We start from the raw sequence: 115,343 nt of genomic DNA, 5'->3' as shown, positions 1-115,343 counted from the left end.
CCAAAAAAAAGAAGAAACTTGGCGAATCATTTTTAATGAAATTGCCCCAACTGTAAAAGAATCTAAGGTCAATTTCCTATTTAATATTTCTATGCCCCTCTTCGTTGGGATACAAGAAAAGGTTAAGCTAAACTTTAATCCAATATACAACGGATCACAGCTTTCATTAAATGTGAAAAATGATACCAATACGCATGTCCAAATTAAAAAAATAACCATTCTCGACGACAATAAAAAAGAAATTGCAGTTACGACAGACATGAAATATTTACTTAATAATCAGCAACAAAATTTTAATTTTGGTGAGATTAAGTTGGGGGATTTTCATAAATATAAATTAATCATTGAAACAGATAGAAGTGAATTGCCGATGGAATTTAATTTGTCAGGGTGATGGATTATGCAAAAAATTATATTGTTTTTGCCATGCATATTTTTAAATATAGTGCTACCTGTTCAACAGGTAAATGCGGAGGAGAACAATGTTGTCTTTAGTAGTGTCTGGTTAAATGGTATAGATAAAAATTTAGAAACACTTATATTTGAAGAAGATAAAAAAATATACATAGAGTGCCAAGCTTTAAATACTTTGGAATTGAGGGGGGGATTTTTTCCTAAACATCCAATAAAACAAGATTTTTGTTTAATTTCAATGAATCCAGTTCTTGCTGAAATAGATCCACATGTACAGTCTGTGAAAATAACGGTACCCGCTGAATACTTTCAGGTCAAAAAAATAAACCAAGAACAATTAATTATGCCTGACAGGGCGGCTTTTGGTGCGTTTCTAAATTATGATCTGTTTTATGGGCAGACTTCACAAGATAAAAATTTTAATTCATTAGCAGAATTAGGTGTGTTTAAAGATTATTGGCTGTTTCAAAATTCCATACTTGTACGAGGCTTAGATGAGAATAAAGAAGAACCAGCTCTTGCACTAGAAGAAGTAAAGGAAGAAAAAGTAGTTCGTCTAAGATCAGCTTTTGATCTGGATTTTCCTGATAAGTTTTTAAGTTTAACAATTGGTGATACCACCACTATATCCAACCCTTTTGTTAATTCAGTACGTTATGGGGGGGTAAGTTTTGGCACAAATTTTACAGCTCGGCCTGATTATATTTATTGGAATATGCCGACTTTAAAAGGAAGTGCTGTTTTACCCTCAACAGTTGATTTGTATATTAATGGTGTAAGTATTTCTCAACAGAGAATTACTCCGGGGAGTTATACTTTACAACCTGGAGCATTGATTCAGCAATCTGGAGATGCTCAGGTCATTGTTGAAGATATTTTGGGGAATAAAACTGTTCAAAGTTTTCCTGTATATATAAATAACAAATTGCTTAAACCTAAGTTAAATGAATATAATATTTCGTTAGGTAAAATTAGATATAATTATGATCTCCAAAGTAATGATTATAGGGAATTTTTTTCTAATGTTTATTTTAGACGAGGTATAGGTAACTTAACGACATTGGGCTTGAATGCTGCATATAGTGAAAAAGTAAAAAACTTAGGTTTATTATGGACTCAAGCAATTAGCAAATATGCATTATTAGATACATTTATTGCAGGAAGTGATAGTAATAATGGGTCTGGTTATTCAGTTGGTGGTTCGATTAGTCGAAACCTAAATAATATTTATTTAGGTTTTAGTGGGCAGTATTCTACTAATAATTATAAAACTTTGGGTTATGATAATGAAGTTCTTATTCCAAAATATGATTATATTTTTTATTTTAGTATGTATGATTTACCAATAATAAATAATTTTAATTTAAATTATTTGGAACGAAGTTATTATGAAGGTAATAATTTTAACATTTCAGATAGTCGTATATTAAATATTGGTATTTCTAGAATGCTACACCCAAATCTTTCATTAAGTGTTTCATGTTTTAAAGAATTTAAAGGTGAACAAGATTCTGGTGGATATTTATCTTTAAATTATAGTCTAGGGAATAATAAGAATGCTTATTTTTCACACTCAACTGATAATGAAACAAGGGTACAATTTGTTAAAGCATCACCAGCACAAACTGGATTTGATTATGTTTTGGGTGCAAATCAGCGTCGTGGAAATTTAGCTTATCAAGCTTCTGGTTTATTAAAATCAAGTGTCGGCGATTTACGTGTTCAATTGGATCAATCTGATGAGTATGAAAACAATCAGGTGATTTATCGTGGGGCTATTGTTTGGTTAGGCGGGAAAGTGGCATTAACAAAATCTGTAGATAATGCATTTGCTTTAGTTAAAGTTGAGGATTCTCCAGAGATTGATGTTACAAGGTCATTATCGCCTGTAGGCAGCACCAATAAAAATGGTTATTTGTTTGTACATAATATTATTCCTTATATTCCTTATGATATTTCATTCGATCAAAATCAGTTAGCAATTGAAGATGCGTTTGATTATTCGAGTCAAAAAATGATTGGCTTAAATCAACGAGGTTATATTCTAAATTTTCCTGTATATCACACCCAACAAGTGGTTTTGCGTTTATTAGATAAAAGCAATCAACTTATGCCTCGTACAAGCGAAGTTTATATCAATGATGAAGACAGTCAGTACTTCCCAGTAGATGCTCAGGGTAGAGTGTATTTATATGGATTAAAACCGAATAAATATAGGTTGTTAGCTAAAATCAAAGGCGGCCAGACATGTCAGGGTGTTTTTGAAGTGTCAAATCAAAACCAAAAAGCGGTAGAGCAGTCCATTATGGATGTAATTTGTCGCTAGAGAGGGTATTACAATGAAAAAAATTATAATAGTGACTTTATTGTATGCAAATAGTGCTTTAGTGAATGCGGGACAATGTTATTTAAATGCTATATCTGAACCCGTAATGCATTTGGCAGATTATTATCATAGTTTTGCTGCAACTTCTTTTAGAGTTTTTTGCGACCAATCTTATGCAATCAAATTTAGCAGTCAAAATTTGCGTAGTTCAGATGGTTCAAGTTATGTATCGAATGGTGCTTATCGCTTAAAAACTAGAATGAGTATTTCTGGTCCGGTAAGAAATCAATGGAATGTTCCTCTGTCCCAATCTAAAAATTCAAAAGATAGTAAATATGTCATTGCGGTGCGATTGGAAGAACAGCCTTCTATACGTACCCCAGTTGGTATATATAGCGATGTAATATACGTAAACCTATCATTTTAATTATACTTTGTATGCCAGTGGAAGCTTGTCTGTAATTAAAAATAGAACTAAAAAGAGCTGCTTAAAATAGTTGGATTTAGAGGTGGTGGTCTGTCTTTAATGGATTGTTAGGGTACACATTGTTTCAATAAACGGTCATCTAAAGATCATCAAACTGAAAGAAATAACGTCTATGCTAAATCTAAAATAACGATATAGGTGTTGTATGGCGACTTTATATGCGACCAGCCTGCTAAAACAACAAAATTTTCCAGAAAATTTCCAATTTTATTTTAAAAAAAATAAGCAAGATCGCATTTGTAATGATGTCGCGATACTCAATGATTTAATTCGCCCGCGGCTGAAAATTGCGATTGTGACAGAAACCTGGCCGCCAGAAATTAATGGGGTAGCACTTTCCTTATTACAGTTGTGTAAGGGGTTACAAAAGCAAGGACATAAAATTTTACTGATTCGACCAGAACAAAAGCTGACTTGTAGTGAATTTTTGCCTAACCGGGAGTGTTTAGTCAAAGCTCAAGCTATTCCCCGATATCCAAGTCTGCAATTTGGCTGGCCACAGTTTTTAAAAGTCGCCAATGCATTGGATCAATTTGCACCTAATGTGGTGCATATTGTTACAGAAGGTCCTTTGGGTTTAAGTGTTTTACAGACTGCAAAAACTAAGGGAATACCTGTTTCAAGTGGTTTTCATTCACCTTTTCAAGAATTTAGTCGCTACTTCGATTTGGCCTTTTTAATTAAGCCAATTCAGCGTTATTTACGTTGGTTTCATAACAATACACAACTGACCTGTATTCCCAGTAAAGATACGGAATATATTTTAAGAGAATTTGGCATTGATTGCCCTTTGGAGGTGGTGGGTCGTGGTGTAGATGTGATGTGTTTTTCTCCACACCATTACTCAGAGGTTTTGCGCCAACAATGGCAGGCCACATCTAGCACTCAGGTCTTGCTGTATGTGGGACGGTTATCTCCTGAAAAGGAAATTGAAGTTCTGATTCAAGCCTATATCGCAATGAAGAAAAATACCCAGCAGGATATCAAGCTGGTTATTGTAGGTGAGGGACCAGATCGTGCGCGATTAGAGCTGCTGTGCCAAAGTCATGATGTTATTTTTACCGGAAATCTATCGGGTTTAAAATTGGCTCAAGCCTATGCAAGTGCAAATGCTTTTGTGTTTGCCAGTCAGGTTGAAACCTTTGGTAATGTGGTGCTGGAGGCAATGGCCAGTGGTTTGCCCGTCATTGCCTATAATTATGCCAGTGCACATTTGCATGTCAAACATGGTGAGACAGGCTGGTTAAGCTCATTGGGAGATGTAACAGGTTTTATTCAGTCAATTTATCAGTTGCCGAGTAACAAGCAATTGAAATATATGGGGCTAGACGCCCGAAAAGCTGTGCAGCATATAGGCTGGCAATACCCGGTACAACAGTTTGAGCAAGCATTGTATCGGGTAGCAATGGAGATGGAAATGACATCCTAAATTTTAAGCAGCAGCTTAAAGGAGCATCATCATGGATTTTAAAAAAGCAAAAATAACGATGTTGGATCTGGATTTAAAAGGTTGTTTGTATCTGAATCATTTTTCACATTCACAAGCCGTGGCCTACTTTTTTAAAATGATCAGCCGTTTCGGCAACGGTTTATTCTGGTTGATTATGCTGGCCAGCCTGTGGATGTTGGAAGGGGTATTTTATCTGGTGCAGTTAGTGTATCTGCTGCTTAGTGGATCTGTAGGCACGCTCATTTATAAAATCTTAAAGCAAAAAACCGTACGCCCTCGACCTTATCAGGTTCATCAGGTGATTCGAATGCAAGAACAACCGCTGGACCATTTTAGTTTTCCCTCTGGTCATACCTTGCATGCCGTCATGGCTAGTGCTGTTCTGGGCCATATTCAGCCAATGCTACTGATTCTGATGCTGCCTTTTACCATTTTGGTGGCGATTTCACGGATGGTATTGGGATTACATTATCCTAGTGATGTCGTGGTGGGTGCATTGATTGGTGCAGTGGTTGCCAGTGGAATTATTGTGAGTGCGCCTTTTTTTAATATCATGTTATAAAAATGCGTGCCGATAAATCAGGAAATTCACGCGGTTTTTCTAAAATTTGCTAAAGTACCGCAACTGATTTGAACATATTGGGAATAGCTATGGGTTTGCGTTGGACAGATACTATTGATATTGCGATTGAGCTTTCTGAAGCACATCCAGATGTGGATCCACAATGGATTCGTTTTACCGATTTACATGCCTGGGTTTGTGCGTTACCAGACTTTAGTGATGATCCGACTAAATCTACCGAGGGTTTGCTGGAAGGGATTCAAATGGCCTGGATTGACGAAGCACGTTAAGCACTCATCTTAAAAAAGTATTTTTTTACAGATGAAAAGCAGAAAAATACACATTATCTCGGTATAATGCGGCAAATTTTCATGTCAACAATTGACTTAAGGAGCCTATCATGGCTATCGAACGTACTTTATCTATCGTAAAACCAGACGCAGTTGCTAAAAACCACATCGGCGACATCTTTGCTCGTTTCGAAAAAGCTGGTCTTAAAATCGTTGCAACTAAAATGAAACACTTGACTCAAGCTGAAGCTGAAGGCTTCTATGCTGAGCACAAAGAACGTGGTTTCTTTGCTGACCTAGTTGCATTCATGACTTCTGGTCCAGTTGTTGTTTCAGTTCTTGAAGGCGAAAACGCAGTTCTTGCTCACCGTGACATCCTTGGCGCGACTAACCCTAAAGAAGCTGCTCCTGGTACTATCCGTGCAGATTTCGCTGTAAGCATCGACGAAAACGCTGCTCACGGTTCTGACTCTGTAGCATCTGCTGACCGTGAAGTTAACTACTTCTTCGCTCAAACTGAGATTGCTCCACGTACTCGTTAATTCGCAGTATTCAAGCCAGATAAGTGTTATTATACTTATCTGGTTTTTTTATTCCCTGAATAATTCTTTGCTCACATATTGAGCTTCTCCTTTCATCTTTAGACATGGTTTAGGTAATACACATGAGTACTGAAGCAGTCGCTGTATCAGCAGTTTCTGAGGCACAGCAACACACTCCATCCGCTCCAGCACAGCAAAAGGCTGTCGAGAAAGTGAACTTACTTGGCATGTCGCGTCCGCAAATGGAAAAATTCTTCGAAGATATGGGGGAGAAGAAGTTTCGTGCAGGGCAAGTGATGAAATGGATTCACCAATTTTTCGTGACTGATTTTGCCGAGATGACCAATATCTCGGGCAAACTGCGTGAAAAACTGGAAAAAATTTGTGAAATTAAAGCGCCCGAAGTGGTGCATAAAAATTATTCTAAAGATGGTACCCGTAAATGGGTATTCCGTGTTGGCGATGGTGATGGCTCATTAGTCGAAACCGTGTTGATTCCTGCTGAACACCGTAGCGGCTTACGTAGAACCTTGTGTATTTCTTCACAAGTCGGTTGTGCACTGGACTGTTCATTCTGTTCAACCGGTAAACAAGGTTTTCAGCGCGATTTAAGCCAGGCTGAAATTATTGGTCAGTTGTGGATGGCGAACTATTCCTATATGGAAGATGTGCCAGTGGCAGATCGTGAACGTTCAGTCACTAACGTCGTGATGATGGGCATGGGTGAACCGCTGTTAAACTATGATGCAGTGTTAAATTCAATGCGCATTATGCTGGATGACTTTGCATACGGCATGTCGAAACGTCGTGTGACTTTGTCGACTTCAGGTGTGGTACCGAAAATCGATCAAATGGTGAAAGACATTGATGTTGCTTTGGCGATTTCATTGCATGCGCCAAACGATGAGCTGCGCAACGAACTTGTGCCAATCAATAAAAAATATCCGTTAGAACAATTGATTGCGGCGTGTCAGCGTTATATCGCCAAAGACGGTAACGAAAGTTCGCGTAAGCATGTGACTATTGAATATGTAATGTTAGATGGGGTGAATGATCATCCTGAACATGCACAACAAATGATTAAGCTGCTTAAAAACTTGCCTAGCAAAATCAATTTGATTCCATTTAACCCGTTCCCGCATGCGCCATACGGGCGTTCAAGTCGTAACCGGATTATTTCTTTCCAAAAAACTTTGTCTGATGCTGGTTTTGTGTGTACGATTCGTCAGACACGTGGCGATGATATTGATGCTGCGTGCGGACAGTTAGTGGGTCAAGTTGCTGACCGTACCCGTCGTGCGGAACAGTGGAAAAAGAAAGTCGCGCAGCAAAATGAGATTCTGCGCACTCAAGGATAATAAAAGGGGATGCCAATTGAGAAAGCCCGCATATAAATTAGCTTTTATTACAACAATTTGTATGTCTGCTATTTTTGTTACTGCATGTCAAACACCAGCAACAATAGGAAAAAAAGATCCTGAAAAGGCAGTGAAAGTTCGCACTCAATTGGCGGCAGAATATATTAAATCGGGTGACCTGGATTCAGCAAAACGTGCTTTGGATCAGGCACTTGAAGTGGATTCTCGTGATTCAACGGCAAATATGATGATGGGCGTTTTACTGCAGCAAGAAGGCAGTAAAATCAGCATGGATAAGGCTGAATCATATTTTAAACGGGCGATTTCTGCCGACCCGAAAAATGCACAAGCGCGTAACAACTACGGTACTTATTTGTATCAAATTGAGCGTTATAATGATGCGCTTCAACAGCTCAATGTGGCAGGCGCTACATTAGGCTATGATCAACGCTACAGAGCATTGGAAAATGCAGGACGAATTTACTTAAAACTCGGTGATGTTTCGAATGCTGAAAAAACATTCAAACAGGCCCTGCAAGTCAATCGTGACTCTTATGTTTCAATGTTAGAGTTGTCAGAAATTTTTTATGCAAAACAGCAGACCGCCGCTGCAACACAATTGTATGAACAGTTTGTGCGTAGTGTCGGTCAAAAGAATCAAGGTGCACGTGCGCTTTGGATTGGTATCCGAATTGCACGGGCAAATAGTGACACAATGGGAACGCAGGTTTTAGTTAACCAGTTGCGTGCACTGTTCCCTGAAAGTCCGGAATACCAACGTTATCTGCAATTACAGTACAGTACTGAGGCCGTATGGAAGTAAATCCTAATTCACCGCAATCGAATGGTTCAAGCGTAGTACCCACTGCATTAGGAAATGTTCAGCGTCCAGGCGAGTACTTACGTCAAGTTCGAATTGCACAAAAGCGTGAATTAAGTGAAGTTGTCAAAGATTTAAACATCCCTGTAAAAACTTTGACAGCTTTAGAGCAAGATGATTATAAGGCTTTGCCAGAAGCCACCTTTATCAAGGGCTATTATCGCACCTATGCGAAATACCTGAAGGTGGATGCAAGTTCTATTATTCAACGTTTTGATGAGATCTATCAAAATGATACCGGATTGTTACCCAATCATGCCTTAAACAATTCACCGATTAAAATCATGGGCAAGCTGCCTGGTTCTAAGAGTGACCGTAACAAGAAATGGCTAAAACGCATTTTGGTGACTTTGGCGGTACTGGTTGCAATTGCTGTTGCTGTTATGGCGATACAAAACTGGTCGTCCAGCACAGAAAGTGACAGTCAGGAAGTTGCTCCAGCTGAATCTGATGTTCAGGTATTGAATCTGGATAACTCGACTGCGGTGTCGGGAGATCAGCTTGAACTTGCATTCAGTCATCCAACTTCTGTGCATATTGTTGATGCAACCGGTAAAGTGCTGGCAACTGGCCGTCAGTCATCTAACTTGAAATTGAATGGTGAAACACCGTTCCAAATTCGTCTGGATGATGCATCAGCTGTGACTTTAACCTTGAACAATGAAAATATTGCATTGTCATCTTATACCGTGAACGGAAAAGCAGATTTCCGTTTGTCACGTTAATGGGTCAAGAATAGAGCGATATCAATGATTGAAAATCCGATTAAGCGCCGTCCTACTCGTAAAATTCGTGTTGGTTCTGTGTATGTAGGTGGTGATGCACCGATCAGCATTCAAAGTATGACCAATACTGAAACCTGTGATGTGGCAGCAACTGTTGCGCAGATTCAGCGTTGTGCAGATGCTGGTGCCGATATCATGCGTGTTTCCGTTCCAAGCATGGAAGCAGCAGCAGCATTCGGCGAAATTCGCAAGCAGGTCAATGTTCCACTGGTTGCCGATATTCACTTCGACTATAAAATTGCCTTAGCCGTTGCTGACCTCGGTGCAGACTGTTTGCGTATTAACCCGGGCAATATTGGTTCCGAAGTGAAAATCCGTGAAGTGGTGGCAGCAGCAAAACATCATGATATTTCCATGCGTATCGGGGTGAATGCCGGTTCACTGGAAAAAGACATTCAGAAAAAATATGGCGAACCTACTGGTCAGGCCTTGCTTGAATCAGCAATGCGTCATATTGATATTTTAGACCGTCTGGACTTTCAGGAATTTAAAATATCGGTTAAAGCGTCGAATGTGTTTTTGACCATGGATGCCTACCGTTTATTGTCTGCGCAAATCGATAATCCCCTACATTTGGGCGTGACTGAAGCTGGTATTTACCGTACCGGTTCGGTGAAATCAGCAATTGCGCTCGGTGGTTTGCTGATGGAAGGCATTGGCGATACCATGCGTATTTCTTTGGCTGCTGAACCTGAAGAAGAAGTGAAAATTGGTTTTGATATTTTAAAATCATTGGGGCTTCGTTCGAACGGCATTAACTTCATTGCTTGCCCAAGCTGTTCACGCCAGGAATTCAACGTGATTAAAGTGATGCAGGCACTGGAAGAGCGTTTAGAAGATATTCGTACCCCCATGGATGTGTCCGTGATTGGGTGTAAAGTGAATGGTCCGGGTGAAGCCAAAGAAGCCGATATTGGCGTAGTAGGTGCAAGCCCGCGTTCACTGGTGTATCGTAATGGCGAGAAAAGCCATTTAATCGATACCAATCAATTGGTTGATGAAATCGAATCTATGGTTCGTCAACGTGTTTCCGAGCTTGAAGAAGCTAAATCCAAAGAGATTATTCGCACAGGTTTTTCTGAGTAGATCATGAGTTCAATTGTCGCAATCAAAGGTTTTAATGACATTCTTCCAACGCAAACCCCTGCATGGAGACGTCTTGAGCAACATTTAGCATCACTTATGGATGCTTATGGTTACCAGCAAATCCGTTTGCCGATGGTTGAGCAGACCAATCTGTTCAAGCGTTCAATTGGTGATGCAACCGATATCGTCGAAAAAGAAATGTACACCTTTCTGGACAAAGGTAATCCGCCTGAGTCTTTGACTTTGCGTCCTGAAGGGACAGCAGGCTGTGTACGTGCCATGCTGGAGCATAATCTGCTTCGTGGTGCCACTCCGCGCGTGTGGTATATCGGGCCGATGTTCCGTTATGAAAAACCGCAAAAAGGTCGCTACCGCCAGTTCCATCAATTTGGTGTAGAAACTTTTGGTGTGGCAACGCCAGACCAGGACGCAGAATTGATTCTGATGACTGCGCGCTTGTGGAAACGCATGGGTGTGGCCGATAAAGTGCAGCTTGAATTGAATACATTGGGTGAGTCTGACGAGCGTGCAGACTACCGTGCTGCATTGGTTGAATTTTTAGAATCACATAAAGCTGATTTAGATGAGGACTCACAGCGCCGTTTAACTACGAATCCGCTGCGTATTTTAGATTCTAAAGATGCGAAAACTCAGTCAATTTTAGAAAATGCACCGAAACTTCATGACTTTATGGGTGAAGAAACCTTGGCGCATTTTGCTCAATTGCAACAATATTTGACTGATGCCGGCATTGAGTTTGTGATTAACCAGAAACTGGTTCGCGGTCTGGACTATTACAACAAAACAGTCTTTGAATGGACCACTACACATTTAGGGTCACAAGGTACCGTGTGTGCCGGTGGCCGTTATGATGGTTTGGTTGGCCAGCTCAAAGGTAAACCTGATCAATCGGTACCCGCCGTTGGTTTTGCCATGGGTATGGAACGTCTGTTGCTTCTGCTTGAACAAGTGGAAGACAACACACCTGTTCGTGATTGTGAAATGTTCCTGGTTTCAGATCCAGCATCTCAGGCCAAGGCTTTGGTTCTTGCCGAGCAGATTCGTGACCAGCTTGAAGCAGCCAATAGCCGTATCCGTTTAAAAACCGGTTCACAAGGTTCAATGAAATCTCAGATGAAAAAAGCCGATCAGGCCGGTGCCGTTTATGCTTTAATCTTTGGTGAACGTGAGGCCGAAGCTCAGCAAATTCTGGTCAAGGAGCTGGCAACAGCAGAACAAACTGAAATTGCAGTGGCTGATTTTGTGCCATTTATCATCGAAAAATTTTCTTCAAAATAAGCCAAATAACATAAGGAAAAGCTAATCCCATGAACGCATTGAGTGATGAAGAACAACTTGATAACTTAAAATCTTTCACTAAAAAATATGGTTCTGCCATGATGAGTGGGATTTTAATTGCGTTGATTGCCTTTTTTGGCTGGGAATATTGGCAGAAGAAGAATTTGGCTGAGTCTCAAAAGCAAACAGCTAAAGTTCAACAGTTGATGGATGATGCAAAAGGTGCTTCAGGCGATGCCAATGCATTTAATGCCTTATCTGCAACTGCGGACAAAATTGTTAAGGAAGCTCCAGATTCTGTGCAGGCCATTCAAACTCAATTGTTGATGGCTAAGCTGGCTTATGACAAAGCCGATTATGCACATGCAGAACGTGCCTTGAAAAAAGTTGAAAATTCCAAACTGGATGATGCCGGTTTAGTGCAAGTAGTTAAGCTTCGTTTAGCTTATGCTCAGCTGGCACAAAAGAAATATGACGATGCAATTAAAACATTGGCTGCAGTGACCGATCCTGCCTTTAAGGCGACTGCTGATGAAGCACGTGGTGATGTCTATGTGGCTAAAAATGATATAGAAAATGCTAAAAAATCGTATATGAGCGCATGGGATGCGTTGCTTGAACGTAAGCAAGAACGTCAAATTTTACAAATTAAACTCGAAAGTGTTGGCGTTTTAGTTGATGATCCTGATGTGGAACGCCCAATTTTAGAAACACAAGTGGATGAGTCGTGATGGATAGAAAATACAAAATACCGTTTGCACTAACAATTTTAACATTTGCACTTGCCGGTTGTTCTACCAATAAAATCAAGGTGGAAGAGGTTAAACCGAATCCATTGCCTAAATTGGTGCAAGCAAAAAATCTTGTTCCTGTATTTTCTCAAAGTGTTTCTTCGACCAGTAAAGCAGACCCATTACGTCTGCGTTTAGATGCCGCTAATGGTGTAGTTTTTGCCGTCGATCCAAATGGTGAAGTGTCTGCCTATCAAGGTAAACAACGCCTATGGAAACAAAAAGTTTCTAAGCAGGGTTTAAGCGCGGGTATAGAGGCCGGTGAAGGCATTGTTGTGGTCGGCAATAAAAAAGGTCAATTGTTTGCTCTGGATCAGGCCACAGGTGAGCAAAAATGGACTGCACAGTTGTCAGGCGCCATTTTATCTGCTTCGTTAATTCAGTCCGGTCGTGTCATTACCATTAGCAATGATGATACGGTCTATGCGCATGATCTTGCTACAGGTCAGCAAGTCTGGACTTATAACCTGCCGAATGTACAGTTCAGCTTGCGTGGTGTTGCTACACCGGTGGTGCTTGATCCGCGTACTGTTCTGATTGCTTCATCCAATGCCTATGTATATGCGCTGGATATTATCAGTGGTGTGCCGCGTATGCAGCGTCGTGTTGCCGTCAGTGACGGACGTTCGGATATTCAGCGTCTGAATGATATTGATGGTGAGCCTGTCGTAGCTGGACAATTCCTGGTAACGACCAGTTTCCAGGGGCAGGTGACGGTGATGGATCTGGCTGCACAACAAATTGTGTGGAGTGAAGATGCCAGCAGTATCCAGCGTCCTGAAGTATTTAATAACACCGTTTATGTTGCTCAGGCTGATGGAAAAATAACCGCTTATGCACTGACCACAGGTCAACAATTATGGCAAAATGACAGCCTGCTAAATCGCCAACTCAGTAATCCGGTGATCTTGGGTCAGGATCTGGTGGTGGGTGATTTGGATGGCGTATTGCATTTAATTGATCCGGCAACAGGCCAGCTGATTGGTCGTTCAAAAACCAGTGGCGAAGTGCGTACCCTACGTGTGATTGATAACCAACTTTATGTAGCGACCCGTAAGGGTGCTTTAAGCATCTGGCAGAACCGTTAATTTTTTTCAGCCTTATGTTAAACTAAGCTAACCGTATTTTTTTACACGGGGGATTGAGTATTCAATGCCCCGTGTTTTATTTATTTTTGGCCCATTATTTCTTCCATTGTTTCTGCTTGTTCAGACCAGACCTACTGGCTGATCTTGAATAAAGGTTAATTTATGAAACCCGTAATTGCGCTCATTGGTCGTCCGAACGTCGGAAAATCAACGTTATTTAACCAGATTACCAAGAGCCGTGATGCGCTTGTTGCTGACTTTGCCGGTCTGACCCGTGACCGTAAGTATGGCGACGCGACTTATCAAAATAAATCATTCATCGTTGTCGATACTGGCGGTATTGGCGAAAGTGAAGGTGGGATTGACTCCTACATGGCGGAACAATCAAAAACCGCCATTCATGAAGCTGATATCATTGTTTTTGTTGTAGATGCACGTGCCGGCTTACTGGCATCGGATGAACAGATTGCACGTGACCTGCGTACTTTGGGTAAAAAAGTTTATCTTGTTGCCAACAAAGTAGATGGTGTTCACGCTGAAGCTGCACTGGTTGAGTTTTACAAACTGGGTATGGGTGAGCCGCTTCAAGTCGCTGCAAGTCACGGTCGTGGCGTTCAGCAAATGCTTGAAGAAGTATTATCTGAAGTACCTGAAGATGAAAATCCGGATGAACACGATAAAGACACAGGTTTGCGTTTAGCAATCATTGGTCGTCCTAACGTGGGTAAATCAACACTTGTAAACCGTCTTCTTGGTGAAGAACGTGTGGTTGCATTTGACCAACCGGGTACGACGCGTGACTCGGTTTATATTCCATTTGAGCGTGATGGTCGTAAATACACATTGATTGACACTGCCGGTGTTCGTCGTAAAGGTAAAGTTGATGAAATGATCGAGAAGTTCTCGATTGTGAAAACTTTACAAGCGATTAAAGATGCCAATGTCATTGTGGTTGTGGTCGATGCGCGTGATGGTATTGTTGAGCAAGATTTACATTTAATTGGCTATGCTTTAGAAGCAGGCCGTGCCATGGTGATTGCGATCAATAAATGGGACAACATGTCTGAGTATGATCGTAAGCAATGTAAGCTTGATGTCGATCGTCGTTTTGACTTTATTCCATGGGCAAAAGTACATTTAATTTCTGCGCTACATGGTACAGGTGTTGGGGATCTTTATCCTTCAATCCACCGTGCATATGATTCTTCACGTTTAAAAGTATCACCTGCAAAAATCACTCAAATCTTGAATGATGCAACCGAAGCGCATCAACCGGGTATGGTACAAGGTCGTCGTATTAAAATGCGTTATGCGCATATCGGTGGTCAAAACCCACCAACGATTGTGATCCACGGTAACAAAGTAGATAAAACTCCTGCGGATTACCGTCGTTACTTAGAAAACGTATTCCGTAAGGTTTACAAACTTGAAGGTACGCCAGTACGTATTGAGTTTAAGACTTCGGAAAACCCATTTGAAGGGCGTAAAACTCAGATTGATGAACGTACTGCAGCACGTAAGCGCCGTTATGTACAGAAATTCAAGAAAGCCGAGAAGAAATTTAAACGCGGTTAATCGCTAGGTTTAAATGATCTTGAAAAAGCCCAAAGTGATCTTTGGGCTTTTTTCTTTTAAGATGTAACTGTATTTTTGAGAGGACGATCTTAAGTGAGCAGATGGATACGGGTAGAGGTGAATGCGCTTGAGCGTATAGTGACGCTGTCTAATGAATTAGATCGTAAAGCTAAAATTCAGCTGCAAAAACAGCAAATCTATCATTACCGCAATCAATTACTCTCAGAACAGTTACAAACGTCAATTCAGCAAGAGCAGTTGGCAACGACTGAATATGGCAAACCTTATTTAATCAATTTTCCGCAATTTTATTTTAATCATAGTCATAGCCAAAAAAATTATGCCTTGGCGACCAGTAGCAATATGCCTGATCTCGGGGTGGATATTGAAGACCTGGATCGCAAGGTCAGATTTGAAGCCTTGGCGAATCATGCCTTTCATCCTCATGAATTAACATACTGGAATGAATTGGAGCAGGATGCAAATTATTGGTTTAAAGTCTGGACCACCAAAGAAGCGGTATTAAAAGCTGCCGGACTGGGAGTGCGGTTAAACTTAAATGAGCTGGATACCCATGTTCACCCGCTGCATGATGGGGGATTGTGTAGTCATCCTTTAATTGGAACCTTTGGCTATCAAAACTTTCATTTGGGCAAGGTCATGCTCACGGTTGCCTGGCGATCAGAAGCCTCCTGTAAGGGGTTTGCTTTTCCTGAAATAAAAATCTTTTTGTCATCTTAAAATATGTTTTTTTGTATAACGGAATGAAAAATAAGATATTAAGAATAAAAAATTAATCTGAATAAATGGCAGATCAACAAAGAGAAAATTTAGAACAAAAAAAACGAGTTAGGCATATCACTCGTTTTTAATGGATAAATAGTTAAGATACGACTAGAGCAGATCGTTGATGAAAGACGCAAGGATTATTGAAGGCCATCTTCGCTACGATCTACTTCAATTCGATATAATTTCGTTCCATTATTTGCATAAAGTAAGCGACCTGCACCAGGATAATAGGTTTCGATACGGAATTGATCTTTAGAAAAAGCACCTGCAACGGGTATCCAGGCTTTAGCGGTTTGATAGCTTCTTTGGTCTGTTGAAGCACCCACTAGATCTTCTACCTGACGTTGTGACATCCCAATTTTTAACTGGGAAAATTTAGAATTTTTATAATCTCCTACAATTTCACCCGTATAACTGCCCTCGACAGACACCTCTTTGGTTGCATTGCCATTCGGTGCCGAATTTATTGGGTTATTCTGAAAAGTATTTTTATCGGATGAATGTGGCATAGTCGTGCATGCCATTAAACTTAAGCTGCTGATTAAAATAAGAAGAGAATTTTTCATTATTATTGCCTTATTGAAAAGGGGGATAAAGATAATTCTAGTCAAAATAAGGCAATACCCATAGGTGTTTTTTAAGTAAAGTTTTACCAATTGTTATGGGTAAATGGTTCTTCACTATTCTGCTCCCATCCTTGCACTTTGAGTGCTGTTTCTAAAGTAGCTGAAAGAATAGAGGTTCTATTCTTTCTGTTTTGCTGCGTCTTACTTGCTTTACACCTAAAGCAGCTTCATTTTTTACCACTTTATTCCAGACTTTCGCTAAATCCCGTAGATCAAATGAATCTGCTGAATTAAGAAGTTCAATCTAGCTGTCCATTAATAATAGATATGGAAGAAAGTCTAATACCTTGTACAGCGCCACTAATCCCTATACTGTGCAACTGATTTTTCTTTCAATTGTGTTTGCTGTGCTGCATTTTTTACGAATTTAAGTTCAGCATCATCAGGATTGATAATGAAAATGGTTGTGTGTCTGAAATGATGGGAGTGAGAATAACATGGATCAATTATTGGCAGTAATGCGAGAGTTACGTGAAAAATGTCCATGGGATCAGCAGCAAACACCGCAAAGCCTGACCCGATATGCCATAGAAGAAGCCTATGAAGTTGAAGCAGCGGTACGGCAGGGCAAGCCAGAGGAAGTACGCGATGAGCTCGGAGATTTGCTTCTGCAAGTGGTGTTTCAGGCACAAATGTACAGCGAACAAGGCGCTTTTGATTTCAATGATGTGGTGAATGCCATTACCGAGAAATTGATTCGCCGTCATCCTCATGTATTTCAGGCAGAGCAATATTCACAATTGAGTGCGGAAGATGTCTCGATACTCTGGCAGAAAATTAAACAACAGGAAAAGCAGGGTAAAGCACAATCACGTTTAGATGAAATAAAACATGGACCTGCAATTCAGCAAGCACATGAAATTCAAAAAAATGCTGCGAAAATTGGTTTTGATTTTGCCGATGTGGCAGGCGCTTATGGCAAATTGAATGAGGAATTAGCTGAATTGCAACAAGCCATGCAAAAGCAAAATTCCGACGAAATATGCGACGAATTTGGCGATTGTTTATTTTCATTGATCAATGTTGGACGTAAACTAGGGCTTTCTAGTGAAATGGCACTGTTAAGTACCATTCATAAATTTAAAACACGTTTTGCTTTCATTGAAGATCAGGCTCAGCAACAACATAAAAATATTGAAGCCCTATCTTTAGAAGAAATGGATCTACTTTGGGAGCAGGCGAAAAAACAATTAAAATAATAGGTTTACCAATGAAAAAAATAATACTTATCCTGAAGGGGATTTCTTATCTTTTTAGTTTGCTGTCTTTATTGAGTATATCTAATAGTTATGCTCAACAGTTTGACCAGCAATATTTAAAATGGAAGACTGAACAGCAGGCCCACGATGCACGGTTAAAAATACCACGGGTCTCAACACGAGAGCACTATCTGGCTAAGCCTGCTTTAAACTCCACATCTTCAGCGACAAAGATTAATTTGAATCAGGCCAATGCTGAACAGTTACAAGAACTGTCCGGGATAGGTCAGAAGAAAGCGGAAGCAATTATTGCCTATCGGCAAAAAAATGGGAAATTTAAAAACATTGAAGAATTGCAACAGGTCAAGGGGATTGGACCTGCGCTATTTAGCAAGAATAAAGATCGTTTAGCTTTGTAATAGAAGGCAATAGATCCTTAAAATATCAAACAAAATATTGAGCATTGAGATAATCAAATTGCCCTTTGATTGTGTTAGAGATATGATTAGCGTCATCTTAGATATTTTACGTTCAGACGTAGGAGACAGCGTCTTTTGCAAACTTTGCGCGCGTCAAAATGTGGTTTATCAACCGCTCAATTACCTTCTTCCATATTAGATGTTATCGATGCTTTAACCAAGGCTGGCTATGAAGCTTATATCGTCGGTGGTGGTGTCCGTGACTTAATTTTAGGGCTAAATCCTAAAGATTTTGATGCGGTGACCAATGCAACTCCGGCTCAGGTGAAAGAAGTCTTCGGACGACGTTGCCGGATTATCGGACGACGTTTTGAGCTGGCTCATGTCTATGCTGGTCGTGAGCTGATCGAAGTTGCCACTTTCCGTGCACCGCCTAAAAAGGCAGTCACTTCTGCTTCAGGCATGATTTTACGTGATAATAATTGGGGCACGATTGAACAGGATTTTGCCCGCCGCGATTTTTCCATTAACGCGATGTATTACCAGCCGCGTAAAGGTATTGTGCTGGATTTCTGTCATGCCATTGATGATATAAAAAATAAAACCTTACGTTTATTGGGTGATCCAACCTTACGTTTTGAAGAAGATCCGGTGCGGATGCTCCGAACTTTGCGGTTCGCTGCAAAATTAAATTTTAGTATTGCGCCTGAAATTTTAGAGATTTTTACCCCTGAAATGACCCAGTTGCTGCGTGATATCTCTCCGCACCGTTTATATGATGAATCACAGAAGTTGTTCACCATGGGGCATTTGAACCGTGTGCTGCCGATGTTGATTGATTTTGATATTTGGCGTCAGCTGTTTGCAGACATCAGCCCGGATATCTCGACCTTTATTGAACGTGCTGCCATTAATACCGATCAGCGTATTCAAATTGGCAAAACCATCAACCCGGCATTCTTTTATGCGGTATTGTTGTGGAAACCGTTCTTAGAGCGTTGCAACTTTTATTTAAGTAAAGGTGTTGTTCCTGCAGAGGCAAGAGCACAAGCTGGTTTGGATGTTTTAAAACGTCAGGCCACCCGTACCATTATTCCACGTTTTGCAGAAACCTTTATTCGTGAAGTGTGGGAAATGCAAACGCGTTTGCTCAATCCGAAGCCGCAACAAATTCAGGCTTTATCAACCCATGCACGTTTCCGTGCCGGGTTTGACTTTCTGTTGCTGCGTGAGAAATCAGGTGACACCACCACCCAAGGCATGGGTGTGTGGTGGGATGCGTATCAACAGATGACGACGGACGAAAAAGAACGTGCCATTAGTCAATACAACCGTCAACGTGCAAAAAACCGTCGTAAAACTGCAACAGAAGATGTGGTAGAAACTAAATTGGTGGCTGTTGAGATTGAGCCATTGGTGAACGAGCCTGAACCGCGTAGCCGTCGTGAACGCAAGAGCCGGGCAAAACTGGAAAGACCGGTTCAAACTGTGTCGGCAGGCGGTTCCGAAATTGCCTCCGATCATCCAATTTTAAAACGCAAACGGGTCAAACGTGATTTAAGTCAGGTTGTTTTTGGACCGACACAATGATGACAGTAACCTATATTGGCTTAGGCAGTAACCTGGGTGATTCGCGTCAAATTTTGATCGAAGCAGTGCAGAAGCTGGCGACATTGGGAACAGTGAAAACCTCCAGGTTGTATCAAAGTCCTCCCATGGGACCTCAAGATCAGCCCAATTACTTAAATGCGGCTATACAGCTCATTACAGACTTGGAGCCACTAGCATTGCTGGATGAATTGCAGCGTTTTGAACAGGAATCAGGTCGAGTTCGACTGCGTCATTGGGGCGAACGGACTTTGGATCTGGATCTGCTCATTTATGGCGAAGAACAGATTCATAACGCGCGTTTGACTGTACCGCATATCGGTGTCATGGATCGTGATTTTGTATTGATGCCATTGCTTGATTTGGATGCAAATTTTCAACTCAAAGGCCAACTATTAAAAGATTTACCGCTATTGCAACATCCGTCGCTTACAGTGCTGGATGAAGGAAATTGGGCAAATATTTAATTTTTTGCATGACCGCTTGAGAAAGTCGTCATAAGAGGAATATCCGGATGATTAGTCTAAGTGACTTAAGAAAATTTAAAGCGCAAGGCCGCAAATTCTCCTGCCTGACTTGCTATGATGCGAGTATGGCGAAAGCAATGGAAATTGCTGAAATTGATACAATTTTGGTTGGTGATTCTTTAGGGATGACCATTCAGGGGTGTGATTCTACCTTACCTGTAACGGTACAGGATATGGCTTATCACACGGCAGCGGTTCGCCGTGGCAACCAGCATGCTTTTATTTTGACTGATTTGCCGTTTATGAGTTATGCCACACTGAATGATGCACTCATCAGTGCCAAACAGGTGATGCAAGCTGGCGCGCACATGGTGAAAATAGAAGGTGGTGCATGGCTGGCCGAAACGGTTCAGGTCTTGACCCGCAATGGTATTCCTGTGTGTGTACACTTGGGGTTGACTCCGCAATCCGTGCATGTCTTTGGCGGCTATAAAGTTCAGGCGCGTACCCGTGAAGCTGCCGATCAGTTGATTGCCGACTGTAAGGCAGTGGTGGAAGCTGGTGCTGCAGTCCTACTACTGGAATGTGTGCCGGCACAGGTGGGTAAGGAAATTAGTGAATTGTTTCCGCATACGCCTGTGATTGGCATTGGCGCGGGTGCGGATACTGATGGCCAAGTGCTGGTGGTGCAAGATATGCTTGGATTGACCGGTGGCCATGTGGCTAAATTTGTACGTAATTTTATGAAAGAACAAGCAGGAGAAACTGCAATTCTGGATGCTTTTAAAGCCTACCATGCTGCAGTCCAGGATCATTCTTTTCCTGCTAAAGAACAAACTTTTCAAGTTGAGCTGTAAACATGAAAACAGAAACTACCATTCAGGGATTAAGCGCGTCACTGAGTCCAGCTCGATCGGCACGAAAAATTATTGGTTTTGTCCCAACCATGGGTAATTTGCACGAAGGGCATTTAAACCTGGTGCGTGAAGCAAAAAAACTCTGTGATGTTGTGGTAGTCAGCATTTTTGTCAACCCGATTCAATTTGGGCCAAACGAAGACTTTGATAGTTATCCACGTACTTTGGAGCGCGATAGCCATTTGTTGGCCGATGTCGGCTGTGACATTATTTTTGCGCCTAGCGTTGAGCAAATGTATGGCAATAAGCCACGTTTAACCAATATTAGCGTGTCTGATATTACCAATGACTTATGTGGTTTACAGCGTCCGGGTCATTTTGATGGCGTGGCGGTGGTAGTCACTAAACTGTTTAATATTGTACAGCCAAATTATGCCTTCTTTGGGCAAAAGGACTATCAGCAACTGGCAGTGATTCGTCAGTTTGTACGTGACCTGAACATTCCGCTGGAAGTGATTGGTGTGCCAATTACCCGTGCTGAAGATGGTTTGGCGCTCAGTTCGCGTAATGGTTATTTGAGTGCAGAACACCGTGCCATTGCCCCGACCATTTACCAAAGTTTAAATGCGGCCGAAAAGCAATTGCACAGTGGTGTTAGTCTTGCGGAAGTGTTAGAAAATATGAAGCAAAAGTTGACACAAGCTGGTTTTATTGTGGATTATGTGGAAGCGCGTACTCCAGAATTACAAAAAATAGAAGCATTTGATCAGGATGTGGTGCTGTTTGTCGCTGCTAAATTAGGTACAACCCGTCTGATTGATAACTTGCAGGTTAAGCATACTGCATAGATTCTTGCTATAAAGGACAGCCTTGCCATGAAGCGTATTTTAATTGTTACAGGACAATCCGGATCTGGAAAATCATCTGCCCTGCAGGTGCTTGAAGATCTGGGCTATTACTGTATTGATAATTTACCGTTGGCATTGCTGCCGGAAATTGTGGAAAAGCTTGATCGTGACAATAATTTAGAACAACTGGCACTAGGCGTGGATGTACGCAGTACCCGCGCAGATTTACAAGAGTTTGACCATGTTTTTGAACAACTGCAGAAATATGGGTCGGTGGATATCATTTATTTGACTACACAAGATCAGGAACTGATTTCTCGTTTCAGTGCATCGCGACGTCCACATCCTTTAGCCAGCCGTTTTAAAAGCCTGACTGAATGTATACAGGAAGAAAAAACATTATTGCTTCCGATACAGTTGCGTTCAACGGTACATATTGATACCACCGATAAAAGCGTACATGATCTGAAACATACCTTGTTGTCTAAACTTGGACAATCAGATAATCTCATTTTAATTTTACAATCATTTGGTTATAAACACGGTATTCCGCTTGATGCCGATTATGTTTTTGACGTGCGTCATTTGCCTAATCCACATTGGGATCTGGAATTGCGAAAATATTCAGGTTTAGATTTGCCTGTGCAACAGTTTTTGCTGCAAAGTGAACAAACCAATGAGATGTTCCAAGACATTTATCACTTTTTAGATAAGTGGTTGCCTGCATTTGCAGAAGGGCATCGTCACTATATGACGGTATCCATTGGTTGTACCGGCGGGCAGCACCGTTCAGTATATATCGTTGATAGACTCAAAAAAGCCCTAGAGGAAAAATGGTCTATCCAAGTCCTACACAGAGAAATGAAGCACTGGTCATGATTGACACAACTGTTGATGTAATTAATAAACTAGGTTTACATGCGCGTGCGTCTGGAAAGCTAATTGAAGTGACCACCAAATTTCGTTCATCGATTCAAATTGGTAAAGGGAACAAATTAGTAGATGCAAAAAATATTATGTCCTTGCTCATGCTCGGTGCAGGCAAGGGCACAACTTTACGTTTAGTGCTTGAAGGCGCAGATGAAGAACAAGCTTTATCTGAAATTCAGGCACTATTTGCAGCAAAATTTTACGAGGCAGATTAATCGTGGCACGTCGACCGCAACAGCGTTTTACTGAAGATGACTTTGAATCTTTAGAAGGACGTGCAAGCAAAACCGAACAAAAAAAAGCAGTTCAGCGTATGGCTGCTTTAGGTGAACAACTGGCTGAATTGAGTCTTAAACAGATTCAGAAACTTCCTGTGGAAGAACGTTTAATTGATGCTTTGCTTGATGTGCGTAGTATTACTTCAGGTGAGGCACGTCGTCGCCAGTTTCTACGGATTGGTAAATTGTTGCGTAATGAAGATGAGGCAATGATTTTGTCTTATTTAACCCCGCAGCAAGGAGCAAAGAAGACAGCTCAATTACAGCGTTGGGTCGACCGCATGATCGCTCAAGGTGATCCGGTGATTAAAGAATTTATGAAAGCGCATAATGCGGCGGAGCATCATCCTATTCGTCAGCATATTTTGCGTATCCATCGTGATATGGCGAAGCAAGTGTCTGAAGAAGAGTTAGCTGCATCCAAATTAAAACTGTTTAACTATATTCAGCAAGTGGCATTAATTTCAGACAACTGATTTTTTTTTGTTTCATGATAGAAATAAAAAAGCGGCTCAATTGAGTCGCTTTTTTATGCCTTAATAATTTTCTCTTTGTATATTCCACGTTCTCCTTCCTCCTGGTAGGAGGAAGGTTGGGATGGAGGTTATTGAGATATTATTCAGAAAAAATTAATTAAACTCGCCTGTAGCTCGTTCTTTGGCCCAGTCACGCAAAATGAATTTTTGCAGTTTTCCGGTAGATGTTTTTGGAATTTCGGTAATCACCACATCTTTAGGTACTTTAAAACGGGCCAAATGTTGTTTGCAGAATTCAATCAGTTCTTCAGGCGTTGCTGTTTTGCCTTGTTTCAGTTCCACAAAGGCACACGGAACTTCCTGCCAGCGTGGGTCAGGTTTTGCTACCACGGCTGCGGTAAGCACTGCAGGGTGCTGGTACAGCACTTCTTCTACTTCTAGCGAGGAAATATTTTCACCCCCTGAAATAATCACGTCTTTGGAACGGTCAGTAATTTTTGCATAGCCATCCGGCTGGCAAACTGCTAAATCGCCAGTATGGAACCATCCACCAGCGAAGGCTTCTGCTGTGGCCTCAGGATTTTTCAGATAACCCTTCATCACAATATTGCCACGGAACATAATTTCGCCCATGGTGTGACCATCATGCGGAACTTCTTGCATGGTTTCAGGATCAAGTACTTTCATGCCGTCTTGTAATGGATATGGAACCCCTTGACGCGAATGCAACTGCGCTTGTTCTTGAATCGACAAATCACTCCAGCCCGCTTGTGATGCGCAAAGTGCAGAAGGACCGTAGGTTTCTGTCAGGCCATAGACATGAGTGACATTGATGCCGATATTACGCATACCTTCAATGATCGCTGCTGGAGGTGCTGCACCAGCCACCATCACTTCAACACGGTGTTCAATCTTGGCCTTTTTCTCTTCTGGTGTATTGATCAGCATCGACAGGACAATCGGTGCGCCACAGAAATAATCGACTTTATGTTCAGCAATCAATTTGAAGATCAGTTCAGCATCAACTTTACGCAAGCAAATGTTGGTACCGCCGTTAGCAGCCATGGTCCAGGCAAAACACCAGCCATTACAGTGGAACAGTGGCAGGGTCCATAAATAGGTGGCACGAGGCATCATACCGCAGGCAATGATATTGCTGGCTGCGTTAATGTAGGCACCGCGGTGGTGGTAAACCACACCTTTAGGGTTACCCGTAGTTCCAGAAGTGTAACTTAAGCTGATGGCATCCCATTCATCTTGCGGTAAATGCCATTCAAAGTTGGCATCGCCTTGAGCAATCCAGTCTTCATATTCAACTTGACCAATACGGTTGTCTTCCCCTTCAAACTCTTCATCGGCCACATCAATCACATAGATGTCTTGTGACACCAGTGCGAGTGCTTCTTTAGCGAGCGCAGTAAATTCAGGATCGACCAATAACACTTTGGTTTCAGCATGCTCAAGCATGAATGCAACTGTCTTGGCATCTAGGCGGGTATTCAAGGTGTTGAGTACAGCACCTGCCATAGGAACAGCAAAATGCGCTTCAAGCATGGCAGGGACGTTTGGCAGCAGTACAGAAACGGTGTCATTTTTACCGATGCCTAAGTTTTGGAGTTGGTTGGCAAACTGACGGCAACGATTGTATTTTTCACGCCAGGTAATACGGCGCTTACCGTGAATAATCGCATCTTGATTTGGATAGATATACGCTGCGCGATCCAGATAGCGTAAAGGTGACAACGCTACAAAATTTGCGGGGGTACGCGGTAATTCATCGTATGCGCTAACCATGTTAAAACTCCGTTATATATATTTATTTTGATATCCTTTTGAAAAAGATATGCATTTCTTGGAAATCTTGCATTTATGCTTTAGTCGAGTACTATTTAGCTATTTTTAAAACATTGAAAAATAAATAAAATATTTTGCAGTACTGATTTTTTTTGAACGCATGGGTTCCCATATTTGCTTTTTTAGGTATTTTACTCTAACTGGGCAATTAAAATAGTATCAGCCAAGGAATAATAATGAAAATACAACAGGCGAATAAAGGATGGCACAACTGGTCTGGAAGCCAGCAGGCTGATCCTGAAATTTTTCAACCTCGTCAGCTGAATGAACTCCAGCAACTGGTGAAATCGGATGCACAGATCCGTGCAGTGGGAGCTGACATTCGTTTAGTGCTTTGGCTAAAACGGATGAGATACTGCTGAATCTGATCATTTAAGAAGGCATGCTGGTCTTTGATGAGGCGAAAATGCAATGCACAGTGCAAGCGGAAACACGCCTGGAAGATTTAGGCAAATATCGTGCTCCAATCAATCAGGCACTACTGAATCAGGGCGATATTAATCAGCAAAGTCTGGCTGAACTGCAATGTGCCTTATGGATTGCCACGCCAGTCTTAAAAGTTTTGCGCCATAGCCAATTGCCGGGTCTTGAACTGCTGAATCATTTTCCGCATAAATATAAAGCCCTGTTTGTGTACGGTGGCTATTGGCAGGCCGGTTTATTTATCCTGAAAAAAGCAAGCAGCATCGCTTGTATGGCCGCAGTAGCAATCAGGAAATGCTGCTGGTGCCGAAATCCTGTGAGATTGATCGGGATGATTATGTGTTTTTAAGACCAACCCAGAGTGAAGCGATTATCCCGCAATTTGCGCAGCTCTATGCTTACGCAGAGGGTAAATTCGAAGCATGGGATTAGCTTTAGAGAATAAAAATGACAGCTGAAATCCCTAATTAGGGGGATGGCAGCACATTGGCAAATAAATTCAAAATCAGCCAAATCGCGAATTTTCTAGGTGAAAAGGTTTAATCCTGTGGATAAGACGTGTAAAATTCTAGGCGATTTTTATTTATCCACCGTTTTTATCTTTTGAGGTTCTGCCTTGATCATAATCTCGCGGTGACATGCCCTATGGTACGGGGCATCACTCCTTAAGGATTTTTTATGCCAATTATCACTTTGCCAAATGGCGATCAAAAACAATTTGATCAAGCCGTATCTGTGATGGACGTTGCACTTAGCATTGGTCCCGGTCTTGCAAAAAATACAGTTGCTGGTCGTGTAAACGATCGTTTGGTTGATGCGTCTGATCTCATCACCGAAGATGCAAGCTTACAAATTATCACGCCTAAAGATGAAGATGGTGTACACATCATTCGTCACTCTTGTGCACACTTGGTCGGCCATGCGGTTAAGCAATTGTTCCCAGAAGCAAAAATGGTGATTGGTCCAGTCATTGAAGAAGGTTTCTACTATGACATCTGGATGCCGCGTCCGTTTACTTTAGACGACATGGCAGCCATCGAAGAGCGTATGAAAAAGCTCATCGATCAGGACTATGATGTCATCAAAAAAATGACACCGCGTGATGAAGTCATTAAAGAATTTACTGCACGTGGCGAAGAATACAAACTCCGCTTGATTGAAGACATGCCTGAAGAAACACAAATGGGCTTGTACTACCATCAAGATTATTTGGATATGTGCCGTGGTCCGCACGTACCGAATACCAAATTTTTAAAATCGTTTAAGCTGACTAAAATCTCTGGCGCTTACTGGCGCGGTGATGCGAAAAACGAACAGCTGCAACGTATTTACGGTACAGCTTGGGCAGACAAAAAACAGTTAGCAGCTTATATCAAACGTATTGAAGAAGCTGAAAAGCGTGATCACCGTAAAATCGGTAAAGCGCTTGATTTGTTCCATATGCAGGAAGAAGCACCGGGTATGGTGTTCTGGCATCCGAATGGCTGGACCATTTACCAGGTACTTGAACAGTACATGCGTAAAGTTCAGCAAGACAACGGCTACCTTGAAATCCGTACCCCGCAAGTGGTTGATTTCACCCTTTGGGAAAAATCTGGACATGCTGCAAACTATGCAGACAACATGTTTACCACGCATTCTGAAAACCGTAACTATGCGGTTAAACCAATGAACTGTCCTTGTCACGTACAAGTGTTCAACCAGGGTTTAAAATCGTACCGTGATTTACCTGTACGTCTTGCAGAATTTGGTTCATGTCACCGTAACGAGCCATCAGGTTCATTGCACGGCATTATGCGTGTACGTGGCTTTACCCAAGATGATGCACACATTTTCTGTACTAAAGAACAAATTGGTCAAGAAGTTGCGGACTTCATCAAGTTAACCCTGGATGTCTATAAAGACTTTGGCTTTGAAGAAGTGCAAATGAAATTGTCGACACGTCCAGAAAAACGTGTCGGTGATGACAAACTTTGGGATATGGCAGAAAAATCTTTGGCAGATGCTTTAGATGCTGCAGGTCTTGCATGGGATCTTCAACCGGGTGAAGGTGCATTCTACGGTCCGAAAATTGAATTCTCATTGAAAGACTGCTTAGGCCGTATCTGGCAATGTGGTACTATTCAGTGTGACTTTAACTTGCCTGAGCGTTTGGATGCTTCTTATGTAACAGAAGATAACGACCGTGATCAGCCTGTAATGTTACATCGTGCAATTCTTGGCAGTTTCGAGCGTTTTATTGGTATACTGATTGAACACTACGCAGGCTTTATGCCACCTTGGCTGTCGCCAGTTCAAGCGTGTGTGATGAATATTACCGATTCGCAAGCTGAAGCATGTGAGTCAGTCGTCGCTAAACTTAAAGAAAGCGGTATTCGAGCAATTTCTGACTTGAGAAATGAGAAAATCGGCTTTAAGATTCGTGAACGTACTTTAGAGCGTATTCCTTACTTATTGGTTCTCGGGGACCGTGAAGTTGAGGAAGGTACAGTGAACGTGCGTACCCGCTCAGGAAAAAATTTAGGTACTATGTCAATCGATGCTTTCGTTGACTTAGTAAAAGCAGCCGTAGCCGAACGCGGCCGGTACATTGTGGAGTAACAGCGATTAAACAGCCTGACCGTAATCAACAGGGCGGTAACAAATCAAACCGTCCTGCCTTGAATGATGAAATTCGTGCAAAAGAAGTCCGTCTTGTAGACGAAAATGGCGAGCAAAAAGGTATCGTAAGCTTGGCTGATGCCTTACGTGCGGCAGAAAGCGTTGAGCTTGATCTTGTAGAGATCGTAGCAAATGCTGAGCCACCTGTTTGTAAAATCATGGACTTCAACAAGCATTTGTTTGATCTTAAGCAAAAGCAGAAAGAAGCGAAGAAAAAACAGCATCAAGTACAGGTGAAAGAAATCAAGCTACGCCCTGCGACTGATGTTGGTGATTACAACGTAAAATTACGTGCCATTATCAAGTTCCTTGAAGAAGGCAACAAGGTAAAAATCACTCTACGCTTCCGTGGTCGTGAAATGGCTCACCAACAACTCGGTCTTGCTCAATTGCAAAAAGTTGAAGCAGATGTAGCCGAATTCGGTGTAGTTGAACAAACACCAAAAATGGAAGGTCGTCAAATGGGTATGCTACTTGGACCAAAACGTAAAAAGTAAGCACTCATTGATTAGAAAAGCACTGCAATGGCAGTGCTTTTTTATGGCTGATTTTTGTGAGAAATACTAAAATTCTTATTATCTGGATATGGGCTTTATTGCGCCGTACTCTGCTTGCCTGCTTCAACAATGGGAATGTTGGCTTCAGTCGGTACGTAGATGATTTGTTGAATTCGCCCATCGCGTAATGCTTCACCAAAGGCGCCAATGAATTCCTGTTTACGATATTCAGGATAATCTTTAGCTGCTTGTCCAACCAGTTTAATCGCTTCAGCACGAAGCTTGGCGCTTTCCAGTTCTGCTTTAGCGACTTGCACCTGAATCATTTTGGATTGTTCCGCTTCTGCTAGTGCAGCTTGACCGTCCATGCCTTGCTTCCACACTTTATAATGCGGCCAGCCGAACAGCAAGAGAAGCACCAATAGCAAGAAAAAGAATAAGGCAATAAATAAGCTGATCGGGTTAAGCGGAGGCTGTCTTGTATAGTTCATGATAGACCTGTTTTATTTAAACTATTGTTTTGAGTTTTTAAGCGCTTTTTAGTCAGTATATGGCAAAGAAAATCTAGCGTATTTGAGGATTTTAGGAGGGTTATAAAAAAGACCCGTTATTGGCGGGTCTTTTTATCTTTTATTTGTCCTTTTCGGGTGAAGCGAGCTGTTCAGTGGCTTTAGCTCCAATTGGAATTTGGCGTGGCAGGGCTTCTTCAGGCACAGAACGTTGTAAGTCTATTTTCAATAAACCATTTTCATAATCGGCTTGTTGCACCTCTATATGTTCATCCAGACGTAGCGATAGTTTAAAGGAGCGGCTGGCAATACCTTTATGCAGAAACTCAACCGTTGTGTCTGAAGACTCATCCACTGCTTTACCAGTGATGGTGAGTACCTGATTTTCGATATTAATCTCGAGTTGATCCTGATTAAATCCGGCAGTGGCAACAACAATGCGGTAATTATTGTCGCCTGTTTTTTCAATATTATAGTGTGGGTAATTGGGAGTATCGCTTTGCATGGCATAATCGAATAGATCATTTAAACGATCAAAGCCAATACTCCGGCGGAATAAGGGACTAAGACTGAAACTGCTCATTGATAGAACCTCCTGAGTATCACGAAGTTTTATAAACAAGATAATAGGCTGTGTGCTATTGCATTCACAGATTTGAAGCAATCTTGGAAAAGATCATTGCTCTATTTTTTATATAAGTCTGTTTTGGGTATTTTCAATCGTTACAATAAAATGTTTTAAAGCATGAAAAAAATGGATAATGCCGTATTAAAATCATTATTTAGATAGGTATTTGGGCTTTTAAGCTTAAGCCAGAATTAAGATTTATCCATAAAAAACATGCTATAACTAAGTATATCGTTCAATAATGTGATGTAAAACGAAAAAGCAAAAGGTAGGAAACATGATTGATCTCTATTATTGGGGAACGCCCAATGGTCATAAAATTACAATAGCATTAGAAGAAATGGGTTTGGATTATCAAATTTTTCCCATCAATATTTTAGAAAATGATCAGTTTCAACCTGACTTTTTACGTATTTCTCCTAACAATAAAATTCCAGCGATTGTGGATCAGAATGGTCCGAATGGCGATGCGATTTCCATATTTGAATCGGGCGCCATTTTGCAGTATTTGGGCCGTAAAACCGGGCTGTATTATCCTACCGATGAACAGCAGCGTGTTGAGGTTGAGCAATGGCTGATGTGGCAAATGGGTAGTTTGGGGCCGATGCTGGGGCAGAATCATCATTTCGGCCGTTTTGCAGCTGAAAAAATTCCCTATGCAATTGAACGTTATATAGCTGAGAGCAAACGTTTATATGGCGTGCTGAATAAGCAGCTGATTGGTCAAAAATATGTGGCTGGGGAATATTCGATTGCCGATATGGCAATCCTGCCGTGGATTTTACGCCATGAATGGCAGCAAATTCAGCTTGAAGATTATCCACATGTGAAAGAATATGTAGATCGCCTGACTGCACGTCCAGCTGTGCAGAAAGCATTGTCGATTCGGGTAGACGGCTTAGCATAAATCGCAATTGTGTTAAGATGGCGGTATAGAAAAATAGACCACCCCAGCGGTGGTTTTTTATTGGATCAGCACCTTATGAAAGCATTCTTTTTAAATTCAACCCGTATTCTTGAACGAAATGCCAGAATCTACTGGAGTATCATTTTTGGTATAGCGGCTTGTCTAATCCTTTTTATTGCAGAAGCCGTGCACATCCAGAATTTTATGGCAACTTTAAATACGCAGGATCAAAATGCATTATACGCAGCTATCCAGCCTTTGACGCAGCGCTATAGCTATAGCCGTTATCTGATTCTGGTTTTAGCTTTGCTTTGGTCTGTTTATGAATATATCTCGACCAAGAAAAAACTCGGGCTTTAAACCGGTATCAACCTGATGCCGGCCTACCTGTTACTGTTTATTTCTGCTTTTGGTGCGGCCACTTTATTACCGTTACAGTCTGAAGCGGTTTTATTGGCTTTTTTGGCGGAGGGTAGTCATTCAGCTTTAGGGCTACTGTTTGTTGCAAGCTTGGGAAATATTCTGGGATCCTGTGTGAACTGGTGGCTGGGTTTTAAGATTGAACACTACAAAGACAAAAAATGGTTTCCGGTATCAGAGCAGCAAATGTTCAAAGCACAGGCGAAATATCACAAATATGGCTACTGGTCATTATTGCTGAGCTGGGTGCCGATCATTGGTGATCCGATTACCCTGATTGCCGGTTTGCTGAAAGAAAATTTTGCCCGATTTTTAATGATGGTTTCAATTGCTAAAATAGGGCGCTATTTATTTATCTATTTGGCTTTTAGTCTATTTTAAAAGAGAGATACTTGAGTATCTCTCTTTTTATTTTGTTTATTCACAGTGATTTAAGTCGAACTTAATCTCATCTTTAAAGCTGGATTTTTTATACAGCCATAAGGTCTTGGCAGTACGTTTTACCGTAACTTGACTATTTGATACAGCTTGAACGACCTGTTGATCTAAAGCATAAATACCTGAACCCTGTTTCACTTTCACTTTTTTCACATCGCCGTGTTTATTGACCTTAAAGGTGAATTTAACGCTACGATTGTGCCCGTTGAGCAATTCAGAATCGATGTCTAGCTGAGGCTGGGTCTGGTATGAAAAAGGTGTTTTTCTATTCTGCTGTTGAGCCTGCCAATTTTTCGATTCAAACTGATAGGGACAAGCTTCAGCATCCTCATCCTCCTGGCCTAATTTTAAACTAAAGGTTTGATAGCCAATGAGAGGTGTTGCCGTATCATTTTCCATATGCGGTTTGACATGCGCTTCACGCACGGCATTCATTAACAGGTTATCCAGATGCGTCAGTCCGGTACTTTCTTGTACGCTGGCTTTGGTAATACTGCCGGTTTCATCGGCATAAATACGAATAATGGCACTGCGGTTCTGGTCTTTTAAATCTTCATTTTTGTAGTTGGGGCGCGGAAATTTGGTCCACTGGATGCGCGTAGTCAAATGTGCGGGAAGGGCTGCACTTTTTTGAACGGCGAGTTGTTTTGCTGCTTTGGGTGCAGCGCTATAGACAGTACTGAACGGGAGGCTCAAGAGTAGAGAAAAACACAGTATTTGTTTCATAAATATTTATTTCTTAATCAAACCAGATCGTGCGGCAGGAGTGGAATATTGTTAGTGCGAAGTATTTCCTGAATTGGAAATACTGGCAAGTCTAAAAATTCAATTAATTTTCATGATCATGCACTTTAGTAATATCGACACCAAATAAGTCCTGGGTTTTTGCCCAGCTCATGGCCACCACCACCATGGTCATGCAGCCGCCAAATACAGTTGCCATAATGGTGCCCATATATTTTGCCGCCAAACCGGATTCAAAAGCGCCCAGCTCATTGCTGGATGATACAAACATGCCATTTACTGCTGCGACACGACCACGCATATTTTCAGGCGGGTAAATTTGTAGAATGGTTTGCCGGATAACCACGGAAATACTGTCACAGGCACCAGTCATGGCCAAGGCAAACAGCGATAGCCACATATTGTTCGAGAAGGCGAATAGTAGCGTGAATATCCCAAACCCGGCCACTGCAAGCAGCATGTTGCGCCAGGCATTCTGGGTCGGTGGAAATCTGGTTAAGGCAATCATGGTGATGAGTGCACCAATGGAAGGAGCAGCACGCAAATAACCCAAACCTTCAGGCCCGACTTTTAAAATGTCTTCAGCAAAAATCGGCAATAAGGCAATCACGCCGCCAAACAGTACTGAAACCAGATCCAGTGAAATGGCCCAGAGCACAATTTTGGTTTTCCAGATAAAGCGGAAACCATCACCCAAACTTTCCAGTAAATTGTCTGTTTCAATCTTGGGAAAACTGCGTTTTTGCAGCAGGTTAATCAGGATAAAACAGATGGCCAAGAGTACTGCTACCGAAAGTAAACTAGTTTCACGACCTAAAAATGCCAGCATAAAACCACCAAGCATAGGCCCAATAATCACGCCACTTTGCCAGCCAATTGTGGTCCAGGTTGCACCATTGGCATAGAGTTCACGTGGGATCAGAAAAGGTTTTAATGATGTTGCAGACGGATTGTAAAAACCGCGAATGGTGCCCAAGCCAAAAATAACAGCATAGATTCCCCAAGACAGGGTATTCACCTGAATTTGACCCAAGCCATAAGCATGAAAAAGCCACCATAAAATCAGAGGCAGAGGTAAGGCAAAAAACAGACAAATTTTCATGATGGTCTGTTTATTAAAGCGGTCAGCAAAATAGCCGCCCCATAATGACAAGGCAATAAACGGAATCGCTTCGGCAAGTCCAATTAAACCGAGGGTTAAAGGGTCTTTGGTAATCTGATACAGTGAATAGGCGACAATAATTTCTTGAATTAAAATAGCGAGAGTAAGGCAGAACTGGTTGATCGTCACAATGGAAAAGTCACGATAACGCAGGGCTGCAAAAGCATCCTGTGCAGGGTTCATAGGAGTCCAGTATTCTTATGTTGTGATAATTATAATGCCGAATAGTTGATTTATTAATAAAAACATCCCGCTTTGAATAGTGAAAATAAGTCTAAGTGAAGTCGATGATCGGTGCGCTATTTTCAGCATATGTGCTTTTGTTTTAAGCAAAGATGCTTTAGAATACTGGCTCCCTTACCTGCAGGTCGTTTTGTAATGGTGCAAACGAGCCGAACAGGTGTTCAAAAGAGGTTGTTATGCCTAAGATGAAAACTCGCCGTGGTGCAGCTAAACGCTTTAAAGCGACTGCTAACGGTTTTAAGCGTAAACAAGCGTTCAAACGCCACATTTTGACCAAAAAATCTGCTAAGCGTATTCGTCAATTACGCGGCTGTGTAATGGTTCACGTCAGTGACGTTGCTTCAGTTCGCCGTATGTGCCCATACATCTAAGGAGATTTATAAATGGCTCGTGTAAAACGTGGTGTACAGGCTCATCGCCGTCATAAAAAAATTCTTGCTCGTGCTAAAGGTTACTATGGCGCTCGCTCACGCGTTTATCGCGTTGCGTTCCAAGCAGTAATCAAAGCAGGTCAATACGCTTATCGTGACCGTCGTCAAAAGAAACGTCAATTCCGCGCTTTGTGGATTGCACGTATCAATGCCGGTGCTCGTCAAAATGGTTTGTCGTACAGCCGTATGATCGATGGCTTGAAAAAAGCTCAAGTGATCATCGACCGTCGCGTACTTGCTGACATCGCTATGCATGACGCAGTTGCATTTGCTGCTTTAGCTGAAAAAGCTAAAGGCGCATTAGCTGCATAAGTCTTTTAAGACTTAAAAAAAGACCGCTTTTAGCGGTCTTTTTTATTTTCGGCTTTAAAAATATCCCTTATTCATTCAGGGTTATTTTGAGGGTGAAATATAGGGCGGTTCGCTCAGTTCATTTTAATCAAATCTGCGTTTGGGAAAGCCCGATAATAAAAATAAACCAATCGCAGCAAAGCCAATCGCCTGAATGGCAAGCATCAGTTTATGCTGTGCTGGCAGTACTGACATCAAGCTGATTAAAGCCATTAGCGGCATGATCAAAATAAGAATTGCAAAACCTTTTTTATAGGGATTATCTACAGCAATTTTTAAGTTTAAAGCCCTTAATCCATGTACGGCCATACCAATCCCCACACTGATCCCGGTAAACACAGCTGAAAGTGGCTGTACAGTAGAGCAGAGATAAATGATCACACAAGTTGCAATGCAAACCATCAGTTTAAGTTGACGGCTACATTTGTCTGAATACCAAAATTCCAGCATTATTTTTTGCTCATCTCAAGAATCATTTTTATTCAGTAAAGATAAAGGCGAAAACAGGCAAATGGCCAATGCCATAAAACCAATGCCTTGGGCACCCGGAATGAGAATTTCTCCATTCTGCATATGCATGAAAATCAGCGCAAGTAACAGGGCAATTGGAATCCAGACCAATAGCCGGTAGAACAGGCCGGTCGGATTTTTTGCAGCAAAATGAATTTTGCAGTAACGGCAAATCAGGAAAATAATCCCTGTACCCATGAACATCAGGATGGCATCCGGTTTTAAAGGTTTCATCCAGTACAGCACGCCTGTTGCAATCGCGATGATTACAAAGATCAGCAGTTTACGGAGGATGGAAACTTTAGGATTAAACCAAAATTCAAGCATATTGTTCTGATAGATAAATGAGAGCTAATGGCACTTTAGCAAAAATGGCAATAAAAAAGCGAGGCTTTTGCCTCGCTAGAAATTAAGAATTTTTATTTGGGCCCCAATCATAGATTTTCTTCTGATAGGCATACCACATCATCCACAGGCCAATCAAAATCATCGGTACAGTCAGGAACTGGCCTTTACTCATCCAGCCAATGAACAGCTGACCATTATCGGGTTCACGGAAAAATTCCACCACAAATCGCGCAATCCCGTAACCGATCAGGAATAAGGCTGAAACCGCCATCCGTGGGCGAGGTTTTGAACTGAACCACCACAACACAATAAACAGAATTAAACCTTCAGCTAATGCCTGATAAAGCTGGGAGGGATGACGCACCAGTTGCAGCGGGTCGTTGGGGAAGATCATCCCCAGTGCAAAATTTGGATCAGTGACCGGACGGCCATACAGTTCACCGCCAATGAAGTTGCCAATACGACCGAACATTAGGCCAGTCGGAACGCAGGGTGCAATGAAGTCTAAAGTCTGAAACCAGGTCATCTGATATTTTTTGCACCAGAATAGCATGGCAATCATGACACCCAGGAATCCGCCATGGAAGCTCATGCCACCTGTCCAGACCTGGAATAGCCATAGCGGATTGGCCAGGAACTGCTCAAAGCCATAAAAGAACACATAGCCTACACGTCCCCCCACCACGACCCCTAAAGCGCCATAGAAAATCAGGTCTGAAACCATCTCGGGTGTCCAGCCATCACGCTGTTTGGTTCTATAAGTTGCCAGTCCCCAGGCAAATAAAAATGCCAGTAAATACATCAATCCATACCAGTGGACTTGTAATGGTCCCAGCGATACCGCAACCGGGTCTATATTCGGATAGCTCAGCATTCCTGTTCCTTGTCATTATGTTTTGCACAGATTTTAGCTGAAACCAAGGAAAAATGTTGTACATTCAATGTGTAAAGATAAAGAGCATGAATTATGTGTATTGTAGCTTTAGCTTGGCAAGTTCTGGATGATACACCGCTGTGTCTGATTTCCAATCGGGATGAATTTTATCAGCGGCCGAGTTCGGCATTACATTGCTGGGAAAACAGTCCGATTATTGCCGGAAAAGACCTGCAGTCGGGTGGTACTTGGATGGGAATTACTGCATCAGGTCGCTGGGCAGTACTGACCAATTTTCGGGATGCTAGCGATAAAACACAATATCCGACTTCACGCGGCCATCTTATTCAGGCCTTTCTGGAATCCGATCTGGCTCCCATCCGCTTTGCCCAAGCATTGGAAAAACGCCAGTGTGATTATGCCGGTTTTAACCTGTTTGTCGGTGATCAGCATCAGGCGGTTTATATGAGTAACCGCGGCGAGGCACCGCAGGTTTTGGCCAAGGGCGTGTATGTGGTCTCCAATGGTTTAATGACCGAGCATTGGGAAAAGACCCGACATCTGCGTAAACGCTTTACTCAGGAATTTTTGCCGATGTTACAGCAGGCAGATATAGCCGAAGCCGATCTTGATTTTACGGTGTGGGACATTCTGGAAGATGAACGAAAAATTATTCCGGAACTTTTGCCCCAAACCGGTATTAGTGTGGAGATGGAAGAATTACTCTCTTCTACCTTTATTCAAAGTCCGGTATATGGCACACGTTGTTCCAATTTTTTAAGGCTGAAAAATGATCTCTGGCTGTGGCAGGAAAAATCTCAGCAAGGTGAAACCCAAGGCAATATTATCCAGATTGATTTGCCTTTAAATGAATAAAAAAATGCCGACACGAGGTCGGCATTTTTATCTGTTGAGTTTACGCAGGCTTCTTGGTATCGGTAACTTTTTTGGTCACTGATGGAGCAATAGGATCTGCAGTAATATAACCTACCGCCGCAGCGAATTTTTTGTTGTAGTTTGCATCAATTGCAGTGTCAATTTGCGTCAGTAAATCTGCGCTTAAGCCGCTACGTGCACCAGTTGTAGCATCGATTTTATAGAAACGATTCCATTCATCACCTGGGTGCTGGAAGTTACTCATGATGTAGGTCCAGCCATTCACTTCATCTACGGCATGCAAACCTGTGGACTCTGCGCCGGCTGGTGTAGACAAGATACGATCCAAGGTGCTCGTATCCACATTGTAAGCCCACAAGAAGTTATTCAAATGGTTGCCTGAATCTTCACCGATGAACAAAGTGCGTAGTTTTTCCGAGAACTTTAAGTTATCTGGACTGGCAATTTTTTCTGGATTTGCCGTATTACCAAAGGTATCAATGCTAATATCTTCACCCATTAGTAACATATGGCTTTGCGCAGGCACCCATTCACTTTTAATGAGTGTCGCGTTGCTGTCAACCTGGCTGCCTTTAAGGTCATGAGCAAGTACCCCACCTGCTTTCAATGCTTTTGCAAATTTAACATTATGCGCAGCAACGTAACTGCTTGTATTTACAACCATCGAGTCTTGTATGTTGGCAAGTGCCGAGTAAGCCACTTTATCCTTGATATTAACTGTTGTACCTTCCATTTTGGTAAATGCCATGCTCGCACCCATCAGGGCCGCATAACGATGAGTTTCCAGGAAAGCGGCTGCTTTTTCCATACCTGGTTTGAGTTTGACCCAAAGCTTTTTCTTCGCCAATGTGATTTCAGTATAGCTGGCATCATTTGGATTTACGTTTAAGCTTTCCATGATGTCTGTTGGTTGAATATTCTGAAAATTGACCAGATCTTCAATTTCTTTGCTGGTTGCAGAACCAAGCTTAATCCACTCAATACGTGCTGTAGAGGTTTCATTTAATTCATCTTTGTATTTAGCAGCATAGAGTGTTCCTGCAGAGAGGTCTTTCTCTTTATCTGCAATGAACATAAAGAAACCGCCATTAGTATAGTCATCACCCATGATGACGGTTTTATTGTCAGGCATGACCTGAACCAGTTCATGTGAAATACGACCTAAACAATAATGCTTCTTGATGCTACCTGTACCATCTAAGTTCACGATCACTTCGGGTAAATGGCCATAGTTATATGGTTTTACTTTGGTCATATCATTATTAAAGAAGTATTTTCCAAATCCAGTTGGAGTTGGACCGCCAATGCCTTGGCCGAAAGCATCAGGTTCATATTCTTCACTTGAAAGATGGGTATTCCACGGAGAAAGACTGGCACCACAGGTAATCCATAAACCGTGCACAGGTGCAGTATTCACGTTGAAATATTTTTTAAGTTCTAAATGACCTGTTTTTTGATCCTGATCTAGAGTCAAAATGGCAATTTGGGAAGGCAATTGACCGTAGGTGTCTGCACCTGACTGGTCTTTTGAATTATATTCAAACTGAACCACATGGAATACGGGAGTCGTCACACCCTCGACTTTGGCACCGTCTAAATGAATGAGTGATGAACCATCCGGAGCATCAGAAAAGAACTGACGTTCTTGTCCTGCGACGGATTTATCCATAATTGGGTTGCCATTCACATCAAAATAGCCACCAGCAACTATTGTTCCACCACCATGTTTTGGCACAGTTTGACCTGTGACAAAGAAGGGTTTATATGCAAGCTGATATTCTGTATTGGTTGCATCATCCCAAGTAATTTGTAGTTTTGATTTGACCGATGTCGTCGCCATGTCAGCAACCGTGTTCGGTGCAGCCATTGGGGTAAATTTAGCACTTTTAAAATTGACTGGTTTTGTTGGTGGAATAGTGATGGCCTCTGAATCACTATTATTACACCCTGTTAATGCTGCTGTTGTGGCCATTGCCCCAAGCGGTAAAAAAGGAATTCCAGAAAACCATTTTAAAAGATCGCGACGAGTTGGCTGATGAGAAGTGGTTGTCATATTCAATCCGTAAAGTTTAATTAAGTTATTGTTTAGTTGGTTATCATGAGCGATTGTATAAAAGGGTGATGACAGTTTTTTTACACTTTTTGGTCAATTTAAAGACAATTTATTTTTTTAAAAATAATAAAATCAATATCTTAATATATATAAATAAAAACTCCAAACTTGCGTTTCAGGTTTGGAGCCCGGTAAAAGCAGTCTGATTACGGTTTGAATGCGTGGCGTTTTTCTAACATCTTTCCAAGAAATAATCCTATTTCAAATAATAACCACATGGGAATGGCGAGCATCACCATGGAAAGTGCATCCGGTGGCGTCACAAACATGGCAACAAAGAAACAGCCCACCACAATAAAGCGCCGTTTTTCTGCCAGACTTTGCGTGCTGACCACACCAATCAGAATCAGGACTAAAGTGACAATCGGAATTTCAAAGGTTAATCCAAACACCAAAAACAGTTTTAAACAAAAACTTAAATAACTGTTGATGTCGGTCATTGGTGCAACGCTCTCCGGCGACACACTGATAAAGAAATGCAAAATTGCCGGTAGGGTAATAAAGTAGGCGAAAGCTATGCCTAAGTAAAATAAAGAAATACTGCCAGCTAAAAGTGGAATGGCCAAGTGACGCTCTTTTTCATACAGGGCAGGGCGTACAAATGACCATAAGAAGTAGATGATCAGCGGCATTGCCAGCATCAAGGCCACAAATAAATTCAGCTTAAACGGGGCCATAAAGGTTGCAGTAACATCGGTGGCAATCATGGTGGAACTGACAGGCAGTTGTTGTCTGAGCGGTTCTGACAAAAGCTGATAAGTATAATTGCGAAATGGCAATAAGCAGAAAAACAGCAGCAGGGTAATACCGACGATTTTAAATAAATACTGACGCAGAACGATTAAATGCTGCATCACAGGCATTTGTTCCAGATTTTCAGTCTCTGATTTGACTACAGCGGCAGGCAATTGACTTGGGCTCATACGGCAATCTTCAATGTAGAGGGGAGATAAGAGCGCGAAACCTTGACTGCATCAGCGCCATGTAACTCAACAAAATTCGCCGAAAAGGGTGTCAAACGACACGGACTGAGCCAGGTATAAAGGGGGGAAGATGGCTCTTGAATCTTTTCTTGTTGTGTTGACTGGGTCAAATGATCCAGCTGCTTTTGCAAGCGCTGTTCTATTTCTGTCATGCGATCAATTTCTTTTTGGATTTCTTCACGAAAATCTGAAAGCTTGAGTTCCCGATCGACTTCAGTTTGAACACTCTGAATGAAACGTTTGGCTTTGCCATACCATTTCGCCGCAAAGCGCGCAGCTTCAGGAAGCTTTTCTGGACCGAGTACCAGCAATGCAATAATGGCAAAGCACAGCAGTTCTGTCATACCGACATTCAGCATGGCACGGTACTCTTAGCTTTTCACTGAATTTTCAGGATTTTTCACCTGTGCCTCAATGGTACGGGGTTCATTTAATCTAGACGGAATAGCTTCATCATCTTTAATGGATTTTTTAAAATCCTTAACTGCACCACCGACATCTTTACCGAGATTTTTCAGTTTGGAGGTACCAAACAATAAAATCACTACAATTGCAAAAATGACTACGTGCCAAATTGATAATCCTGCCATGTTCTTTACTCTTTTTTTATTTAGCTCTATCTGAACATTTGGCCATGACAGCAATGTGACTGAAAAATTTCAGTTTCAAGACAATCATGAATGGCGATGGAATCAGAAAAATAAGCAGACTCGGTCATGCTATTTATAGGATTGTGCTAGGATTTAAACTTCTGCTTCAGTTCAATTTGCAATCCATGGCACTTATCCTTCCTTTCATCTCGTTTCTAATTGGATATTTGGGTGTCAATGTATTAAAGCCGATTCGCCCGATGATGGCCGCAATACTGGCTCGTCTACTGATCCCATTGATTGTGATTTACAACATGGTGTTCTATAAGCAGGGGAGTCTGTGGCTGATCGGTTTTAGTATTTTTAGTTCGCTATTCCTGTTTGGCCTATTTTATGTTTTTTCCCGAGATAAATTACGTGCACTGTGTTTTAGTTATTTAAACGGTGTCTGGCTCGGTTTCCCTTTTGCCTTAGCTTTATTTGGTCCTGAAGCTTTAAATACCATTGTTGCCTTATATATCGGTGGTTCTCTATTTGGAAATATTAGTGCGGTCGTGGCAGTCAGTCCTGATAAACAGGATCCAAAATTTATTGTTAAAAATATGCTGAAATCACCGCCAGTGATGGCACTGACGATTGCCGGGATTTTATCCTTCTGGGATTTTAGTGCTTATGAATCTCACCCAGTCATTCAGTGGGGTTATCAGGCCAATAAAGTCTTGGTGACCTTTGCCGGTATGTGTGTTTTGGGGATGTGGCTGAGTAAGGTCAGGATTCAGCTGAGTGATTTAAAACAAAGCCTGGTGCTGATTAGCGGCCGTTTTATTCTGGCTTGGGTTTTGGTCGCTGGGGCTTATTTGTTTTTACCTATTCCGCATCAAGTACTGACCTACACCGTTATGATGATGTATTTCCTGCTTCCACCCGCAGCTAATATTGTGGCGTTGGAAACCCATTATCAGGGCACAGGACATTCAGCAAAATATATTGCGTCAGGTACTGTGGCCAGTGCGATATTGATTGGGGTTTATGGGGGGATACTTCATCTTTTATTACCCTCCCTCTAACTCCCTCCCAGAGGGAGGGAGAATATCAATCTAAAATTATATTTGGATTGAATTACATGTAATCCCTTCTGCTAGAAGGAGAGGTGGATTAATAAGGAAATTACTTCTCTAGGCTCGCTTTAAAAAACTGCATCGCCTGACCACGATGGCTGATTTTATTTTTATCTTCCTTACTCATCTCTGCACTAGAAATACCCAGTTCAGGCAACCAGAATAGCGGGTCATAACCAAAACCATTTTCACCGCGAGCTGCTTCTAGTATTTCACCCGTCCAGATACCCTGGAAAATTTGTGGCAGTGGATCTTCTGCATGTTGAACCAATGCAAGAACACAAACAAACATGCCTTCAATCGCTTCGCCTTCTTTACGAAGAGGTTTAAGTCGGGCTAACAGCTTTTCATTATTGGCGGCATCATTGCCATGTTCACCGGCATAACGTGCAGAATAAATGCCCGGCGCACCGCCCAGTACCGGAACGCAAATACCCGAATCATCGGCAATCGCTGGTTTTCCTGAAATTTTGGATGCATGACGTGCTTTGATAATGGCATTTTCCACAAAGCTCAAGCCATCTTCAACAGCATCTTCAATATTCAGTTTGCCTTGAGGGATTACCTCAACAGGTAAATTTAGCTCGGCAAACATTTTTTCAAATTCGCCAATCTTTCCTTTGTTGTTGCTTGCCAGTACCAGTGTTCCTTGCGATAACCAATCTTGTGCAGACATTATATAAAAGCTCTAATCTTTAAAATAAGTTCAATTTTACCTGAAATGGGGACTAACAATCAGCCAATAAAAAAGCACCCGCAGGTGCTTTTTATCAGAGATTCAAGCTTACTGTGCCTGAATCCACTTGTCGGCACGGTCACGTGCCTGACGGATCTGCTCTTGGCTTAAGTTAGCAGCCAAAGCAGTTTTTTTGCCTTCAGAAAGGGAAATCACTTTATTGTCGAGCATGCCGTCACGGGTAGACAGTTCATACCACTGATACGCACCGACATAGTTTTTCTTTTGCTCTTCCATCCTGGCTAGATTGAAGCTGGCACGGTTATCGCCACGGCTTGCTGCTTTTTCAAAATATTTACGTGCCAAAGCTTCATCTTTTTTGGTGCCAATACCATCAGCCAGCATACGACCCACATTCAGCTGGGCGGCGGTCAAGCCATTGTCCGCAGCGGCTTTGTACCAGGTAAAGGCTTGCTGCTCATCTCTCTGAACATCCTTGCCGTATTGATATTTGGTACCAAGATAAAATTGTGCAGCGGGTTGACCGGCTTTAGCGGCTTTGGTCAAATTGTTGATATCCATAACAGAATACTGCGCAGCCTGGCTTGAAACCGAAGCTGTAGGTGCAACATATTCTGCATGGGCTTGAATGCTAAACAGTCCAACGAATAGTGTGCTTAATAATATTTTTTTCATAGTGCGCTCACTCGATAAATAGCGACTTCACCAAACAGATTCGGGATATGTTTACTGAGTAAACTACCTTGCTGATCCCCATTCACGGCGAGTCGATTAATAATCCGGATATCGTTTTCGGCACAAAGTGCTTCAAAATCACGGAAAGTACATAAATGAATATTTGGCGTGTTATACCACATATACGGTAAAGCTTCTGAAACCGGCATCCTTCCTTTTAATGCCAAGAAAGAACGGGTCTTCCAATGCGCAAAGTTAGGAAAGGTGATAATCGCCTGTTTCCCCACACGCACCATATCACGCAATAATACGTCTGGTGCATCTACAGCTTGCAAGGCCTGTGCCATCACCACATAGTCAAAGGACTGGTCTGCAAAGCGGCTTAAACCGAGGTTTAAGTCTTGTTGGATAATATTTAACCCCCGACTTACCGCAATTGCAATCTTTTCCTGATCAATTTCTAGGCCATATGCACGAATATTGTGCTTTTTGCTCATATGGGCCAGCAGTTCGCCATCGCCACAGCCTAAATCCAGTACGCTGGAATCGGGTTTAATCCATTTTTCTGCCAGTTGATGATCGATACGCATTACACAGTCTCCTTAGGTGTGGCTTCGAGGTGTTCTGCACCACCTAAAAATGCACGTAATGATTTAACGTAAAGCGGAATCGGGAACAGGAACGAGTCGTGACCCTGTTCGGCATCAATATCGACATAGCTGACAGGTTTATGGTTACTAATCAGTGCATCGACAATTTCTTGTGAACGCTGCGGGGTAAAACGCCAGTCTGTGGTAAAGGACACCACCAGAAATTTACATTGGGTATTTGCCATGGCTTTTTTCAATGACTGCTCATACTCGCGTGATGGATCAAAGTAGTCCAGCGCCTTGGTCATAATCAGGTAGGTATTGGCATCAAAGTTACGGCTGAACTGTTCACCTTGATAGCGCAAATAGCTTTCCACCTGGAATTCCACATCGAAACCATACATAAATTTGCCCGACTTCAAGTCACGGCCAAATTTCTGTTTCATGGCTTCTTCAGACAGATAGGTAATATGACCGACCATACGTGCCAGAATCAGGCCACGTTTCGGATAGCTGTCATTTTCCAGATAACGGCCATTATGGAAGTCGGGATCAGACAAAATGGACTGACGCGCCACTTCATTAAAGGCAATATTCTGTGCCGATAGTTTCGGTGCACTGGCAATAATGACGCATTTTTTTAAACGGTCTGGATAATCCACCGACCATTGCAAAGCCTGCATGCCGCCCAGAGAACCGCCAATAATGGCATACCAGACATCAATGCCCATGCGGTCAGAGAGCAGGGCCTGGGTTTTGACCCAGTCACGCACGGTGACGAGTGGAAAATCCGGTCCATAAGGACGGTTGTCATTTTCCGGATTCGGCGAAATCGGGCCGGTCGAACCGCTGCAACCGCCAATATTGTTTAGTGCAACCACAAAGAATTTAGAAGTATCAATTGCTTTGCCTGGTCCAATGCATGCATCCCACCAACCGGGTTTGCGGTCATCTTCATGATGATAACCTGCCGCATGGTGATGGCCTGAAAGCGCATGACAAATCAGAATGGCATTAGATTTGTCGGCATTGAGTTCACCATAAGTTTCGACCATGAGCTCAAAACGTGGAAGAATTCGATCACATTCGAGCTCTAACGGCTCTTCAAAAATAAACTTTTGCGGGGTAACTAAGCCCACTGAATCAGCTGGAAAAGACACAGGAAATTTTCGCCTTAAATCTTTAGGATCAATAAATAAAAGGATACCACTAGCGGGTATCCTTCTAAAGTCATTTTAATGCTAAATATTATTGCTAATACTTATACCGCAGCAGCAATCACCTGATCGGTACTTAATACACCTTGTTCAATCAAGCGGTTGGTGCAGGCAATAATCGCTTCGATAGATGAGGTCACGATGTTGTCATGCACTCCGGCACCAAAGGCTGACTTACCGGTACCTTTGACTTGAAGCTCAACCAAGGCCAATGCTTTGGCATTTGCACCAGAACCGATACTGCGTTCTTCATAGTTCAACACGTCGATAGGCAACTGTAATGCATTCAAGATTGCAGAAATCGGACCGTTACCTTCACCACGCAAGTGTTGAACTTCGCCGTTTACTTCAATATCCAACTCAATGACCTGATTGCCATTTTCATCCGATAATTTGTAGTTTTTGGCCGAGTAATGAGCATCTTTCGCTGCTACATAAGTGTCTTTGAACAAGGTCCAGATGTCTTGCGCAGAAACTTCTTTGGCTTGCTCGTCAGTCACCTGTTGAACCACTTGCGAAAACTCAATCTGTAAGCGACGCGGCAACACCACGTTGTAGTTCGATTCCAACAAGTAAGAAATACCGCCTTTACCTGACTGTGAGTTAACGCGAATTACCGCATCATAGTCACGGCCCAAGTCTTTAGGGTCAATTGGCAAGTACGGCATATCCCAGATTTCTTCGTTTTTCTGAAATTCAAAACCTTTTTTGATGGCATCCTGATGCGAACCAGAGAATGCGGTGAACACCAAGTCGCCGGCATATGGATGGCGAGGGTGCACTGGCAAGCCTGTACATTCTTCAACAGTGGCAATAATTTCGTTGATGTTGGAGAAATCCAAGTGAGGTGCCACACCCTGGGTATACATGTTCAAGGCAATTGCTGCAACATCGACGTTACCGGTACGTTCACCATTGCCAAACACACAACCTTCAACACGGTCAGCACCGGCCATAATTGCCAATTCTGATGCTGCAATACCGCAGCCACGGTCATTGTGGCAGTGTACAGAAATGATCACGCCATCACGACGTAACAAATTACGGTGCATCCATTCCACCTGGTCCGCATAAACATTTGGACCTGAAACTTCAACAGTGGCGGGCAAGTTCAAAATCACTTTATTCTCAGGAGATGCTTCCCAGATTTCAGTCACTGCATCACAGGCTGCTTTTGCCACTTCCAATTCGGTTGCAGAGAAACATTCCGGGCTGTACTGAAAAATAAATTCAGTTTCAGGATACTGCGCTGCATATTGTTTCACTTTTTGTGCAGCATTAATCGCTAACTGACGTGCACCTTCCACATCCACGTTCAAGACTTTTTGACGGAAAGTTGGAGAGTTTGAGTTGTAAATATGCACGATGGCACGTTTTGCACCGACCAATGATTCGAAAGTACGCTGAATCAAATGATCACGTGCCTGCACCAACACTTCGATGTAAACATCATCCGGAATATGGTTTTCTTCAATCAATTTGCGGGTAAAGTCAAAATCAATTTGCGATGCAGAAGGGAAACCGATTTCAATGTGCTTGAAACCGATTTTCACCAACATCTGGAACATCTTGAATTTTTGATCCATATCCATCGGTTCAAAAATGGCTTGGTTACCGTCACGAAGGTCGGTGCTCATCCAGATTGGCGCTTTGGTAATTTCATTATTCGGCCATTGACGGTCTGGCAAGTCTACACGTTGATACATGCGACGATATTTTTTACTTGGATCAGCCAACATCATGAGGTAACTCCTTGTGTAACATGGGTTGCTTAAAGTCGTGGATAACGGCAACCTGTTACTTATATAGATTGTGTCTATTCTAGCAATTTACAAGTCTGACACTGGAAGACATTAGTCGAAAGTTGTAATAAAACCAATGCATTATTATGATTTAGTTTTACCGTAGCACTTGTAAATCTATAACTTAATATTAATTCATTTATTCCGAAAATATTTTTCTATTTTTGCATGTAGGGAGCGACTTAAGAAAATATTTTTCACTAATCTTATTTTTTGTGGAAAATACAATCATTGCTGATGTCTTTTAGCGTGGCCGTTCCCATTAATGCCATGGTAATCTCGAATTCTTCCTTCAATATTTTAATGACATGCGCCACACCCAGCGCCCCGGCAGTTGCCAGACCATATATATAAGGACGACCGATGAAAACCGCTGAAGCACCCAGCGCAATGGCTTTAAATACATCTGAACCACGACGAATCCCGCCATCGTATAACAGTGGGAAATCGGCCGGCACCACTTTTTTAATCATTTGCAATGCGCTGAGTGGAGGAATGCAGGTGTCTAACACACGACCGCCATGATTGGATACAATCAGGCCTTGTACGCCGTGCTGTATGGCCAGCCGGGCATCCTGCGGATTGACGATCCCTTTTAAAATAACCGGTAATGAGGTCTGTTGAACCAGCCAGGAAATATCTGCCCAGGTGGGTGCAATTTTCATCAAGCCATTAAATACGGGGTGATCTCCCTCCTGTAATTCCGGCAAGGGAATATGCGCCGGTGTATGCGGATGCTGCATGCCTTTCGGCAAATGGAAAAATACCCGGCGTTCACGGTCACGGATGCCGGTATGCGGTGAATCTACAGTAATCACCAAGGCTTTAAAGTTTTGCTGTTCTGCCAGTTTCACCAAGGCGAGCGATTTTTCCCGGTCACCTTGCCAGTACAGCTGAAACCATTTGTATGGATTGTCCATTTTCAGTTGGCGCATGTCGGTATTGCTGAAAGTGCTCAGAACCATATTGCTGCCGAGAACTTCTGCTGCCAGCGCCGTTGCTGCTTCAGCTTCAGGATGGAACTGCTGCTGGTGTCCAATCGGGGCCAGAAAAATCGGGTGCGGATATTCCTGCCCTAAAATAGTACAGCGGGTATGGCCTTGAGTCAGGTCTGTGAGCATTCGGGGCAATAAGTGAATCTGTTGAAACTGATCCAGATTATCCCGAACGCTGACCTCATCCATAGAGCCGCCTTGCAAGTACTGCCACACCATATCAGACAGATGCTTTTGTGCTTCAATTTCATAATCGGCAAGGGTCTGTAAATAGGCCGGAATCTGGGAAAGTGGGGCAACTGGTGCAACGGTTTTCATAGATCTCCCCATTGGCGTAATAAATTATGGTAATGACTGGTCAAACCCAGAATTTCTTCGCTATCACCAATCTGCTGGCGTAATTGAATAATGTTCATGTCGAGATTAAACAGCATGCTGCGCTGCCAGTCATCTTTGACCATGCTCTGTATCCAGGTGCATGCAGCAATCCGCTTGCCTTGGGTCACCGGTTCAACCCGATGTAAACTGGTCGCAGGGTAGAGAATGGCATCTCCCGCATCCAGCTTCACTTCATGGCTGCCATAATTGTCTTCCACAATCAGTTCACCGCCTGCATATTCATCCGGTTCAGATAAAAACACGGTGATGGAAACGTCGGTACGAATGGCTTGTCCGATGCTGCTGGAATATTGCACTGCATTATCGACATGATTGCCATAATGACCAGCATCTTGATAGCAATTAAATAAAGGCGGAAGAATATGTTTGGGCAACGCTGCCGATTTGAGCAGGATGTTGTGTTGTAAGGCCTGAAGAATTTTGGCTGAAAAGGATTGATAAGCAATGCTGTTGGGATCAATTTGCAAATTATTTTTAATCTTTTGTGCCTGAAAGCCGGCGCTGTGCTGACCCTGAATCCACGCCTGACTATTATCTAATTGTTGTCGTAGCTCGGCAACCTGCTGTTTGCTCAGAATTTCAGGAATATGTAACATCATCAGCTTGATCTGCATCCCTAGAATTGATTGGACTCAAAAATAAATAATGTAGTGCATTAGGTATAGTTGCTATTTCATACACGAGGAGTCAACAGTCACTAAATCTAACACACTACACTTATACTCAATCTGCTAAGACTTAGCGAATGGCTTAAAACTTATAGTTAAAGGTTAAAGCTGCTGAACGCGGTTGTCCTAATATTACACGACCACCGCCATTATTGAGGGTACTGATGTATTCCTTATCTGCCAGGTTATAGACATTTAAGTTGACTGAAGCATTTTTATTCAGGCTATAACCCGCCATAGCATCAAATACCACATAGCCTGGAATGTTAGGCATATTCGCCGCTGCCGTGCTGTCAGTGATGACACGTTTTTGCTCATCGACATAGCGTGCGCCTAGACCCAGCTTAAAGCCGGCAACATCATAGGTCGACCATAAGCTTGCTGTCCATTCAGGTGACCAGCGCACATTGTTGGTTCGAGTAATTGCTCCGGTGGTTGCATTCACGCTGAGCTGATCTTCTTGTTCAGTTTTCATGTGCGCGACACCGGCAGACACATTCCATGCATCCGTGATTTTGCCCACAGCACTGAGTTCAACCCCTTTCACGGTCGTTTTACCTTGTTGAATGGATTCTTGGGTAATTGCATCCTGGGTAAACTGGTTTTCATTTTCAGTGTAATAGGCAGCAGCATTAAGTGCCAGCTGATCATTCAGCAGATCCCACTTGGTGCCAATTTCATAGTGATGGGTTTCTTGCGGTTTTGCAGCGGCACTATTAATTCCGTCTGCTGAAAGACTAAAGTTGGCACTTCCCGGAGGAGTCAGAGATTTGGCATAAGAAGCATATACGCTACTTTTAGCGGTAGGTTTAAATAGGCCGCCCAGTTTCCAGCTGACCAAGGTGTCATTCGCACCAAAACTCGCAGGAACCAAGCTGCTGCTACCCGATGGCAAGGTCAAAGCATCATATTCGGTGTCGTAATAGTCGACCCGTACTCCGCCATTCAGCTGGAAGCGCTCGCCAAATTTAAGCGTGTCGAATAAATACGCTGCGGCAGTATCGGTTTCACCATGGGTATAGCCACCGTTATACATCAGGCCGGGCATTGCTTCATTGCGATCTGGATTATAAAGATTGGCCCAAGAGGTTGCTACCGTAGCTTGCCCAGGCATTTGCGTGGCTAAAGTTTTTGTGTGTTGCTGTTCTTTTAAGAATTCCAGACCTGCAACCACATCATGTTCAATCGCACCGGTTGTTAAATTCAGGTTCAAAGTCGTTTGATTGGCCAGAATCTTATTTTCCTGATCGACACCCTGACGTGAGCGGTTAACTTCCCAGTCTTTTGGATTACTTGAACCATTGGTTCTTAACCCCGCTGAACCGGTATTTATCCCGGTTAAAACACGGTTCATACTGGTTTTACCCAAACGGGTGATGTTGGTCAGTTTGACGTTTTCAGCCAGATCACTTTCAATTTTTGCTGTGTACATGTCTGCATCGACATCTTCATGGTCATTGACGTGACCATAATAATTTTCACGGTTGACTTTAGCTGCTGAAGCTAAAGTAGAATCGGCGTTGTAGAAACCCTTCATGCCAATGGTTGGAATACCGCCATCCGGAATATTGCGTTGACGAATATGCTGTGAATACAGATACAGGCGGGTATCGCTATCCAGGCCAAAGGCAATCGAGGGTGCAATCGCCCAGCCGTTATTTTCAATAAAATCGCGGCCTTCAACGCCACCGTCCTGTCCCATGGCATTTAAACGAACGGCAATGCCATCATTAATCACCTGATTGATATCAGCAGTCAGGCGGGCATGTTCTGCAGTATTGTAAGTGGCAGAAACTTCACGGCTATTTTCAGTCTGTGGCAGTTTGCTGGCCAGGTTGATATACCCTGATGCTGCACCACGACCGGCTTCCGCACCAGAAGGGCCTTTGACCACTTCAATCTGTTCCACGTTAAAGACATCACGGGTGACCGCACCCAAATCGCGAATACCATCGACATAGGTCGAGGTTTGCGTAGAAAAGCCACGCATCTGAAAGGCATCGCCGGCACTGGTATTGCCATTTTCACCCAGTTGCAGGGTAATGCCCGGGGTGTTTCTAAGGGCTTCTACCAAAGATGTTGCACCTTGTTCTTTTAATAATTCTTTTTTAATCACTGAAATGGTTTGCGGGGTATCGACCAGTGGCTGGGTATATTTTGGAGAGCTGACGCTATCGGCTTTATATTTATTTTCTGCTTTAGATTCCAAGGTAATGGTTGGCAGCTGGGTGATACCATTACTCGCCGCTGCATGAGTCATGAGCGGGAACGAGGCCGCTAATGCAACCAGTTGAGCGTTTCTGTGGTGTTTGCGGCTTTTGATTTGTGCCATGGTCAGTCATCCCTAGTTTCGTATAAGACAGAATTCCAATACTGTTTTGCAACTTTTGTGGTCAGTAATCTGGAACTAAAAGTGAACGTATTGTTATGGATTGTAACAATGGTGCAAATATTAATGATAATTATTATTATTTGCAATAAGTTTGTATGAGATTGTCAGGCTTTATTTGAAATGTTGCTTAAAAAAGCGCAATGGATGTGCTTAATCCAGTGCGCTAATGAACAAGAATGATGATTATGCAGTGATTTTTTTACTGGCTCACAATGCCATGCCTAACTCTGCTGCTCAGTTTAAAGAAATTAGAACCATCCTCAGAAATTAGAACCATCCTCAGCAGTAATGCTGCACTTGAATTATGTGCTTTTCATGGTTTTAAAAATCAGAGTTCAGCCCATTTGCGCATTAAATTATGATAAAGATTGGTCAGCTTGATGACTTCTTGGTGCTGATCGCCCAACTGCATACGCAAGTTCTGAATGGACTGGTCTAGGTTAAACAGCATGTGGCGTTCAGCATCATCACGAATCATGCTTTGTACCCAAAAGAATGAAGCGAGACGGCAGCCGGAGGTCACTGGCGTGACTTCATGCACACTGGTGGAAGGGTAGAGAATCATATCGCCTGCAGGAAGTTTGACTTCATGATAACCATAGGTATCTTCTACCACCAAGTCACCGCCTTCGTATTCCTCGGGCTCACTCAAAAAAACCGTGCAGGACAAGTCTGTACGCAGGCGCTCATTGCTGCCGCGTATCCGACGGATGGAATTGTCGACATGAAAACCAAAAGCTTCGTTGTTTTCATAACGGTTAAACAGCGGGGGAATAATATCGAGCGGAATGGCTGCAGATAAAAATAGGGGATGCTGCCCTAATGATTCTAAAATAATGGTACTTAAGTGGTGAGTGAGGGGGTGATCTTCAGGCAGTTGCTGGTTCTGTTTGACAGTTGCCGAAAGCGTACCGGCTGTGACCTTACCATTGACCCATTCAATTTTATTCATTTCTTCACGGAAATATTGAACTTGTTCTTTGCTCAGGACGTTAGGAATATGATGGATCACGGCAATATACCTTTGGAAGAATGAATTCTTTGAGCTATAAAAATAGCCTCATTATGAGGCTATTTTAAATCAAACCCCATAAATAAATTATGGGATTTTTAAAGTCGATTTTAGTATTTAAAGTTTAGCGATAATACTGCGCTACGGCCTTCCGCTTCAGTGGCATAGTGAGACGCATACGCTTTAGTGAAATAGCGTTCATCAGACAGGTTATTGACATTTAATTGCAGGTCAACATTTTGGTTGACGTTGTAACGTGCCATGGCATCGTAACGTACATAACCTGGAACAAACTTGGTATTAGCAGCATTAGCGTAGATTTTATCCATTGCAGTTGCACCAGCACCCAATGTTAACTGTGGTAATACTTGATAAGTTGTCCAAAGGGTTGCACTGTTTTTCGCTACGTTCTGAACTTGTTTGCCATCATTTGTACCAGCACCATCATCAACCAATTCACTATCTAAATAAGTATAACCCGCAGAAACTGCCCATTTATCCGTGATGTTACCGTTTGCACCAAGCTCAAGACCATCGACACGAGTTTCACCAATATTACGTGTGAAGCCATCAGAATCTACTGCACGGGTATTGGTTTTTTCGGTACGGAAAATCGCGGCAGTTAAGTTCAGCTTGTCATTCAGAACATCCCACTTAGTGCCTAACTCCATAGTGCGGACTTCTTCAGGTTTTAGATTGTTGAGGTAATTTGCCTGTACTAGGCTAGTAGAGCCGCTTTGATTGCTGAATGATTCAGAACCATCACCTCCATCAACACCGACCGGATTCGCTGAAGTCGCATAGCTTGCATAAATAGAGCCATTTTCTACAGGTTTGTAAGTAATGCCGGCTTGATAGTTGAAGAAATCATTGTCATTTTCTGCTTTGCGTACAGTACCTGGGGGAACAACAGTATTTTTACTACCTGCAATCATGGTTTGCTGGGTATCAAATTTGTCCCAACGTACACCCAAATCTAAAATCCATTGTGGATTGAATTCAATATTATCCAAGAAATAAACCGATGTTGATTTACTTTGAATATTGTACTGGTCGGCACCCACTGTAGTAATAGAGCCGTTCCATGGGCCTCGGTTTGGGTTTTGTACTGAAGTACACCAGCCCGAAGCAATATCAGTAGCATTACAGGCATTATGTACATTACCTGTCGCGTTTAGACCATCAATAATGTATTGGGTACGGTCAGTTTCCTGATCTGAGTACTCTGCACCCAGGTTAAAGCTATGCTGTAAGGCACCCGTATTAAACTTGCCGGTTAAAGCGAGTTGGTCAGTAAAGGTATCGGTATCAGCTACACGTGAGTTGGTACGTGCCCAAACGTTACCTATTAATTCATTTGTAAAACCAGCTTTGTTATAGAAATTACCCTGAGAATCATCCGGATTAGTCCATAGATAATCATTTTTAGAATTGCTATAAACAGCGGTATTTGAAATGGTTAGATTGTCAGTCAGGTCATGTTCAAGTTTAATCGTAGCAGACTGGTTTTCCTGTTTCTGGAAATCACGATCTTTCCAGCCGTAATATTCACCCTGTTTCACATCGATAGGCTTACCATTTCCATTTAATGGTCGGTAATCAGTCGCCCCGGCACTTGGCGCACCGAAAGGGTTGTTATAAGGAATACCAGAATCCGGAATATCATCTGTCTTTAAGTAGTAATAGCTTAAAGTTGCACGGGTAGGGGTGTCTAAACCAAAGCTAATGCTTGGTGCAATCCCGGCACGTTTGTATTCAGTACCATCCGCCTGACCGGCTTTTTCATTGTGATGGCCCATCACTGCAACACGAGCAGCAATACCGTTACCAAAATCTTTGTTGCCATCTAAAGTAATACGTTGGTAATTATCGGTACCTGCGCCAATAGAACCTTCTAATGAGTCACCTTTTTTAGCAACTTTAGAAATCATGTTGATGCTACCGCCAGTAGTACCTGCACCACCCATTGCAGATGCAGAACCTTTGGTCACTTCAACCTGTTCTACTGCAAACATTTCACGGTTTTGCGATGTCGCATTGCGTACGCCGTCTATATACATCGAACTTTCAGAGTTATAACCACGAATAAATGGACGGTCACCATTCGGGTTACCACCTTCACCAGCACCTAGAGTAATTCCCGGTACTGTACGCAAAGCATCGCTTAAAGTTGTCACTTGAGTATCTGCAATCAGCTGTTTAGAAATAACAGAAACTGATTTAGGCGTATCAAGCAAAGGAGCAACAAACTTGGAGTTTGCAGATTTATCTACTTTTAAACCTTGAGTTGTTTCTGCTTCTGCTTGAGCATGAATAGTGTCAAGCTGAGCAACCTGATCTTGTGCAATTGCATTAGCTGCCATCATTGAAAGTGATGACACAATCGCAGAAGATACGATTTTTTTGCGTGTTTTAATGAAGGCCATTTTTAACTCAATATGGTATTGTGAAAATGTATGATAATAATAATGATTCTTATTTTACATCACTATTAAGTTGAATTGAAATTGGCGATTAAGAATAAATAATTAAGTGTTTATATGGATGATAAAATGTGTTAATATTTAATTAAGTTATTGATAATTATTGTTAATTATTAAAACGATCAAGAAATTGTTATTAATTGTGAATATTGATATCAATTTTTAACATTTTTAACGCAAAGATAGAACCAATTCTTGCATTTAACCCATGCATATTTCATCTCGTGAAAAGCGTATTTTTTTAAACATGATAAATAATTTAAGCTGATGTCGTATTTATAGAGATATATTGCAGAAATAGGGGACGAAACCCTATTTATGAATAAGCATCCAAAAGAGAAGCGGGTAAAATAATGAGAAGAATAGACCACACAAATGCAATACGAACAAATTCGGCAAGGTGTTATCTTTAAAAAGATGGGATGAAACAACAATAAAGCCAGAATTTTATCTAAAAAGCGTAAAATTACATGGTTAAACCATCCTGTTTTGTATATCTTTCAATGTTGTCATATAATATGGCACTTTCAAAATTGCAATTACTATTTCTATATCGAGGAAGCCATGCAAGTAACTTCTGAAGCGGTTTCGGGCGTTGCCCGTCGTTTAAATGTATCTGTACCGACGAGCCGTGTGAACGAGCAATTTGAAGCTCGTTTAAAACGCACTGCTAAAACTGTGAAGATCAACGGCTTCCGTCCAGGTAAGGTGCCTTTAAATGTGGTACGCCGTGAATATGGCGCAAGCATTTATCAAGAAGTTGTGAACGATGTAATTCGTGACACAGTATTTGAAGCAATTCAACAAGAGAAAATCAATGCTGTTGGCATGCCAAACATTGAAAAAGTTGAAAACAAAGAAGACGCTCTTGTTTATGAAGCAACTGTAGAAGTTTATCCAGAAGTTGAAGTTAAATTTGACGGTCTGGCAGTTGAGCGTAAAGCAACTGAAGTGAACGACAAAGACGTTGATCAAATGATCGAAAACCTTCAGAAGCAACGTGCTTCTTGGACTGAAACTAAAGGCATGGCTAAAAAAGACATGCAAGTGACTTTCGATTTCGAAGGTACTGTGGACGGCGAGAAATTTGAAGGCGGCGCTGCTGAAGACTTCAAGCTTGTTTTAGGTTCAGGTCGTATGATCCCTGGCTTCGAAGACGGCATCGTTGGTATGAAGAAAGGCGAAGAGAAAGTGATTGATGTTACTTTCCCTGCTGACTACCAAGCTGAAAACTTAGCGGGTAAAGCTGCCCAATTCAAAATCACTGTGAAATTAGTTGAAAAACAAAAACTTCCAGAAATTGATGCTGAATTCCTTAAAATCTTCGGTCTAACTGAAGAAGAAGGCGTTGAAAAATTAAAAGCTGACGTTCGTAAAAACATGGAACGTGAAGTGAAAAATGGTCTTCGTAACCAGGTGAAAGGTGCAACTTTTGATGCGCTTGTAGCTGCAAACGAAGTTCAAATTCCTGAAGCTATGTTGTCTCAAGAAATTGACCGTCAACGTCAACAAATGATCCAACAGTTCACTCAACAGTTTGGTGCTCAAGGCGCTAAAGCATTTGATTCAAGCATGCTTCCAGATGAATTGTTCAAAGAACAATCTGAAAAAGCAGTTAAATTAGGCGTGTTGGTAAGCAAAGTATTGGCTGAATCTAAAATCGAAGTAGATGCAGCTCGCGTTGAGGCTTACATCGAAGACATGGCTTCTTCTTATGAAGATCCAACTGAAGTGATTGAATACTTCAAAAATGACAAACAGCAACGCGCTCAAATCGAAGCTGTTGTTCTAGAAGATCAAGTTGTTGATCACATCTTGGCATCTGCTAAAGTGACTGACACTAAAGTAAGCTACGAAGACTTATTGAAAGAGCAACAAGCTCGTCAACAAGGCTAAGTTTAGCTGATTAAAAAAAGGCGCATCATGCGCCTTTTTTTATTTACAGACTTATAGGGTCTGTTGACATTTCATAAATGGCTTGCGTTGTGAACTACTCGTTTAGAATGACTAAATTTCGTATTTCACGCCTTGTATTGCCTAAAAAATACTCGTAGTTGCAAACATAGACGAATTGTCAACAAACCCTGTTGAACCTCTACTAAATTCACAATGCTTATATAAAAAATATCTGTTATTTAATTGGGAATATTTTGCATTTTCGGCAATTATCCCTCATATTGTGACTATGAGTTGAGTAACAAGAATTTAGGAATAAATAACGTATGTATGTTCCAACAATTGATAACGCTTTAGTACCAGTGGTGGTAGAACAGTCTTCTCGTGGTGAGCGTTCTTTCGATATTTTTTCACGTCTTTTGCGTGAACGCGTTATCTTTTTGACCGGTGAAGTTGAAGACAACATGGCAAATTTAATTGTTGCGCAAATGTTGTTTTTAGAAGCAGAGAACCCAGATAAAGATATACATCTCTATATTAATTCACCAGGTGGTTCAGTGACTGCGGGTATGGCGATTTATGACACCATGCAGTTTATTAAACCGGACGTAGTGACTTATTGTATGGGACAGGCAGCATCGATGGGTGCTTTCCTGCTGAATGCAGGTGCTAAGGGTAAACGTTATTGCTTGGAAAATGCACGTGTGATGATTCACCAGCCGCTTGGTGGCTTCCGTGGTCAAGCATCAGATATTGAAATTCATGCACGTGAAATTCTATTCATTAAAGAACGTTTAAACCGTTTAATGGCAGAGCATAGTGGTCAAGACTATGAAACTGTTGCCAGAGATACTGACCGTGACAACTTTATGACAGCACAGGCTGCTAAAGAATACGGTCTCGTGGATGAAGTACTTACTAAACGTCCATAATTTTCAGATTTTTATATTGGAGTGAATATGTCCGATCATCCTCAAGGACAAAAGCATTGTTCATTTTGCGGTAAAACGCAGTCTGAAGTCGGGAAACTGATTGCAGGTGAGGACGCTTACATCTGTAATGAGTGTGTGGACGTATGCCTAGATTTAGTCCAAACCAGCCAGCAAGTTGAATCTGGTGATTGGGCAAGTAAGCCTTTGCCAAAGCCACACGAAATTCGTGCTGCACTTGATCAATATGTGATTGGTCAGGATGTGGCTAAGAAAACGCTTTCAGTTGCGGTATATAACCATTACAAACGTCTAAAAGTCACTCATTCAGGCCATAAGCCTGATGATGCTGTTGAACTCGCAAAAAGTAATATTCTTTTGGTAGGGCCAACAGGTTCAGGTAAAACTTTACTGGCACAAACTTTGGCGCGTTTGTTAGATGTTCCATTTGCCATGGCAGACGCCACTACACTGACCGAAGCCGGTTATGTAGGGGAAGATGTTGAAAACATTGTACAGAAGCTTTTGCAAAAAGCCGACTATGATGTAGAGAAAGCGCAAAAGGGTATTATCTATATCGACGAGATCGACAAGATTACCCGCAAGTCTGAAAACCCGTCGATTACCCGTGATGTATCGGGTGAAGGTGTTCAGCAAGCTTTACTGAAAATGATTGAAGGTACGGTTGCTTCAATTCCACCTCAAGGTGGCCGTAAGCATCCGCAGCAAGAGTTCATTCAAATTGATACCTCAAATATCCTGTTTATCTGTGGCGGTGCTTTCTCTGGTCTAGAGAAAATCGTGCAACAGCGTCAGGAAAAAGGCGGTATTGGTTTCACGGCAGAAGTGAAGAACAAAGATGATACTCAAAAATTATCTGATTTGTTCCGTCAAGTTGAGGCGACCGACCTGGTGAAATTTGGTTTGATTCCAGAATTTATTGGTCGTTTACCGGTCATTGCAACTTTGGATGAACTGGATGAAGAAGCCTTGATGCAGATTCTGACTGAACCTAAAAATGCCTTAACCCGTCAATATCAATATTTATTTGATATGGAAAACGTTGATCTGGTATTTGAAGATTCAGCACTGCGTGCCGTTGCCAAAAAAGCATTGGAGCGTAATACGGGTGCGCGTGGCCTACGTTCAATTCTGGAAAACTCGTTACTTGAAACCATGTATGATTTACCAAGCCGTAGCGATATCGGGACGGTAATTGTGAGTGATGCAGTGATTTCTGGTGAAGCCAAACCGGTATTAAAAGCAGAGCGTCAGCCCAAATCAGAGACTGAAAATGTCTCTAAAGTAGATTTAAAAGTTGTAAACTCTAAATCTGCTTAATTTGCTACTCGTCAGAAACGTGCGGAAAACTGGTGTTTTCGCACGTTTTTTATTTCCAAAAATAAAACGCAATGTTAATCTCAATGATTAGGCGTGGACGCCTAAATAAGATCAACTAACTCAGATCAATATCGCAATCAATAAGCGAAGAATGAATTTTCAATTGAGTACAAAAATAAAAAATACGCGGTGAGGGAAAATCATGCGTGGAGTCTGTATTGCAGTCTGTGCAAGCTTTATTTTATTGGGATGTCATGGCAAATCTGCTATGGAGCATACTCAAGCTACATCAACCTTAAAACCTGTAGATACCGAACATGAACCAGGTATGCTGGAACAATATCGTTTTGGCATGTTTACCATTGGTGCTTGGGTCAATCAAAAATTAGGGCAGCGCTTTCAACCGGTACAGGCGCAAAATGATCAGGCAGCCATAGTGTATCTATATCGTCCTGACAGCAAATGGAACCGTCAGGAAATTGTGGCATCCAGTTTATTTATTAATAGTGAGCGTATCCCAAGCTTATTAAATAATCACTATTATTGGGTTGAACTACCTGTCGGGACCTATCGTATATCTACCAGCCGTCCTTTGGGTGTGCAGCATTTCCAAAAGCCAAAATATCTGGATTTTACTGTGCAGGCAGGACAGTCTTATTTCATTAAGTATGATGAAGAAAACTTAACTACCCGTCGCGAAGTTTCTGGGCCTTTAATCTTGGTACCGGAAAAAACCGGCTTAAATGAAATTGCCTATACTCAACTGAAGTCCGAAAGTTATAACTTTGTTGCTCTAGATCAAAATACCGGGAAGCAGCGCAAGAAAGCACAAAAACTGAAACCTGCAAAATATGATCCAGCGGAAGATGTGCAGCTGACCCAGCCATTTAAGATTTGGAATCCACTGACGTGGTAATCGTCTTCATATAAAAAAAGCACCCATTAAGGGTGCTTTTTTTAGCTTGGAATCTTAGTTCGCAGCAGCATCAACTACTGGAATTTTACCAATTTTTGCTTGCCAGATTTTAGGTGCAGTTGCGTGAATAGATGTACCATTCACGTCAACCGCTACAGATACAGGCATATCTTCAACTTTGAATTTGTAGATTGCTTCCATACCCAAGTCAGCAAAAGCGACAACTTCAGCTTCACGAACAGCTTTAGATACCAGGTAAGCAGCACCACCCACAGCCATCAGGTAAGTTGCTTTGTTGTCTTTGATTGCTTCAACCGCAGCTGGACCACGATCAGCTTTACCAATCATGCCGTACAGGCCAGTTGCTTCAAGCACTTGACGAGTAAATTTGTCCATACGTGTTGCAGTCGTCGGACCAGCAGGGCCAACCACTTCGTCGCCTACTGGATCGACAGGGCCAACATAGTAAATGAACTTACCTTTAAGGTCTACAGGAAGTTCTTCACCGTTATTCAGCATGTCAACCATACGTTTGTGCGCAGCGTCACGACCGGTATAGATGGTACCGTTAAGAAGAAGGGTATCACCTGGTTTCCAAGAGTTCATTTCTTCTTGAGTAATGTTGTCCAGGTCAACACGTTTAGAAGATGAAGAATCCCAAGTTACAGCAGGGTAGTCATCAAGTTTAGGTGCTTGAATATGAGCTACACCAGTACCGTCTAACTGGAAGTGTGCGTGACGAGTTGCAGCACAGTTCGGAATCATACCGACCGGTTTACCCGCAGCATGGCATGGGTAATCTTTGATTTTAATATCAAGAACAGTGGTTAAGCCGCCAAGACCTTGCGCACCAATACCCAAAGCATTTACTTTTTCGAAGATTTCAATACGAAGTTCTTCCATCTGGCTTTGTGGGCCACGACGAAGCAATTCGTCCATGTTGATCTCTTCCATCAATGCTTCTTTGGCAAGCATCATGGCTTTTTCAGCAGTACCACCAATACCGATACCCAGCATACCAGGAGGACACCAGCCTGCACCCATGGTCGGAACAGTTTTAAGTACCCAGTCCACGATTGAATCAGATGGGTTCAACATGGCAAGTTTAGATTTGTTTTCTGAACCGCCACCTTTAGCAGCAACAGTAATGTCGACTTTGTTACCCGGTACGAGCTTGTAGTGAATTACCGCAGGGGTGTTGTCTTTGGTATTTTTACGGCCAAAAGCAGGATCCGCTAAAACAGATGCACGAAGTACGTTAGAGCTTTCCAGGTAACCTTGACGTACACCTTCATTGATTGCATCGTCCAGGCTCATGGTTAAATCAAATTTAACGTCTAAACCCACTTCAAGAAATACGTTCACAATACCCGTATCTTGACAGATAGGACGGTGACCTTCTGCACACATACGAGAGTTAATTAAGATTTGTGCAATAGCATCTTTTGCGGCTTTGTTCTCTTCACGATCATAGGCACGGCTCATCGCTTGGATGAAGTCTTGTGGATGATAGTAAGAAATGAACTGAAGCGCATCTTTTACCGATGTGATCAAGTCATCTTGCTTGATAATAGTTGTCATATCAAATATCTCTTGAGCGGGCTGTTAGCTAGCGGGCTAAATTATAAGATAAAAAGCAGGTTTTGTGGGTATTTTGAATGCTTTTTGGCCGAAAGTTTAATGGTAAATTTCAGCTCAAATGAATGGTCGTTTTTTGAGTGATTTCTGTCATAAAGATGACAAAGGGCAATCATCATTTTAGGTGAATATGACACTTAAAATATTAATTGATTTGCTTTAAATTTTCTCAAAATAAAAACATTCTAAATCTTCAAATCTTCAAATCTTCAAATCTTCAAATCTTCAAATCTTCAAATCTTCAAATCTTCAAATCCACATATAAATCTGCCTATACTATTGAAAGGCACATTTAGAAAAAACCGCTCATGAAAGATCAATCTGAGTTTGCGAAAAATATTATTAAAATTTATAAAAAACATGCACGTACATGGACGGAATTACGCGGTCAGTTTCTGTATGAAAAAGCCTGGCTCAATCATTTTCTTTCACTGATGCCTGAACATGCTCAAATACTGGATTTAGGCTGTGGCTCGGGAAAACCGGTTGCGGCGTATTTGATTGAACAAGGGCATACCGTAGTAGGGGTGGATTGTTCCGAGGTCATGATTGAAATGGCAACACACAACTTTCCTGAACAGCACTGGATTCAGGCAGACATGCGTCAGCTGGATTTAGGAGAAAAGTTTCAGGGTATTTTAGCGTGGGACAGTTTTTTTCATTTGACTCAAGATGATCAGCGCAAGATGTTTGCTCAGTTTTCTAAGTTGGCTGAAAAAGGTGCAGTTTTGATGTTCACCAGTGGGCCACGTCATGGAGAGGCTCTTGGAGATCTGTTTGGTGATGTACTGTATCATGCCAGTTTGTCGCAAGATGAATATCGCCAATTATTGAAAGATCACGGTTTTGAAGTGGTAAAAATGGTCGCGGAAGATCAGGACTGTGCCGGACATACGGTGTGGTTGGCGCAAAAGTTTTGATTTAAGTCATGCTTTGTAAAATATCGGTGAATAGATAAGTTAAATTTTAAAATATCAAAAAAAACCACCCAATTTTTCAATCAGATGGTTTGGAAAACTTAAATTTACGAATTAATTATTGAGCCGCTTGTTGCTCTGACTGAATGGCAGTCAGTGCAATCGTGAACACGATGTCATCGACCAATGCACCACGTGACAAGTCATTCACAGGTTTGTTCAGGCCTTGTAACATTGGACCAACACTCACCACATTGGCAGAACGTTGTACTGCTTTATAGGTGGTGTTACCTGTGTTCAAGTCAGGGAAAATAAATACATTCGCGCGACCTGCAACTGGTGAGCCTGGTGCTTTAGACTGACCGACGCTTTCAACCGAAGCTGCGTCATATTGCAATGGACCATCAATCAGTAAGTCTGGACGGCGTTGCTTGGCAATTTCAGTTGCTTTGGCCACTTTTTCTACATCTGCCCCTGCACCCGAAGTCCCTGTTGAATAAGAAATCATCGCAATACGTGGGTCGATACCAAAAGCTTTGGCTGAATCGGCAGACTGAATGGCAATTTCAGCCAGTTGTTCTGCATCCGGATCCGGATTGATGGCACAGTCGCCATACACATAGACTTCATCTGGTAGCAGCATAAAGAATACTGAAGATACCAGTGAGTAATCCGGTGCAGTCTTAATCAGCTGGAATGCAGGGCGGACTGTGTTTGCTGTGGTGTGTACCGCACCAGACACCAAGCCATCGACCTGACCAAGTGCCAGCATCATGGTGCCGAGTACCACGGTGTCTTGCAGCTGTTCACGCGCTTGTAACTCGTTGAGTTTACCTTTACGTAAATCAACCATTTTTTCGACATAATTCTCGCGAATCAGGTCTGGGTCAAGAATTTCTAAATTATGCGGTAATTCAATTCCACGTGCTTTTGCTACTTCAACCACAGCTTCAGGTTTTGCCAGCAGAATACAGTGGGCAATTCCACGAGATTGGCAGATTGCTGCGGCCTGAATGGTACGTGGTTCATCCCCTTCAGGAAGAACAATGCGCTTTTTCGCTGCAATTGATTTTTGTACCAGTTCATGACGGAATGCAGAAGGCGATAAACGTGGTTTATGTGCATCGCTGATTAACTGCGTTAACCAGTCTGCATTGATGTGGCTGGCCACGAAACGGGTCACCTGCTCAGCACGCTCGGTATCATCTACCGGAATTTCATTGCTTAAATTCAGCAATTGTTGTGCTGTGTCAAAAGTGCTCAATTTGGTGTGTAAAATGGGCAAGCCATTTTTGATTGCTGTTTGACAGAATTCTAAAGCTTGAGTGCTTGGTGCCAGATGTTCAGTTAAAACCAAGCCTGCCAGTGGAATGCCATTACTGCTTGCCAAGCTACTCGCAAGCAAGACATCAACACGATCAGAACCGCTAATGATGAGTTCACCTGCCACGAATTTATGCATTTCGTGTTCAATATTCGATGCAATTAAGCTGCTGTGTAATACACGGCGTTGTGCTGCTTCACCTTGGTTAATCCATTCTGCAGAAATATGCACAGCCAAGTCAGACATGCGTGGCACACTTAAAGTGTTGCTGAATGGAACTAAGCCAATGACTGGCATACAGTCTTTACCAATCATTGGGTGTGTGGTTTGAATCGCACTCACAAATCGGTTGGTATCGCTAATTAAACGCAGGTTTGGATCAAGCGTAACAGGAATTTGTGCAGAATCTTCCGGCAAGCCTTTGGTACGCATAAACAATACGCCAGCAGTACGCTCGCAAGTCGCACCACCAAAGAAACGTAACTGGTTATCAACTTTTGACGCGGTTTTTGCTGCGTTGTTAATGTCGGCATTGCTGACAATAATCACTTTGGCATCAAGCGCTTTTGCCAGAGTGGCATTGAGTTCTGTCGCAAAAGGATCGCGTCCGTTTGGTAGCACACCTTCTACAATAATGACATCATGATGTTTGGAAATTTCACGGTGTAAACGTACTGCATCTTCAAGTAGCTCGTCATTTTCATCATTTTTTAAACGTTCAGTCACCGCCGCATAGGAAATTGGCTCAACGGTTTCATGCTTGAACAGGTGACGATACAGTGCAGTGGTGCGGTCTGCTTCTGGCTGTAATTCTTGAGAGAAAGGCTTTAGAAAACCTGCTTTTACGCCTTGACATTCCAGTGCATAAATTAAACCAAGACATGCAGACGTTAAGCCAACACCAATTTCTGTGGGAACCAAAAGTATTGTTTTCATAATTTTTTCTAAATCGTAAAGGGATTTATTGAAAGCATACGTAGACTACGATTGCTTAAGCAATCGTAGACTCACATTCAGGCTTTTTTGCAGCTGACTGATTCACCTCGCCTTGTACAACATGTGCTGTTTCTTTGGCGATACGGCCTTCTTCATCGGTTGGAATGACCCAGATTTGAGGGCCTGTGCCGGCATCAATACGACCTTCTGTACCGCGTTTCAAATTATCGTTTTGTTCTTTGCTTAAGTTGAAACCGAAGTGAGGTAAGTAAGCCATAGTCTTTTCACGGATATAAGCCGAGTTTTCGCCAATACCGCCGGTAAAGAACAGGCCATCCAGACGTGGCAAGCCACAGCTTAACGCAGCCAGAGATTTAGCTAAACGGTAGCAGAATACTTCAATGGCCAGGGTTACATCTTCATTGCCTTGTTCTGATGCTTCAATCAATGTACGCATGTCGTTTGAAAGATTGTCTGATAAACCGAGCAAACCGCTTTCTTTGTTGAGCATCTTGTCAATTTTATAGACATCCCAGCCCAGGTTAGCAGCCAAGAAGCTATGCAAACTTGGATCGACATCACCACTACGGGTACCCATCACAATGCCTTCAAGCGGGGTTAAGCCCATTGAAGTATCTACACTTTGACCATTCCAGATCGCACAGGTCGAGCTACCATTGCCTAAATGTGCAGTTAACCAGCCGCCTTGTTTTAAGCTGCCTGCCAATTCTGAACCGCGTTCAGACACGTAAGCATGGCTGGTACCGTGGAAGCCATAACGACGCACGTTATGCTCTGTATATAAGAATTTTGGTACGGCATAACGGTAAGCATGTGCTGGCATGGTTTGGTGGAATGCTGTATCGAATACTGCCACTTGTGGAAGTTCCGGGAACAAACGCATGGTCGCGTCAATTCCTACAAGGTGAGCAGGGTTGTGAAGCGGTGCAAGTGGCGTCGCTTCACGAATACGATCAATGATTTCTGGTGTTAATAACTCAGCTTTGGTCAATGTGCCACCATGTACGACACGGTGCCCAATCGCTTGAGGATTATAATGAGAAAGACGTTCTAAAATGGTTTCCAAAGCCTTTTCATGATCGGCATGTGGAATAGACAGTTCGAGTGGCGCGCCACCAACAGTGACACCCTTAATGCGTGCTTCAGCAGAACCTAAATTTTCTGCTAAACCAAAAATACGATCTTCACTACGTTCTGAAACAAGTGCATATTTAATAGAAGATGAGCCGCAGTTAATAACTAATACTGATGTAGACACGTTTTAATACCCGAATTTTAATTGAAATAAGTCGTCCCTAAAGTGATCTTTATGCAGTACATTTCAATGCAATTCAGATCAGTCTGCATGTTGTATCATGTGTTGATTTTCTGTCCTAGATAGACTTTAGGAGATTAGACTTAAGCACTATCGACCAGTGAAATAATAATAAATAGAATTTATTGGTTGATGGTTTTCATTTATTAATGAAATAGTACTCAAGCATAAACGCTCCTTCCTGTACGCCTTTAACCCTAGCATAAGAAACCAATTTTGAGCAGGGCATAAGCGTTGTTTTAATATTTACTTTTGATACTTTATTTCTGACCAGCGTACAATCACATAAGCCAGCAATGCCACCATAAAAAAAACCAGCATCATCCAGGCAAGTCCTTGTAAGGTTTCAATAATAGTCCGGTAAATTTCCAGCACCCAGCGTTCCTGAGTTAATTCGATCACAATTTTTTTTTCATTATCGCTATAGGTCAGCGGAGTAATGTATTTTTCCATATCGTAAATACGGATACCGGAAGATGTTCCGACCACCATACCGGCAAACTTGGTGTATTTGGCCCAGGCACTATGAATGGGATCGTTAATAATTCGGGCAAGAATTTGATTAATGGAATTGGAAAAAATTTTCATTACGGTAAAAGAAACCAGTAATGCCAATATAAATGTACAAATGATTAAATAATAAAACATCGTCTTTTCCCTTTTATCGTTGTTTTTATGATGTTACAACATTTTTCGGAGGGAGATGAAGGTTGTGTTCAGCCCCAATTTTGAAGCTGAACAACGCATATTTTTTAACTACACAGCAGCGCTGATTTATTGGCGAATTTGACCATCACCAAACACGACCCATTTTTGTGAGGTCAAACCTTCCAGTCCAACCGGACCACGGGCATGAATTTTATCGGTAGAAATGCCGATTTCTGCACCCAGACCATACTCAAAGCCGTCGGCAAAACGGGTAGAGGCATTGATCATCACTGAACTTGAATCTACACGTGCCAAGAACTGACGCGCAAGGCTAAAGTTTTCGGTAATGATGGCATCAGTATGGTGTGAGCCATATTTGTTAATATGCTCAATGGCTTCATCAATCCCGCTGACCACTTTAACCGCCAAAATTGGACCTAGATATTCGGTATACCAGTCTTCTTCACTGGCCGGTTTTACAGTTGAACCGAGAATGCGCTGTGTTTCACGGCAGCCGCGCAGTTCTACCTGTTTTTCTGCATACAGTTCAGCAATGCTTGGCAAGAATTCTTCAGCGACTTTCTCATCCACCAGCAAGGTTTCCATGGCATTACATACGCCATAACGATGGGTCTTGGCATTCAGTGCAATCGGTAAGGCTTTTTGCAAGTCAGCTTGTGCTTCCACAAAGACATGGCAATTACCATCTAAATGCTTAATCACTGGAATACGGGCTTCGTTGCTCACACGTTCAATCAGGCTTTTGCCTCCACGTGGAACAATCACATCCACATATTCAGACATGGTAATCAGGTGTCCGACTGCGGCACGGTCCGTCGTGTTAATCACTTGCACCGAAGTTTCTGGTAAACCTGAAGTCTTTAAACCATGCTGAATCGCTTCGGCAATGGCTTTGTTGGACTCCAGTGCCTCAGAACCACCACGCAAAATAATGGCATTGCCAGACTTGAGTGCTAGAGAAGCCGCTTCCAGTGTGACATTGGGACGTGATTCGTAAATCATGCCGACTACACCTAAAGGAACCCGCATTTTCCCTAGCTGAATGCCTGAAGGTCGGTAAGCAAGGTCGGTAATTTCTCCAATCGGGTCGACCAGATTCATCACATCTTTTAAGCCATGCAGCATGCCTTTAAAGCGGCTGGGGGTAAGTTCTAAACGATCAAGCAATGCACTGTCCAAATTGTTGTTACGACCATTGGTCATATCGATTTGGTTGGCCGCCAGAATTGCAGCTTCACTGTCTTGTAATGCAGTGTAAATTGCAGATAAGGCATTGTTTTTGGTTTGGGTAGAAGCGCTTGTCAACACGCGAGAAGCCTGGCGTGCCTGTTGTCCTACCGTTTGCATATATTGTTCAATTGAATCTTGCATAGCGGTTTGATCACTTAGAAATTACACTTTGATAGTAACAGTCTGGAACCCGACAATGAAGCATCTGACCCGAAAAAAGTCCCTGAAACTTTCAGGCTGTTAATATTTTGAAATCCTTTTCTGGGTAAATTTAGATAAGTGGTCATGGAATCAGTTGCTTGAGTGTTCATCCTCTGTATATTATGAAAAGATATAAGGACAGTGACGTCCGATAATTACAGCGAAGAATGGAAGCAGTGTGGCGCAGAAATTCTAAATTTATTTTCTTGCAAAATAACAATAAGGCAAGAATGGAGGAAGGGATATGAATTCCATGATCCAAATGGACTCGGAAGTAGAAGAATCAAACGCAGATTTTAGTTTTTTTGATCTTTACCATAGGAACATTTTTAAAGAACCGGCACGAACGACATGGATTAACGGTTGGAAAATTGAGTATATGGCAATTGCTCAACCTGAAACTATCCACAACACGCCAGTTGTCATTGTGGGTGGGGCATTTCAAAATTTTAATTCTTATAAATATTGCGTTGAACAGCTGCTGAGTGCAGGACCAATTATCTTGATTGATTTGCCTTCCATGGGGGCCAATCAGCAAATTGCCAATCGTGATACCGGTGTTTCTGCGGGAACTCTAGAATTGCCGGACTTGGCACGTATGCTCGGTGAATGGCTGGATGTAGAAAAACTTCCCAAAGTTTCGGTCATGGGGATGTCTCTAGGCTCGGTGGTGGCTTCAGGTTTGGCACATCAACGCCCTGAACTGATTGACCGAATGATTTTGATGGGCGTGATGCAAAAAACACGTAAAAGCTGGCGCATGCTGCTGGAAGAATCTTTACATTTAATGAATGAACAGCGCATGGATGAGTTTGGTCAGGCGGTGATTCTGTATCTGGTCAATCATGCCAAAATTGATCAAACCCGCATGTCACCGACAGCAAAGCGTCTGTTCTTCAGACAGATGGCTGAATTTACGGCAACTGAGCAAGATCGTTATGAAATCAACTGTAGCCGATTATTGCGTTTAACTGATGTACCTATTCCGCAATGTAAAGTACTGGTTGCATGTGGGCAATATGACAGTTTTACCTTGCCACATGAAAATGCCAATTTTGCCTTGCAATGTCCAGATATGGAATTCGCCATGATTGCCAATGCTGATCATGTGCCGCAATTACAGCGTCGTAAAGAAACCATGAGTCTGTTTGCTACCTTCTTGCAGGGTCTGCCTATTCAAAATGTAGAAGGGATTATCCCGATGACACGTGCTCAGTTACTGACTCTAGAGCGCCGTGGCGAAGAGCGTATTGCTGTACAAAAACCGATGACCATATTAACTCATCGTCATTCACCGTTAAAACTGCCTACTCATATAGTGGATCTAAATTTCTTTGGCGTTTTGCTTGAGTTTGCCGAAGGCTTAACAGAAAAAGCTGCACAATATCCACGTGATTTGGCTCTACACCTGGAAGATGAAGAAGGTCAATTTAAAATTGAATGCTTAATTTTTGAAGTCAATTCAACACGAGTTCGTGCCTTATTCAAGCATGGCAGTTTTGATGTGGCAGAGCGTTTATTGCGTTATGTACAACGACAAAAAGAAGTGATGACAGTATTGGAATCGGTCAGTTAATGTGGAGCCAGATCAAAAAAAAACAGCGTTATATAACGCTGTTTTTTTTGCTTGCATGAATCATCCAGACCAGATCACCCAGATGTTCCTCGTTCGAGGTGAAAGGCACGGCTGGATTTTGAAAATACTGTTGCGGTTGTACAATACTGACCTGTTCAAAACCTGCTTGCTGGAAAAATTCCTGTGCTTGCTGCGGATCAATAAAATGGAAACTAAATGCGCTCTTAGACATCCATTTCAATAATTTACTGCATGCCCAAATAAAATTGGCCAGTTTGTTTTTCACCGGTTCTGGATAGATATCGGTAAGGTAATGCAGTTTTTTAAAGTTCTGCCCATAATGATGAATTGCTTTGAGTAATTGCAATAACATGTCTTTGTTAAAGTAATTAATTAGGCCTTCGCTAATGACTACCAAGGGCCGATTCTTGTCAAAGACCTGAAAAGCCTGTGCAAAATCAGCAGTGAATAAATCGACTGATAAAACTTCCGGGCTATTGGCATCAATATGTTTCAGGGCTTTGGTTTTTACTTTCGCCATATCGGGTAAATCAAGTTCACGATAATCAATATGGGGAAACTTCTGCCGGAAATTCCAGCCACGGGGAGAAAGCCCGCTGGCAATTTCAAGTACCTGCAAATCCGGGTACTGTTCAATCAGTTGCGTGAGATGCTGATCAATCATGCGGTGGCGTTGTTTTAATGTGGTACGCATACTGCCGCCGACAAATTTTTCAGCCCAGCTTTCTAAGGGATGCACCAGTTTGGCTAACATTTTCCCTTTAGAGGTCGCAAAAACGGGGTGAGAAATTCCCATGGTGTACCAGATGTATCCGGTGTAATGGGCAGTAAATGAAATATGTCGATGTTCTGAAAGCTGTTGTGTCATGTCATCCTGACCTTATCTGTTTTTTTAGTTTTTAACGTTGGTTGTTTATTGGTTGTTTATTTGTTGAGTTTCTTACATTGCCAGCTCAGCTTATTTTTAGTTTTGACGCAAAGCACAATGAGCTGAATGAAGTAAGTGCATTTTATTTTTATTTATCATAAAGAAAAAGGAACACCTTGTCGTGTTCCTTTTGTCGCATTAATTAAATGATTTTTTAAAGTTTTCGATGCTATCGCGAACTTTTTGCCATTCTGCCCCCAAGTCTAGTGTTTGCCCAACCGTGATTTCTGGAATTTTACCGCGCATACGCTGCAGACGCTGTTGATTGGGTAAAGGTAAATCGCTAATCCCTTCGAGTGCGGTACATGCTGCTGAGCGGTCATTACAAACCAGGCCCATATCACATCCGGCTTTGAGTGCAGCCTGAATACGAGCATCTGCGCCACCAGCAACACATGCGGCTTGCATGGTTAAGTCATCGGAGAACAGCACGCCGTCAAAGTTCAGTTCTTGACGCAGAACTTTTTGAATCCAATAAGGTGAGAAACCAGCAGGGTTCGGATCGACCTGGTCATAAATCACATGTGCAGGCATCAAGGCATCCAACTGTGGCATGAGCTGGATAAACGTTTGCATATCCTTATTATAAATTTCATCATAAGTACGTGAATCTACGGGTGCTGCAACATGGGAGTCTGCCTTGACCGAACCGTGCCCCGGAAAATGTTTACCGGTATTGGCCATGCCTGCACGTTTCATGCCTTTGATGAAAGCACTGGCAAGAGGGACAATATCTTCAATGTTTTTGGCAAAACCACGATCGCCAATCACATCACTGACATCATTCAAGTCCAGGACTGGTGCAAAACTGAAGTCAATCCCAACAGCAAGCACTTCAGTAGCCATCAGCCAGCCACATTGCTCGGCCAAATCCACGGCTTTTTCAGGTTCATTCAGGTAAAGCTCACCTAAACGGCCCATGGTAGGCAGTAAGGTAAAGCCCTGTTTCAAGCGCTGTACCCGGCCGCCTTCCTGATCCACAGCAATTAAAATGTCAGGTCTGATGCGACGCATATGATCGGTTAAGGCACGAACCTGCTCAGGTGATTCTATATTTCGTGAAAATAAAATCATGCCGCCTACTTGCGGTGCTCGTAATAGTTCAATATCTTCTTGAGTAAGTTCTGTGCCAGCGATGTCTAGCATCAATGCGCCAATCATATCGGTGTCCGTGTTGGAATTTTATAAAGAAAAACAATACCCGAATTCTGCAATGATTTGCTACATTTTGACAGTACAGAATATGATAAAACTACACGACATACATATTAAGTTGTTTAAGATTTTGAATATACTCAATTCATGTTAAAAAACGACGATGCAATATTGGTCCAAGACCAAGGAAGTACGAATTATTTATGAAACTTCAGACATTAGCTTGTGCAGTTGCAATCGCGACTGGAGGATTTTTCTTTTCTCATGTAATGAACGAGGCAATTGCAGCTAATAATACAGAGGCAGTTTCTCAATCGATTCAACCTACGCAGGAACAGGCGTTGGTTTCACGCCAATTGGCAACTCTGGTTGACCGCCAGCATTATTTAAATCAGCGTTTAGATGCGGCAACTTCGAATCGTATTCTTGATTTTTATCTAGATAGCCTGGATGCAGACCATACATTATTTTTAGCATCTGAAGTGGAACAATATAAGAAAAATTATGGTGCAAATTTCGGTGCCGCATTAAAAGCCGGGGATTTATCGGGTCCATATTTAATTCATGCCCAATACCGTGAACGCTTAAAACAGTTTTATGAGTTCATGCTGGCTGAGTTGAAAAAACCGCAAAACTTGAAACAAACCAATGTTTATATTGATACTGATCGTGAAAAAGCACCTTATTTCAAGTCTGCAGCAGAACAACGTGCCCATTGGCAAAAAATGTTGGTATCGCAGCTGATTAACTTGAATATTAGTAAGGAAGAAGAGTCTGCGAAGCAAAAAGCCTTAAAAGATGATCCAACTCTGGCCAATGGTCAGGATCTGGCAAGTCCGGAAGATTTAACGCCAGTTCAAACCCTGACCAAGCGTTATACCCGTCAGCTTGAGCGTGTCAGCCGGGTAAAAAGTGATGATGTGCTCGACAAGACCTTAAATGCGATGATGTTGACCTATGACCCGCACAGCAACTATTTCCCGCCTGTTGATGCAATGGAGTTGAATCGTCAAACTACCCTGCAATTAGAAGGGATTGGGGTGTCGATTCGTCCTGAACGCGGCAATGAAGATTACACCAAAATTGAAACTATTGTGGAAGGTGGTCCGGCCAGTAAATCAGGTCAGATCAAACCCGGAGACCGCATTATTGGCGTAGCCCAAGATGGCGATAAAATGGTGGATGTGATCGGTTGGGCCAGCAATGAAGTAGTGGGTCTGATACGTGGCAAGCGCGGAACCAAGGTCAGCCTGCGTTTATTGGGTGCAGGCGCATCTATGGGACAGGCACGTACGGTTAGCCTGGTGCGTGATGTGATTCAAGAAGAAGATGCTGGAGTTCGTTCACGTACCGTAGAGATCAAGCGTGATGGTAAAAATCATACTTTTGGTGTGATTGAAATTCCGTCATTTTATTTGAACTATCGTGCGCGTCGTGCCGGTACGGATTATCGCTCTGTTTCTGAAGATACCAACAATGCCCTAAAAAGCCTGGCAGCCAAGAAAGTAGAAGGGATTATTATCGATTTGCGTAATAACCCGGGTGGCTCGCTTGAAGAAGTTGCGCGTATGTTAGGACAAGTCATCAAATCGGGTCCAGTGGTACAAATTCGCGATGGTAACGGCAATGTCAGTGTGTTTGAAGATGATGACGGTGGTGCACAAACCTATGCTGGTCCATTGGCGGTTATGATTAATCTGGCTTCAGCATCCGCCAGTGAGATTTATTCTGCCGCTATTCAGGATTATGAGCGCGGGATTGTGATTGGCAGTACCACCACCGGTAAAGGAACCGCTCAGGTTCAGCTTGATACCTTGGCCTATGGTCAGGCAACCTTGACCCAGCGTAAGTTCTACCGCGTGACTGGGGGAAGTACTCAAAATAAAGGGGTTGTACCGGACATCAAACTGGTCGATATCTACAACGAAGAGTTTGGCGAACGTAAAGCCAAGAATGCCTTGAAATGGGATACCATTCCAACAGCACCGTTTAAGCGTGAAGGTTCGGTACAACCTTATGTGCAAAATCTGACGCAAATGTCGCAGCAACGCGTCGTTGCTGATCCGCAATTTAAATATCTGGAGCAGCGTAAAGCCATTGCGAAAAAAACCGATGAGCAAAAGCGTGTGGTACTGGATATTGATCAGCGTAAAGCCGAGTTGAATGCACTTGAGCAGAAAACTTTAGAGGCGGAAAATCAACGCCGTAGCATGACGGGTCAAAAGCCTTATGCCAATTGGGAAAGTTACCAGGCTTCTGTTGATGCCCTGATTGAATCTCGTGCAAAAATGAAGGCAACTCAACGCCCTGCATTAGCTGAAGAAGAAACATTTGTGACAGAGTCTGCCAATATTTTATTGGATTATGCGAAATTACAGTCAGCTAAGGCTTCTGCCAAATAGAGTGATTATTTAGCTTTTATCTATTTAAAAAACCAGTCAGTTGATCTGACTGGTTTTTTATTTATGCATGGGGGAATTCATATTTAGCGCTACTTTTAAAAATATGAATGATGTAGGAATAATGATAAAATGTTGAACTATGTTTATTTTGCAAAATGAATAAATTAGAAATAAAAATGAATAGAGCAATTAACACTTGACCAAAATAGAATAGTATTAGATTCTTGTTTTAATTGATTGTTTTTATAACCACTCTTTTGAAGATGAAAATTTTTAGACAGTATAAAGAGTACTAATCACGTGGATTAAAACAAGAAAGATAACCTATACGGAACTTCATATGGTTCATATGCATTATGATTTTAGCCTGGTAATTGTTTCAATAATTATTACTATTTTGGCCTGTTATTTTACAGTTTCATTCGAACAATTATTATTCCGTGGCTTGGGTCAGAAATATGAAAAAATGCTTCTCATCATTAGTGGTCTCACGCTCGGAGCTGCAATTTGGTGTATGCACTTCGCCGGTATGCTCGCTTATCATTTTCCGGTAGATTACTCTTTAGATTATGGTCTTACTTTTGTTTCGTATCTTATTGCGTTTATTGCATCGACCTTTGCCATTTGGCTGACCACGCGGGAAACCTTACCCTTTGGCCGGCTTGTCTTAGGGGCGGTACTGATGGGAATGGGTATTGCCGGAATGCACTATACCGGCCTGATGGCACTGGTCCTCAATCAGCACCAAATTTATTATGATCCTCTGCTGACGATTTTTTCCGTTTTAATTGCAATCGCTGGTTCAGGTTTAACGTTCTGGCTCATTTTTAAATATAAAAATGCAGCACAGAAAAAGCTGCTGATCAAGATTTCTTTGGTATGTATGATGGCGCTGACCATTATCACGATGCACTATGTCGGTATGGGGGCAATTATTTTTCATGCCATTGCTGCAGATCGGATGGTTACACATTATCAAACCGGGCAAGGATTAATTTTATTAAGTGTTATTTTAGTCACCAGTTTAATTTTTCTCGCAGCATTTTGTGTCGCTATATTGGAACAAAGACTCGAAGTCCGGAATATACAGCTCTCTAAAGCCAATCGTGAATTGGCCAATCAGGCCGTGCAAGACAATTTAACCAAATTACCCAATCGTTTATTTCTGGCCGAATATTCACACTTTTTATTTACTGACCCTCGTTATAGCGATGATAAAATTGCTTTTATCTATATCGATTTAGACCGCTTTAAAGCGGTGAATGATGTATTTGGGCATCATGTGGGTGATCAGTTGCTGGTACAACTGGCCAGCCGTATTCAGCACAAGCTGAAACCAAATGAAAAACTGCTTCGTTTAGGTGGAGATGAGTTTTTGATGGTGCTGGAACAGGCCACCCTTGAACATGCCATTGCAAAAGCAGAACAGCTGTTGGGGCAAATTCAGGACAGCTTTTTGATCGCCGGTAAAGAAATTAATATTTCGAGCAGTATTGGTATCGCCCTATACCCAGATCATGGCAATAATTTGCAAGATCTGCTGATTAATGCAGATGCAGCCATGTTGACATCGAAATATCAAGGTAGAAACACCTATTCCCTGTTTAGTTACAGTGCTGATCAGCAGGAGGCCAAAAGTCAGACCAAGCTGATTAATGATTTATATAAAGCCGTTGAAGAACAACAATTTGTTCTGTTTTATCAGCCCAAATTTACCACCCGGGATTATGCAATTTGCGGGGTAGAAGCCCTGATTCGCTGGAATCATCCAAGCTTGGGAATGTTGACGCCGAACATGTTTATAGGTGGCGCGGAAAAAACCGGACTGATTATTCAAATGGGCTATTGGGCACTTGAACAGGCCTGTAAACAAATTCAAATCTGGGAACAGACCAATTCAAACTATTTCCCAGTCGCAGTAAATTTATCCGCCGTACAATTTGAACATAAACATCTGTTTACAACACTAGAAAAATTATTTGCTCAATATCAGATTAATCCCAATCATTTAGCCATCGAAATTACAGAATCCACAGCTATGCATCATGTTGACTCTACCATTCGGAGTTTTGAGCGGTTACGTCAGATGGGGATTAAACTGGCGATTGATGATTTTGGAACAGGTCATTCCAGCTTTTTATATTTGAAGAACTTACCGGTAGATGAATTGAAAATAGATCGGGAATTTATCCGTGATCTGGCAGTCGGTTCAAAAGATGAAATGATTTTAGAAAGTATTATCCAGCTGGCGATAAAACTGGGTCTGGTGGTTACTGCAGAAGGGGTTGAAACACCTTTACAGGCAGACATATTGACCCGTTTAGGCTGTCAGCAATTGCAGGGCTTTCTGTTGGGAATGCCGATGGATGTGAACCGTCTGGAAACAATGGACAAGGCATTATTTACTTAAGATTGGTGCGGACCGAACAAGTTTAGTTCATTTCAAAAGTTTTATGATCTGCTACAATATGGCCAATTTTTTATATTGATCAGTTCTGATCTTTTTCACTGCCATTCTGCAGTAGGTATCTTTCATGAGTTTTAAAGACGAATTAGCGGCGCAGGTCGCACAGCGACGGACGTTCGCGATTATTTCCCACCCCGATGCTGGTAAAACCACCATGACAGAAAAACTGTTGTTATGGGGTAAGGCAATTCAGGTTGCAGGGATGGTCAAAAGCCGAAAGTCAGATCGTGCTGCAACGTCTGACTGGATGGAAATGGAAAAAGAACGTGGTATTTCCATTACCACTTCGGTTATGCAGTTCCCTTATAAAAATCATGTCATCAACTTGCTCGACACCCCGGGGCATGAAGATTTCTCTGAAGATACTTACCGTACTTTAACTGCGGTTGACTCTGCATTGATGGTGATTGACGGTGCAAAAGGGGTCGAAGAACGAACCATTAAATTAATGGAAGTGTGTCGTATGCGCGACACCCCGATTATCTCTTTCGTCAACAAAATGGACCGTGAAATCCGTGAACCATTAGAATTGCTTGATGAAATTGAAAATGTTTTGAAAATCCGCTGTGTACCCATTACCTGGCCACTGGGGACAGGTCGTGATTTTGCTGGCGTATATAACATCCTCGAAGAAAAATTCTACGTTTACAAAGCCGGTTTTGGCTCAACCATTACCGACATTGAAATTCGTGATGGCTATGACTATCCAGACTTGCGTGAAAAAGTCGGTGAGCTGGCTTTTGCTGCCTTTGAAGAATCTCTGGAACTGGTGCAAATGGCCAATGATCCATTAGACCCTGAAGAATTCCTGGCAGGCCGTCAAACACCGGTACTATTCGGTACCGCACTGGGTAACTTCGCAGTCGATCATGTGTTAAATGCCTTTATTCAATGGGCACCAAAACCTAAAGCACATCCTACTCATGAACGTGCTGTAGAGGCGAATGAAGAAGGCTTTAGCGGTTTTGTTTTCAAAATTCAGGCCAATATGGATCCAAAACACCGTGACCGTATTGCATTCATGCGTATCTGTTCGGGTAAGTATGAAAAAGGCTTAAAAATGAATCATGTCCGTCTGGGTAAAGATGTACGGATTAGTGATGCCTTGACTTTCCTGGCGGGTGAGCGTGAACAGCTTGAAGAAGCTTGGCCGGGGGATATCATTGGTTTGCACAACCATGGCACCATCCAGATTGGCGATACCTTTACTTCAGGTGAAAATTTGCACTTCACCGGTATTCCACACTTCGCGCCGGAAATGTTCCGTCGTGTGCGTTTGAAAGATCCTTTGAAATCTAAACAGCTGCAAAAGGGTTTAAAAGAACTTTCAGAAGAAGGTGCAACTCAGGTATTCATGCCACAAATCAACAATGATCTGATTGTGGGGGCAGTCGGTGTGCTACAGTTTGATGTGGTAGCGTATCGTTTGAAAGAAGAATACAAAGTTGATTGTGTATACGAGCCTGTGAACATTAATACCGTGCGTTGGGTTTCATGTGATGATGAAAAGAAATTCAATGAATTCAAGAAAAAGGCGCATGATCAGTTATCGCTAGATGGCGGTGGTCATTTGACTTATCTGGCACCAAGTCGTGTGAATTTGCAATTGATGCAAGAGCGTTATCCAGATATCCAGTTCCGTGCCACACGCGAACACTAAAATAAGCAAAAATAAAACAGCTTCTTTATGAAGCTGTTTTATTAGGTACAATCATTAAGATAAATGAATGACTTGAGAAAAAAGAGTGGTCAGCATGAACGGGAAAATAAGGGCTGCATCCATAATCGCCATTGCTCTGATGCTCAGTGCCTGTGATGCTTCAAAACAAGAATCGAAACAACAAGAGCAGGAACAGTCGCCTACATCGGTCTTTAAAACAGAGCAGGCCGAGGTGTTGCCATATTTAAATATTCAGGAGCAAGAGGCAAAAATTGCCTTGCCTTTTTGTGAAACCAAGAATTGTATTGACCTGAATATTCAAACAGTCCATACCGAAGATGCCTGGTTAAATGACTGGATTGCCAAGAGCCAGGCCAAGGTCATTCAAGATCAAATTGGTCTAAAGCAGGATATGAGCTTGCAACAGGCCATTAATGTCTATGTGAAAAAGTCTGATGCCTGGCAAGCCGAATTTTCCAAAAATAAGCCCTATGAACTGGCAATGTATACCCGTATTGCCTATCAGCGTAATCAGTATGTATTGATGCAGCTAGGAGTGGATACAAAACAAGAAGAAGTAAAAGTGAAAGAACGCTATTATTTCTTTGTGGCTGATCGTAAAACACAGAAAGCAGTGACTTTACTGGATATTCTGGAGCCCAAGCAGCAAAAGGTCATGAATGACATTGTGCAACAGGCTTATCAAAAATGGTTAAAACAGCAAAAGGCTGAAGTAAAACAAAAAGCCCCGAAAAAGCTGTATTGGGGACAGGCAGACTGGTTCTTTGATCAGGAAGGTGTTGGTTTGCATTATCGCACCCATGAAATTGTTAAAGATGGCGCTCAGCTGGATATTTATTTGACCAAAGAACAAACCAAGCAGATATTGAAAGCTGAGGCTTATCAGCATATGTTTTAGTAAGCCGTAATCCATACAGACATCGAGTGAACGTCCATTTACCAGATTCAAGTTATAGGTCAGATGATGCTAAAAAATAAAACAATATTTACCCTAAGCCTTGTTGCTACAGCAATTGCATTAACGGCATGCCAACCTAAACAAGCTGAGCCTAAAGAGGACAAGCCGGCTCAATCGCAAGCTGCTCAACCGGAAGTTTTAAAATTGGCAGGTGACACGGAAAAGTTGACTTTAAATTTGCCTGAATGTGATGGGAATAGCTGTCCTGAAATAAGCATCGAGCGTCTTTCCACTAACCAGACTTTTATTGATGAATTTATCGATCAGCAGATTTTAAAACAGCTGGATCATACTGTAGATATTTCGCCGAAATCGTTGAATGCAAACCAGCATGCGACCACTGCGAGCGGAAATTCGAAAGATTCAAATCCAGCTCAGGCAGATGAACCAGCGGCATCGGCAACTATTGAAACACCGAAACAAAAACTGGAAAAACAGGTGGCACCTTATCTGGATACATTTTTATCGCTGGATAAAGAGCTGAAGGCCTTAAGTGCCAATCATCAGATTAGTCTGATGATTAAACCGAAGATTCTCAATGCCGGACAGCCTTTGGCAACCGTAGTGCTAAATTCGAGCAGCTATCTGGGCGGGGCACATGGTTCATCTTCACAGCACTATTATAATTTTGACCTGAAGAAGAAAAAACTCGTCAAACTGGATGATATTTTGGCGCCAAACCAGAAAGCTGTACTGGAACAGAAAGCTCACGAAGTATTTAAAAGCTGGGTGATTGAGTCCAAGCTGGCAAACAGTGTCGATGAATACGAACAGGCATGGAAATTTACCTTGTCGGATAATTTCTATTTATCGACTCAAGGCTTGATTTTGCAATATGGCGAATATGAAATTGGACCTTATGTGGTGGGATTGCCACGTTTAACCATTCCTTATGACCAGCTGCAAACGGTACTGAAGAAAGCCTATTTGCCTCAGCCTGAAGTAAAAAATCAAGCAGCTGCCAGTGCAGCCAGTGACACTAAAGTCCAATCTTAATGTCTTGTTCACTGTTTGATACCCACACCCATTTTGATGTTCCCGATTTCGATGCTGATCGGGAACAACTGGCACATGCGGCCAAAGCAGTGGGGGTGGAACGCCTGGTTTTGATTGGTTTTATCCAGTCTCGGTTTCAGGATTTATTGCAAAGTCACCAGTTCTTAAATCAATTAGCCGATGCTCCGCAAAGCTATTTAGCTCCGGGATTGCATCCCTTTTATATTGAACAGCATCAAACATCACATCTGGCCGATCTGGAACAACTTTTAAAAACTGTAGATTGTGTCGCAGTGGGGGAAATTGGTTTAGATACCTTTTTAGCACAACACAAGCAGCCAGACATGTTTCAAAAACAACAAGATTTTTTCTCAGCACAACTGGAATTGGCGCAACAGTTTGATAAACCGGTGTTATTGCATATCCGAAAATCGCATGCGGAAACACTGGCGATATTAAAACAGCAGCAATTTAGCTTGGGTGGGATTGCGCATGCTTTTAGTGGCGGGATAGAGGAAGCCAAGGCCTTTATTAAACTGGGTTTTAAAATTGGGGTGACCGGGCAAATTACCAATCCCAATGCTAAAAAATTACATGCCGTGGTTCAGGCCATTGGTGCTGAACATCTGGTCTTGGAAACCGATTGTCCAGATATGACACCTTTATGTTGTCAAAGCTCAACCGAACATCGCACCCGCAATACGCCAGTCAATTTACCTTATGTGCTGGATGGGTTGGCACAATCGCTAAATCTGGATCAGGCCATGCTTGCGACCCGGCTTTGGCAAAACTCCTTAGATGCCTTAAGGCTGACATCTTAAAAAATATTGTAAAACCAGCTTTTATCGCTCAATATTGGTTTTTAACTGCATGATTTGCCTAGAGTCGGTCGTGCTATATGACCGATATTTTATGCAATGTTGCAAAGATTCATTTTCTGTTCTTAAATGCTGTCTATACTCCTTTAAAAATTAAACGACAATAATGAGTGAATTATGCAAAGTAATAATCCTATTTTAACTCGGGTAGAAACCCAGAGTGATTTTAACCAGACCATGACGGTGCAAGGCGCTATCCAAAAGTCGGTGTTATTAACCGTGATTGCTGCTGTAGTCGGTTTATCGTTATTTTTATATAGCTTCTTGACCCTGAATATCTCCATTGCCTATTCCGCTGCAATCGTGGGGGCAATTGGCGGATTTATCCTAGCACTCATCACCACCTTTAAACCGAATACTGCACCGGTATTGGCCATTCCTTATGCGCTGTTTGAAGGTGCATTTTTAGGCGGGATTTCGGTATTGTTTCAGCTGAAATTTCCTGGAGTACCTTTGCAGGCCTTGCTTGCGACCTTTATCACCACCTTGGTGATGTTTGGGCTATACCGTTTTCAAATTATTCGTGCCACAGAAAAATTTAAAGCTGTGGTGATGTCAGCTTCTATTGCTATTGCCATGGTATTTGTGGTGCAAATGGTGATGAGTTTGGCTTTTAGTTCTAGTATTCCTTATCTTTTTGAAAGCAACTGGCTCGGAATTGGCTTTGCCGCTTTTGTTGCGGTAATTGCTTCCCTAAACTTGATTCTCGATTTTGACCTGATTGAATCTGCCGCTGCACAATATGCACCGAAAGCTATGGAATGGTTGTGTGGTATTGCGTTATTAGCGACTTTGGTGTGGATGTATTATTCATTCCTGCGCTTGCTAGGGTTGTTACAAGGGGATGATTAATCCGCTTAACAATGACAGCTAATTAAATAGCGTGATCAATTCAAAAATGCTCCCCCAATGGCGGAGCATTTTTTATGATTTTTACACAACATGTTAAAAAAAGGCGCATTATGCAATTTCGCAAATGCTTCAGACTTGGCATTATGCTTGTAAATTATTTTGAGTGAGATTCACATGGCACAAGGACTATTGGCGGGTAAGCGTTTTCTCATCGCGGGTATTGCAAGTAAGTTATCCATTGCATTTGGTATTGCTCAAGCCCTACACCGTGAAGGTGCGGAACTGGCATTTACCTATCCGAATGAAAAATTAAAAAAACGTGTTGATGACTTTGCTGAACAATTCGGTTCAACTCTGGTTTTCCCTTGTGACGTGGCTGTAGATGCTGAAATTGACCAGGCTTTTGCAGAATTGGCAAAACATTGGGATGGTCTGGATGGCGTGGTGCATTCAATTGGTTTTGCACCAGCCCATACTTTAGATGGCGACTTTACCGATATTACTGACCGTGAAGGCTTTAATATTGCGCATGACATCAGTGCTTATAGCTTTGTTGCGATGGCACGTGCTGCAAAACCTTTGTTAAAAGTTCGCCAAGGTTGCTTGCTGACTTTGACTTACCAAGGTTCTGAACGTGTGATGCCAAACTACAATGTGATGGGTATGGCGAAGGCATCGTTGGAAGCGGGTGTACGTTATTTGGCATCTAGCTTGGGTAGCGAAGGCATTCGCGTGAATGCGATTTCAGCAGGTCCAATTCGTACTCTTGCAGCTTCAGGCATCAAGTCTTTCCGTAAGATGTTAGACCTGAATGAAAAAGTTGCGCCACTGAAACGTAACGTGACCATTGAAGATGTCGGTAATGCTGCATTATTCCTATGCTCGCCTTGGGCAAATGGTATTACTGGTGAAATCATGTATGTCGATGCTGGCTTCAATACAGTCGGTATGAGTGCAGATTTGATGATGGATGCGGAATAATCATTTTCAGTTCCCTCTCCCCGTGGGAGAGGGCTAGGGTGAGGGATTACTTTTTCTCCCTCATCCCGACCTTCTCCCTTTGGGAGAAGGGGAAATATGGCAATAAAAAAGACCGCAAAAGCGGTCTTTTTTATTGCAGTCTACAGCTTGCTTAAGCTTGACCTTCAGCAGCAGCGGCTTGAGCACGTTGCATATTCGCTTCGAATTCGGCATCGAAGTTAATTGGCGTAAGAAGCAATTGTGGGAAGCTTCCTTTCGTTACCATATCATTTACAGCTTCGCGTAAGAATGGGAACAGGATATTTGGGCAATATGCACCAAGAATATATGGAAGACGTTCTTCTTCAACGCTATCAACCAAGAAAATTCCTGATTGGGTTACATCAACGATGAATGCTGTTTCACCCGCGTTGTTCGCTTGAACAACAACTTGTAATGCAACTTCATAATGGGTTGCATCAATTTTTTCTGCAGAAGAAGACAGATTGATGTTTAATTCAGGCTGCCATTCTTTGGTAAATACTTGAGCCCCAGGTACTTCAAAAGAAATATCTTTAGTATAAATACGTTCAAGTGCTAATTGCGGTTGAGCTTGTTGTTCACTCATTTTTTAATCCTTAATATGAGGGTGACTTAATAAAAGTGTTAAGCCAATAATTCGTTGAGTTTTCCTTCACGCTCTAAAGCATAAAGTTGATCAAAACCACCGATGAATTGGTCGTTAATAAAAATTTGTGGAACAGTACGGTGATTGGTGCGTTGCATCAGTTCAACACGTACTTCAGGCGCTTCGTTAGATAAATTAATTTCTTTATATGCAACGCCTTTACGCTCAAGAAGTTGTTTCGCGCGAACGCAGTAAGGGCATACAGTAGTTGAGTAAATTGTTACTTCAGCCATTCAAAATCTCCAAGCGTATTATTTGCTTTTAATCAGCGGTAAGCCTTGCACTTTCCAGTTGTTAATTCCACCGTCTAGACGGTAGCTGTCGGCATGACCCACTTGCTGTAAAGCGGTACCTGCAATTTGACCCAGGTTACAAATGAACACTAGTGGTCGATCCGCAGATTTTAACTCTTCAACATGGCTTGTAATCTGGCTATATGGAATATTACGGCTGCCGCTGATATGACCTTCACGGAAATCTTTTGCATCACGTAAATCAATCAGCATGGCATTTTTAGCTTTCACTAAAATACCTAAAGATTGTGGTGAAATTTTACGACCATTGCGTTGTCCTTCTAAAATGAAGAACAAAACAATCAACACCCCGAGTGTTCCAAACAAGAAGGGGTGATTCCCCATAAATTCGAACCAACGTTCCACAAGTCACCTAATTACAATTTCAAAATTGCGTAGAGTATAGCCTATAAATATGGCGATCAAAATCACCGCTTCAAGTGCTAAGGGTTAAGAAAAATTAATTTTTTTGCTGTGCTTCTGTAATTTCATCAATTAAACGCAAATAACTGTCCAAACGGCGTTGCAAAATTTCACCGCTTGCGGCGGCTTGACGTAAAGCACACTGTTTTTCATGCTTATGGGTACAGTTACGGAACTGGCAATGTCCCAGCAGATTTTCAATTTCAGGAAAACCGTGTTGAACCTTGTCCAGGTTTAAATGCCATAAGCCAAATTCACGAATTCCCGGAGAGTCAATCAGTGCTGCACCTTCACCAAAGGCAATTAAACGTGTAGAGGTGGTGGTGTGTTGACCCAGCGCCGAGTTTTCCGAAATTACATTGGTTTTTTGTGCTGCATCAGGAACCATGGCATTAATCAGTGAGCTTTTTCCGACTCCAGACTGGCCTACAAAGGCAACAGTTTCACCAGCCAAACGTTTCGCCAGTTCAGTTAAATCACCATCAGATTGAGTTTGAATCACTTCATAGCCTAAAGCTTGATATTCTTGCATCAGGGTCAAAATCGGATCATTTTCCTGAATTAAATCTGCTTTATTTAGTACCAATAGAGCCGGAATATCGGCATCGGCACAGGCCACAAGGTAACGGTCGATTAAGCTGGGAGCGACTTCCGGAAAGGAAGCAAACACAATCACGATCAGGCTGACATTGGCAGCCACCGGTTTAACCTTGTGATAACGGTCAGGGCGGGTCAGTAGCGACTGGCGAGGATGAATGGCGGTAATAATGCCGAGTCCGGTATTTGGATCGGCCTGCCATTTGACCCGGTCACCTGTGACCAGTGCTTCCAGATTGGTTCGGGTATGACATCGCCATACACTGCCGATTTCAATCGGTTTCCAGAACGGGTCGGGTTCACCTGTTGCAACGATAGGTTTGGTGGGATGGGTTTCGGGCGCTGAGAGGGCTTGCACTTCAAGTTGACGGCCATAATGTTGAACCACTAAGCCTTCTAGGTCACTTGAAGTGTCGAGTTCTTCTTGACGTGTTTGATGTTGTTTCTGAATGCGACGTTGCTGCTGTTCAGTTAAACGACGTTTACGAATTAAAGCCATTCATATCCTAAAAAAACCATGAATTAAGTAAGGCAAAAATAGCATGAAGCAGGGTAGGAGTTACAGCCAAGTTGCAATAAATTTGCTACTATAGCTGTTTTTAAGCCTAATAAGATTGCACATTTATGAGCAGCACCCCTGATACCCGCCTGATTTGGATTGACCTTGAAATGACAGGTCTGGATACAGATAACGATCAAATTATTGAAGTTGCAACTATTGTGACGGACGATAACCTGAATATTCTGGCGGAAGGGCCGGTGCTGGCTGTTCATCAATCAGATCGCGTGCTCAATGCGATGGATGAATGGAATACCCGTCAGCATGGTCAATCGGGTCTGATTGAACGGGTTCGTCGCAGTAAATTGACCGCTCAGGATGCAGAACAGCAGACGCTGGAATTTTTGAAAAAATGGGTCAATCCAAAATCATCACCGATGTGCGGTAACTCGATTTGCCAAGACCGTCGTTTCTTGCACCGTTTAATGCCGGAAATGGAACAATACTTCCATTACCGTAATCTTGACGTATCTTCAGTCAAAGAGCTGGCGAAACGCTGGCGTCCAGAAATTATGAGCGGTCTGAAAAAGAATGCCTCACATTTGGCTATGGATGATATTCGTGATTCGATTGTTGAACTCAAATATTATCGCGAGTATTTCTTTATCATGAATAAATAAGGCTTTACGGCTAATTCAAGATTCAAAAAAGGGGCGAAAGCCTCACTGCTGTCCCATAGTTGAAGTTCACGTGTCAGATTCGCGAGTGTGGCAGGGATGCCACACATTCCGCATCACGACAGGATGTCGTGTATGCGGAATAAAGACTTTTGCCTACTTTTGGTCTGTCAAAAGTAGGGTTTAGCCTACCCAAAGCCATTTAAACTTTTAAAGAAAAGACAAGGCTGTGAAAAATATAAATATCAAATATTTAAAGATAACAAATCATCAGGCTGATACAGTACTAAAATAAAATTCAAATTATGCGACAGTAGTGGCGAAAGCCTCTTTTTTTATCTTTGTCACAGCTGCTGACGGATGCGAAAGATATAGATTATCGGATTGAGCTGGAATTTGATAAAATGCCTCGGTGTTTTTTAGATACCAGATGACGAATGACTGATCTCCTTGAAGATGATGAATATGACCGCCGCTTTGCGGGTGTAGAGAAAATTTATGGAGATGAAGCCTTTTGCCAGTATGAACACAGCCATGTGATGGTGATCGGTATTGGTGGAGTCGGTTCTTGGGCGGTTGAAGCTTTGGCACGTACCGGTATTGCTGAACTGACCCTGATTGATATGGATGTGGTTGCCGCTTCTAATATTAACCGTCAATTACCTGCCATGACTTCGACCTTGGGACGTGAAAAAATTGAGGTGATGGCAGAGCGCTGTTATTCCATTAATCCACGTATCAAAATTAATCTGGTGGATGACTATTTAACGCCTGACAATGTCAAAGAACTGTTAGAAAATAAACCTGATGTCGTTCTCGATTGCATTGATGATGTCAAAGCCAAATTAGCCTTAATGCTGCATTGCCGATTTAATAAAATTTCTTTGATTGTATCGGGCGGGGCAGGTGGCAAGCTTGATCCCTTAAAAATTCGTGTCGCAGACTTGTCTAAAACTGAACAGGACCCGATGCTGGCCAAATTGCGTAGTCAGTTACGTGCCAAAGGCATTTGCAAAAAGCCGAAAGAAAAATTTGGCATCACCTGTGTTTATTCCATCGATAATCCATTCTCAGGCGCAGAGGTCTGTGCCAGTGCCGGCCTGCGCTGTGGCGGTTATGGTTCGGCAGTAGTGGTGACTTCAAGTTTTGCTATGGTGGCAGTGTCAGAAGTGTTAAAAAAACTGGCACTGAAAAAACCTAAAATTGAATCTGCTCAATCAGTATAAAAATTAAAAGCTCATACAAAGGATGAACTCGATGCTGCGTTATCGAGTTCATCTTGCATCTCAATCATGCTGGAAGATACGCAATATCCACATTTACAGTGAATCTATTTAAAATCTTCCACTCAAGTCCGACAGTTTTTAGCATCTTTATAAAAAATTAAAGGCCAAAATAATAAGCCAAAAGACAAATTACAATAGTCAGTAGAATCAGTTTAATCACGCTCGATGTACCGACCTTGTGCGAAGCATGGGCAGGATGGCTTTTTACATGTGGGGTGGTAGGCGGAGTGCTGGGTGCACCATCCAAGGGATTGGCCACTTCAATTTTTTTAAGTTTTGCTGACTGATAATGATTGGCTACCTTGACGATGAATTTTGCGGTTAAATCATCCAGTTTTTGCGAGAAATGACGTAAATTGAGGCGTTCATCGGTACTGAGTTCACTGCCATCCGCATGATAGGGATGTTGCTGCTTCTGCTCAATATAACTGGATAATGCTTCCAAGCGATGTAGCGTGGTATGCGCATAATCCGCCTGATATTCGCTCGGCAGTAAAGGCAGATATTTACTTTCCGGCAAAGGAGAACCATCTGCATTTTCAGTAGCAGATTGCGGCATTCCATAATATGGAAAATCACGATGCGCAGGTTCAACAAATCCATCGGCAAACTTGCTGTCAAATAATTCGTTATTGGTATAAACCTGAATGTCATCCCAATTCGGCTGTTGCAAATCGGCATCGATACGTTTGGCCAGTTTTGAATTCAGCTCAAAACGCCAGAAGGTTTCCTGGCGACATTGTTCCTGCTGTGGCTTGGGCACTTCGTAATCATTATCGGCGTTATACCATTCGGCCAATTCCTTGCCGAAAATCCAAGCCGTCTTTTTATTGTGTTCGTGACTGACAATAAAATGCGGAATCGCCAGCAGTTCGACATTGGCGTTTGGATTCTGTTCATCACTTAACAGACTGGAACTGTGCAGGTTAATACGCAGCGTTCCTTGTTTTTTTAGACCTTCAAGCCAGATCTGGAAATGTTGTGCGAGTAAATGTTGTGACAGCAGATCGCGGAAACGTAAATTATGCTGGTTAAAAATGGCATGTTGTACCCAATGATTAAAGCTCAAATTTTGGCTGAGATATTCATTGCCATAGGTCACCAAAGTAAGCTGTTGTTTCCAAATTTGATCAAGTGCCATTGTTATTTATCTCATAAATATTGGCTTTATCTTATACTTTTTCTAAATCTGGATGCCAATCTAATTTTTCCTCTACAGGGAACTTCATCAACACGTTCAAAAACTGTTAGAATATGGGGTTTTATTATATTTTTAAATTGTTGCTTTGAGAGTTACTATGTCACTGGAAGCCCTGACCACTGAAGCGCTCGCTGCGATTGCAGCAGCTCAAGACCTTGCTACACTCGATCAAGTACGGGTGCAATTTACAGGGAAAAAAAGCCAGCTCGCGGAACAATCGAAGGCGCTCGGTAAAATGGATCCTGAAGAACGTAAAGTTTTCGGGGCAAAAATTCATGCGGTTCGTGAAGCTATCACTGGCGCATTAACCACACGCCAGGCAGAATTACAAAAAGCTGCACTAGAACAAAAACTTGCTAGTGAAATGATCGACATTACCTTGCCAGGTCGTGGTCAAAGTGTGGGCAGCATTCACCCTGTGACCCAAGTGCAAGAACGCATTTGCCAATTCTTTACCAAAGCCGGTTTTACTGTGGCTACTGGCCCTGAAGTTGAAGATGACTATCACAACTTTGAAGCCTTGAATATTCCGGGGCATCACCCGGCACGTGCCATGCATGACACTTTCTATTTTGATGTAAATCATTTGTTGCGTACCCATACTTCAGGTGTGCAGATTCGTACCATGGAAACACAACAACCGCCTATTCGCATTGTCTGCCCGGGCCGTGTCTATCGCTGTGATTCGGATCAAACCCATTCGCCAATGTTTCATCAAATTGAAGGCTTATACATTGCGGAAAATACCAGCTTTGCAGAACTGAAAGGTTTGTTGATTAATCTGTTGAATGAATTCTTTGAAAAAGACTTAACTGTACGTTTCCGTCCATCTTACTTCCCGTTCACTGAACCAAGTGCGGAAGTGGATATTATGGATGAACGAGGTCGCTGGTTAGAAGTTCTAGGTTGCGGTATGGTGCATCCGAACGTACTTCAAGCTGCGGGCATTGATCCTGAAAAATATAAAGGTTTTGCTTTTGGTCTAGGTGTAGAACGTTTTGCAATGCTTCGCTACGGTGTGAATGACTTGCGTATGTTCTTCCAAAATGATGTGCGTTTCTTACGCCAATTTGCTTAATGGTTTAAATACAGATTTAACAATTTAAAGGTTTATAGAAATCCCCCTAAATCCCCCTTTAAAAAAGGGGGACTTCCACATTCAAAAATAGAGTGCGTGGTTTTCCCCTCTTTTTAAAAGAGGGGTTAGGGGAGATTCAGGAAAATGAATTTATGAAAATTAGCGAAAATTGGTTACGCACTTGGGTCAACCCAGCTATTGATAGTGAAAAACTATCTGATCAATTAACAATGCTTGGTTTGGAAGTTGATGAGCTGGCTCCAGCGGCAAAACCATTTACAGGCGTGGTGGTAGGTGAAGTTCTGACTGTAGAACAACATCCAGACGCAGACCGTTTACGTGTAACCACAGTGAACATTGGATCAGGTGAACCTTTACAAATCGTCTGCGGTGCACCAAATGTACGTGTAGGCATGAAAGCACCTGTAGCCACTATTGGTGCGGTTTTACCAGGTGATTTTAAAATCAAGAAAGGCAAACTTCGTGGTATTGAATCACAAGGGATGCTTTGCGGTGCATCTGAAATTGATTTAGAAGATAAAATTGATGGTTTGTTAGAGCTGCCGAGCGACGCACCAGTTGGTATCAATATTCGTGAATACTTGGAACTTGATGACAATGTTATTGATATCAGTATCACGCCAAACCGTGGTGACTGTTTCAGTATCCGTGGTATTGCCCGTGAAATTGGGGTGATTAACCAATTGCCAGTGACTGCCCCTGAAATTACTGAAGTTGCTGCAAGCATCGCAGATGAAAAGAAAGTTGTAGTATCGACAGAAGGCTGCCCACGTTACTTGGGTCGTGTGATCAAGAACGTCAATACCAAAGCCGTTACCCCAGTATGGATGGAACGTGCACTTGCTCGTTCTGGTATCCGTCAGCACAGTATTTTGGTAGATATTACCAACTATGTGCTCATTGAGCTTGGTCAGCCGCTACATGCTTTTGATGGTGCTAAAGTTCAGGGTTCAGTGCATGTACGTCAAGCGACGGCTGCTGAAAAACTGGTACTGCTGAATGAACAAGAAGTTGAATTGACTGAAGATGTGATGGTCATTGCTGATGATGCAAAAGCACTTGCCATTGCCGGTATCATGGGTGGCCTATCTTCGGCTGTAAGCGATGAAACCACGGAGATCTTCCTGGAATCTGCATTCTTTGCACCATTGCACATTGCCGGTCGTGCACGTCGTTATGGTTTGCATACTGATGCCTCACAACGCTATGAACGTGGTGTAGATTTCGAATTGCCAATCATTGCCATGCACCGTGCATCACAGCTGATTGCTGAATTGGCGGGTGGTGAATTTGGCCCAATCATCACTGCTGAAAAAGCGGAATTATTGCCAACACGTGAAGCGATTGAGCTGAACCAGGCTCAAGTCGATCAATTGCTCGGTTACAAAGTTGAAAGTGATTTTATCAGTGATGCACTACAGCGCCTAGGTTGTGTGGTGACTGTAAAAGCACAAGGCGAGTGGACTGTCGTTCCTCCATCACATCGCTATGACATGGCCATTTATCAGGACTTGATTGAAGAAGTTGCCCGTATTCACGGTTATGACAACATCCAGATCAGTTTGCCTGTAATTGATGTGAAACTTGCCAAATATCAAGATCAGTTTGAATTGCCGCAACTTCGTCAAACCTTGGTGACTTTAGGTTATCAGGAAGCAATTAGCTTTAGCTTTGCCGATGCCAAACTTGAAAAGCAATTGAATCCTGCGGTAAATCCATTGATGTTGGCCAATCCAATCTCAAGCGAATTGGCTGCAATGCGTTCAACTTTGTTATCCAGCTTGATTCCATGTGTGCAATACAATATCAACCGTCAGCAAAGCCGTGTGCGTTTCTTTGAACTTGGTTTACGTTTTGATTATCAAGATGCACAAAGCATTCATGATCTTAAACAGATTCCGACTTTGGCATTAATTGCAGTCGGTGCGAAAACCGCTGAATCTTGGCATGGCAAAGCACAGCCAATCGATTTCTTTGACCTGAAAGGTGAGGTTGAGGAAATTTTAGCGGCAGGACGTGTCAAAGTTGAATATGTGCGTTCAGAGCGTAGCTGGTTACATCCTGGACAATCTGCTGAAATTTTAGTTGATGGTAAGTCTATTGGTTACCTCGGTCGCTTACATCCATCTTTGGAAGATGAGCTCGATTTGGGGATCACTTGGGTTGCTGAACTTGATCAAAAGGCTGTTTTGCAAACTTATGTATCTAATTTTACAGAATTATCACGTTTTCCATCGGTTCGACGTGATATTGCGCTTTTAATTAGTGATAAGATTAATGTTAGTGAAATTCAGCAACTTATCGGACAAACGGGTGGAGAGTTGTTAGACTCGACTTGGTTATTCGATGTGTATACTGGACAAGGGGTAGAAGAAGGGAAACGCTCACTGGCATTTGCCCTTCTCTGGCAGCATCCAAGCCGTACATTGGAAGATGCTGAAATTAAATCAGGTATGGATAATATCCTTCAAGTGTTGGAAAACACTTACCAAGCGACATTGAGGGCTTCATGACAGCACTAACAAAAGCAGAAATGGCTGATCATTTAAGTGAGCTCACGAGTTTAAACCGTCGTGAAGCTAAACAAATGGTCGAGTTGTTCTTTGATGAGATTAGCCAAGCGCTAATCTCAGGTGAACAAGTTAAACTTTCGGGTTTCGGTAACTTTGAGTTGCGTGATAAACGTCAGCGTCCAGGTCGAAATCCGAAAACCGGCGAGGAAATTCCAATTTCAGCACGCCGTGTAGTCACATTCCGCGCAGGACAGAAATTCCGTCAGCGCGTAGGAAATGAGCAGATCGATTGATCTGCTTTTTTTTGTTTTAAGTTTTTAAGAGGTTTCTTTATTTTGAACAGATAAGGAAGAGTGTTGTTTGAAGATTAGATATTTTCATTCAGTATTATTTTATTCAGTATTGTTTGATTGACCTTTATTTGAAGCATAAAAAAAGAGAGCCAAATGGCTCTCTTTTTTTACTGAATAATCGTAAAGATTATTTAGCAGCAGAAGCAGCAGCTTCAGAAGCAGCTGGAGCAGCGTCAACAGCAGAAGCAGCAGCTTGAGTAGCAGAAGCAGCTTCAACAGTAGCAGCAGAAGCAGCAGCAGTAGCTTCAGATGCAGCTACAGTAGCTTCAGATGCAGCAGCAGCAGCAGGAGCTTCTTCAGTTTTTTTAGCACAACCAACGAAAGCTAAAGTAGTAGCAACTGCAGCAGCAATAGCGATTTTTTTGAATAACATGGCATCACTCTCTAAAATATGAGATTAAAAAAAACCTATGTTAGCCTGTTGAGTGCTTTTATTCTTCCTAAAATCTGTTAGGCAGTAACAATGCAGAGGCAGTCTAACTGGTCTGCGAATATGCTATCACTGCGCATTTTGAATTACTACTAGGGCACCGTTAAAAAATGCAAAAAAAGATAAAAAATGAGCATTTTTTTAACAGAAAATAACAATCAATAGGGAGGTTTATATTGGATAAATACTAAATAACTCGCTAAAAATTATGGTTTTTTAAAGTTAATATTTTTAAGAGTTTTTAACTTGCATATAAAGTTTACAAAGAAAATGGTTGATTGTAGCTTTATGTAAATAAAGTCAACCAAATAAAAAGGCTATCGTTAACGATAGCCTTTTAGAGAAAAAAAGAATAACAACCAGTTTAATTAGTCGCTTTACGCTTCATTTGATCAAAGAAATCATCATTGGTTTTGGTTTCTTTCATACGGTCTAGCAAGAATTCCATTGCTGCCAATTCATCTTGGGTATGCAGCAGCTTACGTAGAATCCAAACTTTGCGAAGGTTATCTTCACTCATGAGGCGTTCTTCACGACGTGTACCCGATTTCTTGATGTTCATTGCAGGGAACACACGTTTTTCAGCAATACGACGATCAAGCGTGATTTCCTGGTTACCAGTACCCTTGAATTCTTCATAGATCACTTCATCCATCTTACTGCCTGTCTCAATCAATGCAGTAGAGATAATGGTGAGTGAACCACCTTCTTCAATATTACGGGCAGCACCAAAGAAACGTTTTGGACGCTCTAACGCATGTGCATCCACACCACCAGTTAACACCTTACCTGAAGAAGGAATCACAGTGTTGTAGGCACGTGCCAGACGGGTAATCGAGTCAAGCAGAATGACCACGTCTTTTTTGTGTTCAACCAGACGTTTGGCTTTTTCAATCACCATTTCAGCCACTTGTACGTGACGAGCAGGGGATTCATCGAAGGTTGAGGCAATTACTTCACCACGAACGGTACGTTCCATTTCAGTTACTTCTTCAGGACGTTCGTCAATCAGAAGCACAATCAGGAAACATTCAGGATTGTTACGTACAATCGATTGCGCGATGTTTTGTAACAACATGGTTTTACCGGCTTTTGGCGGAGCCACAATAATCGAACGTTGGCCTTTACCAATCGGAGCCACCAGGTCAACTACACGTGCAGTCAAATCTTCAGTGGTACCGTTACCAAGTTCCATCACCAATTGTTCAGTCGGGAACAATGGGGTCAAGTTTTCAAACAAGATTTTGTTGCGTGAGTTTTCAGGCGTGTCGTAGTTAATTTGATTAACTTTTAAAAGTGCAAAATAGCGTTCGCCTTCTTTAGGTGGGCGAATTGTGCCGGTAATGGTATCACCAGTGCGTAAGTTGAAACGGCGAATTTGCGATGGGCTGACATAAATGTCATCCGGGCCTGCAAGATAAGAACCTGCTGCAGAGCGTAGGAAACCAAAACCATCAGACAGAATTTCCAGAACACCATCACCAAAAATCTCTTCGCCATTCATTGCATGGCGTTTTAAGATGGCAAAAATGATGTCTTGCTTGCGGTTACGAGCCATTCCTTCCAGGCCCATAAACTCGGCAATCTTGATGAGTTCGCCAATCGGTTTTTTCTTGAGTTCAGTTAAATTCATAGGGGGTCAGATAGAATCAAAATTCTGGGATATAGATGAGAAAAGGGAGCAACATTGAGCCGCTTACACGCAATAAAAGTAACGCAATTGTATTTGCACAATAACAATTCAGAGGTCTGATACATTGTTTCGAAGAGAAAAGTGTAAAAACAATTTCTGTTGCCGAGCGGCGATCTTATGTGTTGTGTCTTGTAAGAAAATGGCGGATTAAAAATCCTTTATTCCTTGAACATGCAATATAAGAGCTAATCAAACTTTTGTCAATTTATAGACGAAAAAAATACGCTATCTGGAGATAGCGTATTAGATTCAATCATTCTACTTTAAATTAGATATTTTCTTCAATAAAAGCAGTCAATTTAGATTTTGGTGCAGCACCGACTTGTTGCGCTACAACTTCACCATTCTTAAACATCAATAGTGCAGGAATGTTACGGATATTGTAGTTTACTGCAGTCGCTTCACAAGCAGTTACGTCAACTTTAACAACTTTTACTTTGCCTTCAAATTCTGTAGACAATACTTCTAGTACAGGTGCAATCGCTTTACATGGTGCACACCAGCCTGCCCAGAAATCGACAAGTACAGGTACGTCAGATTGTAAAACGTCAGCTTCGAAGTTCGCATCAGTTGTGTTTACGATATTGCCAGACATGGATATGCTCCAGATAAAATTTTAAGATAGTTTTATATCTATAAGTATTACATAGCCTGGTTTAACTATGTAGGGGGATATGTAAATTTTCCGTGATTATCTTAAGTTTGTCTAATTGATGCTCACGATATTGAGCATCGTATCCAGCAATTATTGCATCGGTAAAAAATAAAAACTGCTTCAGTTGAATTGATAAATGGCTTTTAAATTGCATGCATGTGAATTACTCTAAGCACAATTCTTATAGGTTTGTTTGAATAATGTCTGATTTTTTGATTGATGAAGAGTTACTTGCTGCCATCGATATGGGGTCGAACAGTTTCCATCTTGCCATAGCACGTGTAGATCATGGCGAAGTAAAAAAAGTGGCTTCAATGTCAGAAAAAGTACAATTGGCAGCAGGCTTGGACGAAAATAAAAACCTGACTGAAGCGGCACAGCAACGCGGATTGGCATGCTTGGCACGTTTTGTTGGGCGTTTAAGTTCAGTTCAGCCCAATCGTTTGCGTATTGTGGCAACCAATGCTTTGCGTCAGGCCAAAAACGGCCATGAATTCATTCAAAAAGCCGCAGAGATTTTACCCAAACCGATAGAAATTATTGCCGGTCGTGAAGAAGCCCGTCTGATTTATTTGGGCGTATCCCATACTATGGCCAATAGTGGCCGTCGCCTGGTGATTGATATTGGTGGTGGATCAACTGAACTGATTATTGGTGAAGCCTTCGAGCCGATTCACACTGAATCTGTCCAAATGGGCTGTGTGGCCTTTACCAAAGCCTATTTTATGGATGGTGAGATCAACCAGAAAAGTTTCGACAAAGCCGTGACTGCAGCACGCAAGGAAATATCCGGTATTGCCAATACTTATAAAGCAGCAGGCTGGGATACCGTGGTCGGTTCCAGCGGAACCATTAAGGCTTGTCGTCAAATTACCGTGAATATGGGCTGGAGCAATGAAAAAGAAGAGCTCACCCGTGAAGGCCTGGAAAAACTTAAAGATAAGCTGCTTAAATATAAGCATGTCACTGAAATGGAATTTGATGGTTTAAAAGAAGACCGTCGAGCAGTTTTGCCAGCAGGCGTTGCCATTTTATATGCTGTGTTTGAAGTGCTGGGTTTGAATAAACTGGTTTATTCAGATGGCGCGCTACGTGAAGGGGTCATGTATGACCTGCTTGGTCGTTTCCAGCATGAAGACGTTCGTGACCGTTCTGTGCATGCTTTAATGGGACGCTATAACGCAGATAGCAAACAGGCTGAGCGTGTAGTCAATACGGCACAGCAATTGTTTAATGGTGTCGCGAAATCTCTAAATTTAACTAATGATGACAGTGACTTACTGCGTCGTGCTGCATATTTGCATGAGATTGGCCTGGCGATTAGTCACAGTGGTTACCATCGCCATGGGGCTTATTTGCTGCAGCATTCGGATATTCCGGGTTTCTCGCAAATTGACCAAAATCATTTGTCACATTTGGTCGCTCATCATCGTCGTAAACTTCGTGGCGATGCCCGTGTGGATGTCTCAAAAGTCGGTGGTAGCAAACTTGTGTACTTATGTCTATTGCTACGATTAGCCGTTTTGCTGAATCATAGTCGTAGCGATGAGATGCTTCCTGCCATTGAATTAAGTGTCATCAATGAGCAACAATGGCAACTCAGCGTTTCTGGCGATGCCAAACAATGGCCTTTGCTTGTAGCAGACTTGCATGATGAACAGGTGCAGTTTAAGCATTGGGATATTGAATTGAATATTCAGTCGGAACAATTTATCTATTAACAAGTGATTGGTTAACAAGTTATTGTTAATTTAGGGATAATGGTCGACCTATGAAAAATAAAGCTGCTCAATCTAAAGCATGGACAACGGTTCAAATTGCACGTCACCCAGAACGTCCGCAATTCTTGGATTATGTTGGTGAAATCTTCACTGAATTCGATGCTTTACATGGAGATCGGGTATTTGGTGACGATGGTGCAATGATCGGTGGCTTGGCACGTTTTAATGGTCAGCCGGTGATGATTGTTGGGCAACATCGTGGTCGCAGCACTCGTGAAAAATTGCAACACAACTTCGGCATGAGTAATCCAGAAGGCTATCGTAAATCGCAGCGTTTACTGGACATGGCTGAACGTTTCAACCTGCCGGTATTTACCTTTATCGATACCATGGGTGCATATCCAGGTGTGGGTGCGGAAGAACGCGGCCAGGCAGAAGCCATTGCCACCAGCCTTGCACAACTCTCAAGCCTAAAAGTTCCGGTAATTGCAACCGTACTTGGTGAAGGTGGTTCAGGCGGTGCACTCGGTATTGGTGTAGCAGATCGCGTGATCATGCTATCTCACAGTATTTATTCAGTGATTTCTCCTGAAGGTTGTGCATCCATTTTGTGGAAAACAGCTGAAAAAGCTGAACAAGCCAGTGAAGCCTTGGCATTGACTGCTGAAAAACTACAAAAAATGGGTATTGTTGAATATGTAGTGGATGAAGGTGAAGGCGCACATTTACAGCCTGAACAAGTGATGCAAAATCTTAAAGATGTGTTACAACAAGCTTTAGAAGAATTGCAATCGATGGATGCGAATGAAAGATGCGAAGCACGTTACCAGCGTTTAATGAAGTTTGGCAGCGACAATTCCGGTCTAGCGTCTTAAAGCAAATTCAGTGCTTTCCTCCAGAAAGCACTTTCTTGATTGGATGTAGTGGCGGCATGGATTCCATGCTGCTACTGTATTTAATGTCTGATTTATTTCCCAAAAAAATCCGTGCCATTTATATTGATCACCAATTGCAAAGTATCAGTGCAGATTGGGGCCAGTTTGTGTCTGATCAATGTGCAGTGCTAAATGTAGCCTGTATTGTCGAAGCAGTTGAAGTACAAGAGGGGAACCTGGAACATCAGGCACGCAATGCACGTTATCAGGCTTATTCCAAGCATTTAAAGCCCCATGAAATTTTGGTCTTGGCGCATCATCAGCAAGATCAGGCCGAAACCTTAATCTTGCGACTGCTTTCTGGTGCAGGGGTGCATGGCTTGGCTGCCATGAAACAGGTGGATGTTCGTGAGCAATTCACCATCTGGCGACCGCTACTCGATATTTCCCGTGAGCAGATTTGCCAATGGGCGGCACAGCTTGATGTGCAAAATATTGAAGATCCCACCAATTTAGATACCCATTATGATCGGGCCTGGTGTCGTCATGAACTGTGGCCTATATTGCAAAAACGTTATCCAAAAATGCAGCAGGCACTCAGCCGCACCAGCTATTTAATGCAGGATGCGGAAGATATTTTGCTGGATGTGCTACAGCAAGATCTAAACGATTGTGGTTCGATCACTGAACTGGATTTAACAGAATTATCCCAACTATCTACAGCACGGCAAAGACAGCTTTTATCGGTATGGATGAAAGGGCAGGATACCTATCGCCCCAGCTTTGAGATGGTGGAACGCTTGTTGCAAGAAGTGATTGAATCCAAATCTGATGCACAGGCAGCATTGCACTGGAACCAGTTTTATTATGTGCGTTATCAGCAAAAACTTTTCCGTTTAAGTGCTGAAGAATATCTGGCTGAAAAAAATGCAAGCCATATTTTAGAACAAACAATCCAGCTGGAATTGGGCCAAAAGGTTGATGTCCTCTCTGGTCAATATTTTCCTGAAACTGCAGCAATAGGCCTGGCAGTATCATTGCTCGGTAAAAAACTGGATCTGGTGATGCGTCAAGGTGGAGAAAAAATCCATTTATATGGACGGGTAGGAGCTTGGCCGTTAAAAAAAGCCATTCAGGAAGCACAAATTTTTCCCTGGCAGCGTTATAGAATTCAAATATTAAGCATAGATAATGTTATGCTTGGTGTTTTTACACCAAAAGGGTTTTGGTTAGCTCAATCTGAATATTGTGAAATCGGTGGTTGGCAACCAAATTTAATCTCTTAGTTAAAAAATTCTAAGTCGAGTATAAATCCATGAGTGCAGCTTTAAATTGTAATATTAGTTTTATTGGCGGCGGCAATATGGCGCAAGCCTTGATTGGCGGACTGATTTCGCGCGGTTTGCCTCCAACTCGTATTACAGTTTCAGATCCGGTAGAAAAAGTACGTGCTTTATTAGCAGAAAAAGATCTACACGTAACTGATGACAATGCTGCAGCCATTCGTGATGCCGATATCGTACTTTTCGCAGTGAAGCCGCAAGTATTGGCGAGTGTATTAAAACCTCTTAAAGGTTTGTTTGAAGGCAAACTGGTGATGTCGATTGTGGCGGGGGCTGAAATTGCCACGATTGCCAATTTATTAGATACCAATCGAATTGTCCGGGTGATGCCGAATACACCGGCTTTGGTTCAAACCGGAGCGCATGGTTTATATGCAACTGATGCTGTGGATGCCCAAGACCGTGAACTTGCTAGCCAGGTTTTAGCGGCAACAGGTTTAACCATTTGGGTCAATTCCGAAGAACAGATTGATGCAGTCACTGCAGTGTCTGGTTCGGGTCCAGCTTATTTCTTCTATATGATGGAAAGCATGATTCGTGCAGGTAAAAACCTGGGATTGGATGAAAAAGTGGCAACTGCTTTGACGCTGCAAACAGCTTTGGGTGCTGCACAAATGGCAATTACCAGTGCAAATTCACCAGCTGAATTGCGTAAAAATGTGACCTCTCCAAACGGCACAACTCAAGCTGCACTCGAAGTATTCGATCGCGCGCAAATCTCTCAAAATATTCAGGCCGCTTTGGCTGCAGCCCAAAAGCGCAGTCAAGAACTTGCTCAAGAGCTAAGTGAAAGTAGCAAATAACTCGTTTTTATTTAGGAAAGTTCCAGTATGGGTGCAAACTCTGCGCTGATTTTTGGCATTATCATTAACGTAGCGATTTTGCTCGTATTCTTCCGTTTTCTTATGCAACTTGCAGCAGTGAACGCTTATAATCCGGTAGTAATGTCTACGGTGAAAGCAACGAAAATTGTCGATGTTTTTGGGCGTATTTTCCCCACGGTGGCAAAAGGTCGTGTCAATTTGGCAGCCTTGGCCTTGGTGGTGATTTTATATTTACTCAAGATTTTTGGGGTGATGTATCTATCAGGCGCCATGCCGAACAGTCCGGTGCATCTGGTGATTTTGACTTTTGTCACCATGATTCAGGACCTGATCCGTTTCTGTCGTTACTTAATTTTTGCAACGATTATTTTAAGCTGGGTGGTGATGTTTACTCAATCTCGCTCGCCTTATATTGAGGTAATTCAGGAACTGGCAGAACCCTTATTGGCTCCGTTCCGCCGTATCTTGCCGAATATGGGCATGATTGACCTGTCGCCAATCATTGCATTTCTGGCATTGTATATTGCTGAAATTATTATGAATGAAGTCGCGATTGTGCTTTTGACTGGGCTTTAAAGTTTAGACAGTAAAATCTAGACAATAAAAAAGGACTCGATGGAGTCCTTTTTTATTGTCTGTTAAAACGCGCTATGGAAAATATTGACAGTTCCTCTCCCTGAGCAAACTTGAAAGCACTGCTTTCAAGTAAAGCGCAAGAGAGGTTAGGAGAGGGTAAATTATCAGATAGATACCAATTATTTGTCTTAATAAAAAGATTTAATTCTAGTTTTATTTGGGAAACCCTCATCCCAGCCTTCTCCCAGAGGGAGAAGGAGCTTTAAAAGCGAGAAGGAACTTAATACAAGATTAATGCGCCTCATCCCAGTTATTGCCCTTACCGACTTCCACAATTAATGGTACTGAAAGTTTCACCACCGATTGCATCACTTCAGCCAGTTTTGGTGCCAGTTCATCGGCAATGTCGGCATCAACTTCAAACACCAATTCATCGTGTACTTGCAGTAACATTTTGGCTTGGTCTTTAGGCAGCATTTTATCCACTTCAACCATGGCCAGTTTAATGATGTCGGCTGCACTTCCTTGCAATGGTGCATTGATGGCAGCACGTTCGGCGCCCTTACGTACCATCATGTTACGCGCATCAATATCAGGCGTATACAGACGACGGCCTAAAATAGTTTCCACAAAACCTTGTTCCAGTGCCACCTGACGAGTACGTTGCATATACTCATAAATACCCGGATAACGATGGAAATATTGCTTGATATAGTTTTGTGATTCTTCCCGGGTAAAGCCCAATTGACGAATCAGGCCAAATTCAGACATGCCATAGAGTAAACCAAAGTTTACCGCTTTAGCCTGACGACGCTGGTCATTGGTCACATCTTCCAGCGCAATACCCAGAACTTCAGCAGCGGTACGGCGATGTACATCCTGACCATGCTTAAATGCATCAACAAGCGCTTCATCCTGGGAAAGATGTGCCATTAAACGCAGTTCAATTTGTGAATAATCGGCAGCAAGTAATACCCGACCTTCAGGTGCGATAAAGGCTTTACGAATCTGACGGCCAATTTCTTCACGCACAGGAATGTTTTGCAGGTTGGGATCTGTTGATGACAAACGTCCGGTTGCAGTCAGGGCCTGATGGTAGCTGGTATGCACACGACCACTGTCATTATTGGCCTGTTTTTGCAGACCGTCGGTATAGGTGCTTTTCAGTTTGGACAGACCACGGTATTGCAGAATCAAATCGGTAATCGGGTGATCGATTTTTTCCAGAATACTTTCGCTGGTACTGTATTGGCCGGTCGAAGTTTTCTTGCCGCCTTTGAGTCCCAGTTTATCAAACAGGATTTCACCGACCTGTTTTGGCGAGCTGACATTAAACGGCTGTCCGGCCAAGTCAGTAATCTGGCTTTCCAGATTTTGAATGGTATTGGAAAAATCCACACTCAATTGATCCAGGAATTTCAGATCCAGTTCAATGCCGTTTTCTTCCATGAGGGTCAGCACGCGTGCCACCGGCATTTCAATATTGTGCAAAATATTGTTCAGCTCAGGGATGGCCTGTAACTTTTTCGACAGTACTTCATACAGACGATAAGTGACATGCGCATCTTCAGCAGCATAATGTGCAGCGGTTTCAATTTCGATCTGGTTAAAGGTTTTCTGTTTGGCACCTTTACCGGCGACCTGTTCAAAGGTCGTGGTCAAATGACTCAGATAGACCCGCGCTACATCATCCATGCCGTGACGGGTCGCCACAGAATTTAAAACGTAAGATGCCAGCATGGTGTCGAAATACCAGCCTTGCAGTTCAATACCATGATTTTGCAGGATATGGGCATCATATTTTAGATGATGGCCAATTTTTTCAACCGCAGGATTTTCTAAAATTGGTTTGATTTGCGCCAGGATGGTTTCACGATTCAGCTGCTCAGGTGCACCTTCGTAGTCATGAGTCAGCGGAATGTAATAGGCATCCTGTGCATCAAATGCCAGTGAAAAGCCGACCATCTCGGCAATACGATAATCCAGGCTGGTGGTTTCGGTATCAAAGGCAAAGCGTTTTTCAGTACTGAAACGAGTAAACAGGTTGTCCCAGTCAGCCTGAGTTAAGATGGTATGGTAGTTGGCTTTGCCAAGTTGATCATCAACACTGGTCAGCTCTGCCTGATCTTCAGTTTCAATGACGACTTCTGAGTGCGCAGATTTTTCAATCACTTTAGAGGTCTGTTTATAAACCGAATTATTCGGATTGTTAGGATGATCGAGCGACTGTAACTGGTTACGGAATTCAAGCTCGGTATAGAGTCGGCGCAGTTCTTCCACATTCGGATCGCAAATTTTCAGATCTTCATAACAAAGACCCATTTCCAGATCGCAGACAATACTGGCCAATTGATGATCTAGAGTAATGCCTTCAACATTGTCTTTAATGCTCTGACCGACTTTACCTTTAATTTTATCGACATTTTCTAAAATGCCACCAATGGAACCGTATTCAGTTAACAGTTTGGCCGCAGTTTTAGCCCCGACACCGGGTACGCCACGGATACCGTCCGAAGCATCGCCCATCAAGGTCAAATAATCGATAATCTGGTTTGGCCATACCCCGAATTTTTCAAACACGCCATCGACATCCATCGGCTTGTCTTTAAAGCTGTCTTCCAAAGTCACTTTGTCGGTGACCAATTGCGCCATGTCTTTATCGCCGGTAGAGATCAGCACTTGATAACCCTTGGCTTCTGCACGTTTAGCCAGAGTGCCAATCACGTCATCTGCTTCTGCACCGGGAAGGGTATGCAAAGGAATACCCAAGGCACGAATCAGGTTATGAAGATAGGGAATCTGTTGCGACAATTCATCCGGCATGCTCGGACGGTCACCTTTATAAATCGGTGAAAGTGCATGACGGAACGTCGGTTCAGGCGTATCGAAAATCACCGCCATATGTGTAGGCTGGATACGGCGCATCAATTTTTGAATCGCAGAAATGGCACCACGAATTGCGTTGGTCTGTAAACCCGTAGAAGTGGTTAGTGGTGGCAGTGCATGGTACGCACGAAATAAAAAATATGAGCCATCGACCAAAACAAATGGTGGCATTGAAAGATTCCTAATTCAAATATCGGCCTTATTGTACGTGATTTTTCATCTGAACATAGACACCCGATCAAAGTTGCATGTTACCGAATATCTGATGAATGCTTAAAAATCAAGGGCAGAGCTGTTGTATCATCAAGTCAACAGGGACTGAGATCGAGATAAGATGCGGAAAGAGCAGAGCGAAATCCGGATGATTTGGCTGATGGTATTGATTATTGTGGGTGTGGGAGCCTGGTTTCTGGAAGCACAGCTATTGACCTATCTCTGTGGCTTGGCCTTTGCCATGAGCCTGATGCAATATGTCGATGCCATCCAGACACCGGCAATGCAACTTGCAGAAAATGCTCATCTTGCTGTTCAGGAAACTTCGAAAGTTCCGCTCTATCTGGCTTCCATTACCGCTATTGTCGGCGGTGTCATGGACTGGGGGTTTGTGATTGGTCTGGGCATTACCGTGTGGATTTTTTTCTTTCTCAGATGGTTACGTCATTTAGAAGGTTTATTAAATCAGGTGCAGGCACGTTTTCATTCAGTACAAATCGAGCCTACTGAAACCCTTGTTTCTCAGCCTGTTCAAAATCCGCTCGCACAACGTCCTGCGACGCAAAGGTCATCTCCAGCATCTGGACTGATGGATCAGCTACAGCAATGGATTTTTCAAGGTAATCCGGTTTTAAAAGTGGCCATCCTGGTGCTGGTGATTGGGGTTGTGTTATTGCTACGTTTTGCCACCGAACATTGGCAACTCAGTCTTGCAGCCAAATTAGCCATTGTGGCGGGCATCAGCGGCTTGGTGACGGTACTGGGTTATAGGCTACAAACAAAAAACCGCAGTTTTGCCCTAGCCTTGGAAGGTCTGGGGTTAGCCGCATTGTTTTTGACCTTATTTTTTGCCTATTACAATGCGGTGATCCCGACTCTGGCAATTGCCGGATTATGTTTTGCTCTCATTATGGGCATGACCCTGATCCTCAGCCTAAAACAGCAATCGGTAGAACTGGCTCTGATGGCAATGATCATTGCCTATATTGCGCCTTTTACCTTGCCAGTCCGTAATGCAACCGCCACTGAATTGATGACTTATTATGTGGTGATTAATCTGGCTGTGGTGGTGTTAAGTACCCTGCATCCGTGGAAAATCCTGAATCAAATCGCCTTTTTAATGACGGTCATTGTCGGAGGGGGGTATGCGTTTTATCAGGCTGAAGAACAGGAAAAGAATGCTTTAACGGTGTTGGTCTGGGTACATAGCGCCATCTTTATCTGGCTCAGTTTTCGTTTTAGCCAGCTCATGGCCAAAGAGGATCTGGCTCAATTTAAGCTCAAACCGGTATTGGATATTGCCCTGATTTTTGCCGCACCCATTGTCGGTTATATTTTTATTTACTTAATCCATTTTGAAGAAAGGTGGTGGCAAGCTGGTAGCAGTCTGGCATTTGCCGCTGTTTATGCAGGCCTCTATCAACTGTCCAGACGTAATCAGGCGGTGCAGCTGATTTCGCAAAGCTATTTTAGTTTAATGCTAATTTTTCTGGCCTTAATTCCGCCTATTCTTTTAACCGAGCAATGGAGTGTAATTGGCTGGGCGGTAGAAGGATTGGTGATTTTTTTCTATGCCTTGTATCGCCAGTCGCAGATCAGCCGTTATCTTGCCATGGGCTTGTTGATCGTTGCCGGATTATCCAGCTTTTATTATCTGGTCGAGCTGAATGAATTTCCACGTGAAATGTACTGGGGATTGTGCCTGAGTTATTTTGCTGTGGTCTTGGTGGCGAATAGCCGGGAATCCTTTAGACAGCAGCTGAGCAATTCAACCATTGCTTTTCACTGTTTGCAAATGCTGTCGGCCACCACCATGTTGCTGGTTTTATTGCTGGATGCAATAGACAGTGCAGACCAAATGGTGATGACGCTATTGATTGCGAGTAGCGTATATCTGCTGATGAATGAAGTCATGCTGCGTTGCAAAGCCACCTGGACCTGGCTATTTCCAAAATGGCTGGGCTTGATTCCAGTCTTTGTTTTTGCCCTGATTATTGTGATTGATCAGAGCAAACAGGGCATGATTGTTTGGGATTCGGCTTTTGACCGCTTTGGTTTTGCATTATCAGGCTTGATATTAACCGTATTGTGGCTTCGTCCGCTGCTGGGCGTGCGAAATGAAAAAGAGTGGGTGAGTTTTGGCACATTGACCAGTCTGGCGATGGCCAGTTTAAGTTTTGTGCCGGGCATGCCTTATATCAGTGTGGTGATTTTGCCTTTAGGTTTCTGTGCCTGGTGTTATTGGCAGGTGAATAATCCTGACTGGAAAATGTTCTGGCAGGCACGCAGTAGTTTGTTGTTGATGGCCACATGGATTATCTGTTCGCAACTGTTTACCCAGCAGGCTTTTCAGGGCTATATCTTGCCGATTATTAATCCTTTTGATCTGGTTAGTATAGCCATGCTGGCAGGTTTTATCTGGATGTTGTCCTTGCAAATTAAAATCGGTCTCGACAAAGGAATTGTCGCGGTGTTGATGGTGTTCAGCCTGCTCTGGCTCAGCAGTTATATTGTACTGCGTGCATTACACATATATTTGGGCACGCCGTTTAATGAACTGGCTGTGTGGGGAAATGCGACCGTTCAACTGAGCCTGACTTTACTCTGGGTCGGTTTGGCTTTTATGACCATGAGTCTTGCCAGTCGCAAGCAATTACGTTCAGTCTGGATTCTGGGTGGCAGTATTCTGGTGATGGTGACCTTGAAACTGGTGTTGTTCGACCTATCGCATATCGGTACTTTAACCCGGGTGATTTCATTTTTAGGCGCAGGTTTTGTGATGCTGGTAATTGCCTATATTGCACCGATTCCTGAACATCATCTGAATGAAAAATCCCCCTAAATCCCCCTTTGATAAAGGGGGGACTAAATCTGAATTATTTTTAATTGATTTCTCCCTCCTTTTTTAAAGGAGGGCTAGGGGAGGATTAAATGATTAAAACAACTATTTTAATCCCGCCTCACGTTTTACTTCTTTGGCATTGGCATATTGATCAATGTCTTCTTCATTTAAAGGCTGAGCATTCGCAGGGCGATCAACAAAGCCCATTTTCGGGACTGGAATTTCAATTTGATTGGCCACAAAGCCATTACGAATGCGTTCTTGCATCTCATCCCGAACTTTCAGAAAGTTTTCACGATCACACCAGATGGCAAATAACAGTTCAATGGATGATTCGCGGAAGGCAGTTACGGTCACCGCCGGCTTCGGATCCGCTAAAACCAGCGGATACTTATTGGCAACATCCAGCAAGACTTCCCGAACTTTGATGATGTCTTCATGAAAGTTGATGGCCAGAGTAATCGGAATACGCCGAATCGGAAATTTGGACAGGTTATACACCGGTGCACGAATCAGCTGTTCATTCGGTACGCGCACATAGACATTGTCCTGAGTCAGTAGTTTCACTGAAAGCAAATCAATCGAAATTACTTCACCTTCAATGGTATGGCCGCGAATCAAGGTCATTTGTACCGTGTCACCAATTTCAAAAGAACCTTCACCAATCAGGAATAAACCGCTGATGAGGTTGGAAGCAGATGTTTGTGAAGCAAAACCCAGTGCTACCGTTAAAATCCCAGCCGCACCCAAAAACACGCTCAGTTTAAAACCGGCTTCTTTTAAGCTCGCCATCACAAAAATCAGGAAGATGAAATAAAATATGCCGCGTCGCCAAACCAGACTTTGATGGGCATTAAAGCGTGAGCCAACAGTGCGGATAAAGGTGTTGGAGACAAAACGTGCAATTAAAAAGCCAATAAGACACAGTACGATGGCAACGATAATTTCAGTCAGGCGTTCTGTGTTGATATTGGTAAAAATACTTTTGAGGCTGCTGGTAATTTCTTTTGGGATATTCGAATCTGCCATATTGCCGCCCTAGAAAAATGAATCAAACATGTTGAACAATGCACTTGCCTGTTCACGTGGTGGATGGACATACATCACTTCACCCGCATGAGGAGGGGTGCGGTTTTCAATGCGAATGCGCGGAGGTTTATCCAAACCTTCATGCAGTACCTTAATCTGTGAGGTCCATAAACGACCGGTACTTTCACTATAAAATAGCGGTAGGGCAGAAACCGGTACATTCATGCGGTCAAAGCGTAACTGCTGATGACTGGTATTATGAAACTCAATCGGTGTAACCGCACGAAAGGCACGAGGTTTTAGCTGATGTAACTCGGTACGTCCATCAACCGCAGTGGCATAGCAAATTTCCCCATGACGGTGATTAGGACCAAACCAGGTATCTTTAGGCAGAATCACCGGTATATCAAACAGCGGGTCTTTTTGCCCCTCGACAAAACCGGCAATCCATAAAGGCGTACTGATATACAGGGTCCCGCGTTGTCCAGCCGGAATATAAATCGGATCGACCGGTTTAATCACTACCGAGCGATCAGCCAGACGCGGCATCAGCTGTATTTTATGCTGTGTCGACTTGAACATGTAACGTTCTATTTTCACCGGTTGCGGAAAGGCAAAATTGGGATCTTCAATTTCATGCCACTTTTGTTCATAGTCGTACTGCACCTGTGGACGATGATATTCCAGGCGCCATTCTTGCAGGCCACGGGTCAGGCGAAACAGCAATGAACCAAATTGCCAGGCTTTGGGCTGATTTAATTCAAAATGATATTCACCCCACCATTTCAAATGGGGGTGATCTGATTCAATCAATTCATTGTTTTTAGACAACGGCACATTTCCTTTATTGCTTAATCAGTAAAAACAGACTTCACGCTGCCATATGCTTAGAGTACACTCAAATCAATTTATTCATCATTATAAACTTTGATGCAAATACTTAAACAATTACAAATACCTTATAGTTTTGCCAAGCGTCATGGCGTGTTGCTTCGATACGAGGGTGATCAGGCTTTTATTGTGCGCCGTGAAAATACGCCGTTGCTGGCTATTCAGGAAGCACGCCGCTATTTGGGCCATCCTGCACAGCACCAGTTGTGTAGCGAACAGGAATTTCACCAGCTGCTCAGTTCCAGTTTTGCCGGTGATACCGGTGAATCGCAACAAGTGGCAGCCGGTCTGGAAGATCATCCGGATTTACTCAGTCTGGCAGATTCGGTGCCGGAAGCTGAAGACTTAATGGATCAGGAAGATGATGCACCGATTGTACGACTGATCAATGCCTTATTGTCTGAAGCCATCCGCGTGGGTGCATCGGATATCCATATTGAATCCTTCGAGAAAAAATTGTCGGTGCGTTTACGTGTTGATGGTCAACTGCGTGAGATTGTGCAGCCGCGCCGTGAACTGGCACCGCTTTTGGTGTCACGGATTAAGGTCATGGCCAAGCTGGACATTGCCGAAAAACGTATTCCGCAAGATGGCCGTATCTCTTTAAGGTTGGCAGGACGTGAGGTGGATGTCCGTGTTTCAACCTTGCCGTCATCGCATGGTGAACGTGTGGTAATGCGTTTGCTGGACAAGCAAGCCGGACGTTTGAATATGACCCATCTTGGTTTGATGCAAGCTGATTATGATCGACTGACTCATCTGGTGCATCGTCCACACGGCATTATTTTGGTGACCGGCCCTACTGGTTCGGGTAAAACCACCACACTTTATGCTGCCTTGTCAGATTTAAATGATGGCTCACAAAATATTTTGACTGCGGAAGATCCGATTGAGTATCAACTGGAAGGGATTGGTCAGACTCAAGTTAATAGCAAAGTAGATATGACCTTTGCCCGTGCTTTAAAAGCTATGCTGCGTCAGGATCCTGATGTGGTGATGGTCGGTGAGATTCGTGACTTGGAAACGGCCGAGATTGCAGTGCAAGCTTCTTTAACCGGTCACTTGGTGCTTTCAACTCTGCATACCAATACAGCAATTGGTGCAGTCACCCGTTTAAAAGATATGGGCATTGAACCGTTTTTGCTGGCCAGTTCCTTAATTGGGGTGATCGCGCAGCGTTTGGTACGTACCTTATGCTCACGTTGTGCAACCTGGCATGATGCGGATGCGTTTGAAACCGAAATTTTCAGACATCTGGATGTCGGAGCTGAACTGAAGTTACCAAAACCGAAAGGTTGTGATCACTGCTCGCATAGCGGTTTTATGGGGCGTACAGCGATTTATGAAATTGTCCCTGTAGATGAACCGATGCGCCGTCTGATCCATGGCAATGCTGCCGAATATGAACTTGAAACCTATGCACGTAAACAATCCGGTTCTATTCGCGATGATGGTTTACGTAAAGTACTGGCAGGGAAAACTACCTTGGAAGAAGTGCTGCGTGTGACCAATGAAGTAGCGGACTAAAACCAAGCTCTGTTTTCTGTTTATGATAAAAAAATTGCTGAACTTAGTAAAGTTCAGCAATTTTTTTATCAGTTGAGCACGAAATAGGATAGTCAGATTACCCAGATTACTTTGGGTTTCATTTTCATAAAACTTATGCCAAGTTCGAATCATCTCTAAAGTAAAAATATCTTAGATTTTAAGCTTTTTATATCTGTTAATGATGCTGTTAAAACTTTTTCAGCAAAGCATTTCTTAATAAAATTTGTTAAATTTCAGTTGGTTTTGGTAATCTCTGGATGGCTAGATTTACCTGGGATTTGTCTTGTTTTTCTAATTGAATCAGGCCAGTAGCTATAGCTCATATCAATGAGAGACTAAAGAAGGGATGAAAGGGCTCTATCCTAAAATGACCTGATTCATTTTAGGAGAGATTTAGATTCTACTTAGGTAATCGCATTTAACGTCACATTAATATTGCCACGTGTTGCATTTGAATAAGGGCAAACAATATTCGCAGCATCCACAAGTTTTTGTGCTTCAGCCTGATCCATACCCTCTAAATGAATATTCAAGGTTACTTCAATGCCGAAACCTGTCGGGATAGGGCCAATACCCACTTCACCTTCAATATAAGCATCTTTGCTGATATTCAATTTATCGCGACTGGCAACAAATTTCATTGCACCTAAAAAACACGCTGAATAACCTGCGGCAAACAGTTGTTCAGGATTGGTGCCACCACCAGAACCGCCCATTTCTTTAGGCACGGCTAGTTTCACATCTAAAATTCCATCCGATGAAATGGCACGTCCATCACGTCCGCCAGTTGCTTTTGCTGTATAGACCGCTTTTTCTAAAGGCATTGTTATGATCCCTGTACAGTTAATTGAGCTGTTATCGTGTGGGATTTTGATGAAAGAATAAGCAGTGATTTTGTAATTTTTATAGAAGAAAAATTTCGTGTAGAAGATGAGAGATTTTAATAATTGATCAGTTTACGATGTTGAATTAAAGGCATGGAGCTGCGAACAGTTTCCTGCTCAGATAAATCAAAAGGAACGGTAATTAAGCCTGCTCCTTCGTGGGTAATCATATCTAGAATCTGACCGCGGCTATTGCTTGCACCGGCATGACCCCAAGTCTGGCGTTTTTCACCATGCCAGCCTTGTTGAGCAGCTCCCAAAACCTGACATTGGCTATCCAGTGCACGCGCCTGTAACAGCAATTGCCAATGCATCTGGCCAGTTGTATAGGTAAATGCCGCAGGTGCAGTAAGTATATTTGCACCTTGCTGACGTAAAGTTAAGGCAAGTTCAGGAAAACGTAAGTCATAGCACACCATCAGCCCAATATTGCCAAATGGTGTTTTGGCAACCACTACATCGGTACCCGGCTCAAAGAACCGAGATTCCTGATAGCCACCGACAGCATCACCCACTTGTACATCAAACAGGTGAATCTTGTCATAACGTGCTTCAGTCCCTTCAGGGCTAATGCATAGACTGACAGTACGTACACGACCATCTGTAATGACGGAGCCATTTGGCCGGAATGGGCAGGGAAGTGTTCCTGCTACAATCCAGATTTGATATTGATGTGCCAGTTTTTCCAGGCGCTGCTGAAGAGTTTCAAACTGTGCTGCGGTCTCGCGTTGTTTTCCACCGGCAAAACAGATGAAGTTTTCCGGGAAAACAATCAGCTCTGCACCATCGGCTTTACTTTGTTGTATCAATGACTCGATCACGATGAAATTGGCTTCAATATCATCCTGGGAATTCATTTGTACAACAGAGAGTAAAGTCATAGTGTGAGCTCTAAATCATCATTTTTATGCGTTTTGCTGCGACACTTGTTCTAAGGTGTCTTGTTCTTTTTGTAATTGTTTCACCAAAGGTTCAAACATGTTTTGGTTACTTTCATTCAGTTTCATCAATGTTTTATGTGCATCTAAAACAGTGGTTAACATGGCGTTATGGGTAATGTGCTCTTCCATTAATTCACGGGTGCATACTTTCGGATCACCGCAATAATTCAAGATCACAAAAACCTGACCCAAGCCCATGCTATTGGCCAAGGTACTAATATCGGGATTAGTAGATAACATGACAGCCTGAATTTGATGGGTCTGTTTCAGCTTTAAACCAAGCTTGGCCAGAATGCCCAAAACAGTACTGTCAATGAATGTGGTTTGGGTCAAATCTACAATTGCCCCAACGACATTCGATTGCTGTTCAATTTTACTAAGGAGTTTGTCTAGACTGATGCAAGATTGGGCACGCACTTCACCAATAAGCTTAAAAATATGCGTTCCATTCAAGCTTGCATATTCAACATGACCTGTTGACATATAAATGCCATTTGCAGAGAAGGATTCTAAAATTATCACATAGGGTCACTACAGACTCAAGTAGCCAACAGTCGTAGTTTGCTTAGTTGAAAGTTAACGTATTGATTATATGATTAATTCATTCGGCGTAAACTTAAGATAGCAATGTCGTCTGCCACATGTTCAGGGGCCTGAAAGGATTGATTCTGCAAATGAAAGACTAATTTTTCAAATTGTTCATTCAGTCCGCCATTAAACGGTTCCAGCGCACCATCTGAACAAATAATAAACCGGGCATGTCGATTCAGCACACATTCGAACTCTTCCACTTCCAGGTCTTCAGTCAGCCCCAAAGGGAAACTGCTGGTGTTTAAAATTTTAGGCGGCTGATTGGGTTCAAAGATAATGGCAGGAGGATAATGTCCGGCACTGGACCAGCGTAATTGATGGGTTTCTAAATTAAGAACGCCTGCAATCATGGTGATGTGCTTTTCGATGTTTTCCTGAACCAGCATGCCATTGAGTTTTTTAATCAATTCACGTGGTGTTTTAGAGCGCCCATGAAAAGCCGCCATCCAGGATGTCAATAAACTGCTGGTGACGCCATGCCCAGAAACATCCGCCAGATAAAACATGATTTCTTTATCGCTGATTTTCCAGTAGTCATACCAGTCGCCAGACAGATAGGCAGAAGGTTGAAACAGGGTTTCAACTTTATAATTGATCAGTTCAATTGGATTGGGAAGCAAGCACTGTTGCAAATATGCCGCTGAGGGTAGGTCGCGGCTATCCTGATTGCGTTTGTATTGCGCATCAATTTTAAGTAAAGAATCACGTGGGTCACTGGGCAGTTTGTTCCAGATCCAGCCGGCTAAAGCACCCAATTCCCATGCCTGAGCCAATGCCGTTCCTTCATTTTCAAAAGCCAGGACGATGGTTGGGAGTGACCATTGGTAAGTCAGATAGTCTTGTACATCGGCAATCGCTAAAATTGTCGGATCATATAAATTAATATCATCTATGTGAATCATTTGCACACCGGGAAGTGCACTGAGTACCTGATCTAAATAAGGAATATTGCGAGTCGGTTGAATGAAATACATAAAGAAATTGTATGATCCTTAAATGGGTAACATCTAGAGTTGTACTATAACAATCTAATGATCAGCAAAGGAAGATGCTGTACTGATCATATTGCTATTAAATAGATACGATTTATTTGGTTGTGGTGTCTACGTCATCTTCTTGGATTTCATCATTGGATGAATCAGGATTACTTTGTTGATCTTGATCTTCATTGCTGTCCTGATCGTCTTCAATGAACATGGTTTCAGGTTCTAGACCTCTCTTTTCGGCAATAGAGAAATTTTTACGTTGTAAATAAATATCACGTATAGCCGAGTATTTATCACCTTGGAGTACATCTTCAATGTCTAAAAGCTGGGAGCGCGCATCAATACCACCTAACATTTGCTCACTCCAGTACACTCCATCACGATCTTCTAAAATATACTTTTGTGGACGGGCTTGACTATCTGCCACCAGACCTAAAGTATCACGGAAAGTGCTAGGGCCAAACACAGGCAGGACTAGATAAGGGCCAGAAGGAATACTGTAATAACCCAGCGTGGTACCAAAATTTTCTTCTTCTGTATATAAACCGATACGACGAGCAGGGTCGGCAAAGCCTAGGGTAGTTAGAGTGTTAATGGTAAAGCGACCTAAAGATTCCGCGGCACGAAGTGGACGGCCTTGAATCAACTGGTTTACTGCATTCCATGGTTCCCCTAGATTTTTACGAAACTGGCGATAAGAGCCACGTACTTCATTAGGGACTTTTTCCTTATATTGAATCGCAAGAGGGCGGGCAACGTTACGATCTAATACCTCATTAAAAGCAAAGATCTGTCTATTTAAAGGTTGTAATGGATCTTTCTGGTTTTCAGGTTGAGTTGCGCTTGCATCCACTTTCAAATCTTTGGCTTTAATATTTTTTAATTCTTTGAGAGCTTCAAGACGGGGAGGGTGGGTAGGAGAGGTTTGCGCTGTAGTAGAATCTAGCTCCGATGTTGCGTGAGGCTCAGCAGGATCGACTGAATCCTGTGCAAATACAGGAGATATTAATCCTAAAGATAAAAAGCTAGCCCAAATATAATGAAAGTGACGCATAAAAAATCCTAGAGCTTTATGGTAAGCCGATGCTTAAAGCTAAAAATACGTAATAAAATATATTAACAGGTCTTTGATCAGGCGTATTAAAACAAATTTGATCAAAATATGTAGGAAAAAATACCAAAACGACTAAAAAATATCCTGATGATGTGAAAAGTTAAAAATAGGGGTTGCAGGCCTCCTGAAATCCTGTAGAATGCACATCCATCGGCGGTGATGAAGATTAAAACTTCTGGTAAAACAGCAACTTAGCACGAAGTGTTAAGATTGGGTTTTAGAAAGAAAGTTTAAAATAATTTGAATTACTGATTGACACTGAGAATATCTAGTGTAATATAGCCGACCTAGCTTGCTGGTGACGAATCAGCAAGAAGATCATTAAGAGATTATGAAGAACAACTTGTGTGGATTTTTACTGGTTGATTGATCGAAATTATTTTCATTGATTGATGGTAGAAATG

At 42.4% G+C, this 115,343-nt stretch carries 108 protein-coding genes and 1 pseudogene (1 of these 109 running past the window's edge); 62 read left to right on the top strand and 47 right to left on the bottom strand.

The genetic code is table 11. The features are described from left to right. The 16 genes from B9T29_RS10410 to B9T29_RS10335 all read left to right on the top strand — a co-directional run. On the top strand, positions 1-394 hold the 3' portion of the coding sequence (locus B9T29_RS10410; protein WP_086175863.1) for a molecular chaperone. 317 nt of this gene lie to the left of the window's left edge; only the last 394 of its 711 coding nucleotides appear in the window; its start codon lies off the left edge, out of view; it ends in the stop codon at positions 392-394. A gap of 6 nt (positions 395-400) precedes the next feature. After that, complete coding sequence (locus tag B9T29_RS10405) at positions 401-2,740, top strand: fimbria/pilus outer membrane usher protein (protein WP_086175862.1); 2,340 nt, start codon at positions 401-403, stop codon at positions 2,738-2,740. A 13-nt stretch (positions 2,741-2,753) separates the two neighbouring features. After that, positions 2,754-3,167, top strand: coding sequence for a hypothetical protein (locus B9T29_RS10400; protein ID WP_086175861.1), 414 nt, complete (start codon positions 2,754-2,756; stop codon positions 3,165-3,167). Between the two features lie 205 nt (positions 3,168-3,372). Beyond that, entirely contained in the window at positions 3,373-4,656 is a 1,284-nt protein-coding gene (locus tag B9T29_RS10395; protein ID WP_086175860.1) for a glycosyltransferase family 4 protein, read from the top strand. 31 nt (positions 4,657-4,687) lie between these two features. Continuing rightward, positions 4,688-5,239, top strand: a complete 552-nt coding sequence (locus B9T29_RS10390; protein ID WP_086175859.1) for a phosphatase PAP2 family protein — start codon at positions 4,688-4,690, stop codon at positions 5,237-5,239. Positions 5,240-5,328: 89 nt separating this feature from the next. Then, complete coding sequence (gene iscX, locus B9T29_RS10385; RefSeq protein WP_086175858.1) at positions 5,329-5,529, top strand: Fe-S cluster assembly protein IscX; 201 nt, start codon at positions 5,329-5,331, stop codon at positions 5,527-5,529. Positions 5,530-5,639: 110 nt separating this feature from the next. After that, positions 5,640-6,071 carry a nucleoside-diphosphate kinase gene (ndk, locus tag B9T29_RS10380; protein WP_035265623.1) on the top strand — a complete coding sequence of 144 codons (432 nt, stop codon included), beginning with the start codon at positions 5,640-5,642 and terminating at the stop codon, positions 6,069-6,071. 122 nt (positions 6,072-6,193) lie between these two features. Continuing rightward, complete coding sequence (gene rlmN, locus B9T29_RS10375; protein WP_086175857.1) at positions 6,194-7,429, top strand: 23S rRNA (adenine(2503)-C(2))-methyltransferase RlmN; 1,236 nt, start codon at positions 6,194-6,196, stop codon at positions 7,427-7,429. A gap of 61 nt (positions 7,430-7,490) precedes the next feature. Beyond that, positions 7,491-8,252, top strand: coding sequence for a type IV pilus biogenesis/stability protein PilW (gene pilW / locus B9T29_RS10370; protein ID WP_171264027.1), 762 nt, complete (start codon positions 7,491-7,493; stop codon positions 8,250-8,252). After that, positions 8,243-9,034 carry a helix-turn-helix domain-containing protein gene (locus B9T29_RS10365; RefSeq protein ID WP_086175855.1) on the top strand — a complete coding sequence of 264 codons (792 nt, stop codon included), beginning with the start codon at positions 8,243-8,245 and terminating at the stop codon, positions 9,032-9,034. The genes pilW and B9T29_RS10365 overlap by 10 nt, the downstream gene beginning before the upstream one ends. Positions 9,035-9,058: 24 nt before the next feature. Next, complete coding sequence (gene ispG, locus B9T29_RS10360; RefSeq protein ID WP_086175854.1) at positions 9,059-10,180, top strand: flavodoxin-dependent (E)-4-hydroxy-3-methylbut-2-enyl-diphosphate synthase; 1,122 nt, start codon at positions 9,059-9,061, stop codon at positions 10,178-10,180. 3 nt (positions 10,181-10,183) lie between these two features. Continuing rightward, the gene (hisS, locus tag B9T29_RS10355) at positions 10,184-11,479 is read left to right on the top strand and encodes a histidine--tRNA ligase (RefSeq protein ID WP_086175853.1); all 1,296 of its coding nucleotides are present in this window, start codon (positions 10,184-10,186) and stop codon (positions 11,477-11,479) included. Between the two features lie 29 nt (positions 11,480-11,508). After that, on the top strand, positions 11,509-12,210 hold the full coding sequence (locus B9T29_RS10350; RefSeq protein ID WP_086175852.1) for a YfgM family protein: 702 nt from the start codon (positions 11,509-11,511) through the stop codon (positions 12,208-12,210). Then, on the top strand, positions 12,210-13,358 hold the full coding sequence (gene bamB, locus B9T29_RS10345; RefSeq protein ID WP_086175851.1) for an outer membrane protein assembly factor BamB: 1,149 nt from the start codon (positions 12,210-12,212) through the stop codon (positions 13,356-13,358). Before B9T29_RS10350 ends, bamB begins: the two co-directional genes overlap by 1 nt. Positions 13,359-13,520: 162 nt before the next feature. Further along, entirely contained in the window at positions 13,521-14,933 is a 1,413-nt protein-coding gene (gene der, locus B9T29_RS10340; protein ID WP_086175850.1) for a ribosome biogenesis GTPase Der, read from the top strand. Between the two features lie 93 nt (positions 14,934-15,026). Further along, positions 15,027-15,674, top strand: coding sequence for a 4'-phosphopantetheinyl transferase family protein (locus tag B9T29_RS10335; RefSeq protein WP_086175849.1), 648 nt, complete (start codon positions 15,027-15,029; stop codon positions 15,672-15,674). A 185-nt stretch (positions 15,675-15,859) separates the two neighbouring features. Here the strand turns inward: B9T29_RS10335 and B9T29_RS10330 are convergent, their stop codons facing one another. Further along, positions 15,860-16,288, bottom strand: a complete 429-nt coding sequence (locus B9T29_RS10330; RefSeq protein ID WP_086175848.1) for a hypothetical protein — start codon at positions 16,286-16,288, stop codon at positions 15,860-15,862. 497 nt (positions 16,289-16,785) lie between these two features. On the opposite strand from B9T29_RS10330, the gene mazG reads away from it, so the two are divergent. The 9 genes from mazG to yjgA all read left to right on the top strand — a co-directional run bounded on the left by mazG (position 16,786) and on the right by yjgA (position 23,430). After that, positions 16,786-17,547 carry a nucleoside triphosphate pyrophosphohydrolase gene (gene mazG / locus B9T29_RS10325; protein WP_086175847.1) on the top strand — a complete coding sequence of 254 codons (762 nt, stop codon included), beginning with the start codon at positions 16,786-16,788 and terminating at the stop codon, positions 17,545-17,547. An 11-nt stretch (positions 17,548-17,558) separates the two neighbouring features. Continuing rightward, the gene (locus tag B9T29_RS10320; RefSeq protein WP_086175866.1) at positions 17,559-17,966 is read left to right on the top strand and encodes a ComEA family DNA-binding protein; all 408 of its coding nucleotides are present in this window, start codon (positions 17,559-17,561) and stop codon (positions 17,964-17,966) included. Positions 17,967-18,101: 135 nt separating this feature from the next. Beyond that, on the top strand, positions 18,102-19,556 hold the full coding sequence (gene pcnB, locus B9T29_RS10315) for a polynucleotide adenylyltransferase PcnB (protein WP_086175846.1): 1,455 nt from the start codon (positions 18,102-18,104) through the stop codon (positions 19,554-19,556). Then, complete coding sequence (gene folK, locus B9T29_RS10310; RefSeq protein ID WP_171264029.1) at positions 19,556-20,041, top strand: 2-amino-4-hydroxy-6-hydroxymethyldihydropteridine diphosphokinase; 486 nt, start codon at positions 19,556-19,558, stop codon at positions 20,039-20,041. The genes pcnB and folK overlap by 1 nt, the downstream gene beginning before the upstream one ends. A gap of 47 nt (positions 20,042-20,088) precedes the next feature. After that, complete coding sequence (panB, locus tag B9T29_RS10305; protein ID WP_086175844.1) at positions 20,089-20,898, top strand: 3-methyl-2-oxobutanoate hydroxymethyltransferase; 810 nt, start codon at positions 20,089-20,091, stop codon at positions 20,896-20,898. A gap of 2 nt (positions 20,899-20,900) precedes the next feature. After that, on the top strand, positions 20,901-21,746 hold the full coding sequence (gene panC / locus B9T29_RS10300) for a pantoate--beta-alanine ligase (RefSeq protein ID WP_086175843.1): 846 nt from the start codon (positions 20,901-20,903) through the stop codon (positions 21,744-21,746). Between the two features lie 27 nt (positions 21,747-21,773). Further along, positions 21,774-22,625 carry an RNase adapter RapZ gene (gene rapZ / locus B9T29_RS10295; RefSeq protein ID WP_086175842.1) on the top strand — a complete coding sequence of 284 codons (852 nt, stop codon included), beginning with the start codon at positions 21,774-21,776 and terminating at the stop codon, positions 22,623-22,625. Further along, positions 22,622-22,891 carry an HPr family phosphocarrier protein gene (locus tag B9T29_RS10290; RefSeq protein ID WP_086175841.1) on the top strand — a complete coding sequence of 90 codons (270 nt, stop codon included), beginning with the start codon at positions 22,622-22,624 and terminating at the stop codon, positions 22,889-22,891. Before rapZ ends, B9T29_RS10290 begins: the two co-directional genes overlap by 4 nt. A 2-nt stretch (positions 22,892-22,893) precedes the next feature. Continuing rightward, positions 22,894-23,430, top strand: coding sequence for a ribosome biogenesis factor YjgA (gene yjgA, locus B9T29_RS10285; RefSeq protein WP_086175840.1), 537 nt, complete (start codon positions 22,894-22,896; stop codon positions 23,428-23,430). 153 nt (positions 23,431-23,583) lie between these two features. Here the strand turns inward: yjgA and B9T29_RS10280 are convergent, their stop codons facing one another. Further along, on the bottom strand, positions 23,584-25,224 hold the full coding sequence (locus B9T29_RS10280) for an acyl-CoA synthetase (protein WP_086175839.1): 1,641 nt from the start codon (positions 25,222-25,224) through the stop codon (positions 23,584-23,586). Positions 25,225-25,460: 236 nt separating this feature from the next. Here B9T29_RS10280 and B9T29_RS16835 point away from each other — a divergent pair, with 236 nt between their 5' ends. The 4 genes and pseudogenes from B9T29_RS16835 (at position 25,461) to infC (ending at position 28,865) form a co-directional block, all read left to right on the top strand. Continuing rightward, complete coding sequence (locus B9T29_RS16835) at positions 25,461-25,646, top strand: hypothetical protein (RefSeq protein WP_086175838.1); 186 nt, start codon at positions 25,461-25,463, stop codon at positions 25,644-25,646. Positions 25,647-25,801: 155 nt separating this feature from the next. Beyond that, positions 25,802-26,139 (top strand): annotated as a pseudogene (locus B9T29_RS10270) (hypothetical protein); the annotation flags it as partial. 246 nt (positions 26,140-26,385) lie between these two features. Then, entirely contained in the window at positions 26,386-28,308 is a 1,923-nt protein-coding gene (gene thrS / locus B9T29_RS10265; protein ID WP_086175837.1) for a threonine--tRNA ligase, read from the top strand. 59 nt (positions 28,309-28,367) lie between these two features. Beyond that, a complete protein-coding gene (gene infC, locus B9T29_RS10260; protein WP_413772757.1) occupies positions 28,368-28,865 on the top strand; it encodes a translation initiation factor IF-3 in 498 nt (165 codons plus the stop codon). Between the two features lie 95 nt (positions 28,866-28,960). Here the strand turns inward: infC and B9T29_RS10255 are convergent, their stop codons facing one another. Both B9T29_RS10255 and B9T29_RS10250 read right to left on the bottom strand, forming a co-directional pair. Then, on the bottom strand, positions 28,961-29,356 hold the full coding sequence (locus B9T29_RS10255; protein WP_086175835.1) for a hypothetical protein: 396 nt from the start codon (positions 29,354-29,356) through the stop codon (positions 28,961-28,963). Positions 29,357-29,495: 139 nt separating this feature from the next. After that, positions 29,496-29,957, bottom strand: coding sequence for an Hsp20 family protein (locus tag B9T29_RS10250; protein ID WP_086175834.1), 462 nt, complete (start codon positions 29,955-29,957; stop codon positions 29,496-29,498). A gap of 322 nt (positions 29,958-30,279) precedes the next feature. On the opposite strand from B9T29_RS10250, the gene B9T29_RS10245 reads away from it, so the two are divergent. The 3 genes from B9T29_RS10245 (at position 30,280) to B9T29_RS10235 (ending at position 31,710) form a co-directional block, all read left to right on the top strand. After that, positions 30,280-30,909 carry a glutathione S-transferase N-terminal domain-containing protein gene (locus B9T29_RS10245; RefSeq protein ID WP_086175833.1) on the top strand — a complete coding sequence of 210 codons (630 nt, stop codon included), beginning with the start codon at positions 30,280-30,282 and terminating at the stop codon, positions 30,907-30,909. Positions 30,910-30,984: 75 nt separating this feature from the next. Beyond that, positions 30,985-31,269, top strand: coding sequence for a hypothetical protein (locus tag B9T29_RS10240; RefSeq protein ID WP_086175832.1), 285 nt, complete (start codon positions 30,985-30,987; stop codon positions 31,267-31,269). Positions 31,270-31,284: 15 nt separating this feature from the next. After that, positions 31,285-31,710, top strand: coding sequence for a YqaA family protein (locus B9T29_RS10235; protein WP_086175831.1), 426 nt, complete (start codon positions 31,285-31,287; stop codon positions 31,708-31,710). Positions 31,711-31,746: 36 nt separating this feature from the next. On the opposite strand, the gene B9T29_RS10230 is transcribed toward B9T29_RS10235, so the two are convergent. Both B9T29_RS10230 and B9T29_RS10225 read right to left on the bottom strand, forming a co-directional pair. After that, complete coding sequence (locus B9T29_RS10230; protein WP_086175830.1) at positions 31,747-32,493, bottom strand: TonB family protein; 747 nt, start codon at positions 32,491-32,493, stop codon at positions 31,747-31,749. Positions 32,494-32,596: 103 nt separating this feature from the next. Then, on the bottom strand, positions 32,597-33,856 hold the full coding sequence (locus B9T29_RS10225) for an MFS transporter (RefSeq protein ID WP_086175829.1): 1,260 nt from the start codon (positions 33,854-33,856) through the stop codon (positions 32,597-32,599). A 236-nt stretch (positions 33,857-34,092) separates the two neighbouring features. Between B9T29_RS10225 and rpmI the strand changes: the two genes are divergently transcribed. Next, complete coding sequence (gene rpmI / locus B9T29_RS10220) at positions 34,093-34,287, top strand: 50S ribosomal protein L35 (RefSeq protein ID WP_004278281.1); 195 nt, start codon at positions 34,093-34,095, stop codon at positions 34,285-34,287. A gap of 12 nt (positions 34,288-34,299) precedes the next feature. Continuing rightward, positions 34,300-34,659 (top strand): 50S ribosomal protein L20, encoded by a 360-nt coding sequence (gene rplT / locus B9T29_RS10215; RefSeq protein ID WP_004867327.1) that lies wholly within the window; start codon positions 34,300-34,302, stop codon positions 34,657-34,659. A gap of 123 nt (positions 34,660-34,782) precedes the next feature. Here rplT and B9T29_RS10210 read toward each other — a convergent pair whose 3' ends face one another. The 3 genes from B9T29_RS10210 to lgt all read right to left on the bottom strand — a co-directional run bounded on the left by B9T29_RS10210 (position 34,783) and on the right by lgt (position 36,430). Further along, positions 34,783-35,148 carry a hypothetical protein gene (locus B9T29_RS10210; protein ID WP_086175828.1) on the bottom strand — a complete coding sequence of 122 codons (366 nt, stop codon included), beginning with the start codon at positions 35,146-35,148 and terminating at the stop codon, positions 34,783-34,785. Positions 35,149-35,163: 15 nt separating this feature from the next. Then, positions 35,164-35,535 (bottom strand): hypothetical protein, encoded by a 372-nt coding sequence (locus B9T29_RS10205; protein ID WP_086175827.1) that lies wholly within the window; start codon positions 35,533-35,535, stop codon positions 35,164-35,166. Positions 35,536-35,617: 82 nt separating this feature from the next. After that, complete coding sequence (lgt, locus tag B9T29_RS10200; RefSeq protein ID WP_086175826.1) at positions 35,618-36,430, bottom strand: prolipoprotein diacylglyceryl transferase; 813 nt, start codon at positions 36,428-36,430, stop codon at positions 35,618-35,620. A 93-nt stretch (positions 36,431-36,523) separates the two neighbouring features. Between lgt and B9T29_RS10195 the strand changes: the two genes are divergently transcribed. After that, entirely contained in the window at positions 36,524-37,306 is a 783-nt protein-coding gene (locus B9T29_RS10195; protein WP_086175825.1) for an NRDE family protein, read from the top strand. A gap of 40 nt (positions 37,307-37,346) precedes the next feature. Here the strand turns inward: B9T29_RS10195 and B9T29_RS10190 are convergent, their stop codons facing one another. The 4 genes from B9T29_RS10190 to B9T29_RS10175 all read right to left on the bottom strand — a co-directional run bounded on the left by B9T29_RS10190 (position 37,347) and on the right by B9T29_RS10175 (position 41,013). After that, entirely contained in the window at positions 37,347-39,380 is a 2,034-nt protein-coding gene (locus B9T29_RS10190) for a PhoX family protein (RefSeq protein WP_086175824.1), read from the bottom strand. A gap of 206 nt (positions 39,381-39,586) precedes the next feature. Continuing rightward, the gene (gene tatC / locus B9T29_RS10185) at positions 39,587-40,363 is read right to left on the bottom strand and encodes a twin-arginine translocase subunit TatC (protein ID WP_086175823.1); all 777 of its coding nucleotides are present in this window, start codon (positions 40,361-40,363) and stop codon (positions 39,587-39,589) included. After that, positions 40,360-40,782 carry a Sec-independent protein translocase protein TatB gene (gene tatB / locus B9T29_RS10180; protein ID WP_086175822.1) on the bottom strand — a complete coding sequence of 141 codons (423 nt, stop codon included), beginning with the start codon at positions 40,780-40,782 and terminating at the stop codon, positions 40,360-40,362. The genes tatC and tatB overlap by 4 nt, the downstream gene beginning before the upstream one ends. Before the next feature lie 12 nt (positions 40,783-40,794). Further along, positions 40,795-41,013 carry a Sec-independent protein translocase subunit TatA gene (locus tag B9T29_RS10175; protein ID WP_086175821.1) on the bottom strand — a complete coding sequence of 73 codons (219 nt, stop codon included), beginning with the start codon at positions 41,011-41,013 and terminating at the stop codon, positions 40,795-40,797. Between the two features lie 185 nt (positions 41,014-41,198). Here B9T29_RS10175 and B9T29_RS10170 point away from each other — a divergent pair, with 185 nt between their 5' ends. Further along, complete coding sequence (locus B9T29_RS10170) at positions 41,199-42,080, top strand: permease (protein ID WP_086175820.1); 882 nt, start codon at positions 41,199-41,201, stop codon at positions 42,078-42,080. 100 nt (positions 42,081-42,180) lie between these two features. Here the strand turns inward: B9T29_RS10170 and rdgB are convergent, their stop codons facing one another. The 10 genes from rdgB to B9T29_RS10120 all read right to left on the bottom strand — a co-directional run bounded on the left by rdgB (position 42,181) and on the right by B9T29_RS10120 (position 55,004). Next, positions 42,181-42,807: an RdgB/HAM1 family non-canonical purine NTP pyrophosphatase gene (gene rdgB, locus B9T29_RS10165; RefSeq protein WP_086175819.1), complete on the bottom strand. Its 627-nt coding sequence runs from the start codon at positions 42,805-42,807 to the stop codon at positions 42,181-42,183. 108 nt (positions 42,808-42,915) lie between these two features. Further along, the gene (locus B9T29_RS10160; RefSeq protein WP_086175818.1) at positions 42,916-43,503 is read right to left on the bottom strand and encodes a tetratricopeptide repeat protein; all 588 of its coding nucleotides are present in this window, start codon (positions 43,501-43,503) and stop codon (positions 42,916-42,918) included. Continuing rightward, a complete protein-coding gene (gene metW / locus B9T29_RS10155; RefSeq protein ID WP_086175817.1) occupies positions 43,500-44,093 on the bottom strand; it encodes a methionine biosynthesis protein MetW in 594 nt (197 codons plus the stop codon). The genes B9T29_RS10160 and metW overlap by 4 nt, the downstream gene beginning before the upstream one ends. Then, entirely contained in the window at positions 44,093-45,253 is a 1,161-nt protein-coding gene (metX, locus tag B9T29_RS10150) for a homoserine O-succinyltransferase MetX (protein ID WP_086175816.1), read from the bottom strand. Before metX ends, metW begins: the two co-directional genes overlap by 1 nt. Positions 45,254-45,354: 101 nt before the next feature. Beyond that, entirely contained in the window at positions 45,355-47,052 is a 1,698-nt protein-coding gene (gene leuA, locus B9T29_RS10145) for a 2-isopropylmalate synthase (protein WP_086175815.1), read from the bottom strand. 266 nt (positions 47,053-47,318) lie between these two features. Then, positions 47,319-48,425 (bottom strand): alpha-hydroxy acid oxidase, encoded by a 1,107-nt coding sequence (locus B9T29_RS10140; protein ID WP_086175814.1) that lies wholly within the window; start codon positions 48,423-48,425, stop codon positions 47,319-47,321. Next, positions 48,422-49,105: a Fe2+-dependent dioxygenase gene (locus B9T29_RS10135; RefSeq protein WP_086175865.1), complete on the bottom strand. Its 684-nt coding sequence runs from the start codon at positions 49,103-49,105 to the stop codon at positions 48,422-48,424. The genes B9T29_RS10140 and B9T29_RS10135 overlap by 4 nt, the downstream gene beginning before the upstream one ends. Before the next feature lie 151 nt (positions 49,106-49,256). Further along, complete coding sequence (locus B9T29_RS10130; RefSeq protein WP_086175813.1) at positions 49,257-51,506, bottom strand: catecholate siderophore receptor Fiu; 2,250 nt, start codon at positions 51,504-51,506, stop codon at positions 49,257-49,259. 388 nt (positions 51,507-51,894) lie between these two features. Next, on the bottom strand, positions 51,895-52,578 hold the full coding sequence (locus tag B9T29_RS10125; protein ID WP_086175812.1) for a Fe2+-dependent dioxygenase: 684 nt from the start codon (positions 52,576-52,578) through the stop codon (positions 51,895-51,897). A 110-nt stretch (positions 52,579-52,688) separates the two neighbouring features. Continuing rightward, a complete protein-coding gene (locus B9T29_RS10120) occupies positions 52,689-55,004 on the bottom strand; it encodes a TonB-dependent receptor (protein ID WP_086175811.1) in 2,316 nt (771 codons plus the stop codon). Positions 55,005-55,625: 621 nt separating this feature from the next. On the opposite strand from B9T29_RS10120, the gene tig reads away from it, so the two are divergent. From tig to B9T29_RS10100, 4 genes are all read left to right on the top strand, one after another. Further along, the gene (gene tig, locus B9T29_RS10115) at positions 55,626-56,957 is read left to right on the top strand and encodes a trigger factor (protein WP_086175810.1); all 1,332 of its coding nucleotides are present in this window, start codon (positions 55,626-55,628) and stop codon (positions 56,955-56,957) included. 326 nt (positions 56,958-57,283) lie between these two features. Beyond that, on the top strand, positions 57,284-57,889 hold the full coding sequence (clpP, locus tag B9T29_RS10110) for an ATP-dependent Clp endopeptidase proteolytic subunit ClpP (protein WP_086175809.1): 606 nt from the start codon (positions 57,284-57,286) through the stop codon (positions 57,887-57,889). 27 nt (positions 57,890-57,916) lie between these two features. Further along, the gene (clpX, locus tag B9T29_RS10105; RefSeq protein WP_086175808.1) at positions 57,917-59,227 is read left to right on the top strand and encodes an ATP-dependent protease ATP-binding subunit ClpX; all 1,311 of its coding nucleotides are present in this window, start codon (positions 57,917-57,919) and stop codon (positions 59,225-59,227) included. Between the two features lie 202 nt (positions 59,228-59,429). Beyond that, positions 59,430-60,143 (top strand): DUF2846 domain-containing protein, encoded by a 714-nt coding sequence (locus B9T29_RS10100; RefSeq protein WP_086175807.1) that lies wholly within the window; start codon positions 59,430-59,432, stop codon positions 60,141-60,143. Between the two features lie 54 nt (positions 60,144-60,197). On the opposite strand, the gene B9T29_RS10095 is transcribed toward B9T29_RS10100, so the two are convergent. After that, the gene (locus tag B9T29_RS10095) at positions 60,198-61,724 is read right to left on the bottom strand and encodes a fumarate hydratase (protein ID WP_086175806.1); all 1,527 of its coding nucleotides are present in this window, start codon (positions 61,722-61,724) and stop codon (positions 60,198-60,200) included. A 365-nt stretch (positions 61,725-62,089) separates the two neighbouring features. Between B9T29_RS10095 and B9T29_RS10090 the strand changes: the two genes are divergently transcribed. Next, complete coding sequence (locus B9T29_RS10090) at positions 62,090-62,701, top strand: class I SAM-dependent methyltransferase (protein ID WP_086175805.1); 612 nt, start codon at positions 62,090-62,092, stop codon at positions 62,699-62,701. Between the two features lie 115 nt (positions 62,702-62,816). Here B9T29_RS10090 and pta read toward each other — a convergent pair whose 3' ends face one another. From pta to B9T29_RS10070, 4 genes are all read right to left on the bottom strand, one after another. Further along, the gene (pta, locus tag B9T29_RS10085; protein WP_086175804.1) at positions 62,817-64,958 is read right to left on the bottom strand and encodes a phosphate acetyltransferase; all 2,142 of its coding nucleotides are present in this window, start codon (positions 64,956-64,958) and stop codon (positions 62,817-62,819) included. Between the two features lie 55 nt (positions 64,959-65,013). After that, positions 65,014-66,237 carry an acetate/propionate family kinase gene (locus B9T29_RS10080; RefSeq protein WP_086175803.1) on the bottom strand — a complete coding sequence of 408 codons (1,224 nt, stop codon included), beginning with the start codon at positions 66,235-66,237 and terminating at the stop codon, positions 65,014-65,016. A 303-nt stretch (positions 66,238-66,540) separates the two neighbouring features. After that, complete coding sequence (locus tag B9T29_RS10075; RefSeq protein WP_086175802.1) at positions 66,541-66,942, bottom strand: hypothetical protein; 402 nt, start codon at positions 66,940-66,942, stop codon at positions 66,541-66,543. Positions 66,943-67,068: 126 nt separating this feature from the next. Next, a complete protein-coding gene (locus B9T29_RS10070; RefSeq protein ID WP_086175801.1) occupies positions 67,069-68,334 on the bottom strand; it encodes a glutamate-5-semialdehyde dehydrogenase in 1,266 nt (421 codons plus the stop codon). A gap of 304 nt (positions 68,335-68,638) precedes the next feature. Between B9T29_RS10070 and B9T29_RS10065 the strand changes: the two genes are divergently transcribed. Then, positions 68,639-69,970, top strand: coding sequence for an alpha/beta fold hydrolase (locus B9T29_RS10065; protein WP_086175800.1), 1,332 nt, complete (start codon positions 68,639-68,641; stop codon positions 69,968-69,970). Positions 69,971-69,998: 28 nt separating this feature from the next. Here the strand turns inward: B9T29_RS10065 and B9T29_RS10060 are convergent, their stop codons facing one another. Together B9T29_RS10060 and nagZ are read right to left on the bottom strand one after the other, a co-directional pair. Then, on the bottom strand, positions 69,999-70,859 hold the full coding sequence (locus tag B9T29_RS10060) for a class I SAM-dependent methyltransferase (RefSeq protein WP_086175799.1): 861 nt from the start codon (positions 70,857-70,859) through the stop codon (positions 69,999-70,001). 198 nt (positions 70,860-71,057) lie between these two features. Next, positions 71,058-72,080: a beta-N-acetylhexosaminidase gene (gene nagZ, locus B9T29_RS10055; protein WP_086175798.1), complete on the bottom strand. Its 1,023-nt coding sequence runs from the start codon at positions 72,078-72,080 to the stop codon at positions 71,058-71,060. Between the two features lie 197 nt (positions 72,081-72,277). Between nagZ and B9T29_RS10050 the strand changes: the two genes are divergently transcribed. The 8 genes from B9T29_RS10050 to B9T29_RS10015 all read left to right on the top strand — a co-directional run bounded on the left by B9T29_RS10050 (position 72,278) and on the right by B9T29_RS10015 (position 83,289). Next, on the top strand, positions 72,278-74,476 hold the full coding sequence (locus tag B9T29_RS10050) for a carboxy terminal-processing peptidase (protein WP_086175797.1): 2,199 nt from the start codon (positions 72,278-72,280) through the stop codon (positions 74,474-74,476). A 340-nt stretch (positions 74,477-74,816) separates the two neighbouring features. Next, positions 74,817-76,886 (top strand): putative bifunctional diguanylate cyclase/phosphodiesterase, encoded by a 2,070-nt coding sequence (locus B9T29_RS10045; RefSeq protein WP_086175796.1) that lies wholly within the window; start codon positions 74,817-74,819, stop codon positions 76,884-76,886. A 124-nt stretch (positions 76,887-77,010) separates the two neighbouring features. After that, positions 77,011-78,603, top strand: a complete 1,593-nt coding sequence (locus tag B9T29_RS10040) for a peptide chain release factor 3 (protein WP_086175795.1) — start codon at positions 77,011-77,013, stop codon at positions 78,601-78,603. A gap of 94 nt (positions 78,604-78,697) precedes the next feature. Beyond that, positions 78,698-79,522, top strand: coding sequence for a hypothetical protein (locus tag B9T29_RS10035; RefSeq protein ID WP_086175794.1), 825 nt, complete (start codon positions 78,698-78,700; stop codon positions 79,520-79,522). Positions 79,523-79,588: 66 nt separating this feature from the next. Further along, on the top strand, positions 79,589-80,578 hold the full coding sequence (locus B9T29_RS10030) for an RsiV family protein (RefSeq protein ID WP_086175793.1): 990 nt from the start codon (positions 79,589-79,591) through the stop codon (positions 80,576-80,578). Continuing rightward, positions 80,578-81,399, top strand: a complete 822-nt coding sequence (locus B9T29_RS10025; RefSeq protein WP_086175792.1) for a TatD family hydrolase — start codon at positions 80,578-80,580, stop codon at positions 81,397-81,399. Before B9T29_RS10030 ends, B9T29_RS10025 begins: the two co-directional genes overlap by 1 nt. A gap of 174 nt (positions 81,400-81,573) precedes the next feature. Then, positions 81,574-82,308, top strand: a complete 735-nt coding sequence (locus B9T29_RS10020; protein WP_086175791.1) for a Bax inhibitor-1/YccA family membrane protein — start codon at positions 81,574-81,576, stop codon at positions 82,306-82,308. A 174-nt stretch (positions 82,309-82,482) separates the two neighbouring features. After that, entirely contained in the window at positions 82,483-83,289 is an 807-nt protein-coding gene (locus B9T29_RS10015; protein ID WP_086175790.1) for an enoyl-ACP reductase FabI, read from the top strand. 151 nt (positions 83,290-83,440) lie between these two features. On the opposite strand, the gene secB is transcribed toward B9T29_RS10015, so the two are convergent. From secB to rsgA, 4 genes are all read right to left on the bottom strand, one after another. Next, a complete protein-coding gene (secB, locus tag B9T29_RS10010) occupies positions 83,441-83,896 on the bottom strand; it encodes a protein-export chaperone SecB (protein ID WP_086175789.1) in 456 nt (151 codons plus the stop codon). 38 nt (positions 83,897-83,934) lie between these two features. Further along, entirely contained in the window at positions 83,935-84,189 is a 255-nt protein-coding gene (gene grxC / locus B9T29_RS10005) for a glutaredoxin 3 (RefSeq protein ID WP_086175788.1), read from the bottom strand. Positions 84,190-84,207: 18 nt separating this feature from the next. Next, positions 84,208-84,615: a rhodanese-like domain-containing protein gene (locus tag B9T29_RS10000; RefSeq protein WP_086175787.1), complete on the bottom strand. Its 408-nt coding sequence runs from the start codon at positions 84,613-84,615 to the stop codon at positions 84,208-84,210. A 94-nt stretch (positions 84,616-84,709) separates the two neighbouring features. Next, positions 84,710-85,768, bottom strand: coding sequence for a small ribosomal subunit biogenesis GTPase RsgA (gene rsgA, locus B9T29_RS09995; protein WP_086175786.1), 1,059 nt, complete (start codon positions 85,766-85,768; stop codon positions 84,710-84,712). A gap of 125 nt (positions 85,769-85,893) precedes the next feature. On the opposite strand from rsgA, the gene orn reads away from it, so the two are divergent. Both orn and B9T29_RS09985 read left to right on the top strand, forming a co-directional pair. Further along, positions 85,894-86,448, top strand: a complete 555-nt coding sequence (gene orn, locus B9T29_RS09990; RefSeq protein ID WP_086175785.1) for an oligoribonuclease — start codon at positions 85,894-85,896, stop codon at positions 86,446-86,448. A 434-nt stretch (positions 86,449-86,882) separates the two neighbouring features. Further along, entirely contained in the window at positions 86,883-87,671 is a 789-nt protein-coding gene (locus tag B9T29_RS09985) for a ThiF family adenylyltransferase (protein ID WP_086175784.1), read from the top strand. 157 nt (positions 87,672-87,828) lie between these two features. Here the strand turns inward: B9T29_RS09985 and B9T29_RS09980 are convergent, their stop codons facing one another. Next, positions 87,829-88,872 carry a hypothetical protein gene (locus B9T29_RS09980; RefSeq protein ID WP_086175783.1) on the bottom strand — a complete coding sequence of 348 codons (1,044 nt, stop codon included), beginning with the start codon at positions 88,870-88,872 and terminating at the stop codon, positions 87,829-87,831. A 157-nt stretch (positions 88,873-89,029) separates the two neighbouring features. Here B9T29_RS09980 and pheS point away from each other — a divergent pair, with 157 nt between their 5' ends. The 3 genes from pheS to B9T29_RS09965 all read left to right on the top strand — a co-directional run bounded on the left by pheS (position 89,030) and on the right by B9T29_RS09965 (position 92,837). Further along, complete coding sequence (gene pheS / locus B9T29_RS09975; protein ID WP_086175782.1) at positions 89,030-90,010, top strand: phenylalanine--tRNA ligase subunit alpha; 981 nt, start codon at positions 89,030-89,032, stop codon at positions 90,008-90,010. A 152-nt stretch (positions 90,011-90,162) separates the two neighbouring features. Beyond that, complete coding sequence (pheT, locus tag B9T29_RS09970) at positions 90,163-92,544, top strand: phenylalanine--tRNA ligase subunit beta (protein ID WP_086175781.1); 2,382 nt, start codon at positions 90,163-90,165, stop codon at positions 92,542-92,544. Then, complete coding sequence (locus B9T29_RS09965; protein ID WP_004649746.1) at positions 92,541-92,837, top strand: integration host factor subunit alpha; 297 nt, start codon at positions 92,541-92,543, stop codon at positions 92,835-92,837. The genes pheT and B9T29_RS09965 overlap by 4 nt, the downstream gene beginning before the upstream one ends. A gap of 187 nt (positions 92,838-93,024) precedes the next feature. Here B9T29_RS09965 and B9T29_RS09960 read toward each other — a convergent pair whose 3' ends face one another. From B9T29_RS09960 to trxA, 3 genes are all read right to left on the bottom strand, one after another. Further along, positions 93,025-93,270, bottom strand: coding sequence for a hypothetical protein (locus B9T29_RS09960; RefSeq protein WP_086175780.1), 246 nt, complete (start codon positions 93,268-93,270; stop codon positions 93,025-93,027). 421 nt (positions 93,271-93,691) lie between these two features. After that, positions 93,692-94,960, bottom strand: a complete 1,269-nt coding sequence (rho, locus tag B9T29_RS09955; RefSeq protein WP_005007569.1) for a transcription termination factor Rho — start codon at positions 94,958-94,960, stop codon at positions 93,692-93,694. A 328-nt stretch (positions 94,961-95,288) separates the two neighbouring features. Continuing rightward, a complete protein-coding gene (trxA, locus tag B9T29_RS09950; protein WP_086175779.1) occupies positions 95,289-95,615 on the bottom strand; it encodes a thioredoxin in 327 nt (108 codons plus the stop codon). Positions 95,616-95,875: 260 nt separating this feature from the next. On the opposite strand from trxA, the gene ppx reads away from it, so the two are divergent. From ppx to B9T29_RS09925, 5 genes are read left to right on the top strand one after another with little or no spacing between them, the layout of a single operon-like run. After that, on the top strand, positions 95,876-97,396 hold the full coding sequence (gene ppx, locus B9T29_RS09945; RefSeq protein WP_086175778.1) for an exopolyphosphatase: 1,521 nt from the start codon (positions 95,876-95,878) through the stop codon (positions 97,394-97,396). Between the two features lie 50 nt (positions 97,397-97,446). Beyond that, positions 97,447-98,271 carry an acetyl-CoA carboxylase carboxyltransferase subunit alpha gene (locus B9T29_RS09940; RefSeq protein WP_086175777.1) on the top strand — a complete coding sequence of 275 codons (825 nt, stop codon included), beginning with the start codon at positions 97,447-97,449 and terminating at the stop codon, positions 98,269-98,271. Next, a complete protein-coding gene (gene tilS, locus B9T29_RS09935; RefSeq protein WP_086175776.1) occupies positions 98,208-99,557 on the top strand; it encodes a tRNA lysidine(34) synthetase TilS in 1,350 nt (449 codons plus the stop codon). The genes B9T29_RS09940 and tilS overlap by 64 nt, the downstream gene beginning before the upstream one ends. Before the next feature lie 29 nt (positions 99,558-99,586). After that, complete coding sequence (gene proC / locus B9T29_RS09930) at positions 99,587-100,417, top strand: pyrroline-5-carboxylate reductase (protein WP_086175775.1); 831 nt, start codon at positions 99,587-99,589, stop codon at positions 100,415-100,417. A gap of 27 nt (positions 100,418-100,444) precedes the next feature. Then, the gene (locus tag B9T29_RS09925; protein WP_086175774.1) at positions 100,445-101,014 is read left to right on the top strand and encodes a YggT family protein; all 570 of its coding nucleotides are present in this window, start codon (positions 100,445-100,447) and stop codon (positions 101,012-101,014) included. A gap of 291 nt (positions 101,015-101,305) precedes the next feature. On the opposite strand, the gene polA is transcribed toward B9T29_RS09925, so the two are convergent. After that, positions 101,306-104,071 carry a DNA polymerase I gene (gene polA, locus B9T29_RS09920; protein WP_086175773.1) on the bottom strand — a complete coding sequence of 922 codons (2,766 nt, stop codon included), beginning with the start codon at positions 104,069-104,071 and terminating at the stop codon, positions 101,306-101,308. 163 nt (positions 104,072-104,234) lie between these two features. Between polA and B9T29_RS09915 the strand changes: the two genes are divergently transcribed. Continuing rightward, on the top strand, positions 104,235-106,955 hold the full coding sequence (locus B9T29_RS09915) for a DUF2339 domain-containing protein (RefSeq protein WP_086175772.1): 2,721 nt from the start codon (positions 104,235-104,237) through the stop codon (positions 106,953-106,955). A 102-nt stretch (positions 106,956-107,057) separates the two neighbouring features. On the opposite strand, the gene B9T29_RS09910 is transcribed toward B9T29_RS09915, so the two are convergent. Beyond that, positions 107,058-107,984 (bottom strand): mechanosensitive ion channel family protein, encoded by a 927-nt coding sequence (locus B9T29_RS09910; protein WP_086175771.1) that lies wholly within the window; start codon positions 107,982-107,984, stop codon positions 107,058-107,060. A 9-nt stretch (positions 107,985-107,993) separates the two neighbouring features. Then, complete coding sequence (locus tag B9T29_RS09905) at positions 107,994-108,815, bottom strand: hypothetical protein (protein WP_086175770.1); 822 nt, start codon at positions 108,813-108,815, stop codon at positions 107,994-107,996. 99 nt (positions 108,816-108,914) lie between these two features. Here B9T29_RS09905 and gspE point away from each other — a divergent pair, with 99 nt between their 5' ends. After that, positions 108,915-110,402, top strand: a complete 1,488-nt coding sequence (gene gspE, locus B9T29_RS09900; RefSeq protein ID WP_086175769.1) for a type II secretion system ATPase GspE — start codon at positions 108,915-108,917, stop codon at positions 110,400-110,402. Here the strand turns inward: gspE and B9T29_RS16830 are convergent. The 6 genes from B9T29_RS16830 to B9T29_RS09875 all read right to left on the bottom strand — a co-directional run bounded on the left by B9T29_RS16830 (position 110,331) and on the right by B9T29_RS09875 (position 114,879). Continuing rightward, positions 110,331-110,555, bottom strand: coding sequence for a DUF4951 domain-containing protein (locus B9T29_RS16830; RefSeq protein ID WP_416202487.1), 225 nt, complete (start codon positions 110,553-110,555; stop codon positions 110,331-110,333). The two genes, gspE and B9T29_RS16830, sit on opposite strands and share 72 nt — an antisense overlap. A 272-nt stretch (positions 110,556-110,827) precedes the next feature. Further along, positions 110,828-111,247 carry an organic hydroperoxide resistance protein gene (locus tag B9T29_RS09895; RefSeq protein WP_086175768.1) on the bottom strand — a complete coding sequence of 140 codons (420 nt, stop codon included), beginning with the start codon at positions 111,245-111,247 and terminating at the stop codon, positions 110,828-110,830. Between the two features lie 116 nt (positions 111,248-111,363). After that, the gene (locus B9T29_RS09890) at positions 111,364-112,188 is read right to left on the bottom strand and encodes a carbon-nitrogen hydrolase family protein (RefSeq protein ID WP_086175767.1); all 825 of its coding nucleotides are present in this window, start codon (positions 112,186-112,188) and stop codon (positions 111,364-111,366) included. Between the two features lie 24 nt (positions 112,189-112,212). Then, positions 112,213-112,731 carry an anti-anti-sigma factor GigB gene (gigB, locus tag B9T29_RS09885; protein ID WP_086175766.1) on the bottom strand — a complete coding sequence of 173 codons (519 nt, stop codon included), beginning with the start codon at positions 112,729-112,731 and terminating at the stop codon, positions 112,213-112,215. A 113-nt stretch (positions 112,732-112,844) separates the two neighbouring features. Further along, positions 112,845-113,813, bottom strand: coding sequence for an RsbU family protein phosphatase GigA (gigA, locus tag B9T29_RS09880; RefSeq protein WP_086175765.1), 969 nt, complete (start codon positions 113,811-113,813; stop codon positions 112,845-112,847). Between the two features lie 112 nt (positions 113,814-113,925). Beyond that, the gene (locus B9T29_RS09875; protein ID WP_086175764.1) at positions 113,926-114,879 is read right to left on the bottom strand and encodes a VacJ family lipoprotein; all 954 of its coding nucleotides are present in this window, start codon (positions 114,877-114,879) and stop codon (positions 113,926-113,928) included. Positions 114,880-115,343: the final 464 nt, after the last annotated feature.

The sequence above is a fragment of the Acinetobacter sp. ANC 3903 genome (genome assembly GCF_002135315.1).
In the GTDB taxonomy this organism is placed as follows: Bacteria; Pseudomonadota; Gammaproteobacteria; order Pseudomonadales; family Moraxellaceae; genus Acinetobacter.
The sequence above is the reverse complement of the archived record's forward strand: the minus strand, read 5'-3'. Positions and strand labels throughout refer to the sequence as shown.

Bases quoted from the DNA above. Each gene is read 5' to 3' on its own strand.
- tilS (WP_086175776.1), top strand. From the start codon at position 98,208: ATGCGAAGCACGTTACCAGCGTTTAATGAAGTTTGGCAGCGACAATTC.
- B9T29_RS10350 (WP_086175852.1), top strand. From the start codon at position 11,509: ATGAACGCATTGAGTGATGAAGAACAACTTGATAACTTAAAATCTTTC.
- B9T29_RS10090 (WP_086175805.1), top strand. From the start codon at position 62,090: ATGAAAGATCAATCTGAGTTTGCGAAAAATATTATTAAAATTTATAAA.
- B9T29_RS10065 (WP_086175800.1), top strand. From the start codon at position 68,639: ATGAATTCCATGATCCAAATGGACTCGGAAGTAGAAGAATCAAACGCA.
- B9T29_RS10035 (WP_086175794.1), top strand. From the start codon at position 78,698: ATGAACGGGAAAATAAGGGCTGCATCCATAATCGCCATTGCTCTGATG.
- B9T29_RS09940 (WP_086175777.1), top strand. From the start codon at position 97,447: ATGAAAAATAAAGCTGCTCAATCTAAAGCATGGACAACGGTTCAAATT.
- nagZ (WP_086175798.1), bottom strand. From the start codon at position 72,080: ATGATTGGCGCATTGATGCTAGACATCGCTGGCACAGAACTTACTCAA.
- rapZ (WP_086175842.1), top strand. From the start codon at position 21,774: ATGAAGCGTATTTTAATTGTTACAGGACAATCCGGATCTGGAAAATCA.
- proC (WP_086175775.1), top strand. From the start codon at position 99,587: ATGAGTGCAGCTTTAAATTGTAATATTAGTTTTATTGGCGGCGGCAAT.
- B9T29_RS10235 (WP_086175831.1), top strand. From the start codon at position 31,285: ATGCCGGCCTACCTGTTACTGTTTATTTCTGCTTTTGGTGCGGCCACT.
- B9T29_RS10095 (WP_086175806.1), bottom strand. From the start codon at position 61,724: ATGACAACTATTATCAAGCAAGATGACTTGATCACATCGGTAAAAGAT.
- rdgB (WP_086175819.1), bottom strand. From the start codon at position 42,807: ATGTCTGCACAAGATTGGTTATCGCAAGGAACACTGGTACTGGCAAGC.
- pheT (WP_086175781.1), top strand. From the start codon at position 90,163: ATGAAAATTAGCGAAAATTGGTTACGCACTTGGGTCAACCCAGCTATT.
- B9T29_RS09910 (WP_086175771.1), bottom strand. From the start codon at position 107,984: ATGGCAGATTCGAATATCCCAAAAGAAATTACCAGCAGCCTCAAAAGT.
- tatB (WP_086175822.1), bottom strand. From the start codon at position 40,782: ATGCTGAATGTCGGTATGACAGAACTGCTGTGCTTTGCCATTATTGCA.
- bamB (WP_086175851.1), top strand. From the start codon at position 12,210: ATGGATAGAAAATACAAAATACCGTTTGCACTAACAATTTTAACATTT.
- B9T29_RS10290 (WP_086175841.1), top strand. From the start codon at position 22,622: ATGATTGACACAACTGTTGATGTAATTAATAAACTAGGTTTACATGCG.
- B9T29_RS10020 (WP_086175791.1), top strand. From the start codon at position 81,574: ATGCAAAGTAATAATCCTATTTTAACTCGGGTAGAAACCCAGAGTGAT.
- rho (WP_005007569.1), bottom strand. From the start codon at position 94,960: ATGAATTTAACTGAACTCAAGAAAAAACCGATTGGCGAACTCATCAAG.
- B9T29_RS10075 (WP_086175802.1), bottom strand. From the start codon at position 66,942: ATGTTTTATTATTTAATCATTTGTACATTTATATTGGCATTACTGGTT.
- B9T29_RS10175 (WP_086175821.1), bottom strand. From the start codon at position 41,013: ATGGCAGGATTATCAATTTGGCACGTAGTCATTTTTGCAATTGTAGTG.
- B9T29_RS10045 (WP_086175796.1), top strand. From the start codon at position 74,817: ATGGTTCATATGCATTATGATTTTAGCCTGGTAATTGTTTCAATAATT.
- B9T29_RS09875 (WP_086175764.1), bottom strand. From the start codon at position 114,879: ATGCGTCACTTTCATTATATTTGGGCTAGCTTTTTATCTTTAGGATTA.
- B9T29_RS09960 (WP_086175780.1), bottom strand. From the start codon at position 93,270: ATGTTATTCAAAAAAATCGCTATTGCTGCTGCAGTTGCTACTACTTTA.
- clpX (WP_086175808.1), top strand. From the start codon at position 57,917: ATGTCCGATCATCCTCAAGGACAAAAGCATTGTTCATTTTGCGGTAAA.
- B9T29_RS10205 (WP_086175827.1), bottom strand. From the start codon at position 35,535: ATGCTTGAATTTTGGTTTAATCCTAAAGTTTCCATCCTCCGTAAACTG.
- rlmN (WP_086175857.1), top strand. From the start codon at position 6,194: ATGAGTACTGAAGCAGTCGCTGTATCAGCAGTTTCTGAGGCACAGCAA.
- B9T29_RS09925 (WP_086175774.1), top strand. From the start codon at position 100,445: ATGGGTGCAAACTCTGCGCTGATTTTTGGCATTATCATTAACGTAGCG.
- B9T29_RS10040 (WP_086175795.1), top strand. From the start codon at position 77,011: ATGAGTTTTAAAGACGAATTAGCGGCGCAGGTCGCACAGCGACGGACG.
- B9T29_RS10240 (WP_086175832.1), top strand. From the start codon at position 30,985: ATGAAAGCATTCTTTTTAAATTCAACCCGTATTCTTGAACGAAATGCC.
- B9T29_RS10210 (WP_086175828.1), bottom strand. From the start codon at position 35,148: ATGCTGGAATTTTGGTATTCAGACAAATGTAGCCGTCAACTTAAACTG.
- gigA (WP_086175765.1), bottom strand. From the start codon at position 113,813: ATGTATTTCATTCAACCGACTCGCAATATTCCTTATTTAGATCAGGTA.
- B9T29_RS10050 (WP_086175797.1), top strand. From the start codon at position 72,278: ATGAAACTTCAGACATTAGCTTGTGCAGTTGCAATCGCGACTGGAGGA.
- secB (WP_086175789.1), bottom strand. From the start codon at position 83,896: ATGAGTGAACAACAAGCTCAACCGCAATTAGCACTTGAACGTATTTAT.
- B9T29_RS10135 (WP_086175865.1), bottom strand. From the start codon at position 49,105: ATGATGTTACATATTCCTGAAATTCTGAGCAAACAGCAGGTTGCCGAG.
- B9T29_RS09890 (WP_086175767.1), bottom strand. From the start codon at position 112,188: ATGACTTTACTCTCTGTTGTACAAATGAATTCCCAGGATGATATTGAA.
- B9T29_RS10225 (WP_086175829.1), bottom strand. From the start codon at position 33,856: ATGAACCCTGCACAGGATGCTTTTGCAGCCCTGCGTTATCGTGACTTT.
- B9T29_RS10060 (WP_086175799.1), bottom strand. From the start codon at position 70,859: ATGACACAACAGCTTTCAGAACATCGACATATTTCATTTACTGCCCAT.
- B9T29_RS10130 (WP_086175813.1), bottom strand. From the start codon at position 51,506: ATGGCACAAATCAAAAGCCGCAAACACCACAGAAACGCTCAACTGGTT.
- B9T29_RS09895 (WP_086175768.1), bottom strand. From the start codon at position 111,247: ATGCCTTTAGAAAAAGCGGTCTATACAGCAAAAGCAACTGGCGGACGT.
- iscX (WP_086175858.1), top strand. From the start codon at position 5,329: ATGGGTTTGCGTTGGACAGATACTATTGATATTGCGATTGAGCTTTCT.
- der (WP_086175850.1), top strand. From the start codon at position 13,521: ATGAAACCCGTAATTGCGCTCATTGGTCGTCCGAACGTCGGAAAATCA.
- gspE (WP_086175769.1), top strand. From the start codon at position 108,915: ATGCAAATACTTAAACAATTACAAATACCTTATAGTTTTGCCAAGCGT.
- rplT (WP_004867327.1), top strand. From the start codon at position 34,300: ATGGCTCGTGTAAAACGTGGTGTACAGGCTCATCGCCGTCATAAAAAA.
- B9T29_RS10120 (WP_086175811.1), bottom strand. From the start codon at position 55,004: ATGGCCTTCATTAAAACACGCAAAAAAATCGTATCTTCTGCGATTGTG.
- B9T29_RS09965 (WP_004649746.1), top strand. From the start codon at position 92,541: ATGACAGCACTAACAAAAGCAGAAATGGCTGATCATTTAAGTGAGCTC.
- B9T29_RS10395 (WP_086175860.1), top strand. From the start codon at position 3,373: ATGGCGACTTTATATGCGACCAGCCTGCTAAAACAACAAAATTTTCCA.
- B9T29_RS10400 (WP_086175861.1), top strand. From the start codon at position 2,754: ATGAAAAAAATTATAATAGTGACTTTATTGTATGCAAATAGTGCTTTA.
- B9T29_RS10190 (WP_086175824.1), bottom strand. From the start codon at position 39,380: ATGACAACCACTTCTCATCAGCCAACTCGTCGCGATCTTTTAAAATGG.
- panB (WP_086175844.1), top strand. From the start codon at position 20,089: ATGATTAGTCTAAGTGACTTAAGAAAATTTAAAGCGCAAGGCCGCAAA.
- B9T29_RS10250 (WP_086175834.1), bottom strand. From the start codon at position 29,957: ATGAGCAGTTTCAGTCTTAGTCCCTTATTCCGCCGGAGTATTGGCTTT.
- B9T29_RS10280 (WP_086175839.1), bottom strand. From the start codon at position 25,224: ATGGTTAGCGCATACGATGAATTACCGCGTACCCCCGCAAATTTTGTA.
- ndk (WP_035265623.1), top strand. From the start codon at position 5,640: ATGGCTATCGAACGTACTTTATCTATCGTAAAACCAGACGCAGTTGCT.
- B9T29_RS10330 (WP_086175848.1), bottom strand. From the start codon at position 16,288: ATGAAAAATTCTCTTCTTATTTTAATCAGCAGCTTAAGTTTAATGGCA.
- B9T29_RS10390 (WP_086175859.1), top strand. From the start codon at position 4,688: ATGGATTTTAAAAAAGCAAAAATAACGATGTTGGATCTGGATTTAAAA.
- tig (WP_086175810.1), top strand. From the start codon at position 55,626: ATGCAAGTAACTTCTGAAGCGGTTTCGGGCGTTGCCCGTCGTTTAAAT.
- B9T29_RS10230 (WP_086175830.1), bottom strand. From the start codon at position 32,493: ATGAAACAAATACTGTGTTTTTCTCTACTCTTGAGCCTCCCGTTCAGT.
- pilW (WP_171264027.1), top strand. From the start codon at position 7,491: ATGTCTGCTATTTTTGTTACTGCATGTCAAACACCAGCAACAATAGGA.
- trxA (WP_086175779.1), bottom strand. From the start codon at position 95,615: ATGTCTGGCAATATCGTAAACACAACTGATGCGAACTTCGAAGCTGAC.
- polA (WP_086175773.1), bottom strand. From the start codon at position 104,071: ATGCCACCATTTGTTTTGGTCGATGGCTCATATTTTTTATTTCGTGCG.
- tatC (WP_086175823.1), bottom strand. From the start codon at position 40,363: ATGAGCCCAAGTCAATTGCCTGCCGCTGTAGTCAAATCAGAGACTGAA.
- B9T29_RS10140 (WP_086175814.1), bottom strand. From the start codon at position 48,425: ATGAAAACCGTTGCACCAGTTGCCCCACTTTCCCAGATTCCGGCCTAT.
- B9T29_RS10070 (WP_086175801.1), bottom strand. From the start codon at position 68,334: ATGCAAGATTCAATTGAACAATATATGCAAACGGTAGGACAACAGGCA.
- metW (WP_086175817.1), bottom strand. From the start codon at position 44,093: ATGCGTATCGATCATCAACTGGCAGAAAAATGGATTAAACCCGATTCC.
- B9T29_RS10160 (WP_086175818.1), bottom strand. From the start codon at position 43,503: ATGAAAAAAATATTATTAAGCACACTATTCGTTGGACTGTTTAGCATT.
- B9T29_RS10365 (WP_086175855.1), top strand. From the start codon at position 8,243: ATGGAAGTAAATCCTAATTCACCGCAATCGAATGGTTCAAGCGTAGTA.
- B9T29_RS10025 (WP_086175792.1), top strand. From the start codon at position 80,578: ATGTCTTGTTCACTGTTTGATACCCACACCCATTTTGATGTTCCCGAT.
- B9T29_RS10195 (WP_086175825.1), top strand. From the start codon at position 36,524: ATGTGTATTGTAGCTTTAGCTTGGCAAGTTCTGGATGATACACCGCTG.
- B9T29_RS16830 (WP_416202487.1), bottom strand. From the start codon at position 110,555: ATGATTCGAACTTGGCATAAGTTTTATGAAAATGAAACCCAAAGTAAT.
- hisS (WP_086175853.1), top strand. From the start codon at position 10,184: ATGAGTTCAATTGTCGCAATCAAAGGTTTTAATGACATTCTTCCAACG.
- rsgA (WP_086175786.1), bottom strand. From the start codon at position 85,768: ATGGCTTTAATTCGTAAACGTCGTTTAACTGAACAGCAGCAACGTCGC.
- B9T29_RS09985 (WP_086175784.1), top strand. From the start codon at position 86,883: ATGACTGATCTCCTTGAAGATGATGAATATGACCGCCGCTTTGCGGGT.
- ispG (WP_086175854.1), top strand. From the start codon at position 9,059: ATGATTGAAAATCCGATTAAGCGCCGTCCTACTCGTAAAATTCGTGTT.
- gigB (WP_086175766.1), bottom strand. From the start codon at position 112,731: ATGTCAACAGGTCATGTTGAATATGCAAGCTTGAATGGAACGCATATT.
- grxC (WP_086175788.1), bottom strand. From the start codon at position 84,189: ATGGCTGAAGTAACAATTTACTCAACTACTGTATGCCCTTACTGCGTT.
- panC (WP_086175843.1), top strand. From the start codon at position 20,901: ATGAAAACAGAAACTACCATTCAGGGATTAAGCGCGTCACTGAGTCCA.
- thrS (WP_086175837.1), top strand. From the start codon at position 26,386: ATGCCAATTATCACTTTGCCAAATGGCGATCAAAAACAATTTGATCAA.
- pta (WP_086175804.1), bottom strand. From the start codon at position 64,958: ATGAAAACAATACTTTTGGTTCCCACAGAAATTGGTGTTGGCTTAACG.
- rpmI (WP_004278281.1), top strand. From the start codon at position 34,093: ATGCCTAAGATGAAAACTCGCCGTGGTGCAGCTAAACGCTTTAAAGCG.
- B9T29_RS10100 (WP_086175807.1), top strand. From the start codon at position 59,430: ATGCGTGGAGTCTGTATTGCAGTCTGTGCAAGCTTTATTTTATTGGGA.
- B9T29_RS09915 (WP_086175772.1), top strand. From the start codon at position 104,235: ATGCGGAAAGAGCAGAGCGAAATCCGGATGATTTGGCTGATGGTATTG.
- B9T29_RS09980 (WP_086175783.1), bottom strand. From the start codon at position 88,872: ATGGCACTTGATCAAATTTGGAAACAACAGCTTACTTTGGTGACCTAT.
- folK (WP_171264029.1), top strand. From the start codon at position 19,556: ATGACAGTAACCTATATTGGCTTAGGCAGTAACCTGGGTGATTCGCGT.
- pheS (WP_086175782.1), top strand. From the start codon at position 89,030: ATGTCACTGGAAGCCCTGACCACTGAAGCGCTCGCTGCGATTGCAGCA.
- B9T29_RS10245 (WP_086175833.1), top strand. From the start codon at position 30,280: ATGATTGATCTCTATTATTGGGGAACGCCCAATGGTCATAAAATTACA.
- B9T29_RS10320 (WP_086175866.1), top strand. From the start codon at position 17,559: ATGAAAAAAATAATACTTATCCTGAAGGGGATTTCTTATCTTTTTAGT.
- leuA (WP_086175815.1), bottom strand. From the start codon at position 47,052: ATGATGTTGGCTGATCCAAGTAAAAAATATCGTCGCATGTATCAACGT.
- B9T29_RS10015 (WP_086175790.1), top strand. From the start codon at position 82,483: ATGGCACAAGGACTATTGGCGGGTAAGCGTTTTCTCATCGCGGGTATT.
- ppx (WP_086175778.1), top strand. From the start codon at position 95,876: ATGTCTGATTTTTTGATTGATGAAGAGTTACTTGCTGCCATCGATATG.
- mazG (WP_086175847.1), top strand. From the start codon at position 16,786: ATGGATCAATTATTGGCAGTAATGCGAGAGTTACGTGAAAAATGTCCA.
- B9T29_RS10255 (WP_086175835.1), bottom strand. From the start codon at position 29,356: ATGAACTATACAAGACAGCCTCCGCTTAACCCGATCAGCTTATTTATT.
- B9T29_RS10405 (WP_086175862.1), top strand. From the start codon at position 401: ATGCAAAAAATTATATTGTTTTTGCCATGCATATTTTTAAATATAGTG.
- B9T29_RS16835 (WP_086175838.1), top strand. From the start codon at position 25,461: ATGAAAATACAACAGGCGAATAAAGGATGGCACAACTGGTCTGGAAGC.
- B9T29_RS10030 (WP_086175793.1), top strand. From the start codon at position 79,589: ATGCTAAAAAATAAAACAATATTTACCCTAAGCCTTGTTGCTACAGCA.
- B9T29_RS10170 (WP_086175820.1), top strand. From the start codon at position 41,199: ATGGCACTTATCCTTCCTTTCATCTCGTTTCTAATTGGATATTTGGGT.
- clpP (WP_086175809.1), top strand. From the start codon at position 57,284: ATGTATGTTCCAACAATTGATAACGCTTTAGTACCAGTGGTGGTAGAA.
- lgt (WP_086175826.1), bottom strand. From the start codon at position 36,430: ATGCTGAGCTATCCGAATATAGACCCGGTTGCGGTATCGCTGGGACCA.
- orn (WP_086175785.1), top strand. From the start codon at position 85,894: ATGAGCAGCACCCCTGATACCCGCCTGATTTGGATTGACCTTGAAATG.